The sequence below is a fragment of the Nonomuraea sp. NPDC004580 genome (genome assembly GCF_040609855.1).
In the GTDB taxonomy this organism is placed as follows: Bacteria; Actinomycetota; Actinomycetes; order Streptosporangiales; family Streptosporangiaceae; genus Nonomuraea; species Nonomuraea salmonea.
In genome coordinates this window covers 1-108,936 of sequence record NZ_JBEXLH010000013.1, presented here as the reverse complement: position 1 = coordinate 108,936, position 108,936 = coordinate 1, and the positions used below count along the sequence as shown (strand labels likewise).

The following is a 108,936-nucleotide window of genomic DNA, read 5'->3' as shown; positions in this document are numbered from 1 at the left end:
CTGCGGGTCACCGAGGAAGAACTGCACCACCTCGGCCCCCACCTCGGCGCCCCTGGCGGCGGGGTCGTCCTGGTCGACATGAGCTCCGATTCGCACCATGCAGGTAAGGCTATCCGCCGCCCGAGCAGGGTACGGCCGGGTTTGCCCGGCGGCCTCCAGGGCAGTCGGGAGGCGCCCCCTACCCGAGGAGAAACCGCCATGAGCCGCTGGCGCTTACGGGCGCTGATCGTTGTTGTCTACGTCGTCGTCGGCATCTACGTCGCCTGGGTCTACGACTACATCACGCCGGGACTGCTCAGGGATCTCGCGGAGGCGCTGCTCGCGGTGTTCCTGTGGTTCCTGGTCCTGCTCGGCATCGACCTGCACATCGGGTGATCCACATATACAACGGCCCCGGACCATGCGCCGGGGCCGTCACTCATGCGCGGGGGGATTGCGCGGGGGATCATGGGTGCGGGAGGAAACCGCCGTGCGCGATGCCGAGCGCGGCCCCCACGAACGACCCGACCAGACCGACCACGTTGAGCGAGCGCTGCGGCGTGGTCACCGAGATGTACTGCGAATAGAGACCCACGCCGAAGCCGAGCGTGCCGGCCCACGACGCGATCATGTGCGCCGAGGTCCAGAAGGTCGCGACGAACGCCACCACACCGCAGGCGAGCGTGATGACCGCCAGGGCGTTCTCGACCCGGTGCGAGCGTCCGTCGGTGTTGAGCGTGAACCTGAACCGCTCCCTCTCGGAGGGTTGAAGCACATGTGGCACAGCCACCACCCCCTTGGTTTCCTAAAGGCCTTCCCACCTACCTGTGGCTGGTAACCTGGGGCACGCTGCGCTGTGATGGGTGATCCATCGCCCCGGGGTGCCGAAAGGGGCCCGCCCGGGTTCAAGCGTCAGCGTCCTCCTGTCACGGCAGAGTGTCGTGACCGCAAGAGTCCAGAGGAGGTTGGAGTCCGCATGCGTCGTTACGAAGTAATGGTCATCCTGGACCCTTCGCTCGATGAGCGCACCGTCGCTCCGTCCCTCGACCAGTTCCTCACCGTCGTCCGCAACGACGGCGGCACGGTCGAGAAGGTCGACGTCTGGGGCCGTCGCCGGCTCGCCTACGACATCGACAAGAAGTCCGAGGGCATCTACGCCGTCATCGACCTGTCCGCGGAGCCCGCGACGGTCAAGGAGCTCGACCGCCAGATGAACCTCAACGAGGGCATTCTGCGCACCAAGGTCCTGCGTCCGGACGTGCACTAACCTCCGGCTTTTGTCGGGGAAGCCCCGTACTCTGAGCCGTAACCCAAGCGAAGGCGTGCAGGAAGGCGAGCGCTAGCCATGGCAGCAGGCGACACCGTAATCACCATCGTCGGCAACCTGGTCGACGACCCGGAGCTGCGCTTCACCCCGACGGGGCAAGCGGTGGCTCGATTCCGCATCGCGTCCACTCCGCGGTACATGGATCGACAGACCAACGAGTGGAAAGACGGCGAAAGCCTCTTCCTGACCTGCAACGTCTGGCGGCAGGCGGCGGAGAACGCCGCCGAGAGCCTCCAGCGCGGCATGCGGGTCATCGTGCAGGGGCGGCTCAAGCAACGGTCTTACGAGACCAAGGAAGGCGAGAAGCGCACGGTCTACGAGGTCGAGGTCGACGAGGTCGGCCCGTCCCTGCGTAACGCGACCGCCAAGGTCAACCGCACCTCCCGTCAGGGTGGCGGCGGCGGCTTCGGCGGCGGTCCCGCCGACGACCCGTGGGCCTCCGCGACGCCCGCCCCGCCTCAGGGCGGCGGCTTCCAGGGCGGCGGCGGTGGCGGCGGCGGCTTCGGCGGCGGCCAGCAGGGCGGCGGCGGCTTCGGCGGCGGCGGCAACGACTTCAGCGACGAACCGCCTTTCTAAATCCTGTCCACAAGCCCGAGTCCATTCCCGCTCTGACGGCGGGGCTCTGAAAGGAGCACCACGATGGCAAAGCCGGCACTGCGCAAGCCGAAGAAGAAGGTTTGCCTGTTCTGCCACGACAAGATCTCCTACGTCGACTACAAGGACACGGCCCTGCTGCGGAAGTTCATCTCCGACCGCGGCAAGATCCGTGCGCGCCGGGTGACGGGCAACTGCACCCAGCACCAGCGCGACGTGGCGACGGCGATCAAGAATGCCCGTGAGGTGGCCCTGCTGCCTTACACGAGCACGGCGCGCTAAGGGAGGTTCGTCGACATGAAGCTCATCCTCACCAACGAGGTCTCCGGCCTCGGCACCCCCGGCGACGTCGTCGAGGTCAAGGACGGCTACGGCCGTAACTACCTCATCCCGCGCGGCTACGCCATGCGCTGGACGCGCGGCGCCGAGAAGCAGATCGAGACCATCCGCAAGGCGCGCGACGCCCGCGAGATCCGTGACCTCGGCACCGCCAAGGAGGTCGCGGGTCAGCTGGGCGCCCTGCGCGTGCGGCTGACCACCCGCGCGGGCGAGTCGGGCCGGCTGTTCGGCTCGATCACCACGGGCGACATCGCCGAGGCCGTCAAGGCCGCCGGCGGGCCGGTCCTCGACCGGCGGCGCATCGAGATCGTCAACCCGATCAAGAGCGTCGGCTCCCACCGGGTGACCGTCAAGCTCCACCCGGAGGTCTCCGCCTCGGTCGACGTCGAGGTCGTCGCAGGCTGACCTCAGCAGCAGCAGGCCCCCTCATCGAGGGGGCCTGCTGTATGTCCAGGTTGGGGCACCCTGGCGGCATATTTCCGACATCATCCGCGTAGAATCGCCTCGTTCTTTCGCACGTCCCCCTGGAGGCAGAGGCCATGGCCCGTCCCTCGATGCTGCTCGCCATCGGAGCCCTGGCGGCGGCGAGCGTCGCCTGCGCACCGGTCGACGATTCGGCGAGCACCGCGGCCGCTCCCACCACCTCCACCGCGTGCACGAAGGACCAGCTCAAGCTGATCACGCCGGGCAAGCTCACCATCGGCACCGACAAGCCCGCCTACGAGCCGTGGTTCAAGGACGACGACCCGAGCAACGGGCAGGGCTTCGAGAGCGCGGTCGCGTTCGCGGTGGCGGGGGAGCTGGGCTTCGACCGCAGCGAGGTGCAGTGGACGACGGTGAAGTTCGACGTCGCCTTCGCGCCGGGTGACAAGAAGTTCGACTTCGACATCAACCAGGTATCGATCACCCCGGCGCGGGCCAAGGCGGTCGACTTCAGCAACGGCTACTACACGGTCAAGCAGGCCGTGGTGGCGGCCGAGGGCGGCAAGTTCGCGGGCGCGAAGAGCCTGGCCGAGCTGAAGGACGCGAAGATCGGCGTGCAGGCCGGGACGACCTCGTTCAACGCGGTCAGGGACGTCATCGAGCCGTCGTCCGACCCCCACGTCTACAACGACCAGATCGACGTCGTGAACGCGCTGAAGAACAAGCAGATCGACGCGGCGGTGGTGGACCTGCCGACGGCGTTCTACGTCACGGCCGCGCAGGTCGAGAACTCCACGATCGTCGGCCAGTTCAGCTCGACCGGCGGCACGCCTGAGGAGTTCGGGCTGGTCATGGGCAAGGGCAGCCCGATCAAGCCGTGCGTGGACAAGGCCGTCGACGCGCTGAAGTCCAAGGGCGAGCTGGCCAAGATCGAGGAGCAGTGGCTGGGATCGGCGGCGGGTGCGCCCGAGCTGAAATGAGCGAGTGGGTCAAGTCAGAGCGGCAGATCGAGCGCGAACGCGTCCGCAGGTCGCGGGGCCGCCGCTCGGCCTCGATCGCGACGGCCTCGACGGTCGTCTTCCTCGTCCTCGTCGTCTGGGGCGTCACCAGCTCGCCGGGCTGGCCGGCGGTGCGCGCGACGTTCTTCGACGGTGAGCAGTTCGTCGCCGCGCTGCCCGACGTGCTGAGCGGGTTCCTTCTCAACATCAAGATCTTCCTGATCGCCGAGGTGCTCGTCCTGGTGGTCGGGCTGCTGGTGGCGCTGGCCAGGGGCATCACCGCGCCGGCGTTCTTCCCGATCAGGGCGCTCGCGACGCTCTACACCGACCTGTTCAGAGGCGTCCCGACGATCCTGGTCATCTACCTCATCGGGTTCGGGCTGCCCGCGCTGCGGCTGCAGGGCATCCCGTCCGACCTCGCGACGCTGGGCATCATCGCGCTGACGCTCTCGTACGGCGCGTACGTCGCCGAGGTGTTCAGGGCGGGCATCGAGTCCGTGCACCCCAGCCAGATCGCGGCGGCGCGGTCGCTGGGCCTCAGCCACGTCAAGACCATGAGGTACGTGGTCGTGCCGCAGGCCGTGCGCCGGGTCCTACCGCCGCTGCTGAACGACTTCGCCTCGCTGCAGAAGGACACGGCGCTGGTGGCCACGATCGGCCCGCTCGAGGCGCTCAGGCAGGCGTACATCCACACCGCCGACACCTTCAACTACACCCCCTACCTGGCGGCGGCGCTGCTGTTCATCCTGCTCACCATCCCGATGGCCAGGCTCACCGACCACCTGGCCGCACGCACCCGCAGGAGGCGCGGCGCATGAGCGTCCTGACCATCGAGGGCGTGTGGAAGAACTTCCGCGGCCACAGCGTGCTGCGCGGCATCGACCTGGACGTGGCCCCGCACGAGGTGGTGAGCCTCATCGGCGCGTCCGGGTCCGGCAAGTCCACGCTGCTGCGCTGCGTCAACCTGCTGGAGACGGTGGACGACGGCGCCATCTACCTCGACGGCGACGAGATCACCGACCCCAGGGTGAACGTCGACCAGGTGCGCAAGCGGCTCGGCATCGTCTTCCAGGCGTTCAACCTGTTCCCGCACATGACCGTGCTGGACAACATCACGCTCGCGCCCCGCCAGGTGCACGGCGTGGCCAGGGCGCAGGCGGAGGAGCGGGCGCATGACCTGCTCACCAAGTTCGGGCTGGCCGACAAGGTGCGGGCGTACCCCGACCAGCTCTCCGGCGGCCAGCAGCAGCGCGTGGCCATCATCAGGGCGCTGGCCACGCAGCCCAGGCTGATGCTGCTCGACGAGGTGACCTCGGCGCTCGACCCGCAGCTCGTGGTGGAGGTGCTGGGGATCATCAGGGAGCTCAAGGAGTCGGGCATGACGATGATCCTGACCACGCACGAGATGAGCTTCTGCCGGGACATCTCCGACACCGTGTGCTTCCTGGACGGCGGCGTGCTCGTCGAGAAGGGCCCGCCGGAGAAGATCTTCAGCGAGCCCGCGCATCCCCGCACGCGCGAGTTCCTGCGCAGCGTGCTGGACTCCGGCCGGCCCTAGCGAGTCGAGGCGGTCACGCCACGCGGACGCCGAGCCGGGCGAGGACGGCGGCGCTCGGGCTGCCCGGTTGTGCGGTGTACATCACCAGGTGCAGGTCGGTGCCGGGCACGAGCAGGGTCTGGCAGTCGAGGTCGAGCTCGCCCAGACGGGGGTGGCGCAGCCGCTTGCGCAGCGTGGAGATGGGCTGGACGTCATGGTTGCGCCAGCTCGCGGCGAAGTCGGGGTCGTGCGCGGCGAACTCGTTGACCAGCTCGGCGAGCACGCGCTCGCCGGGGCGGCGGGCGCCGGCCGCGCGCAACCAGGCGGCGGACTGCCGGGCGAACTCGCCCTCAGCACCGGCCGGCGCCGAGCAGAGGGTGCCGCTCAGCCGGATCGCCAGCCGCACGGCGTTGCGCTCATCGGGCGGCAGCAGCCCGAAGTCGGTGATCAGCTCGGCGGCCGCGTCGTTCCATGCCACGATGTCCTGCCGCTCGTCCGCCAGGTAGGCCGGGATCGTCCCGAGCCCGTCGAGCAGCCTGCGGGCCCCTTCGGGCACCGGCCGCTGGACGGCGTCCTGGTCAGGCGGCACCTGCCCGGCCAGCCGCGCCAGGTGCTCGCGCTCGGCGGCGGTGAGCCGCAGCGCCGTGCCCAGCGCGGCCAGCACCTGCGGGGAAGGGCGCGGCGCGCGGGCCTGCTCCAGCCGTTCGTAGTAGCTGGTGGACACCCCGGCCAGGGCGGCGACCTCCTCGCGGCGCAGGCCGGGGGTGCGCCGGGCCCGGCGGCCAGGCGGGTGGACGGCCGAGCGCGGCACCTGCTCGGGGCGCAGCGCCTCCCGCCGGCGGCGGATGAAGTCGGCCAGTTCCCTTCTGCTCACCCTCCCAGGGTGGCACAGCGACGCCCGGCTCAGCCCCGCACCAGTGGTCCGGGGCTCAGCCGGCCGTTCCCCGCCGACGGCCGGCCGCCGAGGCTGGAGCGGTCACATCCCGCCGATTCCCTGGAGGCTGACCGTGCCAAGCACTTCCGCTCGATCTCACCCGCTACCCGAACCCGGTGGCCGACGGGGACGTCCGATGAGCGGCGTGCTGGTCACCGGCGGCACGGGGAAGACCGGGAGCGCGCTCGCGGCGCTGCTGCGCGGTGACGGCGTGCCGGTTCGCGTGGCCGTCCGCAACCCGCCCGCCGACGACCCGGGAGCGGTCCGCTTCGACTGGAGCGACCCCGCGACCCATCCGGCCGCGCTGCGCGGGATGGACCGGGTCTACCTGGTGCCGCCGGTGAACTCCGTGGACCCGCTGCCGCTGGTCGGCCCGTTCCTGGACGAGGCGGAACGGATCGGCGTGCGCCGGGTGGTGCTCCTCGGCTCCGCCGTCGAGCTGCCGGACGCCCCGGGCGCGCTGGAGCTGGCCGCACGCGTACGGGCCAGGCCAGGGTGGGTGGTGCTGCGCGCGTCCGGGTTCATGCAGAACTTCCTGCCCCCGCACCCGCTGGGCGAGCACATCCGGCGGCACGGCGAGATCCGCACCGCCGCCGGCGACGGCCGGCTGGGCTGGATCGACGCGCATGACATCGCAGCCACCGCCCGCGCCCTCCTGTCCGATCCCGACGCCGGCCAGGGCGACCACCTGCCGGCCGATTCCGGAGCCGAGCAGGGCGACCGGGCCGGCCACCTGCCGGCCGGTTCCGGAGCCGAGCGGGGCGACCGGGCCGGCCACCTGCCTGCTGAGCAGGGCGACTTCTTGCTGACCGGGCCGAAGGCGCTGAGCTATCAGGACGCGGCGGCGATCATCGCCGCTCGTACCGGCCGGCCGATCCGGGTGCGGCACGTCACGCCCGGTGAGATGGCGGCCGGTTACCGGGCCGGCGGCCTGCCGGAGGAGTTCGCCGCTGCCCTCGCCGCCGTGGACGCCGGTCTCGGCGCCGGCCGCGACGACGCGGTCAGCACGGCGGTGCTGGACCTGACCGGCCGGCCGCCCCGCTCCTTCGACGCGTTCGTCCGCGACCACGTGCGGGAGTGGCTGCCCTAGCGGCGGTGCCGGCCGCCGTGGGCGGGCCGCGCCGGTTCGGTACGCGGGCGGGCGAGGAGGCTGTGGCGGCGGCCGTACACGAGGTAGACGAGCAGGCCGAAGGCCATCCACAGGACGAACCACGCCCAGGTGAGCAGCCGCAGATTGATCATCAACCAGAACGTGGCGACCAGCGACAGCGCGGGCAGCAGCGGCGAGAGCGGCACTTGGAACCCCCGCTCCAGATCGGGCATGCGCCGCCGCATCACGATCACCCCGGCCGCCACGAACGCGAAGGCGAACAACGTCCCGATCACCACCAGCTCCCGCAGCGGCACCACAGGGACGAACTCCGCCAGCACGATCGCCACGGCCCCGATCACCAGCGTCACCCGTGTCGGCGTGTGGTAGCGGCGGCTGACCGTGGCGAGCCCGCGCGGGATCAGCCCGTCGCGCGCCATCGAGAACAGCACCCGTGTCTGCCCCACGATCAGCACCAGGATCACGGTGGTGAGCCCGAGCACCGCGCCGACGTCGATGACGTGGGCCATCCACCCGAGGTCGGCGGCCTGAAAAGCGCCGGCCAGCGGCGCCTGCTCGGAGATCCGCGTGTACGGGACCATGCCGACCATGACCAGGCCCACCGCGATGTAGATGACGGTGGCGATCACCAGGCTGCGGATCATGCCTTTGGGGATGGCCTTGCGGGCGTTCACGGTCTCCTCGGCCGAGGTCGCGACGATGTCGAACCCGATGTACGCGAACGCGATCGCCGAGGCCGCCGCGAAGATCCCGAACCAGCCGAACGCCTGCCCCTCCCCGATGAGGGTCTCCAGCACGGTCGCGGGCGGGCTGTCCAGCGTCTGCGGCGGGGCGAAAAAGTCGCCGAAGTTGGCCGCGTCGATGTGCGGCAGGCCGACGACGATGACCGCGCCGACGGCCAGGAGCTTGGCCGACACCATGATCCACAGGGCCCGCAGCCCGACTCTGGCGCCGAGCGAGACGATGCCGGTGAGCAGCACGAGGATGACGAGCACGAGGAAGTCCTGGGCCAGCCGCTCGTTCGGCACGCGTACCCCGAAGTTGGCGAGCGCGCCGACCGCGATCGCGCCCCACGCCCTGGCCACCAGCGCGGCGGCGAACTGCAGCTCAAGGATCAGCGCCCAGCCGATGATCCATGCCCAGACCTCGCCGAAGATGACGTACGTGAAGGTGTAGGCGCTGCCCGAGGTCGGCATCGTGGACGCCAGCTCCGCGTAGCACAGGCAGGCCAGCAGGCACGCGATGCCGGCGATCATGAAGGACAGGATCACACCGGGGCCCGCCGTCGTGGCGGCCTGCTCGCCGGCGATGCTGAAGATGCCGGCGCCGATCATCACGCCGAGTCCGAGCACCACCAGATCGGCCGGCCGGTAGACCTCGGCCAGGCTGTGCCGGGCGCCCGTACGCAGCCCGGTGGCCTCCGAAGGCGGCAGTCTTCGCAGAATCGTGGACAAAGCACACCCCGCTCAGGGAACGCGCCCACTCTGTCCCACCTCTTGGACGACGGCAAGCACGATACGGTTACGCGCCGGTCACCAGCCAAGCGGTGCCGGCGGCGCGGCGCACGAGGGTGACCAGGCGCGCCACCATCCACACGCCGAGCGCACACCACAGGGCGACCACGCCGAGCCCGGACGCGAGCAGGGCGGCCGGCAGGTACGCGAGCGTCGTCCACACCCCGGCCCACGCCAGGTAGCGCTGGTCGCCGGCGCCGATGAGCACCCCGTCGAGCACGAACACGATCCCGCAGATCGGCTGGAAGAGCGCCACCGGCCACAGCAGGTCGAGCAGCATCCCGGCCACCGCGGGCTCGGCGTCGAACAGGCCGGGCACCAGCGGCCTGGCCGCCAGCACCAGCAGGCCGAGCAGCGCGCCCGACCACAGGCCCCACGTGACCATGCGGCGGGTGGCGTCCCTGGTGGCGGGCACGTCGCCGGCGCCGAGCGAGCGTCCTGTGATGGCCTGGCCGGCGATCGCGATGGCGTCGAGCGCGAAGGCGAGCAGCGTCCAGACTTGCGTGGCCAGCGCGTACGCGGCCAGCTCCGCCTCGCCCATCCTGGTGGCGATCGCGGTGGCGGCCAGCAGGACGATGCGAAGGCACAGGGTGCGGACGAACAGGGCGATGCCCGCCGTACCGGCCTGTCTGACGCCGTACAGGGAGGGGGTGAGCGGGGTGCCGTGCCGGCGCGCGCCGCGCGCGACGACGACCAGGTAGACGGCGGCGCCCAGGGTCTGCGCGATCACCGTGCCCCACGCCGACCCCGCGATGCCCCAGCCCAGCCCCAGCACGAACCAGGCGTTCAGCGCGGCGTTCGCGGCGAACGACCCGACCGCCACCGCCAGCGGCGTCACCGTGTCCTGCAGCCCGCGCAGCACGCCGGTGCCGGCCAGCACGACCAGCATCCCGGGCGTGCCGAGCAGGCTGATCCGCAGGTACGTCACCGCCTGCCCGGCCTGCGTGCCGCCCGCGCCGAACCAGCCCACGACCTCCGGCGCCAGCGGCCAGCCCACCGCGATCAGCGCCACGCCGAGGCCGATGGCCAGCCAGATGCCGTCCACGCCGCTGCGCATGGCCCGCCCGTGCTCGCCCGCGCCGGTCCGCCGCGCGACCTGCGCGGTGGTGCCGTACGCGAGGAAGACGCACAGGTTCACCAATGTCGTCAGGACCGTGCCCGCCACGCCCAGAGCGCCGACCGCCGTGGTGCCGAGCCCGTGCCCGACGATGGCGTAGTCGGCGAGCAGGAACAGCGGCTCGGCCACGAGCGCCCCGAACGCGGGCACAGCAAGCCGCAGAATCTCCCGGTCTCTGGGTGTAATGGGCATTTGTCCATTATGGACATTACACGGCGTGTCACGCCAACTTTCTTTCCTCCACAGTCGGTGGATACCGTTCGCCCTGCTCAGCCGAGCTTCGGGGGATATCGGAAGGAGTTATCCCCAGCCCCGTCCACAGGCCGTTCACACCCTCGGGGCCCTCGTGCACAGGTTGACCACAGGGTTGTCCACAGGCCACGTTGCCGAGTGGCCAGGACTCCGCGAAACTGTCACACCGGTCGACTACAAGTGGGGGTGGTGCGGCCACCTGCTAGGTGCACGAGGGGGCGCGGTGAGCATTGACCAAGAGGCCGTCGGCAGTCCGGGGTTCGAGCGCACCCCTCCGCACAACATCGAGGCGGAGCAGTCGGTCCTCGGCGGCATGCTGCTGTCGAAGGACGCCATCGCCGACGTCGTCGAGATCCTGCGCTCCGACGACTTCTACCGCCCCGCCCACCAGATGGTCTACGACGTCATCACCGACCTCTACGGCAGGGGCGAGCCGGCCGACGCCGTCACCGTCTTCGACGAGCTGCAAAAGCGCGGCGAGATGGCCCGCGTGGGCGGCGCCGCCTACCTCCACACGCTGACCGCCGTCGTCCCCACCGCCGCCAACGCCGGCTACTACGCCAAGATCGTCCGCGAGCAGGCCATCCTGCGCCGCCTCATCGAGGCCGGCACCCGCATCGTCTCCTTCGGCTACGGCGGCCAGAACGAAGAGGTCGACGACCTGGTCGACCGCGCCCAGGCGGAGATCTACCAGGTCACCGAGCGCCGCACGTCCGAAGACTACGCGCCGCTCGCCGACATCATGCCCGGCGCGCTCGACGAGCTCGAGGCCATCGGCAGCCGCGGCGGCCAGATGGTCGGCGTCCCCACCGGCTTCGCCGACCTCGACCAGCTCACCAACGGCCTGCACCCCGGCCAGATGATCGTCGTGGCCGCGCGTCCCGCCATCGGCAAGGCGCTCGCGCTCGACACCCCGCTGCCCACACCCGCCGGCTGGACGACGATGGGCGAGGTCCGGGAGGGCGACCTGCTCATCGGCGCCGACGGCCGGCCCACGCGCGTGGTCGCGGCCACCGAGGTGCTGCGAGGGCGGCCCTGCTACGAGGTGGAGTTCGCCGACGGCACGGTGATCGTGGCCGACGCCCATCACCAGTGGCTCACCAGCCACGACGGGGGAGAGGCGCGGGTCCGTACGACGGAACAACTCGCCCGAGGCCACACGATCGCCAACCCCCGCCCTCTGACCCTCCCCGAGCAGGACCTCCCCGAGCCCCCCTACACGCTGGGCGCCCGCCTGGCCGCCGCGCTCCCGGACGGCGGCGCGCGCATCCCCACGGCCTACCTGCGCGCGTCCGAAGACCAGCGCAGGGCCCTCCTGGCGGGCCTGCTCGACACGGCGGCCACCATCGACGCCGCAGGAACGGTGCACCTCGACCTCACGGACGCCGGTCTGGCCGAGGAGGTCCGCGAGCTGATCCACAGCCTCGGCCACACGGTGGCCATCTGCGAGACGGCGGTCACGTTCACCCCGCCCGACAAGGTCTTCCAGCGCCGCACCGACGCCAACGCCCGCATCGACACCGCCGCCGCCACCCTCCACCGCACGATCACGGAGGTCCGCCCGGTGCCCTCGGTGCCGGTGCGCTGCGTGGAGGTGGACAACGCCGACCACCTCTACCTCGCCGGCCGCACCCTGATCCCCACCCACAACTCCACGCTCGGCCTCGACTTCGCCAGGTCGGCGGCGATCAAGCACGGCATGACCACGGTCATCTTCTCCCTGGAGATGTCCCGCAACGAGATCACCATGCGTCTGCTGTCCGCCGAGGCCCGCGTGGCCCTCCACCACATGCGCTCCGGCATGATGGGCGACGACGACTGGACCCGCCTGGCCCGCCGCATGAGCGAGGTGGCCGAGGCCCCGTTGTTCATCGACGACTCGCCCAACATGTCGATGATGGAGATCCGCGCCAAGTGCCGCCGCCTCAAGCAGCGCAACGACCTGCGCTTCGTGGTCATCGACTACCTCCAGCTGATGAGCTCCCCGAAGAAGGTCGAAAGCCGCCAGAACGAGGTCTCGGAGATCTCCCGAGCCATCAAGCTCCTGGCGAAGGAGCTGGAGGTCCCGGTCATCGCGATCTCCCAGCTCAACCGAGGTCCGGAACAACGCACCGACAAGCGCCCACAAGTGAGCGATCTACGTGAATCGGGAAGTATCGAGCAAGATGCTGACATGGTCATCCTTTTGCACCGGGAGGATGCGTACGAGCCGGAGTCGCCTCGGGCGGGTGAGGCGGACCTGATCGTGGCCAAGCACCGTAACGGCCCCACGGCCACGGTGACGGTCGCCTTCCAGGGTCACTACAGCCGGTTCGTGGACATGGCCCAGCACTGAGCCGGCCGCTCGGCAGCGCGCACGCCTCCCACCGATGAGTTCTGTGCGCATCCGTGGTCGATACGGGCGAATCGACCGGTGCGCGCGGCCCGTACCGACACCGCGGGCGCGTACATCGTGGACGCGGATGGAAACGTTCTGGAGACCCACCGCGCGGACGACCACGGCGGCGACGGGTTCATCGCGGACATAGAGATCCTGTCCGGGGACCTGTCCCGCGTGCTCTACGACGACACCAGGGACGGCGTCGCGTACGGACTTCGGAGCTGTGACCCAACAGACAAGTCGCCACGGAATGGCGGGTGATCGCCTCAGTGCTCTACGAGAGGACTGAAGCGAAGGGAAACGCCATGACCATCCTCGTCGCCTACGACGGCTCGGCCGACGCGCGCGGCGCGATCGAGTTCGCCGCCGAACACCTCACGGCCGAGCCCGCGCTCATCGTCACGGTCTGGGAGCCGCTGCTCGTCCAGCTCAAGAAGTATCCGCTGGCCGCGGGGGCCATCGACCCCGGCACCGAGGACGAGGCGCACGCCCAGGCGGAGCAGCACGCCAAGGAGGGCGCTGAGCTGGCCGTCGCGTCGGGGCTTTCCGAGGTCACCTACCGGGCCGTGGCCGACAACGAGTCGATCTGGAAGACGATCGTGGACGTGGCCGACGAGATCGACGCCTCGCTGATCGTGACCGGCTCGCGGGGGCTGGCCGGCGTACGGTCGGTGCTGCTCGGCAGCGTCTCCAACCACGTGCTGCACCACTCCCACCGCCCGACCCTCATCGTCCCGCCCGCTCCCGGAAACTGAGGGTCAGGACGCGCAGCGCTGCTGGGGCGGGCACAGGCGGGTGTCCATGCGGCGCGCGCCGGGCCCCTCATCGCCCAGCCGGTCGTACGGGTTCGCGACGGGGCACCGGTCGAGCGACAGGCAGCCGCACCCGATGCAGTCGGTGAGGTCGTCACGCAGGCGCTGCAGCTGCTCGATCCGGTCGTCCAGCTCGCCGCGCCAGGCCGCCGACAGCCGGGCCCAGTCCTCGCGGGTGGGGGTGCGTTCGTCGGGGAGTTCGCTGAGGGCGTCCTTGATGACCTTGAGCGGGATGCCGATGCGCTGCGCCAGTCTGATGAAGGCGACCCTGCGCAGGCTGTCGCGGGGGTAGCGGCGCTGGTTACCCGCCGTACGCCGGCTGGTGAGCAGGCCCTTGGCCTCGTAGAAGTGCAGGGCGGAGACGGCGACGCCGCTGCGCTCGGCGAGCTGCCCGACGGTGAGCTCCTTGGTGTTCCAGGCGACCTTCGTCATACCTCGACATTACTTCAGGATCGTAGGGTGGTCGCCATGACGGACACGATCCCCACTGAGTTCGAGGTCCTCGACGAGCGCATGGCCGCGATCGGCGGCGACACCACGATCGAGATCCTGTACACCGGCACCCGCTGGGGCGAGGGGCCGGTCTACTTCCCGGCCGGCCGGTTCCTGGTCTGGAGCGACATCCCGAACGAGCGCATGCTCCGCTGGGACGAGATGACCGGCGCGGTGGGCCCGTTCCGCCTGCCGTCCGGCTACGTCAACGGCAACACCCTCGACCGCGAGGGCCGGCTGATCTCCTGCGAGCAGGGCCCGCGCCGGGTCACCCGCACCGAGCACGACGGCTCCATCACCGTCATCGCCGACCGCTGGCAAGGCAGGCGCTTCAACAGCCCCAACGACGTCGTCGTGCGCTCCGACGGCTCCGTCTGGTTCACCGACCCCCCGTACGGGATCCTCAGCGACTACGAGGGCGTGGCCGCCGAGCAGGAGATCGACGGCTGCCACGTCTATCGCGCCGACCCGGTGACGGGCGAGGTGCGGCGGGTGGCCGACGACTTCGACCGCCCCAACGGCCTGGCGTTCTCGCTGGACGAGCGGCACCTCTACGTGGCCGACACGCGGGCCAGGCACATCCGCGTCTTCGAGGTCCGCGACGACGGCACGCCGGCGAACGGCAAGGTGTTCGCGACGGGCGGCGAGGCGGACGCGTACGACGGCCTGCGCCTCGACGACAAGGGCCGGGTGTGGGCCGCGGCCGGCAAGGCCCTGCTCTGCTACGACCCCGACGGCACGCTGCTCGGCCGCCTGCGCCTGCCCGAGCCGACCGCGAACCTGGTGTTCGGCGGCCCCAAGCGCAACCGGCTGTTCATCGCGTCCGCGACCTCGCTGTACTCCCTGCTGACCAACGTCACAGGAGCGCGCCCGGTGTGGGCCACCGGGCGCTGACTCCTCCCGCCGCGCCCCCGCGACGGCGGGTGCGCGGCTCACTCCCATCGGAAGAGCCGTACGGCGAGACCGCCGAAGACGACCAGCCCTGCCGTCACCACCACCAGGTGGAGGACCTGCGGCGGGTGCCCGGCCCACGTGTCCCTGAGCGCCGCGGCGAACGGCCCGGCCACCGAGTAGTCGCTGATCGTGCGCAGCACGTCCGGCATGACGTCGCGCGGCACCCACATCCCGGCGAGGAACATCAGCGGGAACATCACCGCGGACCCGATGCCGGGCGCGACCTTGGCGTTGGGCGCCAGGGAGGCGATGACCAGCCCCATGGCGAGCAGCGCCGCGGTGCCGAGCAGGAACACCAGCACGAACCAGGCGAGCTGCCGCGGCGGCGCCGAGCCGAACACCGCCGTCCCCGCCACGATCAGCAGCGCCGTGGAGACCGCGCCGATGCCCAGGTTGATCAGCAGCTGCACCCCCAGCATCTGTCCCGGGCCGACCGGGGTGGTGGACATCCGCCTGAGCACCCCCTGCTCCCGGTACGTGGTCAGCGTCGCGGGCAGCACGCTGCAGGCCAGCGTCAGCAGCGCGAGCAGCACCATCATGCTCGGCCACTGCGCGTCCACGTACCGCTCACCGCCCGCGCCCGCCTCGGTGAAGAACGGGATGCTGAGCCCCAGCACGACCAGCAGCGCGAGTGGCAGCCCGATGGTGAAGAACAGCAGCGGCCACTCCCTTAGGTGCAGCCTGGTCTCCGTGACGAGCAGCTTCATGACAGCTTCCTTCCGGTCAGCGCGAGGAACGCGTCGTCCAGCGTGGCCTGCTCGATGCGCAGGTCTCCCGGGACGATCTGGTGGTGGGCCAGGGCGAGGGTGACGGCGGGCGCGAGGTTGCCCGAGCCGCTGACGATGACCTGTTCGCCGCTCCTCGTGACCTCGCGCACCTCGGGCAGCGCCAGCAGGACGGCGTCGTCCACCGGCGCGGACGGGCGGAAGCGCAGCCGCTGGTCGCCGCCCACCTGGGCGATGAGCCCTTCGGGGCTGTCGGTGGCGACGACGCGGCCGGCGTCGATGAGCGCGAGACGGTCGCAGAGCCGCTCGGCCTCCTCCATGAAGTGGGTGACCAGCACGATGGTCACGCCGGATGCGCGCACCTGCTCGACCAGCTCCCAGGTGTCCCTGCGGGCCTGCGGGTCGAGCCCGGTGGTCAGCTCGTCGAGCACGGCCACGCGCGGCCTGCCCACCAGGGCCAGCGCCACGGAGAGCCGCTGCCGCTGCCCGCCCGACAGGTTCCTGAACGTGGTCTCGCGCTTGCCGCCGAGTCCCACCCGGTCGATCAGCTCGTGCCAGTCGGCGGGGTCGGGGTAGAAGGAGGCGTACAGGTCGAGCGCCTCACGTACTTTGATCTTCTCCGGCAGCGCGGCGCTCTGGAGCTGCATGCCGACCACGCGGCGCAGCTCGTCGCGGTCGGTCGCCGGGTCGAGGCCGGCCACGCGTACGGTACCGCCGTCGCGCTGCCGCAGACCGGCGACGCACTCGACGGTCGTCGTCTTGCCGGCCCCGTTGGGCCCGAGGATGCCGAAGATCTCGCCCTCCGCCACCTCGAACGACACGTCGTCCACCGCGAGGTGATCGGGGTACTGCTTGCGCAGGTTCCTGACCTCGATGATTTTCATGACGTTGACGCTAGGGACCCGGCTAAGAAGGCGGAATGCCGCTGGATGCCCGGCAAGGGTGTACTTAGGTGCAGTGACCAGCCCCCTCCCGGTGGCGCAGACTGATGTCATGCTCAAGAGGTACGGTCACGTCGTCACGCTGCTGGCACTCGGTGTCCTGCAGGTGCCCATGATCGTCGCCAGCGGTCTCCTGCTGATGCTGTCGTTCGCGCTCGGCATGGTGTTCCTGTATCCGACGCAGGTGATGATGGTCCGGCGGATGGCCGAGCTGCACCGCAGGCTGGTCACCGAGCGGCTCGGCGTCACCATCGAGTCGCCCTACCTGCCCGCGCCCCCGCCTCCCGTGCCGCAGCCCGACGGCTTCTACCGCGCCGACCGTACGCTCTACAAGACGCCCCGCGTGCCCGAGTGGAACAACCGGTTCAAGTGGCTGCTCGGCGACCCGGGCACCTGGCGCGACCAGAGCTGGATGCTGCTCGACCCGCTGGTCAAGCTGCTGCTCCTCCCGGCGCTCCTGCTGGTGCCGAGGCGCGGCCTGCCGATCTACGCCCGCTGGTGCCGGCTGCTGCTGGACGCCACCGCCGCCAGCCGCCTGGCCGGCCAGGTCAGCCATCTCACGCGCACCCGCAACCTGGCCGCCGACTCCCAGGCGGCCGAGATGCGCAGGATCGAGCGCGACCTGCACGACGGCACGCAGGCCAGGCTCGTCGCCATCGGCATGACGCTGGGCGCGGTCGAGGAGCTCGTGGACAAGGACCCGGCCGCGGCCAAGGCGCTGCTGGCCAGGGCCAGGGACGCCTCGTCGGAGACGCTCACCGAGCTGCGCAGGGTCATCCGCGGCATCCACCCGCCGGTGCTGGCCGAGCGCGGCCTGATCGACGCCGTACGCGCCCTCGCCATGGACCACCCGCTGCACGTCACCGTGGACGCCGACCTGCCGAAACGGGCGGAGGCGCCGGTGGAGGCGGCGGTCTACTTCGCGATCAGCGAGCTGCTGACCAACGCCGCCAGGCACGGCGACGCCCAGAAGGTCAGCGTGGACATCAGCGCCCACGGAGCCGACCTGCGCATCACGGTCATGGACGACGGCATGGGCGGCGCCGACCCGTCCAAGGGCAGCGGCCTGTCCGGCATCGAGCGGCGGATCGCGGCCTTCGACGGCGTGCTCGCCCTGCACAGCCCGCCGGGCGGCCCCACCACGGTCACCATGGAACTGCCCCGCGTGCTGCCGGTGCCCGAGGCCGCGGCCCGCAAGATGCCGCGCTGGAAGATGGTCGTCGTGACGGCCCTCTGGGCCACGGCCTGGTGCCCCACCTTCCCCCAGGGGATCGTGGCGGCCGTCTTCAAGATCTTCAACGTCGAGGAGAAGACGTGGTTCCTCGCCCTGCACCTGCCGCTGCCCTGGCAGTGGCCGACGATCATCGGCATGATCGCGGTAGGTGTCTTCATGCACGTCATGGCCATCCGCATCCCGGCGACCCACGACCACGGGCGTCTCATGCAAGACTTCTCCCCGCTCACGCTCGTCAGGCCCTGGAAACCATGAACCGCGTCCTCATCGCAGAAGACCTCTACCTGCTCCGTGACGGCCTCGTCCACCTGCTGCAGGCCCACGGCTTCACCGTCGTCGCCGCCGTCGAGAGCGGGCCCGAGCTGCTCAAGGGCCTGCTGGAGCTGCGCCCCGACGTCTCCATCGTCGACGTACGGCTGCCGCCCACCCTCACCGACGAGGGCCTGCAGGCCTCGCTCACGGCCAGGCGCCAGGTGCCCGGCCTGCCCATCCTCGTGCTGTCCCAGCACGTCGAGCAGCTCTACGCCCGCGAGCTGCTGGCCGACGGCTCGGGCGGCATCGGCTACCTGCTGAAGGACCGCGTCTTCAACGCCGAGCAGTTCATCGACGCCGTACGCAGGGTCGCCGCAGGCGGCACCGCCATGGACCCGGAGGTGATCGCGAAGCTGCTGGCCAGCAACGCCAGGCGGGAGCCGCTCGGCGGCCTCACGCCACGCGAGCGCGAGGTCCTGGAGGCCATGGCGGAGGGACGCTCGAACGCGGCGATCTCCCAGCGCCTCTATCTGAGCGAGAGCGCCGTGGCCAAGCACACGGCCTCCATCTTCGCCAAGCTCGGCCTGGCGCCGTCGGACGACGACAACCGGCGCGTGCTCGCCGTGCTCGCCTACCTCAACAGCCGCTGACCGCCTGTCCCCGAACTGCGCTGAGTTGTCGGTGGCACCGGCTATTTTCATAGGGCAGGCGGCGACGAGAAGGTGGTATGAGGTGAAAATCCGGGTTAACCGCGATGTTCTGGCAGATGCGGTGGCATGGGCTGCCCGAGTCCTGCCCAGCCGACCCGTGGTGCCCGTGCTGTCCGGGCTGCTGCTGGAGGCGACCGACGAGCTCACCCTGTCGGCGTTCGACTACGACGTCTCCGCGCGCGCCGCGATCGAGGCCGAGGTGTCCGAAGAGGGCCGCGTGCTCATCCCCGGCAAGCTGCTCGCCGAGATCAGCCGCAGCCTGCCCGCCGACGACGTCGAGCTGGTCACCGAGGGCGCCGAGGCGGTGCTCACCTGCGGCAGCGCCGAGTTCGGCCTCATCACCATGCCGGTCGAAGACTTCCCCGCCCTGCCCGCCATGCCGCCGGCCATCGGCGCCATCGGCGGCGGCGTGTTCGCCTCCGCCGTCGGCCAGGTCGCGCCGGCCGCCAGCCGCGACGACACGCTGCCCATGCTCACCGGCATCAGGGTCGACATCGAGGGCGAGTCGGTGGCCATGGCCGCCACCGACCGCTACCGCATCGCCGCCCGCGACTTCACCTGGCGTCCGGCCGCCCCCGACGTCGCCGTCTCCGCCATGGTGCCCGCACGAGTGCTGGTCGAGGTGGCCAAGTCGCTGCGCGGCGGCGAGGTCTCCGTGGCCATGGGCGACGGGGTCGCCGGGTTCGAGAGCGTCGGTCGCAGCACCACCGTGCGGCTGCTCGACGAGCAGTTCATCGACTACCGCGCCCGGCTCACGTCCGAGTGGTCGATCAGGGCCGACGTCGCGGTGGCGCCGTTCGTCAACGCGATCAAGCGGGTGGCCCTCGTGGCCGAGCGCAACACCGCGGTGCGGCTGTCGTTCAGCCAGGGGCAGGTGCTGATCCAGGCGGGCGGCGGCGACATCGGCCGCGGCACCGAGGTCGTGCCGTGCGAGCTGCGCGGCGACGACATCCAGATCGCCTTCCAGTCGCAGTTCCTGCTCGACGGGCTCACCGGCATCGAGACCGAGCTGGCCCGCATCAACCTCGAGTCGCCCACCAGGCCCGCGCTCATCCAAGACGTGCCGGGCGACGCCCAGCCGGCCTTCCGCTACCTCGTCATGTCCCTGCGTCAGACGTGAGCGCCGCCTGACGGGCGGCGACCAGCCTGAAGACCCGCTTGAACTCCGCGTACGCCTGCTCGCCCACGGCCCGCGCGTGGGCCGCCTCCAGGTCGGCGAGGATGGCGTCGGAGCGCGCGATGAAGTCGCGCCCCCTCTCGGTGGGCACGATGAGCTTGGCGCGCCGGTCGGCCGGGTCACGCCGGCGCTCCACGTAGCCGAGCTCGACCAGCTCGTCCACCAGCGTGCCGATCACCTGCTTGTGCCGGCCCGAGCGCGCGGCGAGGTCCGTCGCGCGGCTGCCGTCGTCGTCGAGGTAGGCCAGCACGGCGCCGTGGCGCGGCCGCAGCCGCGGGTGCCCCTGCTCGGCAAGCGCGGCGAACAGCTCCCGCTGCAGCCCGAACAACGTGCGCCCGCTCAGCATCCCCAGATCGGGGTCCTCCTGGGTGCGCCGGCTCCTGTCCATGCTCCCCGTGCTCCCCGCGCTCCCCGCGAGCGGGTCAGGACTCGGTGAGCGCGATGAGGATGTGCTCCATGCAGGCGTGACCGGCCCGCTCCGCCGCCGCGGCGTCGCCGGCCGCGATGGCCCTGGCGATGGCCTCGTGCGGGATGTAGTTCTTGTTCAGCGACGTGCCCGCGGCCGTGATGCTGGCCCGCAGGGCCGCCGAGAAGTCCTCGTAGAGGTCGATGAGCACGAGGTTGTGGGTGGCGTGCGCGACCGCCATGTGGAAGGCCAGGTCGGCCTCCACGAAGAAGTCGGGGTCGTCGAGCTCCCAGGCCCGCTCCCGCTCGGCCAGCGCCGCCTCGATGCGCCGGATGTCCTCGTCCGTACGCCGGGTGGCGGCCAGCCGGGCGGACTCGACCTCCAGCGCACGGCGCACTTCGAGGATCTCCAGCTGCTCCGCCTGGCGCAGCCGCCGCAGCATCGCGCCGGACAGCTCGCTCGTCGCGCGGACGTAAGTGCCGTCCCCCTGACGGCACTCGAGCAGCCCGGCGTGCGTGAGCGCGCGTACGGCCTCCCGAACGGTGTTGCGACCCACTCCGAGCTGCTCGGCGAGCGCGGTTTCGGTCGGGATCTTGCCGTTCATCGGCCACGACCCTGAGGTGATCTGCTCCTTGAGCTGATCGATCACCTGGTCGACGAGCGAAGCCCGCTGCGCCGTACGCAGACTCACAGTCCGCCTCCTCCGGGAAAGCCAATCATCCTATGAGTCAATGACTGGTAGACCCTAATTATTCCAGACTCAATAGGCCAAATCTGGAGCTCCCGGAGGGTCAGCGAGAAACTGTGGCGTCAATCCTCACCCCCGCCATGGCGGAGCGAACTCCGGCAGCTTCGAGGGCTTTACGATATGCCGCCGTCTGAAGTGCTCTGGACTCGCCCCTGCCATAAAGGTCGCCCAGCTCACGCCAGCACCGCGCGGCCTGCCGATCGGAGCCGAACACCGGCCGGTCGAGGGCCTCGAGCAGCTCATACGCCTCGCGCAGCTGCCCGGAGGCGTCGCCCGCCTGCTCGTAGGCGACGGTCGCCAGCACCAGGTGCGCCTCGGCCGCGGTGGTGCCGCTGCCGTCGTGGTCGAGCCCGGACGCCTTGACGGCCAGCTCCCCCGCGCCCACTAGGTCACCGGTGCGCAGCTTCACCCGCGCGTGGACGATCAGGCTCTCGCCGTATTCGCGCGCCGTGGCGGGGAAGACGGAGAACGCGCTGACGGCCTCGCCGGCCAGCCGCTCGGCCTCTTCGATCGGTCCCACGCCCATCCTGGCCCAGTGCATGGCGGCCCTGGCCAGCACCAGCGCGAGCCGGGTCGGCCGCCCGGCCATGATGGCGTCGTCGGCCAGCGCGACGGCCAGCGCGGAGTCCTCGCCCGCCGCGGCGGCGGCACTCGCGTGCCACAGAGCCCGGATCTCAGCGGAACGGTCCACAACCTCAGGCACACTTGCCGTGTCGAGCACCCGCTTGACGTAGGCCAGCGCGGGGGAGTCGGTCTCGCTCTCGCCACGCGCCTCGATCAGCGCCGCGGCCAGCTCGACGGCCAGCTCGCCCTGGGTGATCCGCAGCCGCTCGGCCTGCGCCAGCGCCGTGGCCGCGAGGTCGCGGGCCCGCAGCCGGTCGCCGGCCTGCTGGTAGCAGCGGCTCAACGCGATCGTGAGCGGCAGGTCGGCCAGCCGCTCAGGATGAGCCGCCGCCTCTCTGCGCAGCCGTTCGAACGCCTCCACCGCCTGGCCGAGCCGCCCCTGGGCCTCGAGGGCACGCGCCCTGCCGAACCGCGCCTGCGCGGTCAGCATCGCGTTCTCCTCGTCCGCCGCCTTCACGATCTCCGTGAACCGGTCCGCGGCGGTGGCGGGGTCGCCGTGCTGGAGCTCGAGCTCGGCATGGCGCAGGCCGAGCTCGGTGTCGATGCGCTGGCGAGGCTCGATCCCGTGAAGGAGGAACTCCGTCGTGCATCCGAGCCGCTCGGCCAGGAGCCGGGCAACCACAGGAGTCGGCGTACGCTTACCCGACTCAATGAGCGAGACATAACTGTCCGACAGGTCGGGTCCGGCCAGCTGGGCCTGAGACATCCGCCTGTTCAGCCGCAATCCACGGACGCGGTCACCGATGGTTCCCTGACTCGGCATCTCATCTCTCAAGGCGGGGAAGGGTCAACAACACGCAATGATTGCATGAAGTAGCCGAATCTGGTATCCCCGCGTGAAGAATTTGCCACGTCGAGATTAATCGTCCCCGTCGTCCTTGCCGGGGAAAAGCATCTGGCAGACCTCTAGGTAGAGCGTCTCCGGATACGGAATGTATTCGACCGTTGACAGAGCCTGATCCTGACCGGCCGATTCGAGGATGAACTCACCGTAACCGAGCATGCGCCCAAGCAGAGATCTTTGGAAGCTCATGTCGGTGACCTTGCCCAATGGCATCATCGCGACCTTGCGCGTGATGAGGCCGGTGGTCAGCAGCATTCGCTTGGACGTCACCACAAAGTAATCGACCGACCACTCCGCGACTTTCCATACGAAGCGGATCAGCAACAGCAGCCACAACCACCAGACGACGACCAGGGCCGTGCCGCCCGCCTCGCCGCCGCCGAAGAATCTGCTGAGGAGCCCGGCGACGATGAGGCCGCCGAGCACCTCGGCGACCGGGCGCAGCAGAATGGCGGGATGCCGCCGCACCATGATGACCTGTTGTTCCTGGGGGAGGAGGTAGCGGTTGACCGACGATGGAGCGGAGTCCCCGTGGGTCACAAGTCTCATGAGAGGCTGTTCACGAATTGAGCCAGCGAGTCGGCCGCGTTGAACACCGTGTCGAACGCTCCCTTCACCGCGTCCGCGGCGTCAGCTGGTCGCGCGAACAGGTAGTACGCAACAAATGCGATACCACCGTATGTGAGGACCTTTTTGACCTGCACCGTCGCCTCCGTACCACTTACCCACTCCACCCGCCCTATACATTACCCACCCGGATGCCGGGGTAAAGGTAACTTGGCAGGGAAGTTCTGATCTTGCTTAGCCGCGATCGCTGGCCACCAGAGCCAGGACGTGTAGATGTTTGCGCGCGATGCGCTCCACGAGGCTCGGATGGGCGTAGCCGGTGACCTCCAGCGCGCCGTAGTGCGCCGCCTCCACGCAGCGCGTTACCGTGGTCGCGGAGTGGATGCCGGCGAACTCGTCGCACAGCACCGTCTCCACGTCGGCGTACGGAGTCGGGTCCGCCTCGGTGTGCTCGCTCATCGTGCCCCCACGCGCATGCGGAAGATGCCTTCCAGTCTCTTCGTACCCACCCAACCACAGTATGTAACGAAGTGATGACGTGTCGTGACGGGTCGTGGACTTTTCCGGGAGAACTTTCCCGCCTGGATGGGCGCCGCTCCGGAGGGAGCGGTGCGCGGGGAGGCTTACGGGGGCGGGGTGTGGACGTGTGGGGTGAGGTGGGGAAAGTGCGTCAGACGACGCCGTAAAGCCGGTCGCCGGCGTCACCGAGCCCGGGAACGATGTAACCGTTCTCGTTGAGCCGCTCGTCCAGGGCCGCCGTGACCACCCGGATCGGCTTGCCGGAGTTGGCGAACACCTTGTCCATGTACGCCAGCCCCTCGGGGGCCGCCAGCAGGCACAGGGCCGTGACGTCGACCGCGCCCCGGTCGAACAGGAACTGCACCGCCGCCGCCAGCGTGCCACCGGTGGCCAGCATGGGGTCGACGACGTAGCACTGGCGCCCCGACAGGTCGTCGGGCAGGCGCGTCGCGTACGTCTCGGCCTGCAGCGTCGACTCGTTGCGGATCATGCCGAGGAACCCGACCTCGGCCGTCGGCAGCAGCCGCATCATGCCGTCGAGCATGCCCAGCCCGGCCCGCAGGATGGGCACCACCAGCGGGTACGGCTTCGCCATCCGCACCCCCTCGGCCTGCGCCACCGGCGTCTGCACGGTGACCTCGCTGACCCGGACGTCGCGCGTGGCCTCGTAGGCGAGCAACGTCACCAGCTCGTCCGCGAGCCTGCGGAAGGTGGGCGAGTCGGTGCGGACATCACGCAACGTGGTGAGTTTGTGAGCCACGAGCGGATGATCGACGACGAGGGTCTCCATGGCACCCAACGCTATCTCCTGCCCAACCCTGCTATCGACCCCCCACCAGCCCCCCAACCCCCGCACCAGCAGCACCGAAAGAAGCGACCTCCGCTCCTCCGTGGAGGACGGAAGGTACCGCGTTCCGGGGAGCGGCCTTCCCTCCTCCGTGGAGGACGGAAGCCTCACGTTCGGGAGAGCGACCCTCCTCTCCAAGAAACGGAGAGCCCCGCGTCTGGGGGAGCGGCCTCCTCTCCAAGAAACGGAGAGCCCCGCGTCTGGGGGAGCGGCCTCCTCTCCAAGGGGCGGAGAGCCCCGTGTCCGGGGGAGTGGCCTCCTCTCCCTTGCCAAGGGACCGAGGGTTTCGCGCCCGGGAGAGTGGCGGGCGTGAGGGTGGGGGTGCTGGGCCGGCGCCTTCCCCTCCCGCTTCCGACGGCCGGAAACCGTCGCGCCCGGTGAGAGTCGAACGTGACGGGAGGGGTGCGGGGGCATCAGATCTTTGGTTTTGATCACAATTTGGTCGGAGAGGCACACGCCCGGTGGCCGGTTCTGGAACGATTGGGTCCTGGTGATATCTGTCGTGTCAGAGGTCGGGTGGGGATGGCGATGACAGACGAAGACGCTCTCGACTTCGCCATCGTGGTTTATCGCGAGGACGACTGCTGGCAGGCCGAGCTCCTGCCGGTCACGCTCACGTCCGACCTGCACGGGCTCATCCATGCCCTGAAGCAGCAGCCGAGCGAGAGCGGCACGATCGGGCTGGTCGCGGTCGGCGACGAGTTCTTCGTGGCGCTCAGGGTCATCGGCGACCGGGTCGACGTGTTCCTGTCCGACATCGCCGCCTCGTGGGACTTCCCGCTGGCCCGCCAGGTCCTCCACTACCTCGACGTCCCCGTGCCGGACGAGGAGGAGCTCGACGAGATCCTCCAGGACGAGGAGACCGTGCTCCCCGCAGGAGATCTGTCGATCTTCGCCGATCTCGGGTTGGACGAGATGGAGCTGGGCATCCTCTCCGGCGACATTGACCTGCTTCCCGAAGATGTGCTGTCCAGCATCGCCGCGCGGCTGGGGTTCTCCGAGCCGTTCGAGCGTGCCATCGAATCGGTCTTCGGCTGACCCCCCTGGAGCGCGGACATGGCGTCCAACACCTTCTCAGCGGCCTTCGTCAGGACCTCCGACGGCTGGAACGGTGCCGAGGTCGATCTCGGGGACGTCGAGATCGTCGACGACTTCGGTGACGCCGTCACGGAGACGCTGGGACTCTCCGGCGACGAGCTCGCCCTGCTGTGCGTCGAGGTCGAGGACGAGTGGTTCGCGATCGCCCGCTATCACGGCATCGAGGAGCCGCGGGTGTTCCTCTCCGACGTGCACGCCGTCGTGGCCGACAACCTCGGCGAGCTGTTCGCCGAGTTCGCCGGGGTGGCGCCCGACAAGGAGGGCAACGGTCTCGGCGTACGCCCGGCGGGCGACTTCGAGCTGCTCAGCGACCTGGGAGTGAGCTCCGAGGAGCTGCTTGAGCTGAGCATGGAGGAGGGCATGCTGCCGGCCGACATCCTGTCGGTGATCGCCGAGCGGCTGTCGTTCGCCGACGAGCTCGACCGGTTGCGGTGACGTACGAGGACGCCATGCGTCTGGCCCTGGCGGAGGCCGGCTCGGCCGCCGCGAGGGGTGAGATCCCCGTCGGCGCCGTCGTGCTCGACGAGCACGGCGAGGTGCTGGCCAAGGCGGGCAACGACCGTGAGTCCACCGCAGATCCGACGGCCCACGCCGAGGTGCTCGCGCTGCGCGCGGCCGCCGCGCGGCGCGGTGAGTGGCGGCTCGGCGGCTGCACGCTCGTGGTGACGCTGGAGCCGTGCACGATGTGCGCGGGCGCCGCGGTGCTGGCCAGGGTGGAGCGGATCGTGTACGGCGCCACGGACGAGAAGGGCGGCGCCGTGGGCTCGCTCTGGGACGTCGTACGCGACCGCAGGCTCAACCATCGGCCCGAGGTCGTCATGGGCGTGCTCGCCGAAGAGTGCGGTGCGGCCCTGAAGCGGTTCTTCGCTACGCGCAGGATCCGGTAAGCTCTTCCGCGGTGGTGTCGCCTAGTGGCCGAGGGCGCACGCCTCGAAAGCGTGTGATGGGGCAACTCATCCGTGGGTTCAAATCCCACCACCACCGCCACGCCGAAGGGCCTCCGAGATCTCGGGGGCCCTTTCGCATGTCCGGGTCAGGCGGCGGGCGACAACCGTAATCGTATTCACCGGTCGTTCACGGCCGGAAAAATGATGTTGGCGGAAAAATCAAAGGGGCGCCGCGAGATTCGCGACGCCCCCTTTCTCAGTTGGGCAGTTCGAGGACCCTGGCGTGCAGGATCGATCGTTGGTGCAGCGCGGCCCGCAACGCTCGGTGCAGGCCATCCTCCAGATAGAGCTCGCCCTGCCACTGCACCACGTGCGGGAAGAGGTCCCCGTAGAACGTGGAGTCGGCCGCGAGCAGCGAGTGCAGGTCCAGCATGGCCTTCGTGGTGATCAACGAGTCGAGCCGGACCTGCCGTGGAGGGATTTGGGCCCAATCGCGGTTCGTCAGACCGTGGTTGGGATAAGGGCGTCCGTCGCCGACTAGCTTGAAGATCACCCCCCCGATTTTAGGAGAAAATCCGATTCCTCGCGTTGTCCGGTCGCGTCAGGCCGGGTTCTGGAGATCGCAGTCGGTGGGTGCGCCGTTTTCGTATCCGCGCTTGAACGCGGCCACGCGCTGCCGTGAGCTGCCGTGGGTGAACGATTCAGGATCGATTCTTCCGGTGGTGCGCCGCTGGATTCTGTCGTCGCCGACCGCCGCCGCGGCGTCGAGCGCCTCGGAGATCTCGGCAGAGGTGAAGGGCTGCTCGTAGAAGCCGGTGCTGACCGCGTTGCGGGCCCAGACGCCGGCGTAGCAGTCGGCCTGCAGCTCGACGGCGACCGAGCTGCCGCCGTCGAGGGCGCCGAGGAGCTTCTGTACGTGGTGTCCGTACTCGTGGGCGATCACGTACGCCTGCGCGAAAGGTCCGCCCTTGGCGCCGAACTGGGAGTGGAGCTGGTCGAAGAAGCTGAGGTCGAGGTAGACGCGCTGGTCGCCGGGGCAGTAGAAGGGGCCGGCGGAGGAGCTCGCGGAGCCGCAGGCGGTCCTTAACCGTCCCGAGTACAGGACGGTCTTCGCCGCCCGATATCCGGAAATTTCCTGCTTCCAGTAGTCCTGGATGCTGTTGACCACGCCCACCACCCGGCACTTCTCCGACTGGTCCGCGTCCTTGCCCTTCTGACACCGCGCCGACAGATCGGCGGGCGGCCTGCCCTGGCCCGGCTCGGCGCTCACGTTGTTGAGGACGAACACCAGCACCAGCACGATCAGGCCGACGATCCCGCCACCGCCGACCACCACACCTCCGGGGAAGCCGGAGAAGCCGCCGCCCCCTCCCGCGTCCTCCACCTGCGAGGCGTCGAGGTCCGCCTGGTCCCTGAAGTCCATGCTGACATCCCTTTCTGGGGTATTGCCCGCAGGACAGACTGCCCCGAACCAGGACCGCTCTATCGAGCCGTGCTCAGATCCGCCCGGAGAACGTGTCGCACCGCTGGGGGTCGCCGCTGTCGTACCCGGTGCTGAACCACTTCTCGCGCTGCTCCGACGTGCCGTGCGTGAACGCGTCCGGTGTCACGCGGCCGTGGGAGCGCCGCTGGATGCTGTCGTCGCCGACGGCCGCCGCCGCGCTGAGCGCCTGCTGGATGTCGTTCTGCGAGAACGGCTGCTCGTAGAAGCCGGTCTTGACCGCGTTGCGGGCCCAGACTCCGGCGTAGCAGTCGGCCTGGAGCTCCAGACGTACGGAGGGGCTGTCGGCGCCGGGCCTGCTGTCGCGGCCCAGCTGGTCCATGGTGCCGAGCAGGTTCTGTACGTGGTGCCCGTACTCGTGGGCGATCACGTACGCCTGCGCGAACGGCCCGCCCTCGGCCCCGAAGTCGCGCTGGAGCGTGTCGAAGAAGGTCAGGTCGAGGTAGACCCGGCGGTCGGCCGGGCAGTAGAACGGCCCCACCGCCGAGTCCGCCGCGCCGCAGCCCGTCTCGATGGCCCTGGTGAACAGCACGGTCTTGGCCGGCCGGTACGTCTCCCCGCCGTCGCGCAGCGCCCGCCGCCAGTACGTCTGGATGCTGTTGACCGTCCCGACCACCCGGCAGTCCTCCGACTGGTCGGCGTCGGCGCCGGTCTTGCAGCGCTCGGCCAGGTTGCCGGTGGCGGGGGCACTCGGCGCCTGGCCGCCGCCCTGCCCGCCCGGATCGCCCTGCTCGCCAGGATCTCCGGTGAAAGACGTCGGGATGATGCCGAACAGGAACATCGCCCCCAACGCCAGGATCAGCAGCAGACACCCGCCGCCCCGGCCGCCGATCGGCAACATGCAGCCGCCGGGCATCCTGCCGAACCCGCCGCCGGGCCGCGGGCCCGACGCACGGGCGTCCTCGACCTGCGACGGGTCGAGCGGTTTGTCGTCGTCGAACTGCATCGAAGCCTCCGATCGCAGTCCTGCCCCGTAGTGGAGTCATTACGCAAGGTAACATTCACGGGCACGATTTTTCCCGATATGTCAGTTACTCTGCCGCTATGACTGCTGGCTTGATCGGGATCGCGCTGGTCTCCCTCGGTTTGGTGCTCACGCCCGGGCCCAACATGATCTACCTGGTGTCGCGCTCGATCACCCAGGGCCCCAAATCGGGGTTCATCTCGCTGATCGGGGTGTTCCTCGGGTTCACGACGTACCTCATCGCGACCTGCCTGGGACTGACGGCGGTCTTCGCGTACGTACCGGCCGCCTACACCGCGCTCAAGCTCGCCGGCGCCGCGTACCTGCTCTGGCTGGCCTGGAACGCCGTCCGCCCAGGCGGCGCCTCCGCCTTCGAGCCGCGCGAGCTGCCCGTCGAACGCCCCCGCAAGCTGTTCACGATGGGCCTGCTGACCTGCCTGCTCAACCCCAAGATCGCCATTCTGTACCTGTCGCTGCTCCCGCAGTTCGTCGACCCGTCGATGGGACACGTCCTGCTGCAGAGCATCGCGCTCGGCTCGGTCCAGGTCGCCATCGGCACCCTGGTCAACGGCCTGATCGTGATCACGGCCGGCAGCCTCGCCGCGTTCCTCGCCCGCCGCCCCGGCTGGGTCCGCGTCCAGCGCTACCTCACCGGCACCATCCTCGGCGCCTTCGCCGTCACCATGGCCACCGACCGCTCCAAGGCCATCGTGGCCTCCTGAAAGCTCACGAGGAGAGTGCCGCGCGCAGCAGGTCGGCGTAGGCGCGGCGGCGGTCGGCGGGTTCGCGTGTCCGGCCGGACGTCAGCAGTTGAGGGCGACGGTGGTGAGAGGGCGGCCGGTACCGGGGTCCAGGGGGATGAGGAAGTGGCGCTCGTCGTTGACCCGGATTTCCAATGACCTCGCCCCCGTCCACCTGACCGACTCGTAGGCATCGGCGGGGTCGTCGCCGTTGAAGCAGGCGACGTGCCACTCCCTGCTGAAGAGCCCGTGGTCCCTGCGCAGGCTGAGCCATGTGATGCTGTCCGGCCCGAGCCCGGCCATCGACCGCTCGAGTCGGACCCGGTACGAATCCGGTCCGTCGACGAAGCCGATGTCCTCTTTCGAGCCGAGTGCGGCGAAAAACAGGCCTATGAGCAGCACACCACTTCCGGCCAGCCCGGCGAGGATGATGACCAGCGCCCGTAGCCACTTCCACCGGAGCCCGAGTGCGGCCAGCGCGATCAGCGTGCAGGCCAGCACGCTGAACGCGAACGGATGATCGAGGTGCTCCCGCAGGAGCACCAGGCTCGAGTCCTGGACGTACACGAAGGCCGCGAGGCCGCCCAATAAGAGCGCGGCGATCAGCAGCACGAGCGAGCGAGCAGGCATCGGGGATCCCATCGACGAGGCGCTGTCAAGATCATGACATCACCGCGGCCGGACCTCACCGAGAGCTGCACGTGTGTTCCACCAATCCCGGGAGCCAGCCGGCCGGCGGTTCTGCGATGGAGCGGTCGAGCTAGACGGTCTCCACACCCCTCGGCCGGAGGACGCGGACGGGTATCGGCCACTTCGCGCGGGGGGCGGTCTTGCAGTTCGTCACGCGGTACTTCAGCTGGAGTCCGATGCTCTCGCCGGGAAGAACGACGTACGGCCCTCGCCGTTCGGGATTGAGCAGCTTCAGCCCTGGCCCGTTGCGTCCGATCCCGACGACGGTCACGGCCTCCTTGCCCGCGTTGACTTGCAGGCCCGCTACATGCGGCCGGGGCTGGAGACGACGAAGGGGCCGACTGGGTAGGGTCGGCCCCTTCGCGTTACTGCCTCAACCAGGCGCGGAGGATGGGGGATTTGAACCCCCGATAGGTTGCCCTATACACGCTTTCCAAGCGTGCGCCCTCGGCCACTAGGCGAATCCTCCGCCGACGAGCTTACCGGAATTCCGGAGGTGCCAAGACCATGAATTTCCGGCCGGGCGGGTTCGCGCGGGGTGGAGCGAGCACTGCGGCATCCGGCTAGACTGTTCAGGGACCCCTCGCGCGGCGTCATCCTGTGAACCTCCCCAGGGCCGGAAGGCAGCAAGGATAAGCGGGCTCTGGCGGGTGTGCGGGGGGTCTCTTCGTTGAGAGCCCCCTCGAAGGCGGGATGGTCGCATGAGCCTTGCGCTTTACCGCAAGTACCGACCCGGGACCTTCGCCGAGGTCAAGGGTCAGGAACACGTCACTGACCCGCTGCGGCAGGCGTTGCGTACGGGCCGCATCAACCACGCTTTCCTCTTCAGCGGCCCCCGAGGGTGTGGCAAGACCTCCAGCGCGCGCATCCTGGCGCGTTCGCTCAACTGCGAGCAGGGCCCGACGCCCGACCCCTGCGGCGCGTGCGAGTCGTGCGTCGCGCTCGCCCCCACCGGCCCTGGCCACCTCGACGTCATCGAGATCGACGCCGCCTCGCACGGTGGCGTCGACGACGCGCGCGACCTGCGTGAGCGGGCCTTCTTCGCCCCCGTGTCCGCGCGCTACAAGATCTACATCATCGACGAGGCGCACATGGTGACCCGCGAGGGTTTCAACGCGCTGCTCAAGCTCGTCGAGGAGCCTCCGCCGCACCTGAAGTTCATCTTCGCGACGACGGAGCCGGAAAAGGTCATCGGCACCATCAAGTCGCGCACACACCACTATCCGTTCAGGCTCATGCCGCCCGCGACGCTGCGGGGGCTGCTGGAGGAGATCCTCACCTCCGAGAACGTGCCCTTCGAGCCCACCGCGCTGCCCCTCGTCGTACGCGCGGGCGCCGGCTCGGCCCGTGACTCCCTGTCGATCCTCGATCAGCTGCTCGCCGGGGCCGACGACGACGGCATCACCTACGCCAAGGCCGTCTCCCTGCTCGGCTACACCGACGGCGACCTGCTCGACGAGGTCGTCGACGCGTTCGCGGCCCGTGACGGCGGGCGGGTCTTCCACACGGTCAACCGGGTCATCGAGGGCGGCCACGACCCCCGCCGCTTCGCCTCCGACCTGCTCGAACGCTTCCGCGACCTGGTGATCCTGGCGAACGTCCCCGAGGCGGCCACCAGCGGGCTGCTCGACCGGCCGGCCGACGAGCTCGAACGCCTGGTCCAGCAGGCGTCCTCCATGGGCCCCGCCGAGCTGACCCGCGCGGCCGAGGTCTTCAACGCGGGCCTCACCGAGATGCGCGGCGCCACCTCGCCGCGGCTGCTGCTGGAGCTGATGTGCGCGCGCGTGCTGCTGCCCGGAGCCGAGCAGGGCGAAGGGGCGTTGCTCGCGCGGATCGAGCGGCTCGAACGCGGTGGCGCCGTGGCCCAGATGGCGGCCCGCGCCGCGGCAGCCCCGGCCGTCCCCGCTCCTGCCTCCGCGGCCGTGGCTCACGCTCCCGCGGCGACCGCGACGGCTCCTGCCCCCTCCGCCACGCCTGGCTCCTCCGCTGCCGGTGCGCCTGGCTCCTCCGCCGCGCACGGTCCCGCCGCTGCCGGTGCGCAGGGTCCGGGGGCGGGTGCGCGGGCTCAGGTGGCCGGACCCGGCGGGTCGGACGGAGACGCGAAGGGGGCCGGGCAGGCTTCCGGTGACGACTGGCCCGAGGCGGTTCGTCCCGGGGCCGGTGCGGCGTCCGCAGAGACCGCTCCATCGAGCGCCGCCGCCAGTGCGGCTCCTTCCGGCGGTACGCCTCCGGCCGCGGCCCCGAGCGGCGGCGGAGCCGGTGGCCTCCAGTCGCAGTGGCCCGCCGTGCTGGCCGCGCTCAAGCAGCGCAGCATCGTCGTCTGGGCCAACGTGAGCACCAACGCCCAGGTGGTCGGCGTGGAGGGCAACCTCGTCACGCTCGGCTTCACCCAGGTCGGCGCGATGAAGAACTTCACCGGCGGCGGCAAGGACGCGGTGGTGGCCGCCGCGCTGGGCGACGTGCTCGGCGGCACGTGGCGGGTCGAGGCGGTGGTCGGGGGCTCCCCGATACCGCAGGCGTCCCGTGGCCCCGCCCGTCCCCCTGCGCAAGGGGCTCCTCATGGCGCGCCCGGTGGTCAGGCGAACGGTCCTCGTGGCGCGCCCGGCGGTCAGGCGAACGGTGCTCAGGGTGGTCACGGGCCCTCCGGCGGGCACGGTCCGAACGTCCAGAGCGCGCAGGGGTCCGCCGGTTCGCCGGGGGCCTCGGACGCCGCTCAGGGCGGCGGGCAGGGCGCGCCGGGGCCTCAGGGACGTACGGCCTCACACGGGTCCTCCGACGACGGCGGCGGGCAAGACGGCGACCAGCCTCCGGCCGGCCCACCAGCGGCGGCGCGCGCGACCACCGACGAATCCTGGCCCGACGCCCCCGACGACGACCCTGGCCCCGGCTCCCCACCCGGGCCTGACCTGACGCAGACCGTCCCCGCCGGGCAGCGCGTCTCCAGCGGTCCCGGCAGCGGCCTCGCCGCCGCCCGATCGGCCGCCAAGGCCGCGGCCGCGGCCGGCCCCCGCGCCCCGGGCGCCAGGGGCGGCGCGCCCCCCTCGACGTCCCCGTCGAAGTCCGCGTCGACGTCCGCGTGGCCGAGCGCGATTCCCGGCCGCGACACCAAGGCCACCGACTCCGACGACGTCGACCCGCTCAACGACGCCGACGCCGACACGGTCGCCCTCTCAGGCATGGCCCTGCTCGAACGCGAACTAGGCGCCAAGGTCATCGGCGAGATCAACCACCCCTGACCCTTCCTTCGCCAGGCGCTTCGACAGGCGTCATGAGATGAGGATGACTCTCCGGGCCGTAGCGGGCGGCCGAGCCGGCAGGCGACTCCCGCGCAGGACGGGCGCGGTGCGTGGTGCCCCAGATGGGGGCGGCCCAGGCAGCAGGCGGCTGCCGCGAAGAAGGCGGTTCCGGGGCCGGAGGCGGGTCGGCTGAGCGGCGGTCGGCGGGTGCGGGGTGGGCGGGGTCAGGAGAGCAGGCGGGAGCGGGCGGCGGCGCTGCGGGGGTCGGTCGGGGGGAGGGCGGCGAGGCGTTCCAAGACCTCGTAGTCGTCGCGGCCGTTGCAGGTCTGTGCGTACGTCCACAAGTCCTCGGGCGTCCCGTGCCGCAGGAGGCAGGCGCGGACCTGGGCTTCGAGTTCGTCGCGTTCGCGGCGGATCTCCGGTGACTCCGAGCGGGGCAGCAGCGGGCCGGGGTAGGAGCGGGCGAGGCCGGCGGGGTCGCCCGCGGGCAGCAGGCGGCGCAGCGCGAGGAAGTCGGCCTCGACAGGGCAGGTCAGCCGGTACGGCTTCGCCGCGATGGCGTCGCCGAGCTGGGCGCGGAGCCGGTGGATCTCGGCCCGGATGGTGACGGGGTTGCCGTCGTCGCCGTAGAGGTGGAAGGAGAGCTGCTCGGCGGTCAGGCCGTGGGGGTGCAGGGCGAGGAGCGTCAGGATCTCGGCGTGCCGCAGCGACAGGGGGCGGTCGCGGTCGCCGTAGGCGGCGGAGGGCGGGCGTTCGCCGAGGAAGGACAGCGTGAGCAGGGGCGGGGCGGTGGGCGGGGCGGACCGCAGGAGATAGCCGTCGGAGAAGGGCTCCAGCAGGGCGACGCTGCCGTCCCTGAGGATCATGCGCCGCCCGGCGAAGTGGGCGCGCTCATCGAGGTGGACGCGCTCGCCGAGGTCACCTGCCGGGTCGCCGGAGATGACGCGGCCGGTGGCCGACAGCAGGACTCCGGGCCTGCCGCGCAGCGACTCGTAGCGCCGGCGCAGGCGTTCGTCGCGCTCGTGCATGCGCAGCGCGAGCTGCGTCTCGGCGAGCTTGGCCGTGGTGGCGACGAGGGCGACCGTGGCGGGGTGGAGGCTGCGGGAGGTGCCGCTGACGTCGACGCAGCCGATGACCCGGCCGGAGTCGGGGTCGGTGATGGGGGCGGCGCTGCAGGACCAGACGTGCAGCACCCGCATGAGGTGCTCTTCGGAGAAGACGTGGACGGGCCGCCCGGTGGCGAGCGCGGTGCCGATGCCGTTGGTGCCGACGCGCTGCTCGCTCCACTGGTGACCGTCGGCCAGGCCGATGCCGTCGGCGCGCGACAGCGTGGTGTGGTTACCCTCGCGCCACAACACGCGCCCGTCACCGTCGGTGACGATCATGACGTGGCCGCTGGCGTCGGCGAGCCCGGCCAGGGTCTGGGCGAGCAGCGGGAGCAGCGGGCGCAGCGGGTGGTCGTCGCGCAGGTCCCTGATGTGGGAGGGGTCGATGACGAGCGGCGCGCTCGTGCCTTCGAGATCGATGCCGGCGTCGAGCGAGCGGAGCCAGGATGCCTTGATCAGTCGGCGGGGCGCGTGCGGCCGGCTCTGGCCGGCGGCGACGGCTTCGTAGGCCCCGCGCAGCAGGCGGGAGTACGCGTCGAGATGGGGGTAACTCATCGGTCACTCCAAGTAGTCAAGTAGAGCATCCGTCTTATGAGCCATAAGCGCAAGTCGTTCGGGGGATTGCGGAGGGTGATTGAATGAACGCAACGTGTGTGCAACGTTGCCCCCGCTAGCTTTCTTGAACGCGTCGGCGTGGTGCGGCCGCTCCGCCGACGTGGTGGCCGGGTCTCGGACGCTGGAGGGGGGCCGAGATCCGGCCAGAACACGCCGACACACGGCAGAACATGGTCATGAGGGCCTGGTCAGGACGGCGGCTCCGCACCGGAAAAGCCCGCCATGAGGGGCATCGACGAGCGCAATTCGCATCTCGTACGGGGAAAAGGCCACGAAACAAGGGGACACCCCAGTACATGACGCCGCCCAAACACCGTAGGCTCGTGGCAGTCAAGAACGCGGAGCCACGAGGAGCGCACGACGGTGAACCCAGGGGATGTCAACCTGCAGCAGCTGCTGGAGCAGGCCCAGCTCATGCAGCAGCAGCTCGTGAGCGCCCAGCAGGAGCTCAACGACGCGCAGATCGAGGGCTCAGCCGGCGGCGGCCTGGTCACGGCCGTCGTCAACGGCTCGGGCGAGCTGCTGGAGCTCAAGATCGACCCGAGTGTGATCGACGCGGGCGACGCGCAGGACACCGCCGACACGATCGCCGACCTGGTGATCGCGGCCGTCCGCGACGCCGTACGCGCGGCCGCCGACCTGCAGCAGGAAAAGCTCGGCCCGCTCGCGCAGGGGCTGGGTGGCGGCGGCCTCGGACAGTTGCCAGGGTTCTAGGCATGTACGAAGGGGTCGTCCAGAACCTGATCGACGAGCTGGGGCTGCTGCCCGGCGTCGGTCCCAAGAGCGCGCAGCGGATCGCGTTCCACCTGCTGGCGGCCGATCCAGCCGACGTCAAGCGGCTGGCGCACGCGCTGCTGGAGGTCAAGGACAAGGTGCGCTTCTGCCGCGTGTGCGGCAACGTGGCCTCCGAGGAGGAGTGCCGCATCTGCCGCGACGCCCGCCGCGACACCCACGTCATCTGCGTCGTCGAGGAGCCGAAGGACGTCGTGGCGATCGAGAGGACGCGCGAGTTCCGCGGCACCTACCACGTGCTGGGCGGCGCCATCAGCCCCATCGACGGGGTCGGCCCCGACGACCTGCGCATCCGTGAGCTCATGACGCGCCTGGCCGACGGCCGGGTCACCGAGCTCATCCTCGCCACCGACCCCAACCTCGAGGGCGAGGCGACGGCTACCTACCTCGCCCGTCTGGTCAAGCCGATGGGCGTCAAAGTGACACGACTGGCCAGCGGTCTGCCTGTGGGCGGTGATCTCGAGTACGCCGACGAGGTCACCTTGGGCCGCGCGTTCGAAGGACGGAGGCTGCTGGATGTCTGACCAGTGGAGTGCTCTGGCGGAAGAGATCGCCGGGCACGCGCAGAACTACGTGGACGGTCTGACCAGGATGGCGGGCGGCGAGGGCGGCGACGCCATCTGGTCGATCCTGCTGGTGGAGGTCGCCCAGGTGAGCCTCGCGGGCGCCAAGCTGGGCGCGAACCGCGACGTGATCCTGTCGGGCAACTACGAGCCGCCGATGAGCGAGGACCCCGACATCGACGGGGTGCGCACGGCGCTGGCCGAGCGGCTGGAGGCGGTCGACGACTACGTCGAGGTGTTCGACCCGTACAAGGACACGGCCGTCACGCCGTACCGGCTCTCCGACGACCTGACCGCGGTCGCCGCCGACCTCATCCACGGGCTGCGCCACTATCACGCGGGCCGGCCGCACGAGGCGCTGTGGTGGTGGCAATACTCCTACTTCAACACGTGGGGCAACCACGCGGGCGCCGCGATGCGCGCCCTGCAGGCCCTCGCGGCGCACTCCCGCCTCGACGTGGCGGAGGAAACGACCTCGGTCTGAGTATCCACATACTGGTACGACCCATCAGCCGCACGAGACGCCCCGGATAGACTGGCAGCTCACAGTCCAAACCGGGAGACTCTCGTGGCGCTCGTTGTGCAAAAGTACGGTGGTTCGTCCGTCGCCGACGCGTCCTGCATCAAGCGGGTCGCGCAGCGGATCGTCGCGACGAAAAAAGCCGGCAACGACGTGGTCGTGATCGTCTCCGCAATGGGCGACACGACGGACGAGCTGCTCGACCTGGCCGAGCAGGTGTCGCCGCTGCCTCCGGCACGCGAGCTCGACATGCTGCTGACCTCGGGCGAGCGCATCTCGATGGCGCTGCTGGCGATGGCGATCGCCAACCTCGGCCACGAGGCCCGCTCGTTCACCGGCTCGCAGGCGGGCGTGATCACCGACTCCACGCACGGCAAGGCGCGCATCATCGACGTGACGCCGAGCCGCATCAAGGAGGCGATCGACCAGGGTCACATCGCGATCGTGGCCGGGTTCCAGGGCGTCTCGCAGGACACCAAAGACATCACCACGCTCGGCAGGGGCGGCTCCGACACCACGGCGGTCGCCCTGGCGGCGGCGCTCGAGGCCGACGTCTGCGAGATCTACACCGACGTCGACGGCATCTTCACCGCCGATCCGCGCATCGTGCCCGCGGCGCGCCAGATTCCGCGGATCTCGTACGACGAGATGATGGAGATGGCGGCCTGCGGCGCGAAGATCCTGCACCTGCGGTGCGTCGAATACGCGCGCCGCTTCGCCCTGCCGATCCACGTACGCAGCTCGTTCAGCACCAAGGAAGGCACGTGGGTCGTAGCCGACCCTTACACCGAAGGAACCGAGATGGAGCAGCCGATCATCTCCGGCGTGGCGCACGACCGGAGCGAGGCCAAGATCACTGTTGTCGGGGTGCCCGACAAGGTCGGCGAGGCTGCGACGATCTTCAAAACGCTGGCCGACGCCGAGATCAACATTGACATGATCGTGCAGAACGTCTCGGCCGCGGCCACGGGTCGCACCGACATCTCCTTCACGCTCCCCACGGCCGACAGCCAGACGGCGCTGGGCTCGCTGAAGAAGATCCAGCCCCAGATCGGTTTCGAGTCGCTGCTGTTCGACGACCAGATCGGGAAGGTGTCGCTGATCGGCGCGGGCATGCGCTCGCACCCCGGCGTCACCGCGACGTTCTTCGCGGCCCTCGCCGACGCGGGGGTCAACATCGAGATGATCTCCACCTCGGAGATCCGCATCTCTGTTGTGGTCGGGCAGGACGGTGTCGACGCGGCCGTGGCGGCCGCCCACCGCGCCTTCGACCTCGACGCCGACCAGGTCGAAGCCGTGGTGTACGGAGGTTCAGGACGATGAGCAAGAGGCCCAATCTGGCCCTGATCGGCGCGACCGGCGCCGTGGGCACCGTCATGCGCGAGATCGTGTCGACGCGCGAGGACATCTGGGGCGAGATCCGTCTCGTCGCCTCGGCTCGTTCCGCGGGCAAGGTGCTGTCCGTACGCGGCGAGGACGTCGTGGTGCAGGCGCTGGCGCCCGAGGTGTTCGACGGCATCGACATCGCCATCTTCGACGTCCCCGACGAGGTGTCGGCCGTGTGGGTGCCGATCGCGGCCGAGCGCGGCGCGATCGCCATCGACAAGTCGGGCACGTTCCGCATGGAGCCCGACGTTCCGCTGGTGGTGCCCGAGGTCAACCCGCTCGACGCGCGTGAGCGGCCGCGGGGCATCATCTCGACCCCCAACTGCACGACGCTGTCGATGATGGCGGCCATGGGGGCGCTGCACGCCGAGTTCACGCTCAAGGAGCTGGTCGTCGCCTCCTACCAGGCGGTGTCCGGGGCAGGCGTGGCGGGTTCCGCGCGGCTCTACGACGAGATCGAGGCGCTGGCCGGTGACCGCACGCTCGGGCAGAGCGCGGGCGACGTCCGCAAGGCGCTGGTCGACAAGCTGCCGGCCGACTCGCCGTTCCCCGCGCCCATCGCGTTCAACGTGGTGCCGTGGGCGGGCTCCGACAAGGGTGACGGCTGGGCCTCTGAAGAGCTCAAGCTCCGCAACGAGTCCCGCAAGATCCTCGGCATCCCCGACCTGAAGGTCTCCGCGACCTGCGTGCGCGTGCCGGTCGTCACCACCCACTCGCTGGCCGTGCACGCGCGCTTCGAGCGCGAGATCACGGTCGCCGATGCGCACCGCGTGCTTGAGGCGGCGCCGACGGTGGTGCTGATGGACGACCCGGCCAACGGTGTCTGGCCGACGCCCGTCGACGTGGTGGGCACCGACCCGACCTACGTCGGTCGCGTCCGTCAGGCGATCGACTTCCCCAACACGCTCGACCTGTTCGTCTGCGGTGACAACCTGCGCAAGGGCGCGGCGCTCAACGCGGCGGAGATCGCCGAGCTGGTGGCGGCCGAGTTCCGGTAAGCCGATCTTCGAGGTGGCGCCGTACGTCTTCGTGCGGCGTCACTTTCCTTTCCGGCGGCTGCGTGAGCCGCGGCCCTGTCACCGGAAGAGGATGTCCCAGTGGTCGCCCTCGTCGGCGAAGACCTTGCCTGAGCCCTTGTAGAGCCGGGCTCCGTCGCTGCGTACTCCGGCCTTGTCGTAGTGCTTGTGGATGTGCCGGTCGATGCAGGCGTTGTGGGCGATGTCCAGCTTGTAGCCGTTGCCGTGGCTGTAGTGGCCGGGCGCGTGGCCGTGTTCGGTGCCGCCGGTCACCAGGATCGGGCAGCCGCTCCTGTGCTTCAGCCGGATGATCTCGGTGATCGTGCCGGTCCGTACGCGCTCCAGCGACGTGCAGTGATGCAGGTGCTTGCTGGTGCAGCGGCCGGTGGACTTCGTCTTCAGCCCGGCGTGCCTGAGCCAGTGGGCGGCGGTCGTGTGGGACATCGTCACCGCGGCCGTCCTGGGCAGGACCCGGGTCAGATCGACCTGAGCGTGCCGCTGCGCGGCGTGTGCCCGCATACGGGGCATCATGGCGGTCCTGGTGTGGACGCGCTGCTTGTGCGCCTTCCTGGCCCCTGGCAGCGCCTTGGGGCGTGCCTTGGGCTTGACCGGCTGCGCCCTGGTCTCCGCGACGCGGGTCTCGACCACCTCGACGGCGGCCGGCCTGGCCGGCTCCACGAGGTCGGACGCCTCTTCCCACGCGGGTTCCTGGGCGTCGTCGCTCTCGTCCCACGACGGCCACTCGCTCACCGCGCCGAGCCGCGCACGGGCCTCGTTCAGCCGCTGGTGAGCCCAGGCGATGCGCGGCCCGATCTCGTACGCGTCGGAGAAGACCGCGCTCAGCACGGCCGGGCTGTGCTCCCAGCCGCCGGGCCCGTGCAGGCCGCTCGGAGCCGGCACCTTTTCGGGGTAGGTGGCGGCGGCGGCAGCGGTGGCCAGCGCGATTATGGTGATCTGAATGCCGAGGAGCGCGACTATCAGGAGCCGCACTGTTCCACGTATCCACATGTCGATGCCTTTTCGCGGAAATAGCCCTTCCGCCTGAAACGACAATCCCACCATTCACTGGAGATAACTCGCACCGCGAGCGCAACTTTGCCTTGTGGCGGTGATCACCGTGCGGCTCCATGACCTAACCGTGTTCGACGACGTAAAGTGACGAACGTGTCCGAAGCCCGAAACAGAGGAGCGGAGAGCACTCGAGAGGTCATCGTCGAGACGGCCTTGCGACTGTTCAGGGAGCGCGGCTTCGACGCGACCACCATGCGGGCCATCGCGGCCGAGGCCGGTGTGTCCGTGGGCAACGCTTACTACTACTTCGACAGCAAGGAGGCGTTGATCCAGGCCTATTACGACCGGGCTCAGGCCGAGCACGAAGCCGCGTGCAGGGAGTTCCTCGCCAAGGAGGAGTCGTTCGCGGCCAGGTTGAGCGGGGTGCTGCGGGAGTGGGTGCGGGTCTCCGAGCCCTACCACGAGTTCGCCGTGAAGTTCTTCAAGCACGCGGCCGAGCCGACCAATCCGCTCAGCCCGTTCAGCAAGCAGTCCTCGCCCGCGCGTGAGGCGTCGATCGCCATCTACCGGGAGGTCGTCGAAGGCTCGCGCGACCGGATGAACGCCGAGCTGCGCGAGGAGCTGCCCGAGCTGCTGTGGCTGCTGTCGATGGGCATGGTGCTGTTCTGGGTGCACGACACCTCGGAGGGGTGCGCGCGGACGTACCGGCTGATCGAGGTGACGGTGCCGCTGGTGGACCGGCTGGTCGGGCTGTCGCACCTGCCGGGGTTGCGGGGCATCACGAAGGACTTCATCGCGGCGGTGCACGAGCTGCGGGCCTAGGGCGACATACCGAGCGGTTGGTATGGTCCTCCTGATGTGGCATCTGGGAGGCCGTGTATGACGCAGAACTGGGGCATGACGATCCCCTTCTACGATCGCTCGCTGTCCAAGGCGCAGGACCTCATAGCCGAGCTGCCCGCGCTCGGCTACACCGACGTGTGGTCCGCCGAGGTCAACGGCACCGACGGGTTCGTGCCGCTGGCGCTGGCCGCGCAGTGGGCGCCGCAGGCGCGGCTGGGCAGCGCGATCGTGCCCGTCTCGACGCGCGGCCCCGGGCTGCTCGCGATGTCGGCCGCGACGCTGGCCGACCTCGCGCCAGGCCGGTTCGTGCTGGGCATCGGGGCGTCGTCACCGGCGATCGTCGAGCGGTGGAACGCGGGCACGTTCGCCAAGCCGTACGCGCGCACCCGCGACACCCTGCGCTTCCTGAAGCGGGCGCTGGCGGGGGAGAAGGTCTCGGAGGCGTACGAGACGTTCGAGGTCAAGGGCTTCAAGCTGGAACGCGCGCCCAAGACGCCACCGAAGATCGTGCTGGCCGCGCTGCGGCCGCGGATGCTGCGGCTGGCCGCCGAGGAGGCCGACGGCGCGATCACGAACTGGCTCGCGCCCGCTGACGTCCAGAAGGTCCGCGCCGAGATCGGCCCTGACACCGAGCTGATCGCCCGCCTGTTCGTCTGCGTGGACGAGGACACCGAGCGGGTCCGCGAGACCGCCAGGTGGATGCTCGCGAGCTACCTCACCGTCCCGGTCTACGCGGCCTTCCACGACTGGCTGGGCCGCGGCGAGGTGCTGCGCCCGATGCACGAGGCGTGGGCCGCGGGCGACCGGCAGGCCGCGCTCAAGGCCATCCCCGACGAGGTGGTGGACGACCTGATCGTGCACGGCGACGCGGCCACCTGCCGGGCCCGCATCAAGGAGTACGTCGCCAACGGCCTCGACACCCCGGTGCTCGCGCCGCTGCCCGGCGCGACGCCCATCGACCAGGCGGTCCGAGAGCTGGCACCGGAGGCGTAGGCGATGCGGTACGACCTGCCGCTGGTGCCGTCCGTGACGGCGGCGCGACCGGCCAGCCGGCCGTCCCGCTGCCCCTGCACAGGACGGCGGCCGGGCTGCCGGTGGGCGTGCAACTCGTGGCCGCCGCGGGCCGCGAGGACCTCCTCGTACGGGTGGCCGCCCAGATCGAGCGGGCCGGCCCGTTCGAGCACCCCTGCCTGCCCTGATCTGAGGACAGGAACCCCTGGCCTTTCCGACGCGTTATGTCGTGAGAGACCGGGGGTAGGGGGTTGCACATGATGGCGAAGGCAGCACGGGCGGCGGCGGCGTGGAAGACCTACCGCGAGGTGACCAGGCCCGGGTCGCCGCCGCTGATGACCAGGGTCAGGGCGATCCCGCGGATGCTGGGCGCGGTCATGCGCGGCCAGTACGCGGGCATGGGCAAGGGCAAGCTGGCCCTGATGGGGCTGGGCGTGGTCTACCTGATCTCGCCGATCGACGTCATCCCCGACTTCCTCATGCTGATCGGGGTGGCCGACGACTTCGGCGTGTTCCTGTGGCTGATGGCCTCGCTGCTCGGCGAGAGCGGCCGGTACGTCCAGCAGGAACGCGAGGTCATCCAGGGCCGGCTCGACGAGGTCTAGATCTCCTCCATCCGCAACCAGGCCCGCGACGGCAGCGGGTGGCCGAACAGGCGGGCGGCGTTGCCGTAGGCGACCCTGGCGATGTCGGCCGGTGGGAGCGTTCCGAGGTTGCGGGCCACCGACTTCTGCGTGTCGGGCCAGGTCGAGTCGGAGTGGGGATAACCGCTCTCCTGCAGCACGTGGTCGAGGCCGACCGCGAGCCGCACGCCCGACAGCGCGTGGTCGTCGAGGGTGCCGAAGAAGAAGTTGCGGCGCAGCACCTCGCTGGGCTTGAGCCCGCCCTCCCACGACGCCTCGCCGGCCACCGGGTGGTCGAGGGCGTAGTCGGCGCGCTCGGCCAGCATCGGCAGCCAGCCCACGCCGCCCTCGACGATGAGGATGCGCAGCGCGGGGAAGCGCAGCGGCAGCCCTGACCAGAGCCAGTCGGCGCAGGCGAACATGGCGCTCGTCGGCATGAGCGTGGTGATGGCCTCGATGGGCGTGTCCGGCGACGGCACGGGTGACCAGGAGGAGTCGCCGGCGTGCAGGCAGACGACGGTGCCGGTCTCCTCGCACGCGGCGAAGAACGGGTCCCAGTGGCCCGAGTGGATCGACGGCAGCCTCAGCCTGGTCGGGAACTCGGGGAAGACGACCGCCTTGAAGCCCCTGGCCGCGTTGGCCCTGATCTCCTTGGCCGCCACGTCGGGGTCGGGCAGCCAGGGCAGTTGCAGGCCGATGATGCGCTCGGGGTAGGTGCCGGCCCAGACGTCGATGTGCCAGTCGTTCCACGCCCGCACGAGGGCGAGGCCGAGCTCCTGGTCGCGGGTCCTCGCGAACGGCATGCCGGCCTGCCCGGCCAGCATGCCGGGGAAGCAGAGCGCGGCCCAGATGCCGGCGACGTCCATGTCCTGGATGCGGGCCTCGATGTCGTGGCAGCCCGGACGCATGTTCTCGAACCTGACGGGATCGAGCGTCCGCTGCTCGCGTGGCAGGCCCGCGCCGACGTCGATGCCGGCGCACGGATAGGTCGCGCCGCCGTAGCGCCAGACCTGGTGACCGGCCTCCGTCTCCACGACCTTGGGCGCGACCTCGGCGTATTTCTCCGGCAGGCGCCCTTCGAACAGGTCGGGCGGCTCGATCAGGTGATCGTCGGCGGAAATGATCACATAGTCGCGCCGCCTGGGGTCAGGATCGGGGAGCAGCGGCGTAGTCACGCACGTAACCGTACGACGGCGGCATAACGTCGAACAAGCTGCGACGTATCCGTTGGGTCTCTGCGCGAGGATGTTGACCCGGGACCGCCGGGAGGGGGATGGCTGGCGATCCCGGGATGAACGGGCCCGGCTCGCTCAGCAAGCAGGCCCTGCGCTCCACTACCCAGCGCCGTTCGTCTCAGTCAGCAAATGTGCGCGGAGTTCCGCGACCGCGTCGGGGGAAAGGTGGAGCACCTGAGTGACATACCTCTCGATGCTGCCGTGACGAGCCGTGAGGTCGGTGAGGAAGAGCCGCATGGTCTCGGCGGGGGCCAGCCCGAACCCCGGCCAGAGCGGCGTGTCAGGGTGGCGTCTGCGCCAGTCGGCGATGAAGCGCTCGGTGGCGAGGCCGGTGAGCGCGTAGTCCGCCACGATGTCGTCCTCGTCCACGCCCACCAGCGACAGCACGAGCGCGGTGAGCACGCCCGTACGGTCCTTTCCCGCCGCGCAGTGCACGACCACGGGCGCGTTGTCCGCCGCCGCGACGGTCTCCAGGGCGGTCCTGAGGTTGGCGACGCCGTCGTCGGTGATCTCCAGGTAGCGGTCGGCGAGGTAGCGGGCGATGCTCACCTCCTCGTTGTACGGAGCGAGCTCCCAGCGCCGGCCCTCGATGGGCAGGTTCTGGTAGTGCGGGCAGTCGCTTTCCGGCACGCGCCCGGCCTTCTCGACCTCGAAGGGGTGGCGCAGATCGATGACGCTGCGCACGCCCAGCGCCCGGTAGACGGCGAGGTCGTCGCCGGCCAGCCAGCCCAGGGAGTCGGCGCGGTAGAGCCGCTGCCAGCGGACGGTACGCCCGCCTTGGGCGGCATATCCACCTACGTCGCGGAAGTTGCATAGGTTGGTGAACTCAATGTGGCGGATCACCCTCCACACCCTAATTGGCGGCGCTCTTCTCCTCCGAGGTCGCCTCCTCCTCGGAGGCCGATGCCGATGACGCCCGGCGCTCGGCCGCCTCGCGCCGGATGAGCAGCAGCCAGCCGCCGATCGCGATGCCGATGAACAACCACCACTGCACGCCGTAGGCCAGGTTGAGCCCGCCTCCAGAGCCGACGTCGGGCGCGGGCACGGGCGCCGGCGCGGTGGCGGCCGCGGGCTGCTGCTCGGTCAGCTCGACGTAGCCGTCCACCAGCGTGTACGGCAGCCCCTTGCCGATGGCGCCGGCGTTGATGAGCAGCACCTGGCCGGGCGGCAGCCCGGCACGGTCGCGCACGCCGCTGTTCTCCTCCGTCTCGCTGGGCCGCAGCCGGCCGGTCACCGTCACCTGCCCGGTGGGCGGGGCGGGCACGTCGGGCGGGGTGTCGGCGGTGGCGCCCGCGGGCACCCAGCCCCGGTTCACGAGCACACCGGTGCCCGGGCCGGTGACGAGCGGGGTCAGCACGTAGTAGCCGTTGCGGCCCTCCTGGGGGCGGCGGCGTACGACGAGGGCGTGGGCGGTGTCGTACGTGCCCGCCACCGTCACCTTTCTGAACCGGTCGTCCTCCTTGACCGGTCGTCCCGGCGCGGCGAGCCGGTCGAGCGGCACGGGCGGCGCCTCGATGTTGGCGGTCACCCGCTCGCTGTTGGCCGAGCGCTCTTCGAACCGGCCGAACTGCCACCGCCCGAGCAGCACGAAAGCGGGGATGACCAGCAGCACCACGACGTGGAGCACGAGCCATCGAGGCGTCAGCAGGAACCGGTACACGCCTTCAAGACTAGGCACCGGCACCGGTGGTGCCGAACTCAGGCACGGGTGAGGTGGGCGCCCTCGCCGGGGACGGGGGTGACCTCGCGCGGCCCGGCGACCTCGTGGCCGTCGGCGCAGCGGAAGCGCAGCTCGATGGGGGCGCCGCAGTCGCGGTGGGTGAGCAGCACCGGAGGGCCTTCGTCGCCTGCGAGGTATTTGTCGCCCCAGTGCATGAGGGCGACCAGCAGGGGATAGAGGTCGCGGCCCTTGTCGGTGAGGCGGTATTCGTCACGCTGCCGCTGGCCAGGCTCGCGGTAGGGCACCTTGCGCAGCAGGCCCTCGTCGACCAGCCGGGACAGGCGGGCGCTGAGCACCTGGCGGGGGGCGCCGGTGCCGGCCTGCATGTCGGCGAACCTGCGTACGCCGCTGAACGCCTCGCGCAGCACCAGGAAGGTCCATTTCTCCCCGACGATCTCCAGGGTGCGCTCGATCGAGCAATTGTCCACTGGGAAATCCATGCGATAAGGCATGTTCATTTTTGCATTATACCTGAGTTCGATTGACAGACTCAGGTTTCCCGGGCAGGCTGAGTCCATGCAACGAACTCAGGTGCGGACGGTGACCCCTGACGACGAGGAGCGGATGCGGCGTTTCCTCGCCGGGCTGTCGCTGCACACGCAGACGCTGCGCTTCTTCACCGGGGTCTCCGCGACGTCCGCCGCGCTCGTGCGTACGCTGCTGGCCGTGGACGAGCAGCGTGAGGCGCTCGTCGCGACCGACGGCGACGGCGAGATCGTCGCCCACGCCATGAGCTTCCAGGGCGGCGGGTGCGCCGACGTGGAGATCGCGGTCGTGGTCGCCGACGCCTGGCAGGGTCAGGGGCTCGGGCCGCGGCTGGTCGACGCGCTGCTGTTCGGCGCCGCGCTGCGCGGCGCGCGTACCGTGGGCATGGACGTCATGGGCGAGAACCGCCGCGTGCTGAGGCTCGTCCGCCGCCTCTGGCCGGACGCGAGAATGCGGGTCGAATCCGGTACGGTCGAAGTGACCGCTATGATCGATCAGCTGGCCTATTTGCGGAACAAGGTTCTGGTGCCACACCATTGACAGTGTGAAGAGTGTCAAGAACGGACGCGACGGCCGCACCAGGATCATCGAGGGCGCCCTCCGCCGTTTCAGCCAGGACGGCGTCTCGGCCACCACCCTGGCCAGCCTCCGTGAGGAAAGCGGCGTCAGCGTCGGCAGTTTCTACCACCACTTCGCCAGCAAAGAGCACGTCTTCGGCGTGCTGTACGGCGAGATCCTCGAGGCCTACCAGGCGGCGTTCCTCGCCGAGCTGGTCCGTCATGACGACGCCAGGGCCGGCATCGAGGCCATCGTGGCCTTCCACATGCGCTGGGCCGGCGAGCACCCCGAGCGGGCCAGGCTGCTGATCAGCGAGCGCCCGCCGCGCAAGCACGAGCCGGGCGGCGCCGAGGTGGCCGAGGCGCGGCGCGGGTTCTTCAAGCAGGTCTCCGACTGGTGGCGGCCGCACATGAAGAACGGCCTGCTGCAGCCCGTGCACCCCACCATGTGCTACGTGCTGTGGCTGGGGCCCGCCCAGGAGATGTGCCGGCTGTGGTTCGCGGGCGCGCACACGCCGACCGAGGACGAGATCAAGGCGCTGGGCGAGGCCGCCTGGCAGAGCCTGCGCCAGCCCGCCTGACCGTACGTTCGCGCTGGTCAGAGCTGGCCGAGACACTGGTGGAGGACATCGCGCGGCTGTTGCGCGGCGAGGACCAGGTGCCCGCCTAGACGCGCTGCCGCAGCCTGGTTGGAACGTGCCAGATCGACCGGTCGAGCGAGATGTCCAGCCGCAGTTCGCCGCGCTGCCTGCGCAGCCCCGGCACGCGTACGCGGTCGAGCACGTCGAACCTGCCGCGGCTCGGATAGCCGAAGCCCAGCTCGCCCGGCAGCACCCGCAGGTCGTCGCGGTTGCCGCAGCACGGGCAGGTCCACGAGACGAGGTCCATGCCGCGGTTGTAGTCGGAGCAGGCTTCGAAGTACTCGTCGGGCCGAAACTTGGAGTCACAAGCCAAGCAGGGGATGAGCATGGTCCTGCTCCTGGGGGGTGGTGACGTGACGTGCATCTCCAGAGATATCGCGCATCCCTTGTCCGCCGCTTGCAGAACGGTTGGGAGTTTAAGTAACAGTATGAACACTGTCGGTGCCGGATCAAGCGGGCATGTCCGCGGTGAAAGGATGGTCAGGTGGAACGACTGCGCCATCACCTCCTCGACACCGGCTACACGATCGACGGCGTCCGCGAGCGCCTGGGTGCCACGGCCGCCTCGGCCCTCGCGCGCGAGGAGCTGACACCGGCCCTGCGCGCCACCGCCGGCGGAGACCCGCTGGGCACGCTGATCAGGCTGTGGTGGCTGGGCGTGCCCGTGCCGGCCAAGGCCGTCGCGCCCGAGGTGCTGGAGTCGGGGCTGGTCGCGGCCGACGGCGACCAGATCACCGCGACCGTGCACCTGCAGCCGTGGGAGACCGGCGGCTACGTCGTCTCCGACAGGAAAGTACGTCCAGGCGACCCCGCGCTGCGGCCCGACCACGTGGTGGGGGCAGGAGGCGCTTCGGCCAACCTGGCCCAGCTCGTCACCCGCCGCCCGGTCGGCAGCGCGCTCGACCTCGGCACCGGCTGCGGCGTGCAGGTGCTGCACCTCGCCGGGCGGGCAGAGCGCGTCACCGCCACCGACGTCAACCCGCGCGCGCTGGAGCTGGCCCGGCTGAGCTGGGAGTTGTCGGGGGTTTCCGGGGTCGATGGGCGGGTGGGGTCGATGTACGAGCCGGTCGAGGGTGAGCGGTTCGACCTGGTGGTGAGCAACCCGCCGTTCGTGATCGCGCCCGAGCGGGAGGGGCGGCTGACCTACCGGGAGTCGGGGGCGTCCGGTGACGACTTCTGCCGCGAGCTCGTCCGGCGCACTCCCGCCTGCCTCAACCCCGGCGGGCAGGCCCACTTCCTGGCCAACTGGCTGCACGTCGAGGGCGAGGACTGGCACGACCGGGTGGGCGGCTGGCTGCGCGAGACCGGGTGCGACGCCTGGGTGGTGCAGCGCGACGTCCAAGACCCGGCCGAATACGTCGAGCTGTGGCTGCGCGACGCCGCCGAGCAGGGCAGCGCCGCCTACGCCGAGCACTACGACCGGTGGCTGGCCTGGTTCGAGGAGCGCAGGGTCGAGGGCGTCGGGTTCGGCTGGATCACGATGCGCAACTCCGGCACGCTCGACCCCGTCGTCCGCGTCGAGCACCTGGCCCACCAGGTCGCGCTCCCGGTCGGCGACTACGTCGACGGCGTGGTCGACGCCATCGCGGCGGCGCACCGGGCGCAGGGCCTGGAGTCGGCACTGCTGCGGACCGCCGACGGCCTGCTCGACGAGCGCATCGGCCTGCCGGGCGCCGAGGACCCGATGCGCATCGTGCTGCGCCAGACGCAGGGCCTGCGCCGCAGCAGGGAGGTCGGCACGGTGGAGGCCGCGCTGGCCGGCGTCTGCGACGGCCAGCTGGCGCTCGGCCCGCTGCTCAACGTCATCGCCGAGCTGGTCGGAAACGGTGAGGTCACCGACGCCGACGCGCTGCGCCCGCTCATCGCCGAGGGCTACTTCCTGCTTTGATTCGCTGTTGATCGGACGTTGACACCGGGGGTGGAGTCTCTGGGACAGGACACGGACCTGGGGGGTTCGAGGGCCGTGTCAGGTCCGGCCGGTCGTCTTGTGTGAGGCGGCAGGCCGTCATACGGAGCATCCGGATAACCGGGCCCCCTAGCGACGTGTGGCGGCCGAAGATGGCCGGCCGGGCTGAACTCCATCGATCACGAGCTCTTCGTGACACCCTAAGGACAGCCTTGATCAACCATGTGTGGATGACACGTCTGGACGACGAGCTGTACTCAGGACTCGACGACGCAATCGGCACCGCTCCTGCTGCCGGGCTCGTCGGCGGGGATGCTGTCGAGCAGGACCTTCAGATCGCCGGCCTCGGGAGCGCCGAGCCTGGTGAAGATCTCGAAAGCCCGGCGTAGGCAGTCGCGGCTGCGCGTCGTGCTGCCGAGCCCGCGCAGCGCCTTGCCGAGCACGGTGAGCGACAGGGCCTCGCCGTACGGGTGGCCGATGTCGCGGGAGACCACCAGGGCCTCCTCGGCGTGGCGGACGGCGTCCGGGTACCGCTCGGCGGCGATGAACGTCTCGGCCAGCCGGGAGCACACCCGCTGCTCCCACACCCGCTGCTTGCTGGCACGGAAGAAGGCCAGGCACTCGGCGTGGTGGTGGACGGCCTCGGTGAGCCGGCCGACCCGCGACAGGACGATGCCGAGGTGGTAGCGGGCGCGGGCGGTGCCGGCCCCCGAGCCCATCTCGGTGAAGATGGCGAGCCCCTTCTCGGCGGCGGCGATCGCGTCGTCGGGGCGGCCGAGGCCGAGGTGGTCGCGGGCGGAGTAGCTGAGCACGAGCGCCTCGCCGGCCGGTACGTCGTTGTCGCGGTAGAAGCGCATCGCCTCGTCGAACAGGCCGAGCGCCTCGGTGTGGCGGCGCTGCCTGCCGACCACGACGGCCAGGGCGTTGAGCACCTCGCCGGTGACGACCTTCTCCCTGCGGGCGACCGACAGCTCGTGGACGATCCTGAAGTGCTCCTCGGCCTCCTTGAGCCGGTTGGCGGCGAACAGCACCCGGCCGAGCACGTACCGGGAGCGCAGCTCGCTGCCCTGGTCGCCGTTCTTCCGCGCGGCGGCCAGCACGGCGCGGGTGCTCTGGTCGAACTCGCGCGTGTGGGTGCCCGACTCCAGCAGCGGCTCCATGGCCACCAGCAGGTCGGCGGCGGGCAGCAGGTGCTCGGGCGTGCGGGCGCAGGACGCGGCCTGGCTGATCGTGGCGAACAACGAGTCGCCCTCGGCGATGAGCCAGGCGACGGCCTCGTCCACGGTGCTGAACGTGCGCCCGGCGCCGACCACGACCAGGTTCGCCGAGATCATGCTGCCCTCGTACGCCAGCGCGTGCGCCGACTGCGCGGAGGCCAGGTAGAAGCCGAGCAGGCGGCGCAGCGCCATGGTGCGGGCCTGCGGGCGTTCTGTCCGGTCGAGCGCCCGGCGGGCGAAGAGCTTGAGCAGGTCGTGGAAGCGGTAGCGGCCGGGCGCGGGCGCTTCGAGCAGGCTCGCGTCCACGAGCGACTCCAGCACCTCCTCCGTCTCGAACGCGTCGGCGGCGAGCACGGCCGCCGCGGCGCCCGCCGAGATGTCGGGGCCGTTCGACAGCGACAGCAGGCGGAAGGCGCGGGCCTGAAGGGGAGTGAGCTGCCCGTACCCGAGCGCGAACGTGGCCTCCACCGCCAGGTTGCCCACCCGCAGCTCGTCGAGGCGGCGCTGCTCGTCGGCCAGCCTGGGCACCAGGGAGGCGATCGTCCAGGAGGGGCGGGCGGCCAGGCGGGCGGCCACGATGCGGACCGCGAGCGGCAGGAAACCGCAGGCCGCGACCACGTCCATGGCGGCGCCGTGCTCCGCGGAGACGCGCTCGGCACCCGCCACCGCGGCGAACAGCTGCAGCGCCTCGTCCGGCTCCATGACGTCGAGGTCGATGAGCCGGGCGGCGGGCAGGTCGGCGAGCTTGCCCCGGCTGGTGACGATCGCGGCGCAGCCCGGCGAGCCCGGCAGCAGCGGGCTGACCTGGCCGGCGTCGCGGGCGTTGTCGAGCAGCACCAGGATGCGGCGCTCGGCCAGGATCGAGCGGAAGAGCGCGGAGCGTTCCGCGAGGCCGTCGGGGATGACGTCGGGCGGGATGCCGAGCGCGCGCAGGAACCCGCCGAGCGCGGACTCGGGCGCGGTCGGCTCCTCGCTGTAGCCGCGCAGGTCGGCGTAGAGCTGGCCGTCGGGGAAGACTTCGGCGAGCAGGTGGGCCACGTGGACGGCCAGCGTCGTCTTGCCGACCCCGCCGATGCCGGAGATGGCCGCCACCGGCACGCCCTCGGCCGACGGCTGGGCCGAGAGCATCGTGCGCAGGCGTACCGCGACCTCCTTGCGGCCGGTGAAGTCGCTGACGGCGGCGGGCAGCTGGGCGGGTCTCGGCAGCTCAAGCGCGGCGGGCTGCTCGTCGCCGGCGGCCGGCGGCTCCTCCTCCTCGTTCTCCTCGCCCCGGTGCGGGGCGGCGAGCGCGGGGTCGGCGGCGAGTATGCGCTGGTGCAGCGCCGTCAGCTCGGGCCCTGGCTCGATGCCCAGCTCGTCGATGAGCGCCTCGCGGGTCTCGGTGAAGACGTTGAGCGCGTCGCCCTGCCGGCCGCAGCGGTAGTAGGCGAGCATGAGCTGGGCGCGCAGGCGCTCGCGCAGCGGGTGCTCGGCGGTCAGCGCGATCAGCTCGGAGACGACCTTGGCGTGCTCGCCCAGCTCCAGGTCGACGTCCATGAGGGTCTCGATGACGCTGATGCGCCGCTCGATCAGGCGGTCGCGCTGGTGCTCGGCGTACGGGCCGACGGTGCCGGCCAGCGGCTCGCCCTCGAACAGGGCCAGCGCGGCGTGCAGCTCGCGGGCCGCCTCGGCGAGCCTGCCCGCCTTGCGCGCGGCCTCGGCCTGGGCGACGCCGCGCTCGAAGCGGGTCAGGTCGAGCGCGTCGTCCGGCAGGCGCAGCGCGTAGCCGCGGCCGATCGAGGTGAGCAGCTCGGGGCGGGAGCGGGCGGGCCTGCCCGGTTCGAGCACCGTACGCAGGCGCGAGACGTACGTGCGCAGGGCCCCGAGCGCGCGCGGCGGCGCCTCCTCGCCCCAGACGGCGTCGATCATCTCGTTGGGGGTGACCGCGTGGCCCTCGCGCAGCAGCAGCATGCCGAGGATGGAACGCTGCAGCGGGGTGCCCAGGTCGAGCTCCTGGCCGTCATGCCAGGCGCGGACAGGACCGAGCACGGCGAACCGTAGCCCGCCTTCGCCGCTCTGACCAGCCATGCCGTTCGTCTCCCAGCCAGCGAGATAATTTGTTCCCAAATGATAAGTCCAACGACCTTTGCCACCTAGATCCCGACAGATCCATTCATTTTCCCGTTGATCCGTCGTCAATCCGGTGTTGAATCCGCCCCTGGATGATGAGAACCGGCAAGCAGGACACGCATCGCGGGGGCGTGTGTCTCTAGGGAGTGCGGGCAGGGCCGGAAAAATACCGGCCCCACCCGGATTTCCGGATGGGGCCTTGGATGGACGGGTTTCAGGCTGCCTCGACCAGGCCGAGCCTCATGCGCAGCCGGTCGCGGACGGCCGGCCATTCAGAGTTCAGGATCGAGTAGAACGCGGTATCTCGGACCGTGTCGTCGGCGCCTCGGCTGTCCGCTCGCCGCACCCCGTCGAAGTGTGCGCCGAGTGCCTCGATGGCGGCCCGGGATCTGCTGTTGCGTACGTCGGCCTTCAGCGTGATGCGGTGGACGTTCCAGTCCTCGAAGGCGTGCGAGAGCAGGAGGTATTTGCTCTCCCGGTTGACCCCGGTGCCCTGGGCGCTCGCGCCCAGCCAGGTGTAACCGATGTCGGCCACGGACGGGATGTCGCCCACCGCACCTCGTGTACCCGGCGGCCAGGGCATGGGGCCCTGCCAGTACTCCAGGTGCATGAGACGGGTGGCACCGACCACGCGGTCGGTGTTCAGCCACCGGATGGCGAAGGGCAACGAGCGGCCCTCCGCCTGCTCAGCCATGGCGGCCTCCACGTAGGAGACCACCTCGTCCCGGCCTTGCGGGACGCGAGTGAAGGCATAAATGGTGCGGTCTTCACTCGCCGCGGCGATCAGGTCATCGACCGCCGCGAGGCTGAGAGGTTCCAGGCGCACGAAGCGCCCGGACAAGGTGACAAGAGCGGGCATGAGCACATGATGGAGGCTGCCGGGCACCCTTGTGACCAGGCGTAATGGGACAACTTTCCACCGGCGTGACGGTGGCGGCATTTCCGCAGGTCAGAGGCCCCTTTTGGGGGATGGTAAACCCGCTCTTGGGGAAAGATTCGCCTAACCGTGACATGGGGCGGGGACGAGGGCCGGATGCGGCCTGCTCACTGCCCCGTGACGGACCAGGGCCAGCTCTTTGAGACCCGTCGTCAGGAAGTCGAGGTTGTCGGCGATCCACGGCAGCCGCAGCGGGTCGGGACTGTCGAGAGCGGCCTGCCGCTGCTCGGCGGAGTCGCCGTAGAGCAGGCTCACCGCGACGCGGACCCGGGCGGCCGAGGGGTCGTCGCCGAAGGCGTGACCGGGCAGGACGCCGAGGCCGTGCTCCTCAAGCAGGATCTTGGTGATCTCGGCGGAGCCGCCGAGCCTGAGGTGGCCGAGGTCGGGATAGAGGTAGAAGCCGCCCTGCGGGACGGGCACGTCGGCGCCGATCTCCGCGAAGCGCTCGTGCACGGCCCTGGCCACCCTGCCGTGCAGGCGGCGGCTGCGGGTGATGCGCTCGGTCAGCTCGGGCGGGTCGCCGAAGGCGTACGTCGCGGCCTCCTGCACGGGCGCCGCCGGCGCCGACCAGATCTCGCTGGCCACCGCGAGCAGGCTCCTGCGCAGGTCGCCGTTGTCCGGCAGCCTGGCCACGCCGATCCGCCAGCCGCCGAGCGCGAGGCTCTTGCTCAGCCCCGTCGTGATGATCGTGCGCTCGGGCGCGAGCTCGGCCGGCGAGGTGTACGTCAGACCCGGCTCGTGCACGAGATCGCGGTAGATCTCGTCCGAGATGATCGTCAGGTCCAGCTCGCGGGCGACCTGGGCCAGGCGGGCCACCGTCTCGGGTGTGGCCAGCCGGCCCGTCGGGTTGTCGGGCAGGGTCACCACGACCGTGCTCACGGTCCTGCCGAGCGACCTGGCCCTGCGCACCTCGGCCGCCACCGCGTCCGGGTCGGGCACGCCGCCCTCTCCTGGCGGTGCGGGCACCAGGATGGGACGCGAACCCACCAGATCGGCCTGCGCGGCGTAGCTGACCCAGCTGGGCACCGGCAGGACGACGTCGCCGCCGATCGCCAGGAGCAGGCCGTAGAGCAGGGACTTGCTGCCCGGGCCGCAGACGACCAGGTCGGGATCGGTGATGAGCCCCCGTCTCGTCCAGTAGCCCGCCGCCGCGGCGCGCAGCTCGGCCGCCCCGGCGACCGGCCCGTAGCCGTTGCAATCGGATGCGGCGGCCAGCCTGTCGCGCAGCGCCGGGTGGACGGGCAGCCCGGCCTCGCCGAAGGCGAGGTGGAGCACGCGTTCCCCGGCGCGCCGTCTTCGCTCGATGTCCTCGTTGGCCGCCAATGTGGCGGAAAGGGTTACGGTCATGTTTGTCACGTTCCCAGGGTGATTGGATGAAGGCATCAGCACAAGCGAGGCTTTTTGTGGGTAGGCATAAGGAAGTCTGATGCTCGAATTGCGGCGTTTGGTCCTGATCTGCGAGTTCGCAAGGAAGGGAAGTATCGCGGCGGCGGCCGAGTCGCTGGGCTACAGTCCTTCGGCCGTCTCCCAACAGCTCGTCGCGCTCGAACGCGAGACGGGCACGGCGCTCATCGACAGGACGGCGCGCAGCGCCGAGCTGACCGACGCGGGACGCCGGCTCGTCATGCACGCCGAGCGCATCCTGTCGATGGTCGAGGAGGCCGAGTCCGACCTGTCCGCCCACGCCGGCAAGCCGGCCGGCCGGGTCGTCGTCACCGCCTTCCCCACCGCCGCGGTCGCCTTCGCGCCCGCCCTCGCCCGCTCCCTGCGCCGCCACACCGAGCTGACACTGCGGCTCGGGCAGAGCAGGTCGGGGCGCGGCCTGCGCGAGGTGCAGTCGGGCGAGGTGGACATCGCGCTCGTGGACGACTGGTACGGCCGCGTCCGCGACAGCGACAGCGTGCGCGTCTTCCCCCTGCTGCACGACCCCCTCGTGCTCGTCGTACCGCGCAAGCACCGCCTCGCCGACCCCGACGTGCCGGTCGACCTGCGCGAGCTGCGCGACGAGCCCTGGATGGCCACCCCCGACGGCGAGCCCTCACGGCTGGCCGTGGACCGGCTGCTCGTCGACGTCGGCGGCACCCGGCCGAGCCCCTGGGAGTTCGAGGGGCTCGGGACCATCCTGTCGCTCGTCGCCAAGGGCATCGGCATCGCCGCCGTGCCCGCGCTCGCGCTGGCCGCCGGCGTCCGGGGGCTGGCCGTGCGGCAGTTCCCCGGCAACCCGGTGGGGCGCGACGTGCACGCCGTCGCGCGCGGCTCCAGCGTGCACCGGCCTTCGGTGTCGGTGACGCTGCGGGCCATCCACGTGGCCGCCCGCTACATCGCCGCCGACCTCGATCCGGTACGCGCGGCCGAGCGCTCCCAGATGGGCCGGCCGTCGCTCGACGGGCTCGACCTCCCCGTACGATCCGCCGGCGACGTGGTCGGCCGATCCTTCGGAGAGTGACGCGCGATCGCGATAACGTCTGCGCTCATGGCGCCTACGTACGACATCGAGCGGCTCCTGCTCGCCCAGCCCAGCACACGCACGGTCGCCGGCGTCGACGAGGTGGGCCGCGGCGCCTGGGCCGGGCCCGTCCTGGTCTGCGCGGTCGTCACCGACCTGTCGGAACCGCCCGCCGGGCTCACGGACTCCAAGCAGGTCTCCGAGGTCAAGCGCGGGCCGCTGGCCGCCGAGCTGGCCGGGTGGGCCGCCGGCGTCGGCTATGGCGAGGCGAGTCATCGCGAGATCGACACGCTCGGCATGACCGAGGCGCTGCGGCGGGCCGCCCGCCGGGCCCTGGAGGCCCTGCCGGTACGCCCGGACGCGGTGATCCTCGACGGCAAGCACGACTACATCGGAGCGCCGTGGCCGGTGCGCCTTGAGGTCAAGGGGGACGCGGCCAGCATCTCGGTCGCCGCCGCCTCCGTCCTCGCCAAGGTCCGGCGCGACGCCTACATGGCGACGATCGGCTGCGACGAGTACGGCTTCGCGGAGAACGCGGGCTACCCCTCGCCCGCGCATCAGGAGGCGCTGGCACGGCTCGGGCCCACCGCGCACCACCGGCTCTCCTGGTCATACCTTGACGAGCTGCCCCAGTGGCGGCACTTGAAGCATCACCGCGACCCACTCGTCGGAGAAGGCCAGGCCAGTCTGTTCTCCTGACGGGTATCGGCGCGCTCCGCATGTCTGCCCGCCTTCGCGGCGGTCATCGGTCACTATTTCGTGCATGCGGATCGGGATCTTTGTCGTCGCGGGGCTCTTTCCCGGGCAGGAGGCCGGGCGGGTGCTGGCCGATGCCGTCGAGTGGATCGTCGCGGCCGAGCAGGCGGGGTTCGACGACGCGTGGATCGCCGAGCACCACTTCATGCCGTACGGCGTGTGCCCGTCGCCCACCACGCTGGCGGCCGTCGCGGCCGGGCGGACCGGCCGCATCGGGCTGGGCACGGCCGTGAGCGTGCTGTCCACGCAGCATCCCGTCGCGCTGGCCGAGCAGGCGGCCGTGCTGCACCACCTGTCGGGCGGGCGGTTCACGCTCGGCGTCGGCAGGGGCGGGCCGTGGGTGGACCTCGAGGTGTTCGGGACCGGGCTCGACCGGTACGAGCGGGGCTTCCCCGAGTCGCTCGACCTGCTGCTCGCCGCCCTGTCGGGTGACCGTGTGGCGGCGGACGGGGAGCTCTTCCGGTTCAGGGAGGTCGCGATGATGCCGCCCGCCCGGATGCGGCCGGTCGTCGCCTGCACCTCGGAGCCGACCGTGCGGCTGGCGGCCGAGCGCGGGCTGCCCATGCTGCTCGGGCTGCACATCGGGGACGACGACAAGGCCGCCATGGTCGAGCGGTATCGCGCCTTCAACGGGCCGCCGGTCGAGCACGTGGCCGCCGGGGTGGCGTACATCGCGGACTCGACGATCGGGGCGGCCCGCGACCTCATGCGGGCGATGCCGGCCTGGCTGGGGCCCGGGCTCGACGGGTACGAGCCGGTGGACGACCGGCCACGGCCGCACCGCGACGTGGACGACTATGTCGAGCTGCTCACCAAGATCCACCCGGTGGGGTCGGCCAAGCACTGCGCCGAGACGCTGCGGCGGACCGCAGAACGCACCGGGATCGAGCACTTCGTCCTGCTGGTCGAGGGGATGGGGTCGCACGAGCGGACCCTGGAGAACATCCGCCGCTTCGGCGCCGAGGTGCTTCCCCTGCTGCGCGACTGACATGGTCGGCGAGCCGGGCGCGCGCCCGGCTCGCCGACCGGGGGGTCAGCAGTCGACGAGCTCCGGTTTCTGGTTGAGGATCTGCGCCCGCGGGGTGACGAACTCGGCGAGCGCCTGCGTGGCCGACGGGTCGAAGACGGCGACGCGGTGGCAGTTCTGGAAGGCCAGGCGCACGCCGTAGTGGCGCTCGAGCGCGCCGCGCATCGAGTCGCTCGCCATGCAGCGCAGGAGCTGGCCGCGCGCCTCCTCCGACGGCGGCGGCACCTCGTTGTCGGCGAACGCGGCCCCGCTGTGCTCGCGCTGCTTGACCAGCTCGCTGATCAGCGACCAGGCGTAGGGGAGCGAGTCGCGGACGCAGGCGAGGAACGCCTCGTCGTCCACCTCACCGGCTCTGGCCTGGTCGAGCAGATCGTTCGGGACGGTCAGCGACATGCTGTCTCCTCTCGGATGGGTCAAATCGGACGTTAGATCGCTGGAGCGGGCACGCTCCAGAGCCTTGACGGGCACAGTCATGTGGTGGCCGGGCCGTAGACGAAACCGGGGTCGATCTGCTCCGCCAGGTCGAGGCCGGTGCGCTCGTTGCCCCACGCCTTGGCGTTGCGCAGGTGGAACTCGACGGTCTGGCGGCCGAACCTGGCCCAGTCTTTGTCCTGCTCGTCGAGGGTCTTGCGGAGCACGGCCAGCGCGTCGGCGTTGGCCGGTTCGAGGTCGTCGAGGGTGAAGTGGCGGCCCTGCTCCATCGCGCGTACGGCGGCGGAGTGCTCCATCCAGGTGAGGAGATCGTCACCCACGTGCTCACGCAGGAACGCGACGTCGGACTCCCCGTGCACCTTGTTGCCCACCACGGACAGGGCGACGTCGTACTGGGCCGCGTAGTCGCGGTATTGGCGGTAGACGCCGACGCCCTGGCGGGTCGGCTCGGCCACCAGGAAGGTCAGGTCGAAGCGGGTGAACAGGCCGGAGGCGAACGAGTCGGCGCCGGCCGTCATGTCGACGACGACGTATTCGCCAGGGCCGTCGATCAGGTGGTTGAGCAGCAGCTCGACGGCGCCGACCTTGGAGTGGTAGCAGGCCACGCCGAGGTCGTCCTCGCTGAACGGGCCGGTGGCGAGCAGGCGCAGGCCCTCGGGGGTGGTCAGGCCGTAGGGGTCGGTGGCGAGGTCGTCGAAGCTCAGCAGGGTGGAGCCGCGGCCGGGAGGGGTGGTCTTGACCATGACGTCGGCGGACGGGATGCGGGGGTTGGTGCCGCGCAGCCGGTCTTTGATCTCGGTGAGGTGGGCGCCCAGCGGCTCGGGCCGGCGGTCCAGGCCGAGCACCAGGGCGAGGTGCTGGTTGATGTCGGCGTCGATGGCGACCACGGGGGCGCCCTGGGCCGCCACGTGCCTGGCGAACAGGGCCGACATGGTCGTCTTGCCGCTGCCGCCCTTTCCGACGAAGGCCACTCTCACGGGATGCTCCAAAGAATGATGATGAAAACCGTTTCCATTGGGGACGGACATCATCATGCCACAGCGCAGGCGGGATGAGGGCGTGTTCGACCTGGCGCCGCGCGGGCTGCGGGTGCTTTGGGGTGGTTCGCGGCTTATCTGCGACTGCTCAGTGGCAGACCGCGTCCAGCGTCAGGGGGTCGTCCGGGGTGGGTGCGGGCGTGGTGGAGGCGGCGTGGGCAGGTGCGGTCCTGGTCGAGGTGGGCGGGTCGAGGGCCTCCTTGACCTTGCGGCGGATGAGGTACCGGTCGGGGTAGGCGGTGTTGATCAGCGGCGGCACGAAGCTCAGGCTGCGCAGCCGCGCGCTCTTGACCTTGCCGGCCAGGTCCACGACGGCGGGCAGCAGGTCCTGGGGCAGGTCGGTGGAGATGGCGCGCTTGGTGGCGGCGGCGAGGCGCTCGAAGCTGTTCAGCACGGTCACCGGGTCGGCCTGCTTGGCGACGGCGTTGAGCAGGCACTTCTGCCGGCCCATGCGCACGTAGTCGTCGCTGTCGGTGCGGGAGCGGCCGTACCAGAGCGCCTCCTGGCCGGAGAGCCTGCGGGTGCCGGCGGGCAGCAGGCCCTCTCGATACTTGCCGTACACGATGGGGTTCTTGATCGTGACCTGGACGCCGCCCATGGCGTCGATGATCTCGGCGAAGCCCTTCATGTCCACCATGGCGTAATAGCTCACCGGGATGCCGAGGATGTCGCTGATGGTGGCCTTGAGGAGGGTTGATCCACGCTTGCCGTTCTCCACGCCGGGCACCATCTCCGGGTGATCCTCCGCGAACTGGTAGATCTCGTTCAGCAGGCCCGGCGTGTCGGGGCCTTCGCCGGTGAAGCCGTACGGGAAGCGGTCTCTGGCCGGTCCCGCGGGCAGCTGCACCCGCTGCAGGTTGCGCGGCAGGCCGAACAGCACGGTGGCGCCCGTCTCGACGTCCACGCTGGCCACGGTCATGCTGTCGGTACGCACCCCGGGCCGCCCCGGCGCGGCGTCGCCGCCGAGCAGCAGGAAGTTGACCCGTTCGGCCCCGTTCCACGGGTCCTGGGCGAGCACGGGCGCGGCGGTGCTGCTGGGCGTGAACAGGGTGTTGACGACGTCGCGGGAGAGGTAGGCGAGGCGGGTCGCGTACGCGGTGGGCGCCAGGATGAGCGCGCACAGGGCGACCGTCAGCGTGGTGGTCAGGAAGCGGCCGACGGTGTCGGAGCGCTCGGGGCGTACAAGGAGGAACGACCAGACGATCACGCCGGTCCAGGCCAGCGCGATCGCCGCCACCCCGACGGTGAGCCAGGCCAGCCAGTACGGCTGCACGGCCAGCGACAGCAGCTTGGTGCTGTACGCGGTGAACACGGTCAGCACCCCGGCCAGCATCAGCACGTACGCGGCCATCAGCGCCAGCCCCGTTCTGCGGCGCTCCACGGCGAGGTGGGCGACCCCCCAGAGCAGGGTCGATGCCACTGTCAGCGCGAGGCTCGCGCCGAGCCCGAAGCGTCGATTTACTCCCGTCATGCCTGGTCAAACCCCCATAGACGGCCCATTCAAGCAACCCTAGTTATGCTGCGCTCCCGGCCTCCGGAACGAAGGGGAAGGGTTGAGTCAAATAGCGGACAAGCGAAACTTGAGTTATAACGTGAAAGTGCGGAAGCGACACGGCCACTACGGGTTCGACGCGCCCTGGCCCCTCGTGGGCCTGATCACCGGAGCGATCGCGCTGCTGGCCCTGGCGGCGCTCTCGTTCGTCCTCGACATCCTCGCCGCGGGCGTCGCCTTCGCCTTCGGCGGCCTCTACACCCTGGCCAGCGCGTTCAGCTACCTCTACACGACCAGGCGCGGCAAGTTCGCCGTCTGGGACGAGGAGCTGCGGCGGCTGCGCGGCGACGAAAGGGTGCTCGACCTCGGCTGCGGCAGGGGCGCGGTGCTGCTGGCCGCCGCCGCGCGGCTGGCCGACGGCGGCCGGGCGACCGGCATCGACCTGTGGCGCTCCAAGGACCAGACCGGCAACACCGAGGCCGCGGCCAAGGCCAACGCCGAGGCGGAAGGCGTCGCGGAGCGGGTGGACCTGGTCACCGGCGATCTGCGCGACCTGCCGTTCGGCGCGGACGCGTTCGACGTCGTGCTCTCCAGCCTGGCCCTGCATGACATCCCGTCGGCCGACGGGCGCGCGCAGGCCGTGCGCGAGGCGTACCGGGTGCTGCGGCCGGGCGGGCTCATGCTGCTCGCCGACTTCCAGCACGCCCCCGACCACGAGCAGACGCTGCGCGACCTCGGCGTGATCGACGTGCGGCGGCGCGACGCCGGCCGGCGGTTCTGGTACGGCGGGCCCTGGTTCGCCACCACGATCATCGAGGCCAGGAAGCCGACCGGATAGAAATTCCGCTCACCGGGTAGCCACGGGACCTTATGAGCGATGTTGAAACCGGCACCATCACCACGAAAGTGCCCGCCCGGCTTGATCGGCTCCCATGGTCCCGCTGGCACTGGATGATCGTCATCGGCCTCGGCACCGTCTGGATCCTCGACGGCCTCGAGGTCACCATCGTGGGTAACCTCTCGGCGCAGCTGGCCAAGCCGGGCAGCGGACTCGACATCACGCAGGCGCAGGTGGCGGGCGTGGCGGCCGCGCTCTACGTCGCGGGAGCCTGCTCGGGCGCGTTGTTCTTCGGCTGGCTGACCGACAAGTTCGGCCGCAAGAAGCTGTTCATCATCACGCTGGTCGTCTATCTCGTGGCGACGCTGCTGACCGCGTTCTCCTTCAGCGCGTGGTGGTTCTTCCTGTTCAGGTTCATGACGGGGTTCGGCATCGGCGGCGAGTACGCGGCCATCAACTCCGCCATCGACGAGCTGATCCCGAGCAGGCACCGCGGGCGCATCGACATCATCATCAACGGCAGCTACTGGCTCGGCGCCGCCGGCGGCGCACTGCTGACCGTGCCGCTGCTCAACGACCTGCCGGTCAACATCGGGTGGCGAGTCGCGTTCGGGCTCGGCGTGGTGCTGGGCCTGGCCATCCTCCTCGTACGCCGCAACGTCCCCGAGAGCCCGCGCTGGCTGTTCATCCACGGCAGGGACCGCGAGGCCGAACAGCTCGTGGACGACGTCGAGCGGCAGATCGGCCGGGACGACCTGCCGGAGCCCGAGAAGTCGATGACCATCCACCAGCGCAAGTCGATCGGGTTCGTCCGGATCGCGCACACCATGGTCGCGCTCTATCCCAAGCGCACGGTGCTGGGGTTGTCGCTCTTCATCGGGCAGGCGTTCCTCTACAACGCCATCACCTTCGGGTACGCGCAGATCCTGTCCACCTTCTTCAACATCGACACGCACACCGGCTACTACTTCGCGGTCATCGCGGTCGGCAACTTCCTCGGGCCGCTGCTGCTCGGGCACCTCTTCGACACCGTGGGCAGGGTGCCGATGATCTCGGCCACGTACATCGGGTCAGGGGTGCTGCTGCTGGGCACGGCATGGCTGTTCAACCAGGGGGTGCTCACGGCGGTGACGCTGACGGCGTGCTGGTCGGTGGTGCTGTTCGTGGCGTCGGCGGGGGCGAGTTCGGCGTATCTGACGGTGAGCGAGATCTTCCCCATGGAGACCAGGGCGATGGCGATCGCGTTCTTCTTCGCCATCGGTACGGCGGCCGGTGGCATCGCCGGTCCGCTGGTGTTCGCCACGCTGGTGGAGAGCGGGGTGCCGGGGGACACGGCGCTGGCGTTCACCATCGGCGGGCTGGTGATGATCGCGGGCGGGCTCGTGGAGTTGTTCCTGGGCGTCAAGGCCGAACGCAAGGGGCTGGAGGACATCGCGGCGCCGCTCTCCGCCGCCGAGGCGACCAAGGCCACCTGACGGTCGTTTCGTCATTCCCGATGAAATAGGGGATGCTGGCGTGGTGCGCGTGCTCTACCTCGTCGTCTGCGCCGCCGGTGCCGCCGCTGACGTGGGCCGGTTCGTCACCCTGGCGCAGGACGACGGGTGGGTGGTGCAGGTCGTGGCGACGCCGTCGGCGCTCGACTTCATCGACGTCCCCGCACTCGAACGGCAGACCGGCCGGCCCGTGCGCAGCCGCTACCGCAAGCCCCATGAGCCGAAGCCGCCCAGGGCCGACGCGTTCGTGGTGGCGCCGGCGACGTACAACACGATCAACAAGTTCGCCCAGGGCATCGCCGACACGTACGCGCTGGGCGTGCTGGCCGAGGCGCCCGGGCTGGGCATCCCCGTGGTCGTGCTGCCGTTCGTGAACGAGGCGCTGTCGGCGCGCACCGCGTACCGGCGCAGCCTGCGCGACCTGCGGGCCGACGGCGTGCGCGTCGTCCTCGGCCCGGACGGCGACCACGGCGGTGACCACGGCGGTGACCACGGCGGCGACCCGTGGCGGCGGGCGCTGGCCGAGCTGCGTGCGGCGACCGCGGGTTCTCTGGAGGGATGAGGGTGGGGCTGACCGAGCGGGTGGCTGCGGTGCTGGAGGCCGGGCGGGCGCCGGGACTGCACGGGCTCGTCGTGCTGCGGGACGGGCAGGTCGTGCTCGAACGCTACGGCGCGGGCCCCGACCATCGGCTGGACGAGCCCCTCGGGCACGTCGTCTTCGACCGCGACACCCTGCACGACCTGCGCTCGGTGTCCAAGAGCGTGGTCGGGCTGGTGTACGGCATCGCGCTGCGCGAAGGGCTGGTGCCCGAGGTGGGGGCGTCGCTGCTCGCCTCGTTCCCCGAGTGCCCGCCCGCCGGGCGCGAGCACCTGACGATCGAGCACGCCCTGACCATGACGCTCGGCCTCGACTGGAACGAGGACGCCCCCTACACCAGCGCGGCCAACAGCGAGATCGCCATGGAACTGGCCCGCGACCGGCACCGGTACGTGCTGGAGCGGCCCGTCGTCGAGGCGGCGGGCAAGCGGTGGCACTACTGCGGTGGGGCGAGCGCGCTCATCGGCGAGATCATCACCAGGGGTGCGGGGCGGCCGCTCGACGAGTACGCCGCCGACCGGCTCTTCGGCCCGCTCGGCATCACCCGCTACGAGTGGTCCAGGGGCGACGACGGCGTCACCAGGGCCGCGTCCGGGCTGCGGCTGCGTCCGGTGGACCTGGCCGCGATCGGGCAGCTCGTGCTCGACGGCGGCCGCGACATCGTGCCCCGCTCCTGGATCGAGGAGACCCTGCGCCCCCGGGTCGCCCTCGACGCCGGCACCCGCTACGGCTACCAGTGGTACCTCCACGACGGCCAGGCCCAGGCCATCGGCAACGGTGGCCAGCGCCTCCTCATCGCCCCGGACGACCGGTTGGTGGTGGCGGTGACGGCCGGCGAGTACGACCGAGAGCAGTCGAGCGCCGAAGCGGCCCTGGACGCCGTACTCGGCCGCTGACGCCTCCTCAGAGGGGGAGGGTTGTGGTGGCGGTGCGGAAGGAGGCCACCGCTGCCCTGATCGCGGGGTGGGCGCTGTTGCCGCGTCTGAACGCTGCCAGAGTGCGGCGGCTCAGGTCCAGGCGGGTGAGGGTCACGCCGTCCGGCGGGGTGGTGGCGGCCAGGTGGGGGACGAGGGCGACGCCCTGGCCTGCGGCGGCGAAGGCCAGGACGGTGTCGAAGTCGTCGATGTGGTGGCGGACGCGCGGCTCGAAGCCGGCCGCCTGGCAGGCCCTGATCGCCATCGTGTGGCAGAGCGTGCCGGGCTTGCCGGTGATCCAGGCGTCGGTGCGGGCGGCGGCGATCGAGGGCCGGTCAGTCAGGTACATCGGCTCGCTGAACAGCGGTTCCGTCTCGATGGACGCGTCGGTGACGGGCGGGACGAAGTCGTACTCGTGGACGAGCGCCACGTCCAGCTCACCGGCCCGCAGCGCGGCGGAGACGTCCGCCGGGTCGATCTCCGAGACCATCGGCTCCAGCCGGGGATGCGCGCCGGCCAGCTCGGCGAGGGCGGGCGGGAGCAGCACGCGGGCGGCGGTCGGGAACGCGCCGATCCGCAGCGCCCCTGCAGGGCCGCCCTTCACGGCGGCGAGCGCGGCCGAGGCGCGTTCGAGCTGCTCCAGGACGGCGTCGGCGTGCTCGACGAGCAGCCGCCCCGCCGGGGTCAGCGCCACCGTACGGCCGGTGCGCTCCAGCAGCGGCACGCCGGCCTCCCGCTCCAGCGCGCCGAGGTGCTGTGAGACGGCGGACGGGGTGAACGTGACCGCCTCGGCGACGGCGGCGATGGTGCCGCGCCGGGCGAGTTCGCGGAGCAGGCGGAGCTTGCGCGGATCGAGCATAAGTTCAGCTTAAGCTCGAAGTCAGAAATCCGTGCTGGACCTAACGGGTCGGCGCGCGGCAGGCTCGAAGCATGCTGACAGGAATCCACGTACCGCTGATCACTCCCTTCGACGCCGCCGGCGCGGTGGCCGTGGACGCCGTCGAGAAGCTCGGCAGGCACATGCTCGACGAGGGCGCGTCCGGGCTGGTCGCGCTGGGCACCACCGGCGAGGTGGCGGCGCTCACCCCAGAAGAGCGGGCGCGGGTCATCGAGGCGTGCGCGCGGGTCTGCGCCGAGCGGCAGGCGCCGCTGACCGTGGGGGTCACCGGCAACGACACGCGGACGACGGCGGCGGCCCTGCGGGAGCTGCCCGCCGGGGTGAGCGCGGCGCTGGTCACCGTGCCGTATTTCCTGCGCCCTGGCGAGCGCGGCGTCGTCGCGCACTTCGAGGCGCTGGCCGAGGAGTCGCCGGTGCCGCTGGTGATCTACCACATCCCCTACCGCACCGGGCAGGCCGTGAGCGCCGCCACGCTGCGGCGGCTCGCCGCGCATCCGAGGATCGCCGGGGTCAAGTACGCGACGGGCGGCGTCGATCAGGACGCCATCGACCTGGTGGGCGACGTGCCCGATGGCTTCGCGGTGCTGGGCGGCGACGACGCGGTCATCTCGCCGCTGCTGGCGCTGGGCACGGCGGGCGGCATCCTGGCCTCCGCGCACCTGGAGACCAGGAGCTTCGCCGACCTGGCCGACGCCTGGCACGCCGGGGACGTCGTGCGCGCCCGCGACCTCGGGCGGCGGCTGGCCCGGCTGTCGGCGGCGCTGTTCGCCGAGCCCAACCCGACCGTCATCAAGGGCGTGCTGCACGCGCAGGGGCTGATCCCGACGCCGGACGTACGCCTGCCGCTGCTGCCCGCCGCCGAGGAGACGGTCTCCCGCGCACTGGCCGCGCTGAAGGCTTGACCGATAAGCGGGTATCGGGCTAGGTTCTTCCCCTAATGGGAACTCTGTGATCTTCGCCCCTGGGGCGCACGCGCGTCGAGCCTGAGCTCCGCCCGTGCCGCCCCGCATCGGTCATCTTCCATGCCGATCAAAGGGGAACGCGCTTCATGCGTACCGCTGCCCAAGCCCAACTGACTTTTCACGACATCACCAAGCGTTACGACACCCGGGTCGTCCTCGACCGGGTCTCCTTCACCGTCAGCCCCGGCGAGCGGATCGGGGTCATCGGGGACAACGGAGCAGGCAAGTCCACGCTGCTCAAGCTCATGGCGGGCGCCGAACGGCCGGACAACGGCGACCTGACCGTCGTCGCGCCGGGCGGCGTCGGATACCTGCCGCAGTCTCTGGAGCTGCCGCCGGACGCGACCGTGGCCGACGCGATCGACCGTACGCTCGCCGACCTGCGCGACCTGGAGGCCAGGATCAGCGAGGCCGGGCACGCGCTGGCCGCCGGCGGTTCCGCCATGGACGCCTACGCCCGGCTGGTCGCAAAGTTCGAGGCGCGCGGCGGGTACGAGGCCGACGCGCGGGTGGACGCCGCGCTGCACGGGCTCGGGCTGCCGGGGCTCGACCGGTCCCGGCCGGTGGCCACGCTGTCCGGGGGCGAGCGCTCCCGGCTGGCGCTGGCCGCCACGCTGGCCGCCGATCCCGAGCTGCTCCTGCTGGACGAGCCCACCAACGACCTGGACGACCGGGCCGTGGCCTGGCTCGAACAGCGCCTTCGCGCCCACCGGGGCACGGTCGTGGCGATCACCCACGACCGGATGTTCCTGGAGCGGGTGACCTCCACCGTCCTGGAGGTCGGCGAGGGACGGGTGCGCCGCTACGGCGACGGGTACGACGGCTACCTCGCCGCCAAGGCCGCCGAGCGGGCGGCGCGGCTGCGGGCGTACGAGGAGTGGCGCCAGGAGCTGGCCCGCCACTCCGCGCTGGTCGCCGCCAACGTCGGACGGCTGGCCGCGGTGCCGCGCAAGCTGACCCTGGCGAGCATGGGCACCGGCGCGTGGCGCGCACGCTCCCGCACGCACGGCGCCGCGGGCCGCGTCCGGCAGGCGCAGCAGCGGGTGCAGCGCCTCACCGCCAACCCGCTGACCCCACCCCCCGACCCCCTGCGCTTCACCACCGTCCCCTCGACCACCGTCGCGCCCGCGGCTGCGGGGACGGTCCGACCCGCTGCGGTGGTGGCGCTCGATGGGGTGGAGGTGGTGGGGCGGCTGCGGCTGGACGCCCTCACCGTGCGGGCCGGCGAGCGGCTGCTCGTCACCGGGCCGAACGGGGCGGGCAAGAGCACGCTCATGCGTGTCCTGGCCGGGGAGCTGCGGCCGGACGCCGGGACGGTCGTGCGCACGGGCCGGGCCGGCCTCCTGCGCCAGGACGAGGCGGCCGGGCCGCCGGAGCGCACCCTGCTGGCCGGCTACGCGCACGGGCGGCCCGGGTCGCTGGACGAGCACGCGGACGCGCTGCTGGCCCTGGGGCTGTTCCGGCCCGCGGACCTGCGGCTGCGCCTGGGCGAGCTGTCGTACGGGCAGCGCCGCAGGGTCGAGCTGGCCCGCCTGGTCAGCGACCCTGTTGACCTGCTGCTGCTCGACGAGCCGACCAACCACCTGTCGCCCGACCTCGTCGAGCAGCTCGAAGAGGCGCTGGCCTCCTACGCGGGCGCGCTGGTGATCGTCACCCACGACCGCCGCCTGCGCGCCACCTTCACCGGCCGCCACCTGGAGCTCCGCAACGGCGCCCCAGCCTGACCCACGGCCGGCCGGCCCGCCGGCCCGCCACCCGCCCGGCCGCGGACCAGCAGCCGGGCGGGGTCAGTGGCCTGACTCTCTGATGGCGGTGCCCACCTGGCCCACTCGGTCGGCCAGCAGGCCGAGGGCGCCTACGGCGCGGGTCATCGGGTCGTCCTCGGCGCCGCCCAGTGCCTTGTCCCTCAGGTAGGCGGCCTTCACCGCGGCCCATCGTTCCGCCTGGGCGGGGGTCAGCCGGTCGCGGAGTTCGGCCAGTTTGAGGAGGTTGGCTTCGGCGTCGGTGGTCAGCGTATGGGCCTCGCCCAGGTAGTGGTCGTCGATCAGGGCTTCCAGCTCGGCGTCGTTCAACGCGGGGACGATGCGCTCGGCCAGCTTGTTCATGTTCCGGTACGACCCCTGCAGCCGGTACGGCGGCTCCGTGCGCGCCGCGTCCGACTGCCCGGCCGAGGCGATGTAGGCCCGGTTGCTGGCCAGCACCACCTCCTGGACGCGCACCAGCTTGGCGAGCACGCCCAGGATCCGCTCCAGCTCGGGCTCGGTGTACGGATGCGCGAGCTGGTCAGGCCGGACGGCGGTGTCGCCCTTGGCCAGGCGTACGAGCAGCTCGACGTCGGAGCGGTCGCGGCCGGAGAGGGGCGCGAGCACCGGGTTGGAGGTGAGGGCGTTGTCGATGTAGCTCAGCGCGAACAGCTCCTCGCGTCCGGCCAGCACGTCGCCCAGGTTCCACACGTCGGCCCGGTTGGCGAGCATGTCGGGGATGCGGAAGCGCTGCCCCGACTCGGTGTACGGGTTGCCCGCCATGCACACCGCGAACCGCTTGCCGCGCAGGTCATAGGTGCGGGTCCGCCCGTTCCAGACGCCCTCGATGCGGCGCTGGGCGTCGCACAGCGAGATGAACTTCTGCAGCAGCTCGGGCGAGGTGTGCTGGATGTCGTCCAGGTAGAGCAGGGTGTTGTTGCCGCTCTCCAGCGCGAACGAGATCTTCTCGACTTCCTGCCTGGCCGTGGCGTCGGGCGCGTCGGCGGGGTCGAGCGAGGTCACCGCGTGGCCCAGGGCGGGGCCGTTGACCTTGACGAAGACCAGGCCGAGGCGGCTCGCCACGTACTCCATGAGGGTGGTCTTGCCGTAGCCGGGCGGCGAGATGAGCAGCAGCAGGCCGTTCTGGTCGGTGCGCTTGCCCGCGCCCGTCGCCCCGAGCTGCTTGGCCAGGTTGTCGCCGATGAGCGGCAGATAGACCTCGTCCAGCAGCCGGTTGCGGACGAAGGCGCTCATGACCTTCGGCTTGTACTCGTCGAGACGCAGGCGGCGGCGCTCGGCCTCGACCAGCTCGCTCCGGCGCCGCTGGTAGGCGCGGAAGGCCGGCACCCGCTCGGCCGCGAACCGCCGGATGCGCGGCAGGATCTCGTCCAGCCGCAGCTCCAGCGCGCGGTCCCGGATGCGGGGGTGGGTGCCGAGCAGCCCGCGTACGGTCTCGGCGGTGGCGGCGCTGGAGTCGTGGCGGGGCAGGTCGCACAGCAGCACGGCGACGGCCTCGGGCAGCTCGGGGCCCTGGCGGTAGGCGGTGAGCCAGGCGCGGGCGAGCTGGAGGCGTTCGGGGAGCGGGAGTGCTTTGAGGTCGTCCTCGAACTCGCGGTTCTTGGCCGGGCCGAGCTCGTGCCGGAACCCGTCGAGCAGGTCGCGCGCCGCCTTCCCGGTCACGAAACCGGCCGGCGTCCCGCCCAGCTCCTCCACGAGGTACTCGCCGGCGAGCCGCGCGATCCCCTCCTGATCGGAGGCTCCGGCTTGCCCGGAGGGGGTGGGGGTGCCGGCCTGTCCGGGGTGAGCGGCGTTGTCCCCGATGAAGCGGGCGATGGCCCTGCCCAGTTCCTCGGCCAGCTCGGTCACGGCGGGTGCGGCGCCGAAGAGTTCCCGCGCGCGCACCAGCGACACGGCCCGGGTGGCCAATGTTTTACGTGAAACGTCGTCGGTCCCGAAGGCCCAGAAGAGCTGCGCCGCCGCCCGTACCTCCGCCGGATGGCGCAGCAGTCCGGCCCCCTTGCGCAGCCGGACGAGCGTGTCGAGGATGAGCGTGGCGTCGTGGTCGTGGACGCCGCGCTCGTACCCCTCGTCGTAGCGCGACTCGGCGGCCTGCCTGACCAGGTCGGCCGGCGGCGCTCCGGCCGTGACGCCGTCGAGCAGGGAGACGGCGAGGTACTCCGCGCGGTACACCTCCGGTGTCTCCGAGACCAGCGACTGCTCCCAGAACGGCCGGGTGTCGGCGAACGACTCGGGCACGGGAGCCCGGTAGTCGGTGCCCGTGATGGCGAAGAACATCGAGCCGTCGTGGGGCACCAGCGTCAGGTCGATCGGCTGGGTGTTGACCGCGAAGCGGTGGTGGCCGAGGCGCAGCGTCTCGCCGCCGTCGTCGTACAGGTCGAGGCGGTCGCGCAGGGCCCGTCCCGCCTCCTGCTGCGCCGACTTCACCCGGCCTTCGAGCTCCTCCGCCCGTACGGCGTCGCCCAGCTCCCGCAGCTCACCGGCCGCCGAGCGGACCCGCGACACCATCGGGTCGGTGGCGAAGTAGGTGTTGACCTCGTCGAGCGACCCCAGCGTGCCGAGCCGCCTGGTGACGCCGGCCAGCACCCGTTCGGCGGAGGCGAAGACGCGGTCGGCGCGCCTGGCCAGCTCGTCGAGCTGGGTCTGCTTGCGGGCGGAGAACGCCTCGTAGACGTCGTCGCGCTTGGCGGCGAGCTGCGCCGCGAAGTCGTCGAACTCGCCGAAGCGCGACTCAAGGGTCTCGACCTGCAGCATCAGCCGGCCGAGCTGCTCGTCGCACCGCGCGGGCGTGTCGGCCATCGCGAGCGCGCCGGTGACGGCCTGCCCGAGCAGCGCGAACTCGGCGGCGAACGCGGCCCTGCCCTCCGCGCCGAGCAGCTCGCGGCGGCGGCCGTCGAGCACGGCCCGCGCCCGGTTCACGCCCCCGAACACCTCGGCGATGCGGCGAGCAAAGGGAAAAGTTCCCGAGTCGATATGGTGTTGACCTCAAGCCAAGTTGAGGTAGCAGGCTTGATCGCATGAGCGATCTGATGAGAGCGGCCGCCTTCACGGAAACGGGCGGACCGGAAGTGCTGAAGGTGATGGAGTTGCCCGCTCCCCAGGCGGGGCCCGGCCAGGTGCGGGTCCGGGTGCGGGCCGCGGGCGTGCAGCCGTTCGACACGGCCATCCGGGCGGGCTGGATGCCCGGCTACCTCGATGACATCCCCTTCCCGCGCGTTCCAGGCAACGAGTTCGCCGGCGTGATCGACCAGGTCGGGCCGGACGTGACCGGGTTCTCGGCGGGCGCCGAGGTGCTCGGGTTCAACGTGCTCAACTGCTGCGCCGAGTACGTCGTGGTGCCGGCCGCCAACGTGACGCCCAAGCCGGCCGGAGTGCCGTGGGAGGTGGCGGGGAGCCTCACCGCCGGGGTGCAGACGGCCGAGATGGCGCTCGACAACCTCGGGCTGGCCGCCGGCGAGACGCTGCTCGTGCATGCGGCGGCGGGCGGTGTGGGCACGGCGGTGGTGCAGATCGCCAGGCGGCGCGGAGCCACCGTGATCGGCACCGCCCGCGAGGCCAACCACGACTACCTGCGTGAGCTGGGGGCGATCCCCGTCACCTACGGAGAGGGGCTGGCCGACCGGGTCCGCGCGCTCGCGCCCGGCGGGGTGGACGCCGCCCTCGACGGGGCCGGCGGGCACGCGCTTGAGGTCTCGCTCGACCTGGTCGCCGACCGGCGGCGCATCGTCACCATGGTCGAGCACGACAAGGCCGGCGCGCTCGGCGTGCGGCTGGTGCAGGGGGAGCGCTCGGCCGAGCGGCTCGGGCGGTACGCGCGGCTGTACGCGGAAGGGTCCTTCTCCTGGCGGGTGCGGCGGGCGTACCGGCTGGAGGAGGCGGCGGCGGCGCATCGCGACGTCGAGGGCCGCCACGGCGCGGGCAAGGTCGTCATCACGCTCTGACGCCGCCATGGGGTGGCGGCCGGCAGGCGTTCGAGGGTGGATGGAGTGTCTCTGGTCGCTCGGCCGGTCACCAGCGCGTGTGCACGGCCTCGGCGATCGTGAGCTGGACGTCGTCCAGTTCGCGATCGCCTTCGCGGACCAGCCAGAGGCAGTTCTGCAGCACCCGGCCGAGCGTCCAGCCGGCCGCCCTCCGCCGGTCGGCCCCGAGTCCTTCGGTCATGAGGTCGAAGCGGCGCAGCGTCTCCCTGCGTACGTCACCGGTCGCCACCGCCTCGTCCCACCGGTTCCACAGGGCGGGCAGCAGCTCGAAGCCTGGATCGCCGGCCAGCGGCTTCGGGTCGATGACCAGCCACGGCTCCCGGTCGGCGGCCAGCACGTTGGCGTAGTGCAGGTCCCAGTGCAGCAGCCGGTCACGATGCCCGCCCGCCAGCTCGGGGGTCAGCTCGGCGACCGCGCCGGCGCACCGCCGCAACCAGGCTCGGTCCCGCTCGCGGGGCAACGCGGCGACGGCCGCGTCCACCTCGTCCAGCATGCGCCACGCGATGTCCTCCAGCCGCCGCGACCCGGACGCCGGGGCGGGGTAGGAGGAGAGGCGGCCCAGGAGGGCGGTGAGGGTCTCCAGGGCCGTGGTCACGTCTTGGACGTCCTGCAGGGAGCGGCGGGCGTGCAGGCGTTCGAGGAGCAGAGTGCCGGTCCCGGGGTCGGCGGCGAGGAGGCGTACGGCGCCGTCGCCCGCCCACGTACGCAGCGCCAGCGCCTCGTCGGCGGTCTCCTCCGTGACGGGCTGGAGCTTGAGCGCCGCCCGCGTCCCGTCGGCCCGCACCACGGGCAGCACGAGCGCCACGATGCCGTGGCTGGGCTCGCCGTCAGGCCGCAGCTCCCACTCGTCGAGGAAGCGCCCTGCCAGCCCGGGCAGCGCGGCCACCCAGGCGGGCCCCGCGTCGTCCGCGTGACGCAGGTGCGAGGCGGTCAGCGCGGCGGGCACCGTGATGCGCATGGCCCCGGGTCAGTAGTGCCAGGGGTAGGGCGACCAGTCGGGCTCGCGCTTCTCCAGGAACGCGTCGCGGCCCTCGGCCGCCTCGTCCGTCATGTACGCCAGCCGCGTCGCCTCGCCCGCGAACAGCTGCTGCCCCACCAGCCCGTCGTCCACGGCGTTGAAGGCGTACTTGAGCATGCGCTGCGCGGTCGGCGACTTGCCGTTGACCTTGCGGGCCCACTCCAGCGCGGTCGCCTCCAGCTCCGCGTGCGGCACCACGGCGTTGACCATGCCCATGCGGTGGGCGTCGGCCGCGCTGTAGGTCTCGCCGAGGAAGAAGATCTCGCGGGCGAACTTCTGCCCGACCTGCCGGGCGAGGTACGCCGAGCCGTAGCCGCCGTCGAAGCTGGCGACGTCGGAGTCGGTCTGCTTGAAGCGGGCGTGCTCGGCGCTGGCGAGCGTGAGGTCGGCGACGACGTGCAGGCTGTGCCCGCCGCCCGCGGCCCACCCCGGCACGACGCAGATGACGACCTTCGGCATGAACCGGATGAGCCGCTGCACCTCAAGGATGTGCAGGCGGCCGGTGGAGGGGGTGCCGTCGGCGTACTGGTAGCCGTCCTTGCCCCTGATGCGCTGGTCGCCGCCGGAGCAGAAGGCCCAGCCGCCGTCCTTGGGCGAGGGGCCGTTGCCGGTCAGCAGCACGCAGCCGACGTCGGTGGTCTGCCGGGCGTGGTCGAGGGCGCGGTAGAGCTCGTCCACGGTCTGGGGCCTGAAGGCGTTGCGCACCTCGGGCCGGTTGAACGCGACGCGCACGGTGCCGTGGTCGACGGCCCGGTGGTAGGTGATGTCGGTGAAGTCGAAGCCCTCGACGGGCTGCCACGCCTTGGGATCGAACAACTCGGAGACCATGGCCGAGAGCCTAACCGATCTGGTTCTCCGCCCATTCGGCCCACTCGCGCTTCATCCGGCTCAACGTGGTGCTCACCACGGCCTGGGCGGTGACCTTCACCGTCGCCGCCATCGCCCTGACCGTGGTGCTGCACGTCTCCCTTCACGCGACGGCGACGGTGGTCGCCGTCAAGGTGCTCTCGTTCGTGGTGCCCGCCGCCTTCACCGCGTGGTACCCGAACCACGTGCGGCGGGTGCCTGCCAGGTGACCTGCCAGGTGACCTGCTAGGTGACCTCGGCGCGCAGCTCCGCGAGCAGCTCCCCCTGGTCGGCCAGCATGTCGGTGAGGATGCGTCGGGCGGCGCCCAGCAGGTCGGCGAGCTCGGGCGTGGCCAGCGTGTAGACCACGGTGCTGCCCTCGCGGATCGCACTCACGATGCCGGCCCTGCGCAGGACGGCGAGCTGCTGGGAGAGGCTCGAGGCCTCGATGTCGATCTGGGCCAGCAGGTCCCTGACGGGCAGTGGCCCTTCCTGGAGTAGCTCCAACACTCGGATGCGAGCGGGGTGGCCGAGCGTTCGGAAGAAGTCGGCCTTGGCCTGATAGACCTCCACGTGCATAGGTTCAGAGTAATCCAGTTCAGTTGCATAATTCTTCAAGTCGCTATGTTGTTGGATAGCATGACAGCGGGGACTAGGGAGTAGCCATGGGCCGAGGAAGAGCCAAGGCGAAGCAGACGAAGGTCGCTCGCCAGCTGAAGTACGCCAACCACAACATCGACTACGACCGGCTGCGCGAGGAGCTGGGCGCCAACACGCGACGCGAGGAGATCTACCCGCCTACGCCGTCGGAGCAGGAGTCCGAACGCGGGCGTTGACCAGGGGCCCGCTGCGCGGATCGCCGGAGCCTTGAGCTCCGGCGACCCCCATGACGCCGCGTCCGCCGGTCAGGTGGCGCAGGTGTCGTGTGTGGCGTCGAAACCCTTGAGCGCCTCGGTGTCGCCCGCCCGCAGCGGCTTGAGCCCCTGCCAGTCGTCGCCGATGACCAGCACCAACCGGCTCGTACGCGCCGCCGCCAGCTCCTTCGGCCGGCTCTTGAGCACGTCCTTGGACAGGGTGGGCACCCGGGTCTCGCCGTTGGGCCCGTAGAAGACGGTGGTCTGCTTCTGCGGCTTGCGGGCGGTGTCGCCGATCTTGGCGATGTGGTAGCCGCGCTGTTCGAGGGCGGCGGCCACCTCGGTCGCCAGCCCCGTACGCCAGGTGCCGTTGCGCAGCTCGATCTGGATCTTCGAGCGGGCCACCTTCTCCTGGCCGCCCTTGACGCCTTCGACGCTCTCGTCCTTGGCGACGATCTGGAACAACGTGCGCGCCTGCGGCTGCACCCACTCCACGCGGCCCGGCTGGGTGAGCGAGTAGTGCCACGGGGTGGTGATGAAGCGGATCTTGCCGACGTCGATGCCCTGGAGGCTGGTGGCGAGGTCCTTCATGACGCCGAGGGTCAGGCCGCGGTCGGTGGTGACGGCCTGGGTGGCAGCGTCGAGGATGGCGAGCAGCCTGGCGGGGTCGGTGAGCGTCTCGCCGCTCAGCACCTTCTTCACCATCGAGGCGATGAACATCTGCTGCCGCTGGATGCGCCCGATGTCGGAGCCGTCGCCGAGGCTGTAGCGGGCGCGTACGTAGCCGAGCGCCTGCTCGCCGTTGAGGCTCTGCCGTCCGGCGGGCAGGTGCAGCAGCGCCTTCTTGTCGTCGACCGGCTCGGGCAGGCACACCTCGACGCCGCCGACGGCGTTGACGATGCCCTTGAAGCCGGTGAAGTCGACCTTCACGAAGTGGTCGATGTGGATGCCGGTGAGCGACTCGATCGTCTTCCAGGTGCAGCCGATGCCGCCGGAGTTGAACGACTCGTTGATCATGCCGAGGTGGGCCTGCTGGCCGGGGAAGGCGCCGGTGGCCCGGCAGGCGGGCAGCTGGACGAGCGAGTCGCGCGGGAAGCTGATCACCATCGCGTTGTCCCGCCGCGACGACACGTGGACCAGCATGATCGTGTCGGTGCGCTCGCCGGCGACCCGGCCGTACTTGGCGTTCTTGCCATTGCGCTGGTCGGAGCCGACGACCAGGAGGTTCATCGCGGTGCCTGCCACCTTGGGCGGGCGGGTGGCGCCGAGGTCGTCGGCGGTGAGGTCGGTGTGCTTGACGTTGCCGGTCAGCCGGGCGAAGACGCCCACCGCCACCCCGACGACGAGGAGCACGACGACCACGCTGATCGTGATGACCCAGCGCAACCAGTGGCGGCGCCGCCGCGGAGTGCGGTGACCGGACGGTGGCACCTCGACAAGCCCGCTGCTCACGTGACTTCCCCCTAGACCGGGGCCGAGGGTAGCCGCCCGTGGCCAAGAGCCTCGCCGTACAGATCTCGGCCGGTGAACAGTGCCAGAGTGTACTCAGTCAGGCACGCTCATGCGCAGGGATACGCTGCCTCGCAGGTCGAGCCAGGCGGTGCCGGGGCCGCGCACCAGCCTGAGCACCACCTCGTCGCAGCCGGGGCAGCGGGCGACCAGGCCGGGCTCCGGCCCGTACACGCGCAGTGACGCCACCGGCCCGGTGAGGCCGCAGCTCGCGCAGCGGCCGGTCGCGGAGACCACGTCCACCGCGAAGATCTCGCCCAGCGGGCCGGCCAGCGCGTTGCCGTCGAGGTGTTCCGCCGTCATGTCAGCCTCCGGTGGGACCGAATCGTTCGGTTCTGATGCGCTCGGGGGCGTGGCCGAGCGCGAGCAGCAGGTCGGCCGCCGCCTCCACGAACCCCGTCGGCCCGCACACGTAGCAGTCGGGCTCGAACGTGGCCGGCCAGCCGCCCTCGGCCAGGTCGTCCAGCATGATGCGGCGGGCGGGGCGGGACGCGCCGCCGGGGGCCGAGCGGGTGTAGAGGTAGGAGACGTCGAGGCCGGGGTCGGGGCTGCGCAGCTCGTCGGCGTAGTAGCGGCGGTCGGGCGCGCGCAGGGAGTACACCAGCCTGAACGGCACGCGGCTGCCCGCCTGCCGGCGCGCCCTGATCATCGCCATCAGCGGCACGATGCCCGACCCGCCGCCGACCAGCAGCACCGGCGGCTTGCTCTCCGTACGCCAGACGAACCAGCCGCCCACCGGGCCGCGGATCTCGACCTGGTCGCCGACCTCCATCACCTCGGTCAGGTACGGGGACACCTCGCCGTCGGGCACGCTCTCGACCGTCAGCTCGATCATGTCGCCGTCGGCCGGCGCGGCCAGCGAGTAGCTGCGCTGCGTGGTGTAGCCGTCCTCGGCCGTCAGCCGGACGTCCACGTGCTGGCCCGCCAGATGCCCTGGCCAGTCGGGCACCCGGAGGCGCAGCGTGCGCGCGCTCGGGGTCTCGGCCGTGGCGGCGACCAGCTCGGCCGGCCGCCAGACGAGGCGGCGGCGCACCTCAGTCGCCCTCGTAGCGCTGCTCGCGCCACGGGTTGCCGTAGTTGTGGTAGCCGGCGGTCTCCCAGAAGCCCGGCCAGTCCTCGTTGAGCAGGCGGATGCCGCGTACCCACTTGGCGGACTTCCAGAAGTACAGGTGCGGCACGATCAGCCGGGCGGGGCCGCCGTGGCGGGGCTCCAGCTCCTCGCCGTCGAAGCGGTGCACGATCCACGCCTTGCCGTCGAGCAGGTCCTCGACCGGCAGGTTCGTGGTGTAGCCGCCGTAGGAGTAGACCACGGCGTACTCGGCGGCCGACTCGACGTCCTCGAAGAGCACGTCCAGCGAGACGCCCTCCCACGTGGTGTCGAGCTTCGACCACTTCGTCACGCAGTGGATGTCGACGGTCGGCGTCCCGGTGGGCAGCCGCATGAACTCCGGCCACGACCAGCGGTGGGTCTGCCCGTCCTCGGTGTCGATGGCGAACTCCCACCGGTCGAGCGGGATCCGCGGCGTCGGGCCGGCCGACAGCACGGGGAAGTCCTCGACCAGATATTGGCCGGGCGGCAGCCGCTCGCTCTCGTCCCTGCGTCTACCTGTGAAACCGCGCGAAATGATGGCCACGTCCGCCTCCCGAGGCCATTTCACCACGATCCACCCCGATGATCGCCGGCGACGCGCGGGCTCGGGGCGCGGGCTCGGGCGCGGGCTCGGGCGCGGGGTCAGGGTGCGGGGTCGGGCAGGCGGTCGGAGCGCGGCCACACGTAGGGGAGGTCGTCCGGCTCGTCGCCGAAGACCGGCCGGTAGAAGTCCGGGTCCTTGCGCAGCAGCGCCGAGCGGTGGCTGAGGTGCAGCGCCTCGTCGCCGAGCCAGGGCGGCAACTCGCCGGCCGCCGCCAGCTCGCTCTGGTCGCGTACGCCCGGCCTGCCCAGATGCGCGGCCAGCTCGGTCGTCATCGTGCCCGCGCACGTGTCGGAGCGGTCCAAGGAGCACCAGCGCACGCACACTTCGAGGCCGTAGCGGACGAGCGCCTCCGCGTAGCCGGTCCACATCTTGACGACGGGGTGGTGGCGCCAGCCGTAGCCGGGGACGGTGAGGGCGCGCAGCACCTGGAGCGCCTCGACGCGCTGCTTGCCCAGCCGCAGCGGGTCAAGAACCGCCGCCGATGCCGCGAAATCCGGATAAGGCAGGAATGTTTGCATCGGTCCCCCCGCTGACATGCCCCTTCTCGCGGATCGTATAGACCGGCCGCCGCCCGGCGCTCACAATCAGCGCATGGGAGACGCCTATGTCGGTGCTCGGACGCCGCGACGGGAAGACGCCAGGCTACTCACCGGAAAGGGACGCTACGTCGGCGCGGTGCGCCTGCCCGGCACGCTCCACGCGTACGTGCTGCGCAGCCCCATCGCCCACGGCCGGTTCCTCGGCTGCGACGCCAAGGCGGTCAGGGCCCTGGAGGGGGTGATCGACGTCATCACCTCCGAGGAGGCCGCCGGCCTGCGCCTGCCCTGCGTCAGCGTGACGCCGGGGCAGGGCCTCGACTCCTACCCGGTGCTCGACGACACGATCAGGTACGCGGGCCAGCCGCTCGCCGTCGTCGTCGCCCGTACGCCGGAGGCCGCCAGGGACGCCGCCGACCTCCTCGACCCCCACCTCGACGAGCAGCCCGCCGTCGTCGGCGTCGAACGCGCCCTGGAGGACGACGCGCCCGCCATCTACCCCGAGCTGGGCGGCAACGTGCTCGCCGACTACACCGTGGGCGACGACGACTGCCGGGCCGCCGTGGACGGGGCCGCGCACGTCGTCGAGATGACGTTCAGGATGGGCCGGGTCTCGCCGTACCCGATGGAGCCGCGCGGCGTGGTGGCCGCGTACGACGGCGACGAGCTGACCGTGCACATCTCCTCCCAGGCGCCCCACCACGTCCGCGAGCACCTGGCCGACGCGTTCGGCATGGTCCACGACCGGGTACGCGTGATCAGCCGCGACACCGGCGGCGGCTTCGGCGGCAAGGAGCACGTCTATCCGGACGAGGCGCTGATCTGCCTGGCCGCGATGCGCACCGGCCGCCCGGTGAGCTGGACGGAGTCGCCGGGCGACCGGGTGATCGCCACGCTGCCCGCCCGGCAGGCCGTGCACCGGGCGCGGCTGGCGCTCGACGACGACGGGCGCTTCGTCGCGATGTACGTGGACGTGCTCGGCGACCTCGGCGCCCATCCGTCGAACGTGGGCTGCTCGACGTTCGCGGTGACGGCCACGCTGCTGCCGGGGCCGTACCGGTTCGACCGGTTCGCCGTCCGCGTGCGCGGCGTCCTCACCACGACCACCCCGACCGGGTCCTACCGCGGCTTCGGCCAGCCCGAGGCCACCCTGACCAGGGAACGGCTGATCGACGAGGCGGCCCGCAGGCTCGGCATCGACCGCGTCGAGCTGCGGCTGCGCAACATGTACCGGCCGGACGAGCTGCCCTGCACGACGCGGGTGTACCAGACGTACGACTCGGGCGACTACCCGCTCGCCCTGAGCACGGTGAAGGACCTGGTCAGGCCGGTCGTGAAGGACGACGGGCGCAGGCGCGGCATCGGCTACTCCTGCCACGTCGAGTCCACCGGCATGGGCCCCTCGATGGACATGAAGGCCATCGGCATGCTGGCCGCCGGCTACGAGAGCGCCGTGCTGCGCATGGACCAGGACGCCTCCGTGGTCGTCACCTCGGGCGTCGTCTCGATCGGCCAGGGCATCGAGACGACGCTGGCCCAGCTCGCCGCCGACCGCATGGGCGTGCCCATCGAATCCGTACGGGTGGTGCTCGGCGACACGGCGGCGACCCCGTACTCGTCGGTCGGGTCGGTGGCCAGCCGGTCCCTGCCGATCGGCGGCGGCGCGCTCACCCGGGCCGCCGACCGGTTGCGCGGCAAGCTGCTGGCCATCGCTGCGCACCGGCTCGAAGCGGCCGCCGACGACCTGGAGATCGCCGACGGCGCCGTGCGGGTGAAGGGCGACCCGCGGGCCGCGCTGACGCTGCGCGAGCTTGCCACCTCGGCCTGGCGCGGCTGGGACCTGCCCGACGGCATGCAGCCCGGCCTGGAGGAGCGGGTCAGCTACGACCCGCCCGCCTACACGTTCGCGTACGGCGCGCACGCGGCGGCCGTGGCCGTCGATCCCGAGACCGGGGCCGTCGAGGTCGAGGGCTACTGGGTGGTCAACGACTCCGGCGTGCTGGTCAACCCCACCGTCGTCGAGGGGCAGCTGCGCGGCGCCGTGGCGCAGGGCATCGGGCAGGCGCTGACCGAGGAGATCGCCTACACCGAGGAGGGGCAGCCGATCACCGAGTACCTGCTGCCCACGACGCGCGAGATACCCGACATCGAGGTCGTGATGATGGAGACGCCGTCGCCGGTGACGCCCGGTGGCATGAAGGGCGCCGGTGAGGCCGGGACGATCGGGCCGCCCGCGGCCGTCGCCAACGCGGTCGCCGACGCCCTCCCGGAGATCGCCGGCGCGATCACCCAGGTCCCGCTCACCCCGTCCTCCGTCTGGTCCCTGCTGCGGCAGGCGCGTTAGGAGCTCTCGGCCGGGGACGGGCTGCCGTCAGGCCGCCGGGGACGGGCCGCCGATGAGGTCTTCCAGGGCCTTGCCCGACTCCGACAGCGCCCGCTCCAGCGCCTGCCGGCCGGCCGGCTTGTGCTCGGCCTCCGGCCGCTTGCGGCGCTTGGCGTCGTTCTTGGGTGCGTTGTGGTCTGCACTGCTCATGCGGGTGTGCGTACCCGGCCTGACGCCGCCGTGCGCGGCGACAGGCGAATCCCTGCCGATTTCTCCCCGAAACTTTGACCCGTTGCGGCCTTTCATACGTACACGTTTCGACGGCCGTGTACGTCAACCCCTAGGCAGGCCCTCTTGTTGAGCGACACGCGCGTCAGCCGCCCCTCAGCATCGGAAAGAGACGCCATGACCAGGCTGCGATCGACTCGCCGGAGCCGTCAGCAGTATGCGTGGCCGTTGCGCGAGGACGCACGGACGGCCGGCCACGCCCGAGCCCTCATGCGGGACCGGCTGGCGGAACTCGCCCTCCCTCCTTCCCTGGTGGACGACGCGGTGCTCATGGTGAGCGAGCTCGTCACCAACGCCCTCATGTACGGCGACGACCCGTACGAGCTGCTGCTCCTGGTGGACCTCAGAGAGGTCATGTGCGTCGTCGTGGACGGCAGCCCCCTGCTGCCCGCGCCCGCGCCGCACGACCTCGCCGCCGAGCACGGGCGGGGCCTGCGCATCGTGGCGCGGCTGTCCGACGGCTTCTACGGCTGCCATCCCCAGCGCTACGTCACCCGGCCCGACCTGGTCGGCAAGGCCACCTGGTTCGCGATCCCGCGCCAGGGGGCGGCGGGCAACGTCGTACCGATCAGGGCGGGGCTCTGACGCTCTGACCGATAATCGAGGCGTGCTGCGGCCATCGAGGCGTTCCTTACTGCGATTAGGCGGCGTGGCCGTGGCCGGGACGGCCGGGGCGCTGGCGCCCGCGCGGGCGGCGTACACGCCGGACACCGCGTTCGTGCTGCTGCGCCGCCGCTGGCGGGAGGTGACGGCGGGGCCGCCGCACGATCCGCGGGCCCGCCCCTACCGGGCGCTGGGCAGGGCCGCCGCCCGCCACCTCGCCACGATGGCCCCTCGCTCCTCCTCGCTCTGGCCCGACGAGCCTTTCCCCTCGTCCACGGTCACGCCTGGGCGGCTGCGGACGATGGCGCACGCGTACGTGATCGACGGCACCGGCCTGACCGGCGACCCGGCCCTCGCCGAGGCGGTCGAGGAGGGCGTCGACCATTACCGCCGCCACGTCTACGCCGCCGGCGCCGACCCGGTCGGCAACTGGTGGCACTGGCAGATCGGCATCCCGCGGGCGCTGCTCGACGCCGTCATCCTGACCGGAGCGGACGATCCGGCGCTGGCCGAGTCGGTGGACCACTTCGTGCCGCCGCGCCGGCTGCGCCACTACACCGGCACCAGCACCGCCGCCAACCGGGTGGACCTGTGCCTGGTGACGCTGCTGCGCGCCATGCTGACCGACGACCACGCCCGCGCCGAGCTGGCCGTCTCGGCGCTGGCGCCGGTGCTCGTGCCGGTGTCGGAGGGCGACGGGTTCTATCGGGACGGCTCGTTCGTGCAGCACACGTCCGTGCCCTACCAGGGCGGTTACGGCGTCACGCTGCTGTCGGGCCTCGCCACCCTGTACGCCGTCCTGCGCGGCACGCCGTGGGAGCTCGCGGACGGGAGGGCGTTCGACCTGGTGGAGCGATCTTTCGCGCCCTTCGTTCGTGACGGGGCGTGCATGGATCTCGTACGCGGCCGGGGCATCAGCAGGAGGTCGTGGGGCGACCACGAGCGCGGCAGGGAGATCGCCGCCGCCGTGCTGCTGCTGGGCGAGAGCGCACCGGCCGCGTACCGGGAGCGGTGGCAGGCCATGGTCAAGGGGTGGGCGGTGCGCGGGACGTACCGGCCGATGCTGGAGCACGCCGCGCCGGCCCTGCACGCCCGGCTCGCGCCGATCATGTCCGACGCCGCCGTGCCCGCCGCGCCCGAGCCGGTCGGTCACCGGCTGCTGCCGATGAGCGCCCGAGCCGTGCACCGCAGGCCGGGCTGGTGCGCCGCGCTCAGCATGGCCTCCGACCGCATCGGCCACTACGAGCACGGCAACGGCGAGAACCCGCGCGGCTGGCACACCGGCGCCGGCCTGCTCTACTGGTGGGCGGGCGGCCACGGCGACCATTACTCCGACGGCTTCTGGGCGACCGTCGACCCCTACCGGCTGCCCGGCACGACGGTCTCCACCCGGCGGCTGCCCGACGGGGCGGGGGAGGCGTGGGGTGGCACGCGGACGCCGTGGCGGTGGGTGGGCGGCGCCACCGACGGCACGTACGCGGCGGTGGGCCAGCACCTGAGCGGGCTGCAGAGCACGATGGAGGCGTTCAAGTCGTGGTTCTTCCTCGACGACGCCGTGATCTGCCTCGGGGCCGGCATCACCGCCCGCGACGGCGTACCGGTCGAGACGATCGTGGACAACCGCAGAACCACCGCCCTCCTCACCGCCGCCGACGGCTGGGCCCACCTTGAGGGCCACGGCGGCTACATCATCCCTGGCCAGGAGCTGCACACGCGCCGCGAGAGCCGATCCGGCGGCGGAGCCCGGCGCGACTACGTGACGCTCTGGCTCGACCACGGCGTCGATCCGCGCGCCGCCTCCTACCAGTACACCCTGCTGCCCGGCGCGGACCTGGAGCGGACCCGCGCCTGGGCCGCGGACCCCGGGCGGATGCGGGTGCTCGCCAACACCTCCCGGCTCCAGGCCGTCCACGTGCCCGCGCTGCGCCTCACCGCCGCCTGCTTCTGGAACGCGGGCACCGCAGGCGGCCTGACCGCGTCCGCACCGTGCGCCGTCCTGGCCCAGGAGCACGCCGACGGCACCGCGACGCTGACCGTCGCCGACCCCCGCCGCGACCTCGCCGAACTGGCCGTCACCTGGGCGGCTCCGGTGGTGGGGCTGCTGCGCGGACCTGCCCGCTCATCAGGAAGGACGCTGACGTTCGAACGGCTCGGCGACCTGGAGGGCGGCTCGGTGACCGTCACCTTGCGCCTCGACACGGGATGAGAACCGGGGGAGCCGGGGTTGAGGGGTCTTATGGGAGTACCGATGAGCGGGCGGGCGTTGGTCCTGGTGGACGCGGTGGCGGCCAGTTGCGCGGTGCCGGGCGTGTGGCCGTGCGTGACCATCGGCGGCGCCCGCTACATGGACGGCGGCATCCGCTCCAGCACCAACGCCGACCTGGCGGCCGGGTTCGAGCGGGTGCTCGTGCTTGCCCCCATGCCCGACATGGGGGAGCCGGCTTGGTCGGAGCTGAAGGGCGCGGTCGAGGTGATCGAGCCCGACGAGGCTTCGCTGGCCGCCTTCGGCACGAACCCGCTCGCCCCCTCCTCCCGCACCCCGAGCGCCAAGGCCGGCCACGCCCAGGGCCGCGCCGTCGCCGCCAAGATCGCCACCCTCTGGGGCTGACGGAGGTGCCGGGTCAGGGAATCGCCGTCCGTGCGGCGGATGGCGGGGCGTCGGATCTCGGGGTCGCCGTGCGGTTCGTGCGTGAGGCGGTGGCCGCTGCGGATGCGGATCTGCCTACGCCGTGGCGGCCCGGCGCCACCCGCGTCGCGTGTGGAGAGGCGATCGAGCTGGTGCGAGAGCTGTGGCAGCGCACGGGTGACGAGCTGCTGACCCTCGGACCGCGTCCGGTGCCTCTGGGCACGTTCCGGATGATCTTTCTCGGCCTGATCCACGCTCCTGACCTGAGGACGGCGCTCGACCGGTTCGTCCAGTTCGCTGCGCTCACCACCGGATTCTCGCGCAGTCGGCTCGTCGTCGGCGGCGGGACCTGCCGGGTCGAGATCGCCGCTGAGCCGGGGGTCGTCGTCAGGCCGCTCGCCGCCGAGCTGATGCTCGCTCTCGTGCATCGGTTCGCGGCGTGGCTGGCGGCGCGGCGGGTGCCGCTGACGGCTCTGGAGCTGCCGTTCCCCGAGCCCGATCACAGCGCCGAGTACGTGTCCGTCTTCGGCGTCGTGGCCGCCTTCGACGCGCCGGTGGCCGCCGTCGAGTTCGGCGCCCGCGAGCTGAGCGCTCCCGTCGTGCGCGAGGAGGGCGACCTGCTGGCGTACCTCTGCAGGTCACCCGCAGACCTCATCCACCACCGCGACTACGGGACGACGACCGCCGACCGCGTACGCACGATCATCGAACGCGCGCAGGCCGCCGGCCGCACCCAGGCGGCCGACGTGGCCGCCCGGCTGTCGATCAGCCCCCAGCACCTGCGGCGGCTGCTGCGCCAGGAGGGCACCTCGTTCCAGCGCATCAAGGAGGAGGTGCTGCGCGACCTCGCCGTCGCGGACCTGAGGCTCGGCGGCGCGTCGGTCGAGGAGATCTCGCGGCGGCTCGGCTTCTCCGAGCCCAGCGCGTTCCGCCGGGCGTTCGCGCGCTGGACGGGCAGCCCGCCGGGCGAGTACCGCGCCGCGCTCAGCGCTTCGGGACTCAGCGCTTCGGGACCCACCGCTTCCTGACGGCGAGCCCGATCACGACGGTCACGCCGGCCAGGCACGCCCAGGCGAACACGTCCCCGATCACCTGGTAGGGCGTCGCGCCGCCGCCGCCCGTAGGCACGTCGGAGAAGACCACGTGCCGCTCGGAGCCGCCGTGATCGTGCATGGCCAGACTCCTGCCGCGCGCGTCGAAGGCGCCCGACACGCCGAACTCCGCCTGCCTGATCATCGCGTAGCCGTTCTCGATCGAGCGCAGGTTCGCCTTCTGGCTGTGCACCGGGCCGATCTCCGCCCAGTCGCGGGCGGGCACGATCATGATGTCCGCCTTCACCCGCATCAGCTCGGGGAAGTCCGCGTCGAAGCAGGTCACGGTGGCGAGCCGCCCGTACGGGGTGTCCACCACCGGCACCACACCAGGCCCCGCCGGGTACGACTCCAGCCCGGGGATGGGATGCGACTTGTCATACCGCCACAGCCGGGCCCCGTCGGGGCCGAACAGGTAGGTGCGGTTCGCCGCGTACGGTTCGGCCGGCAGGAAGTGGTACACGGCGGCCTGGACATAGATCCGCTGCTCCTCGGCCAGCGCCGCGACCCGCCCCAGGAACGCCTCCTCGTCCCCCTCCAGCAGGTTGGCCGCCTGCTCCGACCAGATCACGATCCGCGCGCCCGCCTGGGCCGCCTCCCGCGTCCTGGTCAGCAGGTTGTCGTTGGCCTTCGCGAACGCCGCGCGCACCGTCCGCCGGTCCTGCTCCGCCACGCTGCGCGCGGTGAAGTCGGCACCGATCACGCCGCGCAGCTCGCGGGTCACCGAGGTGTCGGGGCTGATCCCGGCCACCCGCACACTCGGCTCGCCGACCGGGGCGAACGCGAGCCGCGCCCCGCCCGCCAGCAGCAGCGCGAGCAGCACGGCCGCGTACGAGCCCACGACCCGCTTCGCCGCCCCGCGCGCCCACACGTGGTTGACCACCGTCGCGAACCAGCCGATGAGGAACCCGATCCCGTAAGGCCCGGTCACCGCCACCACCTGCAGCAGCGCCAGGTTGCCGTGCTGGGTGGCGGCCGGCACCCCGAACGCCGTCCCGAACGGGCTGAGCACCGTCATCAGGAACGCGCACGCCGCCGACGCCGCGGGAAACGCCAGCAGGCCCGTCAGCAGGCCGGCGCGCGGGGTGACGAGCCGGTCCACGACGTACGGCACCACGGTCAGCGTGCCCAGCGCGATGATGCCCACGACGACCAGCGGCGCCACCGGCACCGCCGTCTCCACCAGCCAGAACACCCCCGACACCACCGACGCCGCCCACACGGCGAGCAGCCCGGTGAGCGCGGGTCCCGTCCTGGCGAACCGCAGCAGGAAGACCGGCGACAGCCAGGCCGCCACGGGGACGTCGAACCGCCCGTGCACGGAGAACAACCACAACAACGCTCCGGCGGCCAGCCACAGCCACCGCCGGTCGAGTCTCTTCACCATGCCGGCGACGCTAAGTGCGCGGCCCGGTGCCGGTCTGTGACAGGAACACGCGTGATCCGTGACCGAGGCGCGCCGTACCATCTCGTTAAGGGGCTGACGAGCGGAGCGACCGATGGAGCCGTTGACCTTCGAGAGCCGTGATCTCGGCCAGGCCGAGGAGTTCCTCAGCAGGGCGTACGCCAGCATGAGCATCGGCTCCGACGTCGACCGCCCGCACACCCGCGTCTCGCGCCACGTGGCGGGGCCGGTGAGCGTCGATCACGTGGAGTTCGACTTCCACATGAGCTACGCCGTCGACCCGCTCGGCAAGGTGTGTCTGTGCGTGGTCGAGTCGGGCCGCATCGACCAGCGGGTCGAGGGCGAGGAGGAGGACGTCTTCCGCCCGGGTGACGCGGTGCTGATCACCCCGCCCGACCGGCCCTACCGCGGGCTCATCAGCCGGGCCGGCTTCACCATCATCATGTTCGACACCGACCTGTTACAGCAGGTGGCGGGCGTCCTGCCGGGCCGGCCGCCGGAGCCGGTCCAGGTGCTCGGCCACCGGCCCGTCTCCGCCGCCGCCGCACGCCATCTGCACAGGACGCTGACGTACGTACGCGACGACGTCCTGTCCGACCCCGGCCTGGCGGCTGAGCCGCTCGTGGCCGCCGGCGCCGGGCAACTGCTCGCCGCCACCGTGCTCACCACGCTGCCCAGCAACGCCGCGCTGCCCGGTGACGAGGTCGCCGCCGACCGCCGCGACGCCCACACCCAGACGCTGCGCCGCGCGGTCGCCTTCATCGACGAGCACGCCGACGCGCCGCTCGGCATCGCCGAGATCGCCGCCGCCGCCCGCGTCAGCCCCCGCGCGCTCCAATACGCCTTCCGCCGTCACCTGAACACCACCCCGCTCGGCTACCTGCGCCAGGTCCGCATGGCCAGGGCCCATGACGAGCTGCGCGCCGGCGACCCCGCCACCCTCACGGTCACGTCGGTCGCCGCACGCTGGGGGTTCTTCCACCCCGGCCGCTTCGCCGCCTCCTACCGGGCCGTCTACGGCCGTACGCCGAGCGAGACCCTGCACGGTCTTCGTTCCGTGGACGGCGGGCCACTCGGCGCTTCGCCTGACGTGCTGACCGGCCCCAGCACCGGGACGACAGTGGACGGTGAGGAAACGACGAGCACCACGGAGCCCTAGCTGCAACGGAAACCCGCACCGCCATGTCGCCCCTGACCTACGATCGCCGTGACCTGCCCGGCGGCCTGCTCATCACCGTGCGGGGCGAGCTCGACTCCACCAACGAACGCGGGCTGGAGTCCTTCGTCCACGAGCACCACCGTCCAGGCCAGGACCTGATTCTCGACCTCGGCGGGCTCACCTTCATCGACAGCCGCGGGCTCTACCTGCTGCTCCGCCTCGACGCCGCCGTGCGCGAGCGGGACGGCGCGCTGCGCCTGGCGGCCGTCCAGGACGCGCCCGCGCGCGTGCTGCGGATCTCCGGCGCCTGGCCGGCCTTCGACATCCACCCGGACGCCCAGACGGCCATGCACGCGCACGGCACCACCTGACACCTGTCATCCGACTTCCGTGATGGTGTCCTCTACTGCGCCACCGGCCGAGCCGGCCGAGGACGCGTCCTCGGCGTCCGTTCGGCCCCAGCAATGCCCTCATAGCAGGTAATTTCTCGGGAAGACCGCCACGTCCCGTCGTGGGGTGCGGGTGCCGGTCGGCCTAGCGTCGGCGGCATGAAGATCGACGTGGTGCTGCCCTGCCTCGACGAGGCGGCCGCCCTCTCGTGGGTGCTCGGGCGCATGCCGGATGACTTCCACCCGATCGTGGTGGACAACGGCTCGACCGACGGGTCCGCGCGGATCGCCGCCGAGCTGGGCGCGACGGTGGTGAGCGAGCCCAGGCGCGGGTTCGGCGCCGCCTGCCACGCGGGGCTGGCGGCCGCCGCCTCCGACGTCGTGTGCTTCATGGACGCCGACGCCTCGCTCGACCCCGCCCAGTTGCCCCGCGTCGCCGGGCCCGTCCTGGCCGGGGAGCGCGATCTGATGCTGGGCCGCCGTGTTCTGGCGCCCGGCGCCTCCTGGCCGGTGCACGCCAGGCTCGGCAACGCGGTGCTGGCCTCGGTGCTGCGCCGGCGTACGGGGGTGCCGCTGCGCGACCTCGGCCCGATGCGCGCGGCCCGCCGCGTACCCCTCCTCGACCTGGGGCTGATCGACCGCCGCTTCGGCTACCCGCTGGAGATGGTGCTGCGCGCCGGCGCGGCGGGCTGGCGCATCGGCGAGACCGACGTCGCCTACCTGCCGCGCAGGGGCCGCTCGAAGGTGACCGGCACGGTACGCGGCACGCTCCGCGCGGTCGGCGACATGCGCCGCGTCATGACCCGCCACCGCACCGCCGCATGACCCCGCCTGACCGGCAGGTCATCGTGATCGCCAAGGAGCCGGTGCCGGGACGGGTGAAGACGCGGCTGGTGCCGCCGCTCACGCCTGAGGAGGCGGCCGAACTGGCCGGCGCCGCGCTGGAGGACACCCTGCGAACGGTGGCCCGCGTCCCTGGCGCCGGGCGGGTGCTCGCACTCGACGGGGAGCCGGGTCCGTGGCTGCCCGCCGGGTTCACCGTGCTTGCCCAGCGTGGGGACGGGCTGGACGAGCGGCTGGCGGCGGCCTTCGAGGACGCGCACCGGCTGCGGCCGGTCCCCATGGTGGTCATCGGCATGGACACCCCGCAGGTCGGCCCCGGCATGCTGGCCGACGCCCTCGCCCTGCTCGACAAGTACGACGCGGTGTTCGGCCCGGCGGCCGACGGCGGCTTCTGGCTGCTCGGGCTGCACGCGCCCGACCCCGGGCTGCTGGTCGGCGTGCCGATGTCGGCGCCCACCACGGGCGAGATCCAGCTGCGCAGACTCTGGGAGGCCGGGATGAGCGTCGCCCTGATGCCGTGCCTGACCGATGTGGACACGATGGCGGACGCGATCGAGGTGGCGGCGCTGGCCCGGGGCTCCCGGTACGCGGCCGCGCTCGCCGGAATGGGAGCACGACGATGACGACGGTGCTGGTGACCGGTTCCGATGGCTTCATCGGCAGCCACGTGGTGGCGGCGCTGGAGGCGCAGGGCCACCGGGTGACCGGGCTCGACCTGCGGTCGGGCGACGACGTACGCGACGCGGAACGGCTCGATCGGCTGCTGCCCGGCACCGGCGTGGTCGTGCACCAGGCGGCCAAGGTGGGGCTCGGCGTGGACGTCGCCGACCTGCCCGACTACGCCTCGGTCAACGTGTTCGGCACCGCGGTCCTGCTCGCCGCCATGGCCAGGCACGGGGTGCGGCGGCTGGTGGTGGCCTCGTCGATGGTGGTCTACGGCGAGGGCGCGTACGACTGCGCACGGCACGGCCGGGTGCGCCCCGGCCCGCGCTCCGCCGACGACCTGGCACGGGGGTCGTTCGAGCCACGCTGCCCCCGGTGCGGCGATCCGCTGGTCCTGGCCGAGATCGACGAGGACGCGCCGGTGGACCCGCGCAACGCGTACGCCACCACGAAGCTGGCCCAGGAACACCTGGCCGCCAACTGGGCCCGCGAGACCGGCGGCACGGCGGTGGCCCTGCGCTACCACAACGTGTACGGGCCTGGGATGCCGCGCGACACGCCGTACTCGGGGGTGGCGGCGATCTTCCGGTCGGCGCTGGAGGCGGGGCGGGCGCCGCGCGTGTTCGAGGACGGCGGGCAGACGCGCGACTTCATCCACGTCCGCGACGTCGCCGACGCCAACGTGGCCGCCCTCGGCGGCGGCACTCCCGGCACCCTGACGGCCTACAACGTCGCCAGCGGCGTCCCGCACACGGTCGGCGACCTCGCCGAGGCCCTGGCGGCCGAGCGCGGCGGCCCCGCACCGGTCGTCACGGGCGAGTACCGGCTCGGCGACGTCCGCCACATCGTCGCCAGCCCCCGCCGCGCCGCCACCGACCTCGGCTTCCAGGCCCGCGTCGGCTTCACGGAAGGCATGAAGGAGTTCGCCACCGCCCCCCTCGCCTGAGGCCCGACAGTGGAGGAGTATGCGACCCGTCCGAACGAGCCCCTCCTGAGGAGAGGGCGGCGGGGAAAGGCGACGCGCGGCGCCGTCCCCGGGGGGTGGGGCGTGGGGGCGGGGGTGCTGCTGCTCGCGCTGGTCGGCGCGCTCGTTCTGACCGTTACGGCGGGGTCGCTCACGGGGGACTTCTCGCGGCATGTCCGCTGGTATGCCGTGTCCTGGGTGCTGTTCGCGGCGGCTGTGTGGGCGGTGCGCAAGGTGCCGGGGCGGTGGGCGGTGTTCCTGCTGGTCGCGGGGGCCGTCTTCGTACCCGCCACGGGGTTGCTCGCGCCGCCGACCACCAGCACCGACTCCTACCGGTACGTCTGGGACGGGCGGGTGCAGGCGGCGGGCGTCTCCCCGTACGCGTACGCGCCCGGCGACCCCGCCCTCGCCCCGCTGCGCGACCCCTGGCTGTTCCCCAGGGGCACGGCCTGCCACCACCCCTACCGGTACCCGGTCCACGACCCCGAGGGCTGCACCCGCATCAACCGTCCGGCCGTCCACACCGTCTACCCGCCGCTGGCGGAGGCGTACTTCCTGGTCGTGCACCTGCTCTCGCCCGGCGCGAGCCGCCACAAGGCGCTCCAGACCGGCGGCGCGCTGCTGGCAGTGGGGACGTCGCTGGCGCTGCTCGCGGCACTGCGCGGGCGCGGGCGGGATCCCGTCATGGCGGCGTGCTGGGCGTGGTGCCCGGCCGTGCCGATCGAAGCGGTCAACAACGCCCACGTGGACGTCCTCGGCGTGCTGCTCACCGTGCTCGCCCTGGGGGTCGTCACGCGCGGCAGGGGCGCGCTGCTCGGGGCGGCGATCGCGGTCAAGTTCGTGCCCGCGCTGACGGTGCCGGGCGCGCTGTCCGGGCTGCTCGCCGGGGGAGTGCCGCTGCGGCGGCGGGTACGCGACGCGGCGGCGATCCTCGTCCCCGCCGCGCTCGTCGTCGCCCTCGCCTACCTGCCGTACACGCTCACGTCCGGCGGCTCGGTCCTCGGCTACCTGTCCGGCTACCTGGACGAGGAGGGCTACGCGGGCAGCGGCGGCACCCGGTACGCGCTGCTGCGCCTGCTCCTGCCCGACGCGGCGGCGCCGGCGGCGGCGCTCGCGGTCCTCGCGGTCACGGCCCTGCTCGTGCTCCGCCGCGCCGACCCCGACCGGCCGTGGCAGGGGGCGCTGGTGGTGACGGGGGTGGCGTTCCTGGCGTTCACGCCGGGCTACCCCTGGTACGCCCTGCTGGTCGTGGCGCTGGTCGCGCTGGACGGCCGGTGGGAGTGGCTGGGCGTCCCGCTCGCCGGTGCCGCCGCCTACCTGGGCATCCAGCAAGACGTCGGTACGGTGGCGTACGCGCTGGCGGCGATCGCCGTGCTGACGGGAGCCGTCGTTCGCAGGAGCCGGTCATGACAGGGCGGCGAACCACCGCCCGGCCACGCTCCACTGCTCAACGTGCGGGAATCCGCAGCGCCTGGCGAGCGGCCCGATGTCGTCGGCCGAGACGGTGGCCCAGGTGAACCAGTCGCCGGACCGCCCGCCGTACCGCAGCCTGATCCGGTCGACGGAGCTCTTGGAGCCGGGCGGGCAGACCTCGGTCAGCACCGTCCCGCCGGGCCTGACGAGCTGCCGCATCCGGCGCAGCAGCGCCACCGGGTCGCCGCCGATGCCGATGTTGCCGTCCGTCAGCAGGGCCTCCGCCCATCGGCCCGCGCCGGGGAGGGGGCCGAAGACGCAGCGCTGCAGGGCGAGACCGCCGGCCCGCAGGGTCAGCTCGACGGCCAGCGGCGTGACGTCGATGCCGAGCGCGAACACCCCGCGCCTGGTGAGCGCCACGGTCAGCCGGCCGGGGCCGGAGCCGACGTCCAAGGTGGGGCCGCCGCAGCGGGCCAGCACGCCCTCGTCGCCCTCGATGGGGCGCAGCCAACGCTCGGCGGCGAGCGGGGTGACGCGGCCGTCGGCGTACTCGACCTCGACGTACCCGCCGCGCAGGCCGTGCTCGTAGAAGGCGCCGATCATGCCGCTGCGCCGTCCCCGTGGCTCGCGCTCGACGCGCGGCCGCTCAACGATCCGGCCGTCCCGCGGCCCGCCGCCGCATCGCGTAGAGCAGGCCGGAGCCGGCGAAGAGCACCAGCGTGACGATCACCCACCGCAGCAGGTAGGGGGCGGTGCTCAGCCCGGCCGCCGTCCGATAGCCGGCCTCGGCCCCGCCCAGGATGAGCGGGAACCACACCAGCAACAGCAGCAGCGACAGCGCGGCGGGCACCCGCACGTGGTTGAGCCACGGCCGACGCCTCCGCCCGCGCAGCGCGCCGTCGGCGGCGGTGTAGAGCGGCCACATGACCAGGTCGTGCAGGATGATCGCGCCGACGAACCACACGGCGAACCCCATGAGGATCCCCGCCCCCACCACTCGCGTCAGGGCGTAACCCGCCACCGCGAAGCAGGCGGCGAGCCCGGCGAGCTGCCACGGCGAGGCACCGTAGACCCGCCGCCACCAACCGCCGCGGGCCCGCCGCCGGTCGGGGCCGGGGCCGCTCACGAGCGCTCCTGGCGGAAGTCGAGTCTGTGCACCCACTTGGTGGTGTGCACGCCGGGCGCGTTCGGCACCATGATCCGGGCGGGAAAGCCGTGGTCGAGTGAGAGGTCGGCGCCGTTGACGCGCAGGGCGAGCAGTGAGCGCGGGTCGGCCACCTGGCGGGGGCTGAAGGACGCCGAGCCGAAGTAGCCGACCCGCTGCACCGACGTGGCGGTGACTCCGGCCGTTCCCGGCGCGAAGCCCGCCAGCCGGGCCAGGTCGGCCAGCCGGACGCCCGTCCACTCCTGCTGGGTGGACCAGCCCTCCACGCAGGCGATCGGCAGCGCGTACGTGTGCAGCGGCATCGCCAGCAACTCGGCCCTGGTCAGGACCACGGGACGAGACCCCGCGAGGGTCAGCCGCCACGCGTCACCGGTGTCGGCAGCGGTCACCCCCAGGCCGGCGGCGGTCTTGTTGATCTGGAAGTCGTTCGGCCCCGGCCCGTAGTCGCGGCCGTGCGGCGCGAGCAACGCCGTACGCCGCAGCGGACCGTCCAGCGTCTGCCCCACCGACAGCCCGAACATCAGCAGCGACCCGCCACCGACGAACGCCAGCACCCCGCGCCGCGACATCGTCGGCGCGGCCGGGGAGGCCGCCACCAGCCCGTCGGGATCGGGCGGCTCAGGCCGCGTGTCGGCCGGCCCGGTACGCAGTTCGCGCCGGAAATCCCTGGACCGCAGGGCACGCGTGGCGGTGGGCAGCTTCACGGCGACGTGCACGACGAGCGCCGCCAGGAAGATCCACGCCCCGTAGAAGTGGGCCGGATAGAAGGAGAACGGAAAGACGTAGAAGAGCTGGATGTTCAGTATCCCGGTGACGAACTGAAAGACCGCGCCCCCGACCAGCAGCACCAGGCTGACGCGCTCGACGGCCTGCGACACCGACCGCGCGGGCGGCCAGTCGAACAGCTTGGGGATCACCGACCACAGCTTGGCCAGCAACACCGGAACGAGCGTCAGCCCGAGGATGACGTGCGCCCCCTGGGTGACCCGGTAGAGCCAGGCGGGATCAGTGGGCCACTCGAACAGGTAGAAACCCAGCAGCCCCTTACCCGGGGTGGTGTCGTTGCCCGGCAGCCGCGGCTCGTACGCCGCGTACGACAACAGCCCGGTGACCACGACGACGGCCAGCCCGACCAGCAGCACCATCCCGAACACCGCCGTGAGCCACGGCCCGCGCAGCGGGCTGCGCCAGAACCCCGGACGGAACGGCCCGGGCGGCCCCGTCCGCCACCACCGCGCGAGCCGTCCCGGCGCTTCCCTCTCAGGCGGCATGTCAGGCACTGGCTCCCCCGGACGGCGTCATGCGTTTGCCAGGTGTCCTTACCGAAAGCGCTGTCCTCGATGCCTGACCTCGGTAAACATTGCGCCAGACTGCCCGGGCCGGTGGCCTGGCCGTCCCCGCTCAGCAGCTTCCGAGTCCAGGGTAGAACGTTCGGTCTTGACTCTACGGCCCTTCCGGGTGCATGATGTGCGAGACAGAACGTTCGGTCTACAACGCGAGGGCCCATCATGAGCGACACCCTTTACACCGGCATCGCCACCTCCACCGGCGACGGCAGGGCGGGAGGACAGGCCAGGACCAGCGACGGCCTGCTCGACGTCACCCTGGCCATCCCGAAGGAGATGGGCGGCCCCGGCGGCGCCACCAACCCGGAGCAGCTGTTCGCGGCCGGCTGGGCCTCGTGCTTCCACTCGGCGCTCAAGGCCGTCGCCGCGCAGCGGAAGACCCCGGTGACCGACTCCGCCGTGATCGCCGAGGTGCAGGTGCACCCGACGCCGGAGGGCGGGTTCACGCTCAGCGCCGCCCTGCACGCCGAGCTGTCCGGCATCGAGCAGGAGGCGGCCGACCAGCTCGTCGAGGCCGCCCACGCGATCTGCCCTTACTCCAACGCCACGCGCGGCAACATCCCGGTCACCGTGGACGCGACCGTCGCATGAAGCCGGCGGCCGGGCCGTGACGGACCCACCGGCCCGGCCGCCTCTCGAACTCGACCCCCTGAAAGGACCATCGTGACCACCGTCGACACGCCCGCCACCACCAGCAGCGTCGCCCAGGCCCTGCGCAAGCTCTACTTCGTGCGCTTCGCCTTCCAGCTCGTCTGGGCCGGCCTGGTGTTCGCCACCGCCTCCCGGCTCGGCCCGCTCGGCATCGCCCTCGTCGTCATCTACCCGCTGTTCGACGTGGGCGCGGCCATCGTGGACGCCCGCTCGTCCAAGGCCGCGGGCACCCCCTACGGCCTGTACGTCAACATCGCCATCAGCACCCTGGCCGCCATCGGCCTGGGCGTCGCCGGCACCGCCGGCGTCCCCGGAATCCTGCGCGTGTGGGGTGTCTGGGCCATCGTCTCCGGGATCGTCCAGCTCGTCGTGGGCGTCGTCCGCCGCAAGATGGGCGGCCAGTGGCCGATGATCCTCAGTGGCGGCATCTCCGTCCTGGCCGGCGCCTCGTTCTTCATGGGCGCCGCCGCGCCGAACCCTATGCTGACCAACATCGCCGGTTACGCCGTCCTCGGCGGTATCTTCTTCCTGATCTCCGCCCTGCGCCTCGGCCGCGCCGCGAAGGGAAAGTGACATGGACACCACCACGTACGACGTCATCGTCATCGGCGCGGGCCCGGTCGGGGAGAACGTCGCCGACCGCGTCGTCCAGGGCGGGCTGACCGCCGCCATCGTCGAGCGCGAGCTGGTCGGCGGCGAGTGCTCCTACTGGGCGTGCATGCCGACCAAGGCGCTGCTGCGCAGCGGCGCGGCGCTCAGGGCGGCCCGGCGGGTGCCTGGGGCGCGCGAGGCGGTGACCGGCGACCTCGACGTGGCCGCCGTCCTGCGCCGCCGCGACTCCTTCGCCTCCAACTGGCAGGACGACGGCCAGGTGGCCTGGCTCGACCAGGCCGGCATCGCGCTCCATCGCGGGCAGGGCAGGATCGCCGGGGAGAAGACCGTCGAGGTGCGCGGCGACGGCATTGTCACGACGCTGACCGCGCGGCACGCCGTCGTCGTCGCGACCGGCAGCGGCGCGCTGGTCCCCGACGTTCCCGGCCTGCGCGAGTCGTCCCCGTGGACGAGCCGCGAGGCCGTCGCCGCGAGCGCCGTGCCGGGCAGGCTCGCGATCATCGGCGCCGGGGTCGTGGCGTCGGAGCTGGCCACCGCGTTCGCCGCGTTCGGCTCGTCGGTGACGGTGCTGGCCCGCGACGGTGTGCTGCCCCACGCCGAGCCGTTCGCCGGTGAGCGCGTGGCCGAGGCGTTGCGCGAGGCGGGCGTCTCCGTACGGATCGGCGCGGAGACCGCGTCCGTCAAGCGCGACGGCGACGGCAAGGTGCACCTCACGCTCACCGACGGCGAGCAGGTCGAGGCCGACGAGGTGCTCGTCGCGACCGGCCGCGTCCCCCACACGCAGGACATCGGGCTGGACGCCGTCGGCCTGACGCCGGGCTCGTGGCTCACCGTGGACGACACGCTGCGCGTCCTCGGCGCCGACGGCACGCCGGTCGGGGACGGCTGGCTCTATGCGGCAGGCGACGTCAACCGCCGCGTCCTGCTCACCCACCAGGGCAAGTACCAGGCCCGCGCGGTCGGCGACGTCATCGTGGCCCGGGCGAAGGGCGAGCGGGTCGAGGACGGCCGCTGGGGCCGGCACGCCGCCACCGCCGACGAGTGCGCCGTGCCTCAGGTGATCTTCACCGAGCCGGAGATCGCCTCCGTGGGCCTCACCGCGGCCGCCGCGGAGGCGGCCGGCATCAGGACCCGCGTCATCGACTACGACCTCGGCGCCGTCGCCGGCTCCGCGCTGCACGCCGAGGGGTTCAAGGGCCAGGCCCGCATGGTCGTCGACGAGGACCGCAAGGTGATCGTCGGCTTCACGCTCGTCGGGCCGGACGTCGCCGAGCTGCTGCACGCCGCCACCGTCGCGATCGTCGGCGAGGTGCCGCTGGACCGGCTCTGGCACGCGATCCCGTCGTACCCCACGGTCAGCGAGGTCTGGCTGAGGCTGCTCGAAGCCTACGGCCGCTGACCGGCCGCGGCTCGTCCCGCCGGGAGGGGGCGGAACGAGCCGGCGGTCACGCTCAGGCTTGCGGCGTCACCCCGGCCTCCCACAGCCGGGCGAAGTTGGCCGCGTACGCCGCGACGACGCCGCGCTCGGACAGCTCGACCATCGCTTCGTCGTTGCGCCGCAGCGAGGTGGCGTTGAAGTTGTGGCTGCCGGTCATCACCCAGCCTCGGCCGGAACCGGGGCCGGTCGAGCCGGTGACGACCATGTACTTGGAGTGGATGCGGCCGGCGGGCGTCTTGCCGTCGAGCACCCGCCGCCGCACGCCGGCGGCGTCCAGGGCGGCGGTGACCTCGGCGGCGGCGAGTCCGTGCACCACCCGCACCTCGCAGCCCGCCGCCACCAGCTTCGCCAGCTCGTCCACGATGGCCAGGCGGGTGCCGTCCCACTCGGACTGGCCGATCTCGACGCTCGTGCGGCCCTTGGTCTTGCAGCCGACCTCGGCGAGCCGCTGCGCGATCGGGTCGCGGTCGGCGACCGGGTAGAACTGGGCGGTGACCTTGCCGGACGGCCCGCCGGTGACGACCGTGGTGTCGTAGTCGGGGTTCTGCACCTCGGCGGCCAGGTCGTCGAAGTACGTCCCGTAGCCCTGGAAGAGCCCCCGGTTGCCGGGCAGCACGACCAGGTTGTTCCAGTAGCTGGTGGAGTTGACGTCGGTGATGTTGTTGGACGCCTGGACGACGACGTCGCGCCGGCCGCCGGTCTCCGAGAACAGCGAGAACTTGTTGTGCATGCCCTTGGTGCCCTGGCAGGAGGAGGTGTTGCCCTCCGGGCTCAGGTGGCCGCAGACGTGCACCCACGACGTGGCCGACTTGTCGGTGCCGAGCGTGGTGATCAGCTCCTGCGCGGCCGGGTTGTCGATCTGGTAGCCGTCGATGACCATGCGCACCTCCACGCCGCGGCGGTGGGCGTCGAGCAGCACGGCCACGTAGTCGGCGCCGGCGTCGCCCGAGATGACGAACTCGGCGATCTCGATGGACGATCCGGCGGGCGCCTGCTTGATGAGCGAGCAGAGGCGCTCCACGACGGCGGTCGCGGTGCCCGCGACCGGGTCGTTGAAGGCGGCGCCGGTCTCGACCGGCACGGTCGCGGCGTTGCGGCAGGCGCTGCGGGCCGGCTCGGGGAGCGCGGCCTGCGCCGCCGAGCTGAGGAGCGGCTGCACTGACAGGGTCACCGCGGCGGCCAGGCCGGCGATCAGGAGGGAACGCTTACGAGGCATGGGGGGTCTCCAAGGTGGGGAGGGCGGTCAGCCGACGGATACCTGCGAGAAGTCCGGCCGTCCGCTGGCCGGCATCTCCAGGCCCTTGACGTCGTCGCGGACGGCGTAGTTGTTCTTCAGGTCCACCGGGTAGAGGCCGACCGCGTCATCCCAGATGATCTTGGCGGCCTGGGCGTACAGGGTCCTGCGCTCCTCCTGGTCGAGCGACTCGCGCGCCTTGCCGAGCACCTTGTCCAGGTCCTTGTTGCAGTAGCCCATGCGCTTGGCGTCGCAGTTGTAGAGGCGGTTGAGGGTGAAGTCGGCGTCGCCGGTGCCGGTGGTGTTGGTCTGCAGGTTCATGTCCCAGTTGAGGGAGTTGAGGTCCTTCAGCCAGGTCGCGCGCTCCTTCTCCTGCGGCTGCACCTTGATGCCGACCTTCTCCCAGGCCGAGATGAACGCCTGCGCCATGGGCCTGATGTTCGGCCCGCCCTCCAGCGGCCACTGGATCGTGGTGGTGATGCCCTGCGGGTAGCCGGCCTCGGCGAGCAGCTTCTTCGCCAGCTCAGGGTCGTACGAGTACGGCTCCAGCCGCGTCGCACCGAAGACCGCCTGGGTGATCGGCGCCTGGCCGACCGCGCCGAGGTCGCCGAAAAGGTCGCCGACGATGCTCTTCACGTCCACCGCGTGCAGCATGGCCTGGCGGACCTTGACGTTGTCGAACGGCTTGTTGTTCTGGTTGAACCACAGGAAGTAGTAGTTGTAGCTGGGGCCGTTGCCGTACGCGATGCCGGGCACGTCCTGCACCTCGGGCACCTGGTCGGGCGGGATCGCGGCCAGCACGTCCACCTCGTCGTTGTTCAGCGCGGTGATCCTGGCCGAGACCTCCGGCATGTTGAGGATCTCCAGCCGCTCCACCTTGGCCTTGGCGCCCCAGTACTTGTCGTTGCGGGTGAGCACGACCTTGTCGTCGGGGCTGAAGGAGTCGAACACGAACGGCCCGGTGCCGATGGGCTTCTGCCAGTACGCGTCGCTGGTGACCTTGTCGCCCTGGCCGATGAAGACCAGGGACAGCGTGCTGGGCAGGGTGCCGAGCGGCGCCGAGGTCTTGAACGTCACCGTGTGGTCGTCGGTGGCCTCGATCTCCTCGATGCCGGTGAGCAGCGGGGTCAGCGAGCCCTTGAGGTCGATCAGCCGCTGGACCGAGCCCTTGACGTCCTTGGCGGTGAACGGGGTGCCGTCGGTGAAGGTCACCCCTTCGCGCAGGTGGAACACCCAGGTCTTGTCGTCGGGGCTCTCCCACGACGTGGCGAGCTTCGGCTCCGGCTTGCCGTCCTTCATGACGGTCAGCGTCTCGAGGCTCTGCTGGACCGTGGTCTGCACCGCCTCCTCCGCCGGGTACTGCTGGACGTCCAGCGAGACGGGGAACAACTGCGGCGCGTAGCGCAGCACCTGCTCGCCGCCGGCGGAGTCACCGGTGCCGCCGGAGCCGCCGCAGGCCGCGAGGCCGAGCGCCAGGGCGGCTGCGACGAGACAGCCCATGGCCCGGGATCGTGAGATCATTGCCTCTCTCCTTCATTTCGTTCTGGCTACAGCCGCGGCGGGCGACAGGGTGAAGGTCGCCGCGACGGGCTTGTGGTCCGACGGCGCGTTCCCGGCGGAGAAGAAGTCGACGACCTCGCTGGCCCTGGTGACCACGGGGCCACGGGAGAAGATCCAGTCGATGGCCTTCGACGGTGACATCAGCGGTGAGAGCCGCGTCCCGCGCTCGGCGACCCACGGCATCGGCGAGACGGGGTGGGTGACCGGCGAGGTGCGGCCGAGCGCGGTGAACGAGTCGAGGAAGCCGCCGTTGCCGAGCGCCCACAGCGGCGCCCCGATGTCGTTGATGTCCACCGTGAACAGGCAGGCCGCGTCACCGGCGATCTCGTCGAGCGCCGCCACCACCCGCTCGGCCTGGCCGGCGCGCAGGTTGCGGCCGTCGGCCCGCTCCTGGGGGTGTCCTGGCCAGGTCAGGTGCGCGGTGGAGAACACCAGCGGCTCGGCTCCGGCGGTCCTCGGCCGCAGCCGCACCCAGAACAGCTCGGCGTGCTCGGCGAGGATGCCGACGTCGCGGGTGCCGTGCTCGACGAGCTCGAACAGCTCCTCCCGCCACCACAGGTTGCTCTGCGTGCCCCAGCCGGGAAAGTCGTCGTGCACCCGCGCGTGGCCCGGCAGCATCTCGTCCACCACCGCGCGCGAGCGGGGACGCAGCTCCTGGGTCGCGAGCAGGTCGGGCGGCCGGGTGGCGAACAGGTCGCGGATCGCGGGCTCTCGCTGCTCCAGGTGCGCGTCGCCCCACAGGTTGCAGGTCATCGCAACGAAGGTGAACGATCCGGTCAGCATGCTGGGAAGGTCCTTCCGATCAGTCGGTACGCGTGGCGTGCGCCGCCCACGCGGTCGGCGCGTTGTACTCGACCACCGCGTTGCCCCGCTCGCCCGCGTAGCCGATGACCGTCAGCGAGGTGTTCACCGGCGGGGCGAAGCTGAGGTGGCCCGGCTCGGGCAGGCCCAGCGCGGCGGCCGCGGCCACCCTGATGGGCCCGCCGTGGCAGAACACGATGACGGTCGCGCCCGGTCCCGCCTCGGCGGCGGCGTCGACGAGCGCGGCCCACACGCGCCGGCGCAGGTCGGCGAAGGTCTCGCCGCCGCCCCTGCGCGGGTCGCCGCCGCGCGCGGCCTCGGCGAGGACATCAGGGTGCTCGGCGGCGATCTCGGTGAACGTGCGGCCGACCCAGGTGCCGATGTCGGCCTCGCGCAGCCGGGCGTCCTTCCCGGCCTCCATGTCGAGGTGGCGCAGGTACGCCTGCGCGGTGTCCCACGCCCTCGGCAGGTCGCTGGAGACGACCAGGTCGGGCTTCGGGAAGCGGGCGAGCAGCGCCGCCGCGGCCACCTCGGCCTGCTCTCTCCCGGTGCCGGTGAGCCCGGAGTCGGCCTGGCCCTGGTAGCGCTCCTCGACGTTCCAGTGCGACTCGCCGTGGCGGACCAGCACCAGGCGTACGGGGGCGGTCATCGGGCACCTGCCGAGGCCGTGGGCAGCTCGGGGAAGTGGCAGGCGGAGACGTGCGCGCTCAGCCGGTCGGTGAGCTCGGGCTCCTCCGTGGCGCACCGCTCCTGCGCCTTCCAGCACCGCGTACGGAACCGGCAGCCGGACGGCGGCGACACCGGTGACGGGATGTCGCCGGTGAGGATGATCTGCTCCCGAGGTGGCGCGGCCCACGGCCTGGTCACCGGCACGGCGGACAGCAACGCCTGCGTGTACGGGTGCTCGGGGGCGGCGAAGATCTCCTCCGTCGTCCCCCGCTCGACCACCTTGCCGAGGTACATCACCGCCACCTCGTCACTGATGTGCCGCACCACCGACAGGTCGTGGGCGATGAACAGGTAGCTGAGCCCCATCTCCTTCTGCAGGTCGACGAGCACGTTCAGCACCTGCGCCTGCACCGAGACGTCCAGCGCGGAGACCGCCTCGTCGCAGATCACCAGCCGGGGCCGCAGCGCCAGCGCCCGCGCGATGCCGACCCGCTGGCGCTGCCCGCCGGAGAACTGGTGGGGGTAGCGGTCGGCGTGGTCCGGGTTCAGCCCGACCCTGACCAGCAGCTCGCGCGCCTCGGACGCCCACTTGCCGCGGGGCAGCACGCCGGGGTTGACCAGCCAGGCCTCGCTGATGATCTGCTCGACGGTGAGGCGGGGGTTCAGTGACGCGTACGGATCCTGGAAGATCATCTGGATCTGCCTGCGCACCTGGCGCAGCTCGTCCCCCGAGAGGGTCAGCAGGTCCTGGCCGTCGAACAGCACCTGGCCCGACTCCGGCGGCGCGAGGCCGATGACCGTGCGCGCCAGCGTCGTCTTGCCCGAGCCGGACTCGCCGACCAGCCCGAGCGTACGACCCTTGGGCAGGTCGAACGAGACGCCCGACACGGCGTGCACCGCGCCGATCTTGCGGCGCAGCAGGGAGGAGCGTACGGGGAAGCTGGTGTGCAGGTCCTTGACCGACAGCAGCGGCTCAGCCGGTGACGACATCGGTGACGACCTCCTTCGCGTGGTGGCAGGCGGCGCGGTGCGCAGCGGGGCGGCCGGGCACCGGCGCCAGTTCGGGCCGCTCGGCGCTGCAGAGGTCGGTGGCGAAGCCGCACCGGGGCAGGAACGCGCAGCCCGACGGCAGCCGGGTCAGGTCGGGCGGCGACCCCTTGATGGGCGTCAGGCGCTCGCGCGGGCCGTCCAGCTCGGGGATCGAGGCCATCAGGCCCCGCGTGTACGGGTGCCCGGTCGTCTCGTAGACCTCCCGCAGGTCACCGGTCTCGACCACCCGGCCGGCGTACATGAGCTGCACCCGGTCCGCGACGCCGGCCACCACGCCGAGGTCGTGGCTGATGAGGATCATCGCCATGCGGTGCTCCGCCTTGAGCTCCGCGAGCAGCGCCATGACCTGGGCCTGGACGGTGACGTCGAGGGCGGTGGTGGGCTCGTCGGCGATGAGCACGCGCGGCTTCAGCGCGATCGCCATCGCGATCATCACGCGCTGCCGCATGCCGCCGGAGAACTGGTGCGGGTAGTCGTCCACGCGGCGGTCGGGCGCCGGGATGCCCACCCGGTCCATCAGCTCGATCGCCTTGCGCCGCGCCTCGGCCCTGGACAGGCCCTGGCGGCGCCGGAACAGCTCGCCGATCTGTGCGCCGACCCGGAAGACCGGGTTGAGCGAGCTGAGCGGGTCCTGGAAGACCATGGCGAGGTCGGTGCCGTTGAGCTTGCGGGTCTCCGAGCGGGGCAGGGCCAGCAGGTCCCGGCCCGCGTAGACGATCCGGCCGCCGGCGACCTCGCCGGCCGGGCGCGGCACCAGCCCCATCAGGGCCTGGGCGGTGACGCTCTTGCCGCTGCCCGTCTCGCCCAGGATGGCCAGCGTCTCGCCCTCGGCGAGGTCGAAGCTCACCTTGTCGACGGCGGTGATCGTGCCCGCCCTGGTGCGGAACCGTACGGTCAGGTCCTGCACCGACAGCAAGGGGTCGGCCATCACATGCTCCTCAGCCGCGGGTCGAACCGGTCGCGCAGGGCGTCGCCCAGCACGCCGAAGCTGATGACCAGCACGGCCAGGGCGATGCCGGGGATCGTGGAGATCCACCACGCGTTGGACAGGTAGTCCCGGCCGTTGGCGATCGTCATGCCCCAGCTCGGCGTGCTGGCCGGGGTGCCGAGGCCGAGGAAGCTCAGTGACGCCTCGGCCAGGATCACGTGGCCGAGCTCGACGGTCGCGACCACCAGGATCGGCGCGATCATCGACGGCAGGATGCTGCGGGTCAGCAGGTGCCAGGTCCGCGCGCCGAGCGTGCGGGTGGCGTCCACGAAGTCCCTGTTCTTGAGCCCGAGCACCTGGCTTCGGGTCACCCGGGCGAACGTCACCCAGTTCGAGATGGACAGGACGATGACGACGTTCACCACGCTCGGCCCGAGGATCGCCGCGATGAGGATGGCGAGCAGGATCGACGGGAACGTGAGCTGCACGTCGGCGAGGCGCATGAGCACCATGTCGAGCCAGCCGCCGAAATAGCCCGCCGCGATGCCGGCGGCGACGCCGATGACGCCGGCCAGCACCAGCGTGGCGACGCCGACGGTGATCGACACCCGCGCGCCCTGCATCATCTGGGCGAGCACGTCCTGGCCGACCTGGTCGGTGCCGAAGAGGGCGAGCTGCCCGTTCGGCAGCGTGGTGCCGGGCGGTTTCAGCCGGGCGCTCAGGTTCGTCGCGACCGAGTCGTACTTCAGCAGGATCGGGCCCACGATGGCGGCGAGCACGTAGAAGCCGATCACCGACAGCGAGACGATGATGCGCAGCCGTCCGAGCTTCACCCGGGTCTTGCCGAGGCGGGGCGCGGGCGCGTCCGCCGGCGCGATCGAGTCGTCGGCGAGCACCTGGTCCATTGGCCTGTCCATGGTCACCGTCCCAGCCGGATGCGCGGGTCGAGGTAGCCGTACAGGACGTCCACGACCAGGTTGATCAGGACGAACCCGCCGGCGATCAGCAGGATCGAGGCCTGCACGACGTTGTAGTCGCGGGCCGAGATGGAGTCGATGAGCAGCCGCCCGACGCCGGGCCAGGAGAAGACCGTCTCGACGATGACCGCGCCGCCGAGCAGCTTGCCGAACTCCAGGCCGGCCACCGTCACGATCGGGATGATGGCGTTGCGGATGGCGTGCAGGAAGATGACCACCCGCTCCGACAGGCCCTTGGCCCGCGCGGTCTGGATGTAGTTCTCGTGCACGACGTCGAGCAGGCCGCTGCGGGTCAGCCTGATCTGGATCGCGATCAGCGGCAGCGCCAGCGTGACGCCCGGCATGATCAGCTTGTCCAGCCCGCCGTGACCGCCGCTCGCGAAGATGTGCAGTTGCCGGGCGAAGACCAGGATGAACATGATGCCGATCCAGAACGACGGCATCGACTGCGCGAGCAGCGCGAACACCGACACGATGCGGTCGGCCAGCCGGTTCACCCGCAGCGCGCCGACGACGCCGAGCGCGATGCCCAGCACCATGCCGATCACCATCGCCACGACGGCCAGCTGCAGGGTGAGCGGGAACCTGTCCAGCACCAGTCCCATCGCGTCGGCTTGGTAGCGGTAGGAGTCGCCGAAGTCGAAGCGGGCCACGTCGGCCAGGTAGATCCCGTACTGCACGAGCAGGGGCTGGTTGAGCCCCATCTGCTCGCGCAGCTCCGCGATCTCGACCGGTGTGGCGTCGGAGCCGAGGATGAGCAGGGCCGGGTCGCCGGGCACCAGCCGCAGCACCAGGAAGACGATGGTCACGGCGCCCCACAACACGAACACGGCGAAGAGCGTGCGCCGGATGAGGTACGCGGTCATGGCCGGCCCGATCGCTGTCGGTCGGCGTCCCGTTTCAGCATCGACAGGCAACTCCTGATCGAGCCACGACGCCCGTGGGCGTATGGCGGGGGCTTTGGGGTTTTCGAAGTGTGGGCGGGGCCGTCTGGCCGTGAGGGGGAGCGGTGCGGAGGCGGCGGATCGTCGGTCACCGGTGTGGCGGCCGGGTGTCGCGCCGGGAACATTAACGTTAATGCGATTGATCGCCGATGCTAGGGTGGCCGGCCCTGAGCGTCAAGGGTCCCGCCGACATCCCCTGCCTCTCGCGTGGCTCTTCCGAACCCGGTTCCATGGTCTTGGCCTGCATGAACATGGCATCGTAACGGTTCGTAACGACTGTCGGCAGGGGGTGGCGCATCCTCTGGACAGTAGGCGGCAGGGTTGACTGCTGTGAAACATTAACGTTAACGTCCGACTGCGACCGCATGACTCACTCCGGTCGATCGGTCAGGCGTAGGCATTCGCTACTTTCTTTTGCCAAGACCTTTTCAGGAGCATTCGGCAATGACCACGATGGAGCGGCCCGACCTGGCCGCAGAACTTCGCTCCGCCATTTTGTCGGCGGATCCGAGGCTGTCGAAGTTCAACCCGCTTCGGCGCATTCTCGCGTACGACGACTTCAATTCGGGCACCCACGGCTGGACGGAGCTGCTGGGCAACTACAACGGCAACGGCGACCTGTCCACGGTCGATGACCACATGCGGGACTTCCGGCCCCCGCAGCTGTCGAACTGCACGTTCTTCGACATCGGCAGCCACGGCGCGATGACCGGCTCGTACGCGCTCAAGCTCGCCACCCGGCCCTACCAGGGCCACACCGCCACCGCCATCCGCCGGCTCACCATGAGCGGGCGCGGCCTGCTGCAGCTCGAGGCGTACTTCACCTACAAGGCCGAGGCGACCATCGACGGCAGCGCGAGCGACGAGTTCGGCGACGTCACCTGGGACGGCAACCTGCACCCGTCGGAGGCGCAGTTCGGCTGCTTCACCGTCGCGACCGACCTGTGCGGCGACGGCGGCCTGCGCTATCACACGGTGGCCCGCTACCTGAACACGTCGCTGGACAACAAGCTCGCCCGGCAGTGGGTCTATCCGAGCGTCCCCGAGCCGACGCCGCGCGAGCACCTCGAAGGCAAGATCAAGCTGAAGTACGGGGCCGACTTCACCGCGCCGAATCCCGAGGACTGGCACCCGTTCGGCGAACCGCAGGAACTCTGCTACAACGAGGTGCCGACGAAGGTCAACTGGCATTACCTGCGCTGGGTCATCGACACCGAGGCCCGGCGTAACGTCGAGTTGCAGATCAACGATCGGGTCATGGACATGTCGGACGTCCCGGTCCCGCCGTACAAGGAGCGGTACGACTCTCTGGAGAACCTCCTGAATTTCTACTTCTCCGTACGGACCCACTCGAAGGTCCGCAACTTCCTCTTCCTTGACTCGGTCCTCATTTCCACGGAGTGGTGACGTAATGCGGCAGGTGCAGACGGCGGTCCTCGAACGGGACGCGACGTTCGTTTCCGACTTCGCGACGGAGCCCTACGAAGTGGCGTGGGCCGGCGAAGCGCGGTGGTTCGTCCACACCCTGGCGACGTCCGGCGACGACGCCGAGGTGCGGCTGGTCACCCAGATCTCGCCCGACGGCCTGACCTGGTGTGACCTGGACGGCGAAGAACACATCATCACGGAACCCGGTTTGGTCACATGGCCGGTCGATCATTTCGGACAATGGCTACGGTTGCGCGGCACGGTGACGGGGGCCGACCCGTCCGCCAAACTGCGCATCTATCTCACGGTCAAGAGCTGAGAACGGCCGCGGACTTCTCAGCGGCGTTCTAACGAGAGAGGGCATGCGAATGGCTGGGGCTCGGCGTCACACCCTGCGCGACATCGCCGCGACGTTGAACCTTTCCGTCAACACCGTCTCGCGTGCCCTCTCCGGCAAGGACGGCATAGGGGAGGAGACCAGGGCCCGCGTACGCGCCGAGGCCGAACGGGTCGGCTACGTCCCCAACTCCATGGCGAGGTCGCTCGTCCTGGGCTCCGCGATGACGTTCGGCCTGGTCATCACCAACCCGTCCAACCCCTTCTACGCGCAGCTCATCTCCACCATCGAGCTGCGCGCCCGCGCGCAGGGCTACTCGCTGCTGCTGACGGTGACCGAGGAGTCGGAGGAGCACGAGATGCGCGCCGCCGAGTCGCTGCTGCGCTCCTCGGTCAGCGGGTCGATCGTGGTGCCCGTCCAGGCGGGGGCCGACGCGTGGCGGCGGCTCGGCTCGGTCGGCATCCCGACCGTGCTGATCAACCGTGACCTGCCCGACCTGGGCTACCGGTTCGTCGGCACCGACAACGAGCTGGGCGGCTACCGCGCCACCGCGCACGCCATCGCCCGTGGCGCCCGCTCGATCGTGGTCCTGGAAGAGGACCTGCCCATCACCACCATCGACCACCGCATCGCCGGCTTCCGCCGCGCCATGGCGGAGGCGGGGCTGCCGGTGCCGCGCGGCAGCATCATGCGGGTCCCCACCCGCCGCCACGAGCAGGCCGCACTGCCGTGGCAGCCGCAGCAGGCGTACCAGGTGGCCCGCCGCATGCTGCGCCGCTCCCGGCTCCCCGACGCGGTCGTGGTCGGCAACGACTATTTCGCGCTCGGCCTCTACCGCGCGCTGGAGGAGCACGGGCTCAAGGTGCCCGACGACATGATGGTGATCGGCTTCGGCGACCACCCCTTCTCCGCCTTCCTCTCCCCGCCGCTGACCACCGTGCGCCTGCCCGCCGACGAGATCGGCACCATCGCGGTGGACCTGCTCCTGGAGGAGATCGCGGGCGGCCGCAACGCCCGCCCGTTGAAGCAGCTCATCGCCCCCACCCTGGTCGAACGCGGCTCCACACTGCGCCCCTAGATCGCTGATGTGAAAATTGGTGATCGGCTGCAGGCGTGACGAAGGGCGTCCATGGTCGGTGTGTGAAAACTGACTTGGACGCCCTTCTGACCGC

General features: G+C 71.3%; 115 protein-coding genes, 2 tRNA genes, 1 other RNA gene and 1 pseudogene (1 of these 119 only partly in view). 63 read left to right on the top strand and 56 right to left on the bottom strand.

Annotated elements, in window-relative coordinates:
* Positions 1-99, bottom strand: partial view of a deoxyribonuclease IV gene (locus ABZW11_RS16610; protein WP_355417559.1) — the start only. 645 nt of this gene lie to the left of the window's left edge; the window shows 99 of its 744 coding nt (coding positions 1-99); the start codon lies at positions 97-99; its stop codon lies beyond the left edge, outside the window.
* 99 nt (positions 100-198) lie between these two features.
* On the opposite strand from ABZW11_RS16610, the gene ABZW11_RS16605 reads away from it, so the two are divergent.
* Positions 199-375, top strand: a complete 177-nt coding sequence (locus ABZW11_RS16605; protein WP_355417556.1) for a hypothetical protein — start codon at positions 199-201, stop codon at positions 373-375.
* A gap of 70 nt (positions 376-445) precedes the next feature.
* On the opposite strand, the gene ABZW11_RS16600 is transcribed toward ABZW11_RS16605, so the two are convergent.
* Positions 446-763, bottom strand: coding sequence for a hypothetical protein (locus ABZW11_RS16600; RefSeq protein ID WP_355417553.1), 318 nt, complete (start codon positions 761-763; stop codon positions 446-448).
* Between the two features lie 192 nt (positions 764-955).
* Between ABZW11_RS16600 and rpsF the strand changes: the two genes are divergently transcribed.
* The 7 genes from rpsF (at position 956) to ABZW11_RS16565 (ending at position 5,218) form a co-directional block, all read left to right on the top strand.
* Complete coding sequence (rpsF, locus tag ABZW11_RS16595) at positions 956-1,246, top strand: 30S ribosomal protein S6 (protein ID WP_026214314.1); 291 nt, start codon at positions 956-958, stop codon at positions 1,244-1,246.
* A 78-nt stretch (positions 1,247-1,324) separates the two neighbouring features.
* Complete coding sequence (locus ABZW11_RS16590) at positions 1,325-1,882, top strand: single-stranded DNA-binding protein (protein WP_355417549.1); 558 nt, start codon at positions 1,325-1,327, stop codon at positions 1,880-1,882.
* 63 nt (positions 1,883-1,945) lie between these two features.
* A complete protein-coding gene (rpsR, locus tag ABZW11_RS16585) occupies positions 1,946-2,182 on the top strand; it encodes a 30S ribosomal protein S18 (protein WP_020543048.1) in 237 nt (78 codons plus the stop codon).
* 15 nt (positions 2,183-2,197) lie between these two features.
* A complete protein-coding gene (rplI, locus tag ABZW11_RS16580) occupies positions 2,198-2,644 on the top strand; it encodes a 50S ribosomal protein L9 (RefSeq protein WP_355417546.1) in 447 nt (148 codons plus the stop codon).
* A 134-nt stretch (positions 2,645-2,778) separates the two neighbouring features.
* The gene (locus tag ABZW11_RS16575) at positions 2,779-3,642 is read left to right on the top strand and encodes an ABC transporter substrate-binding protein (RefSeq protein WP_355417543.1); all 864 of its coding nucleotides are present in this window, start codon (positions 2,779-2,781) and stop codon (positions 3,640-3,642) included.
* Positions 3,639-4,478, top strand: a complete 840-nt coding sequence (locus ABZW11_RS16570) for an amino acid ABC transporter permease (RefSeq protein ID WP_355417540.1) — start codon at positions 3,639-3,641, stop codon at positions 4,476-4,478. The genes ABZW11_RS16575 and ABZW11_RS16570 overlap by 4 nt, the downstream gene beginning before the upstream one ends.
* The gene (locus tag ABZW11_RS16565; RefSeq protein WP_355417537.1) at positions 4,475-5,218 is read left to right on the top strand and encodes an amino acid ABC transporter ATP-binding protein; all 744 of its coding nucleotides are present in this window, start codon (positions 4,475-4,477) and stop codon (positions 5,216-5,218) included. Before ABZW11_RS16570 ends, ABZW11_RS16565 begins: the two co-directional genes overlap by 4 nt.
* Positions 5,219-5,231: 13 nt before the next feature.
* Here ABZW11_RS16565 and ABZW11_RS16560 read toward each other — a convergent pair whose 3' ends face one another.
* Positions 5,232-6,071 carry a helix-turn-helix transcriptional regulator gene (locus ABZW11_RS16560; RefSeq protein ID WP_355417534.1) on the bottom strand — a complete coding sequence of 280 codons (840 nt, stop codon included), beginning with the start codon at positions 6,069-6,071 and terminating at the stop codon, positions 5,232-5,234.
* Positions 6,072-6,267: 196 nt separating this feature from the next.
* On the opposite strand from ABZW11_RS16560, the gene ABZW11_RS16555 reads away from it, so the two are divergent.
* A complete protein-coding gene (locus ABZW11_RS16555; protein ID WP_355417531.1) occupies positions 6,268-7,221 on the top strand; it encodes an NAD(P)H-binding protein in 954 nt (317 codons plus the stop codon).
* Here the strand turns inward: ABZW11_RS16555 and ABZW11_RS16550 are convergent.
* Both ABZW11_RS16550 and ABZW11_RS16545 read right to left on the bottom strand, forming a co-directional pair.
* On the bottom strand, positions 7,218-8,696 hold the full coding sequence (locus tag ABZW11_RS16550) for an amino acid permease (RefSeq protein WP_355417528.1): 1,479 nt from the start codon (positions 8,694-8,696) through the stop codon (positions 7,218-7,220). The genes ABZW11_RS16555 and ABZW11_RS16550 overlap by 4 nt on opposite strands.
* A 67-nt stretch (positions 8,697-8,763) precedes the next feature.
* A complete protein-coding gene (locus ABZW11_RS16545; protein ID WP_355417525.1) occupies positions 8,764-10,065 on the bottom strand; it encodes an MATE family efflux transporter in 1,302 nt (433 codons plus the stop codon).
* 283 nt (positions 10,066-10,348) lie between these two features.
* Between ABZW11_RS16545 and dnaB the strand changes: the two genes are divergently transcribed.
* From dnaB to ABZW11_RS16530, 3 genes are all read left to right on the top strand, one after another.
* Positions 10,349-12,460: a replicative DNA helicase gene (gene dnaB / locus ABZW11_RS16540; RefSeq protein ID WP_355417522.1), complete on the top strand. Its 2,112-nt coding sequence runs from the start codon at positions 10,349-10,351 to the stop codon at positions 12,458-12,460.
* 78 nt (positions 12,461-12,538) lie between these two features.
* Positions 12,539-12,766 carry a hypothetical protein gene (locus ABZW11_RS16535; RefSeq protein ID WP_355417519.1) on the top strand — a complete coding sequence of 76 codons (228 nt, stop codon included), beginning with the start codon at positions 12,539-12,541 and terminating at the stop codon, positions 12,764-12,766.
* Positions 12,767-12,810: 44 nt separating this feature from the next.
* Positions 12,811-13,260, top strand: a complete 450-nt coding sequence (locus ABZW11_RS16530) for a universal stress protein (protein ID WP_355417516.1) — start codon at positions 12,811-12,813, stop codon at positions 13,258-13,260.
* Between the two features lie 3 nt (positions 13,261-13,263).
* Here ABZW11_RS16530 and soxR read toward each other — a convergent pair whose 3' ends face one another.
* A complete protein-coding gene (gene soxR / locus ABZW11_RS16525; protein WP_355417513.1) occupies positions 13,264-13,749 on the bottom strand; it encodes a redox-sensitive transcriptional activator SoxR in 486 nt (161 codons plus the stop codon).
* A gap of 36 nt (positions 13,750-13,785) precedes the next feature.
* Between soxR and ABZW11_RS16520 the strand changes: the two genes are divergently transcribed.
* Positions 13,786-14,703, top strand: a complete 918-nt coding sequence (locus ABZW11_RS16520) for an SMP-30/gluconolactonase/LRE family protein (RefSeq protein WP_355417510.1) — start codon at positions 13,786-13,788, stop codon at positions 14,701-14,703.
* Positions 14,704-14,741: 38 nt separating this feature from the next.
* Here the strand turns inward: ABZW11_RS16520 and ABZW11_RS16515 are convergent, their stop codons facing one another.
* Together ABZW11_RS16515 and ABZW11_RS16510 are read right to left on the bottom strand one after the other, a co-directional pair.
* Entirely contained in the window at positions 14,742-15,470 is a 729-nt protein-coding gene (locus tag ABZW11_RS16515) for an ABC transporter permease (RefSeq protein ID WP_355417507.1), read from the bottom strand.
* On the bottom strand, positions 15,467-16,372 hold the full coding sequence (locus ABZW11_RS16510) for an ABC transporter ATP-binding protein (protein WP_355417504.1): 906 nt from the start codon (positions 16,370-16,372) through the stop codon (positions 15,467-15,469). Before ABZW11_RS16510 ends, ABZW11_RS16515 begins: the two co-directional genes overlap by 4 nt.
* Positions 16,373-16,481: 109 nt before the next feature.
* On the opposite strand from ABZW11_RS16510, the gene ABZW11_RS16505 reads away from it, so the two are divergent.
* The 3 genes from ABZW11_RS16505 to dnaN all read left to right on the top strand — a co-directional run bounded on the left by ABZW11_RS16505 (position 16,482) and on the right by dnaN (position 19,745).
* Positions 16,482-17,918 (top strand): histidine kinase, encoded by a 1,437-nt coding sequence (locus tag ABZW11_RS16505; protein WP_355417501.1) that lies wholly within the window; start codon positions 16,482-16,484, stop codon positions 17,916-17,918.
* Positions 17,915-18,565 carry a response regulator transcription factor gene (locus tag ABZW11_RS16500; RefSeq protein WP_355417498.1) on the top strand — a complete coding sequence of 217 codons (651 nt, stop codon included), beginning with the start codon at positions 17,915-17,917 and terminating at the stop codon, positions 18,563-18,565. Before ABZW11_RS16505 ends, ABZW11_RS16500 begins: the two co-directional genes overlap by 4 nt.
* An 82-nt stretch (positions 18,566-18,647) precedes the next feature.
* Positions 18,648-19,745 (top strand): DNA polymerase III subunit beta, encoded by a 1,098-nt coding sequence (gene dnaN, locus ABZW11_RS16495; RefSeq protein ID WP_355417495.1) that lies wholly within the window; start codon positions 18,648-18,650, stop codon positions 19,743-19,745.
* Here the strand turns inward: dnaN and ABZW11_RS16490 are convergent.
* The 7 genes from ABZW11_RS16490 to upp form a co-directional block, all read right to left on the bottom strand.
* Positions 19,723-20,190, bottom strand: a complete 468-nt coding sequence (locus ABZW11_RS16490; protein ID WP_355417492.1) for a MarR family winged helix-turn-helix transcriptional regulator — start codon at positions 20,188-20,190, stop codon at positions 19,723-19,725. The genes dnaN and ABZW11_RS16490 overlap by 23 nt on opposite strands.
* Positions 20,191-20,224: 34 nt before the next feature.
* Entirely contained in the window at positions 20,225-20,899 is a 675-nt protein-coding gene (locus ABZW11_RS16485) for a FadR/GntR family transcriptional regulator (protein ID WP_355417489.1), read from the bottom strand.
* A 100-nt stretch (positions 20,900-20,999) separates the two neighbouring features.
* The gene (locus tag ABZW11_RS16480) at positions 21,000-22,343 is read right to left on the bottom strand and encodes a helix-turn-helix domain-containing protein (protein WP_355417486.1); all 1,344 of its coding nucleotides are present in this window, start codon (positions 22,341-22,343) and stop codon (positions 21,000-21,002) included.
* Positions 22,344-22,439: 96 nt separating this feature from the next.
* On the bottom strand, positions 22,440-22,973 hold the full coding sequence (locus tag ABZW11_RS16475; RefSeq protein ID WP_355417483.1) for a PH domain-containing protein: 534 nt from the start codon (positions 22,971-22,973) through the stop codon (positions 22,440-22,442).
* Entirely contained in the window at positions 22,970-23,128 is a 159-nt protein-coding gene (locus ABZW11_RS16470; RefSeq protein ID WP_355417480.1) for a hypothetical protein, read from the bottom strand. The genes ABZW11_RS16475 and ABZW11_RS16470 overlap by 4 nt, the downstream gene beginning before the upstream one ends.
* A gap of 97 nt (positions 23,129-23,225) precedes the next feature.
* Positions 23,226-23,450, bottom strand: a complete 225-nt coding sequence (locus tag ABZW11_RS16465) for a hypothetical protein (RefSeq protein WP_345393042.1) — start codon at positions 23,448-23,450, stop codon at positions 23,226-23,228.
* A gap of 211 nt (positions 23,451-23,661) precedes the next feature.
* Entirely contained in the window at positions 23,662-24,300 is a 639-nt protein-coding gene (gene upp, locus ABZW11_RS16460) for a uracil phosphoribosyltransferase (protein WP_355417477.1), read from the bottom strand.
* Positions 24,301-24,885: 585 nt separating this feature from the next.
* Between upp and ABZW11_RS16455 the strand changes: the two genes are divergently transcribed.
* From ABZW11_RS16455 to ABZW11_RS16440, 4 genes are all read left to right on the top strand, one after another.
* Complete coding sequence (locus ABZW11_RS16455) at positions 24,886-25,395, top strand: tRNA adenosine deaminase-associated protein (RefSeq protein ID WP_355417474.1); 510 nt, start codon at positions 24,886-24,888, stop codon at positions 25,393-25,395.
* Positions 25,396-25,413: 18 nt separating this feature from the next.
* Positions 25,414-25,890 carry a tRNA adenosine deaminase-associated protein gene (locus tag ABZW11_RS16450; RefSeq protein WP_355417471.1) on the top strand — a complete coding sequence of 159 codons (477 nt, stop codon included), beginning with the start codon at positions 25,414-25,416 and terminating at the stop codon, positions 25,888-25,890.
* 14 nt (positions 25,891-25,904) lie between these two features.
* Positions 25,905-26,342, top strand: a complete 438-nt coding sequence (tadA, locus tag ABZW11_RS16445; RefSeq protein ID WP_355417468.1) for a tRNA adenosine(34) deaminase TadA — start codon at positions 25,905-25,907, stop codon at positions 26,340-26,342.
* A gap of 10 nt (positions 26,343-26,352) precedes the next feature.
* Positions 26,353-26,442 (top strand) — tRNA-Ser (locus ABZW11_RS16440).
* A gap of 156 nt (positions 26,443-26,598) precedes the next feature.
* Here the strand turns inward: ABZW11_RS16440 and ABZW11_RS16435 are convergent.
* The 3 genes from ABZW11_RS16435 to ABZW11_RS16425 form a co-directional block, all read right to left on the bottom strand.
* On the bottom strand, positions 26,599-26,895 hold the full coding sequence (locus tag ABZW11_RS16435) for a type II toxin-antitoxin system VapB family antitoxin (protein WP_345393030.1): 297 nt from the start codon (positions 26,893-26,895) through the stop codon (positions 26,599-26,601).
* Positions 26,896-26,943: 48 nt separating this feature from the next.
* Complete coding sequence (locus tag ABZW11_RS16430) at positions 26,944-27,765, bottom strand: neutral zinc metallopeptidase (RefSeq protein WP_355417464.1); 822 nt, start codon at positions 27,763-27,765, stop codon at positions 26,944-26,946.
* A 73-nt stretch (positions 27,766-27,838) separates the two neighbouring features.
* Positions 27,839-28,789: a neutral zinc metallopeptidase gene (locus ABZW11_RS16425; protein WP_355417461.1), complete on the bottom strand. Its 951-nt coding sequence runs from the start codon at positions 28,787-28,789 to the stop codon at positions 27,839-27,841.
* Positions 28,790-28,887: 98 nt separating this feature from the next.
* Here ABZW11_RS16425 and ABZW11_RS16420 point away from each other — a divergent pair, with 98 nt between their 5' ends.
* Positions 28,888-29,529, top strand: coding sequence for a LysE family translocator (locus ABZW11_RS16420; protein WP_355417458.1), 642 nt, complete (start codon positions 28,888-28,890; stop codon positions 29,527-29,529).
* Positions 29,530-29,610: 81 nt separating this feature from the next.
* Here ABZW11_RS16420 and ABZW11_RS16415 read toward each other — a convergent pair whose 3' ends face one another.
* Positions 29,611-30,177, bottom strand: a complete 567-nt coding sequence (locus ABZW11_RS16415) for a hypothetical protein (protein ID WP_355417455.1) — start codon at positions 30,175-30,177, stop codon at positions 29,611-29,613.
* Between the two features lie 444 nt (positions 30,178-30,621).
* Positions 30,622-30,706, bottom strand: a tRNA-Ser gene (locus ABZW11_RS16410).
* Positions 30,707-30,811: 105 nt separating this feature from the next.
* On the opposite strand from ABZW11_RS16410, the gene ffs reads away from it, so the two are divergent.
* Together ffs and ABZW11_RS16400 are read left to right on the top strand one after the other, a co-directional pair.
* An RNA gene (gene ffs, locus ABZW11_RS16405) (signal recognition particle sRNA small type) lies at positions 30,812-30,907 on the top strand.
* 31 nt (positions 30,908-30,938) lie between these two features.
* Positions 30,939-33,473, top strand: a complete 2,535-nt coding sequence (locus ABZW11_RS16400; protein WP_355417452.1) for a DNA polymerase III subunit gamma and tau — start codon at positions 30,939-30,941, stop codon at positions 33,471-33,473.
* A gap of 224 nt (positions 33,474-33,697) precedes the next feature.
* Here ABZW11_RS16400 and ABZW11_RS16395 read toward each other — a convergent pair whose 3' ends face one another.
* Complete coding sequence (locus tag ABZW11_RS16395; RefSeq protein WP_355417449.1) at positions 33,698-35,134, bottom strand: GAF domain-containing protein; 1,437 nt, start codon at positions 35,132-35,134, stop codon at positions 33,698-33,700.
* A 423-nt stretch (positions 35,135-35,557) separates the two neighbouring features.
* On the opposite strand from ABZW11_RS16395, the gene ABZW11_RS16390 reads away from it, so the two are divergent.
* The 5 genes from ABZW11_RS16390 to ABZW11_RS16370 all read left to right on the top strand — a co-directional run bounded on the left by ABZW11_RS16390 (position 35,558) and on the right by ABZW11_RS16370 (position 39,453).
* Positions 35,558-35,908 carry a YbaB/EbfC family nucleoid-associated protein gene (locus tag ABZW11_RS16390; protein WP_185069492.1) on the top strand — a complete coding sequence of 117 codons (351 nt, stop codon included), beginning with the start codon at positions 35,558-35,560 and terminating at the stop codon, positions 35,906-35,908.
* Positions 35,909-35,910: 2 nt separating this feature from the next.
* A complete protein-coding gene (recR, locus tag ABZW11_RS16385) occupies positions 35,911-36,510 on the top strand; it encodes a recombination mediator RecR (protein WP_355417446.1) in 600 nt (199 codons plus the stop codon).
* Entirely contained in the window at positions 36,503-37,033 is a 531-nt protein-coding gene (locus tag ABZW11_RS16380; protein WP_355417443.1) for a DUF5063 domain-containing protein, read from the top strand. Before recR ends, ABZW11_RS16380 begins: the two co-directional genes overlap by 8 nt.
* A gap of 84 nt (positions 37,034-37,117) precedes the next feature.
* The gene (locus ABZW11_RS16375) at positions 37,118-38,392 is read left to right on the top strand and encodes an aspartate kinase (RefSeq protein WP_355417440.1); all 1,275 of its coding nucleotides are present in this window, start codon (positions 37,118-37,120) and stop codon (positions 38,390-38,392) included.
* Positions 38,389-39,453, top strand: a complete 1,065-nt coding sequence (locus tag ABZW11_RS16370) for an aspartate-semialdehyde dehydrogenase (RefSeq protein ID WP_355417437.1) — start codon at positions 38,389-38,391, stop codon at positions 39,451-39,453. The genes ABZW11_RS16375 and ABZW11_RS16370 overlap by 4 nt, the downstream gene beginning before the upstream one ends.
* 78 nt (positions 39,454-39,531) lie before the next feature.
* On the opposite strand, the gene ABZW11_RS16365 is transcribed toward ABZW11_RS16370, so the two are convergent.
* Positions 39,532-40,461, bottom strand: a complete 930-nt coding sequence (locus ABZW11_RS16365; RefSeq protein ID WP_355417434.1) for a hypothetical protein — start codon at positions 40,459-40,461, stop codon at positions 39,532-39,534.
* A gap of 174 nt (positions 40,462-40,635) precedes the next feature.
* On the opposite strand from ABZW11_RS16365, the gene ABZW11_RS16360 reads away from it, so the two are divergent.
* From ABZW11_RS16360 to ABZW11_RS16350, 3 genes are all read left to right on the top strand, one after another.
* Positions 40,636-41,304 carry a TetR family transcriptional regulator gene (locus ABZW11_RS16360; RefSeq protein WP_355417431.1) on the top strand — a complete coding sequence of 223 codons (669 nt, stop codon included), beginning with the start codon at positions 40,636-40,638 and terminating at the stop codon, positions 41,302-41,304.
* 57 nt (positions 41,305-41,361) lie between these two features.
* Complete coding sequence (locus tag ABZW11_RS16355; RefSeq protein ID WP_355417428.1) at positions 41,362-42,318, top strand: LLM class F420-dependent oxidoreductase; 957 nt, start codon at positions 41,362-41,364, stop codon at positions 42,316-42,318.
* Positions 42,319-42,593: 275 nt separating this feature from the next.
* Positions 42,594-42,941, top strand: coding sequence for a YkvA family protein (locus ABZW11_RS16350; RefSeq protein WP_355417425.1), 348 nt, complete (start codon positions 42,594-42,596; stop codon positions 42,939-42,941).
* On the opposite strand, the gene ABZW11_RS16345 is transcribed toward ABZW11_RS16350, so the two are convergent.
* The 4 genes from ABZW11_RS16345 to ABZW11_RS16330 form a co-directional block, all read right to left on the bottom strand.
* Positions 42,938-44,134, bottom strand: a complete 1,197-nt coding sequence (locus ABZW11_RS16345) for an amidohydrolase family protein (RefSeq protein WP_355417422.1) — start codon at positions 44,132-44,134, stop codon at positions 42,938-42,940. The two genes, ABZW11_RS16350 and ABZW11_RS16345, sit on opposite strands and share 4 nt — an antisense overlap.
* A gap of 159 nt (positions 44,135-44,293) precedes the next feature.
* Positions 44,294-45,037 carry a tyrosine-protein phosphatase gene (locus tag ABZW11_RS16340; protein WP_355417419.1) on the bottom strand — a complete coding sequence of 248 codons (744 nt, stop codon included), beginning with the start codon at positions 45,035-45,037 and terminating at the stop codon, positions 44,294-44,296.
* Positions 45,038-45,047: 10 nt separating this feature from the next.
* Positions 45,048-45,854 carry an SURF1 family protein gene (locus ABZW11_RS16335; protein ID WP_355417416.1) on the bottom strand — a complete coding sequence of 269 codons (807 nt, stop codon included), beginning with the start codon at positions 45,852-45,854 and terminating at the stop codon, positions 45,048-45,050.
* Positions 45,855-45,892: 38 nt separating this feature from the next.
* A complete protein-coding gene (locus ABZW11_RS16330; protein WP_355417413.1) occupies positions 45,893-46,354 on the bottom strand; it encodes a helix-turn-helix domain-containing protein in 462 nt (153 codons plus the stop codon).
* Between the two features lie 76 nt (positions 46,355-46,430).
* On the opposite strand from ABZW11_RS16330, the gene ABZW11_RS16325 reads away from it, so the two are divergent.
* A complete protein-coding gene (locus ABZW11_RS16325; protein ID WP_355417410.1) occupies positions 46,431-46,940 on the top strand; it encodes a GNAT family N-acetyltransferase in 510 nt (169 codons plus the stop codon).
* 4 nt (positions 46,941-46,944) lie between these two features.
* Positions 46,945-47,538 (top strand): TetR/AcrR family transcriptional regulator, encoded by a 594-nt coding sequence (locus ABZW11_RS16320; RefSeq protein ID WP_355417407.1) that lies wholly within the window; start codon positions 46,945-46,947, stop codon positions 47,536-47,538.
* An 85-nt stretch (positions 47,539-47,623) separates the two neighbouring features.
* Here ABZW11_RS16320 and ABZW11_RS16315 read toward each other — a convergent pair whose 3' ends face one another.
* Positions 47,624-47,926 carry a hypothetical protein gene (locus ABZW11_RS16315; RefSeq protein ID WP_355417404.1) on the bottom strand — a complete coding sequence of 101 codons (303 nt, stop codon included), beginning with the start codon at positions 47,924-47,926 and terminating at the stop codon, positions 47,624-47,626.
* A 156-nt stretch (positions 47,927-48,082) separates the two neighbouring features.
* Here ABZW11_RS16315 and ABZW11_RS16310 point away from each other — a divergent pair, with 156 nt between their 5' ends.
* Positions 48,083-49,486, top strand: coding sequence for a class I SAM-dependent methyltransferase (locus ABZW11_RS16310; RefSeq protein WP_355417401.1), 1,404 nt, complete (start codon positions 48,083-48,085; stop codon positions 49,484-49,486).
* A 275-nt stretch (positions 49,487-49,761) separates the two neighbouring features.
* On the opposite strand, the gene ABZW11_RS16305 is transcribed toward ABZW11_RS16310, so the two are convergent.
* The 3 genes from ABZW11_RS16305 to ABZW11_RS16295 form a co-directional block, all read right to left on the bottom strand.
* The gene (locus tag ABZW11_RS16305) at positions 49,762-52,788 is read right to left on the bottom strand and encodes a BTAD domain-containing putative transcriptional regulator (RefSeq protein WP_355417398.1); all 3,027 of its coding nucleotides are present in this window, start codon (positions 52,786-52,788) and stop codon (positions 49,762-49,764) included.
* A gap of 256 nt (positions 52,789-53,044) precedes the next feature.
* On the bottom strand, positions 53,045-53,689 hold the full coding sequence (locus ABZW11_RS16300; RefSeq protein WP_355417395.1) for a GNAT family protein: 645 nt from the start codon (positions 53,687-53,689) through the stop codon (positions 53,045-53,047).
* A 141-nt stretch (positions 53,690-53,830) separates the two neighbouring features.
* Positions 53,831-55,114: a pyridoxal phosphate-dependent aminotransferase gene (locus ABZW11_RS16295; RefSeq protein ID WP_355417392.1), complete on the bottom strand. Its 1,284-nt coding sequence runs from the start codon at positions 55,112-55,114 to the stop codon at positions 53,831-53,833.
* Positions 55,115-55,193: 79 nt separating this feature from the next.
* Here ABZW11_RS16295 and ABZW11_RS16290 point away from each other — a divergent pair, with 79 nt between their 5' ends.
* The 3 genes from ABZW11_RS16290 (at position 55,194) to ABZW11_RS16280 (ending at position 57,957) form a co-directional block, all read left to right on the top strand.
* Positions 55,194-56,213 (top strand): LysR family transcriptional regulator, encoded by a 1,020-nt coding sequence (locus ABZW11_RS16290; RefSeq protein WP_355417389.1) that lies wholly within the window; start codon positions 55,194-55,196, stop codon positions 56,211-56,213.
* A 27-nt stretch (positions 56,214-56,240) separates the two neighbouring features.
* Positions 56,241-56,912, top strand: a complete 672-nt coding sequence (locus ABZW11_RS16285) for a ribonuclease HII (RefSeq protein ID WP_355417386.1) — start codon at positions 56,241-56,243, stop codon at positions 56,910-56,912.
* Between the two features lie 64 nt (positions 56,913-56,976).
* On the top strand, positions 56,977-57,957 hold the full coding sequence (locus ABZW11_RS16280) for an LLM class flavin-dependent oxidoreductase (protein ID WP_355417383.1): 981 nt from the start codon (positions 56,977-56,979) through the stop codon (positions 57,955-57,957).
* Between the two features lie 45 nt (positions 57,958-58,002).
* On the opposite strand, the gene ABZW11_RS16275 is transcribed toward ABZW11_RS16280, so the two are convergent.
* The 3 genes from ABZW11_RS16275 to ABZW11_RS16265 all read right to left on the bottom strand — a co-directional run bounded on the left by ABZW11_RS16275 (position 58,003) and on the right by ABZW11_RS16265 (position 60,885).
* Positions 58,003-58,389 (bottom strand): SCO5389 family protein, encoded by a 387-nt coding sequence (locus ABZW11_RS16275; protein WP_345392950.1) that lies wholly within the window; start codon positions 58,387-58,389, stop codon positions 58,003-58,005.
* Between the two features lie 77 nt (positions 58,390-58,466).
* Positions 58,467-59,405 carry an ATP-binding protein gene (locus tag ABZW11_RS16270; protein WP_355417379.1) on the bottom strand — a complete coding sequence of 313 codons (939 nt, stop codon included), beginning with the start codon at positions 59,403-59,405 and terminating at the stop codon, positions 58,467-58,469.
* Positions 59,406-59,553: 148 nt separating this feature from the next.
* The gene (locus ABZW11_RS16265; protein ID WP_355417376.1) at positions 59,554-60,885 is read right to left on the bottom strand and encodes an LCP family protein; all 1,332 of its coding nucleotides are present in this window, start codon (positions 60,883-60,885) and stop codon (positions 59,554-59,556) included.
* Positions 60,886-61,063: 178 nt separating this feature from the next.
* Here ABZW11_RS16265 and ABZW11_RS16260 point away from each other — a divergent pair, with 178 nt between their 5' ends.
* From ABZW11_RS16260 to ABZW11_RS16245, 4 genes are read left to right on the top strand one after another with little or no spacing between them, the layout of a single operon-like run.
* Positions 61,064-61,795, top strand: coding sequence for a class I SAM-dependent methyltransferase (locus tag ABZW11_RS16260; RefSeq protein ID WP_355417373.1), 732 nt, complete (start codon positions 61,064-61,066; stop codon positions 61,793-61,795).
* A gap of 32 nt (positions 61,796-61,827) precedes the next feature.
* A complete protein-coding gene (locus tag ABZW11_RS16255; RefSeq protein WP_355417369.1) occupies positions 61,828-63,270 on the top strand; it encodes an MFS transporter in 1,443 nt (480 codons plus the stop codon).
* Between the two features lie 43 nt (positions 63,271-63,313).
* A complete protein-coding gene (locus ABZW11_RS16250) occupies positions 63,314-63,850 on the top strand; it encodes a flavoprotein (RefSeq protein WP_355417366.1) in 537 nt (178 codons plus the stop codon).
* Positions 63,847-64,782, top strand: a complete 936-nt coding sequence (locus ABZW11_RS16245; protein WP_355417363.1) for a serine hydrolase — start codon at positions 63,847-63,849, stop codon at positions 64,780-64,782. Before ABZW11_RS16250 ends, ABZW11_RS16245 begins: the two co-directional genes overlap by 4 nt.
* 7 nt (positions 64,783-64,789) lie before the next feature.
* Here the strand turns inward: ABZW11_RS16245 and ABZW11_RS16240 are convergent, their stop codons facing one another.
* Positions 64,790-65,659, bottom strand: coding sequence for a LysR substrate-binding domain-containing protein (locus tag ABZW11_RS16240; protein WP_355417360.1), 870 nt, complete (start codon positions 65,657-65,659; stop codon positions 64,790-64,792).
* 71 nt (positions 65,660-65,730) lie between these two features.
* Between ABZW11_RS16240 and dapA the strand changes: the two genes are divergently transcribed.
* Positions 65,731-66,600, top strand: a complete 870-nt coding sequence (gene dapA, locus ABZW11_RS16235) for a 4-hydroxy-tetrahydrodipicolinate synthase (RefSeq protein ID WP_355417357.1) — start codon at positions 65,731-65,733, stop codon at positions 66,598-66,600.
* A gap of 146 nt (positions 66,601-66,746) precedes the next feature.
* The gene (locus tag ABZW11_RS16230) at positions 66,747-68,384 is read left to right on the top strand and encodes a TlrC/CarA/OleB/SrmB family ABC-F type ribosomal protection protein (RefSeq protein WP_355417354.1); all 1,638 of its coding nucleotides are present in this window, start codon (positions 66,747-66,749) and stop codon (positions 68,382-68,384) included.
* 63 nt (positions 68,385-68,447) lie between these two features.
* Here ABZW11_RS16230 and ABZW11_RS16225 read toward each other — a convergent pair.
* Positions 68,448-71,363, bottom strand: a pseudogene (locus tag ABZW11_RS16225) (AAA family ATPase); the annotation flags it as partial.
* 74 nt (positions 71,364-71,437) lie between these two features.
* Here ABZW11_RS16225 and ABZW11_RS16220 point away from each other — a divergent pair.
* Positions 71,438-72,361, top strand: coding sequence for an NADP-dependent oxidoreductase (locus tag ABZW11_RS16220; RefSeq protein ID WP_355417351.1), 924 nt, complete (start codon positions 71,438-71,440; stop codon positions 72,359-72,361).
* 67 nt (positions 72,362-72,428) lie between these two features.
* Here the strand turns inward: ABZW11_RS16220 and ABZW11_RS16215 are convergent, their stop codons facing one another.
* Together ABZW11_RS16215 and ABZW11_RS16210 are read right to left on the bottom strand one after the other, a co-directional pair.
* Positions 72,429-73,358, bottom strand: a complete 930-nt coding sequence (locus ABZW11_RS16215; RefSeq protein ID WP_355417348.1) for an aminoglycoside phosphotransferase family protein — start codon at positions 73,356-73,358, stop codon at positions 72,429-72,431.
* Positions 73,359-73,367: 9 nt separating this feature from the next.
* Positions 73,368-74,246 carry a 1,4-dihydroxy-2-naphthoyl-CoA synthase gene (locus tag ABZW11_RS16210; protein WP_345392905.1) on the bottom strand — a complete coding sequence of 293 codons (879 nt, stop codon included), beginning with the start codon at positions 74,244-74,246 and terminating at the stop codon, positions 73,368-73,370.
* Positions 74,247-74,311: 65 nt separating this feature from the next.
* Here ABZW11_RS16210 and ABZW11_RS16205 point away from each other — a divergent pair, with 65 nt between their 5' ends.
* Complete coding sequence (locus ABZW11_RS16205) at positions 74,312-74,494, top strand: hypothetical protein (protein ID WP_355417344.1); 183 nt, start codon at positions 74,312-74,314, stop codon at positions 74,492-74,494.
* 16 nt (positions 74,495-74,510) lie between these two features.
* On the opposite strand, the gene ABZW11_RS16200 is transcribed toward ABZW11_RS16205, so the two are convergent.
* Complete coding sequence (locus ABZW11_RS16200; RefSeq protein ID WP_043615149.1) at positions 74,511-74,843, bottom strand: metalloregulator ArsR/SmtB family transcription factor; 333 nt, start codon at positions 74,841-74,843, stop codon at positions 74,511-74,513.
* Positions 74,844-74,929: 86 nt separating this feature from the next.
* Here ABZW11_RS16200 and ABZW11_RS16195 point away from each other — a divergent pair, with 86 nt between their 5' ends.
* Positions 74,930-75,100 (top strand): DUF3073 domain-containing protein, encoded by a 171-nt coding sequence (locus ABZW11_RS16195; RefSeq protein ID WP_355417341.1) that lies wholly within the window; start codon positions 74,930-74,932, stop codon positions 75,098-75,100.
* Between the two features lie 69 nt (positions 75,101-75,169).
* Here ABZW11_RS16195 and ABZW11_RS16190 read toward each other — a convergent pair whose 3' ends face one another.
* The 5 genes from ABZW11_RS16190 to ABZW11_RS16170 all read right to left on the bottom strand — a co-directional run bounded on the left by ABZW11_RS16190 (position 75,170) and on the right by ABZW11_RS16170 (position 78,839).
* A complete protein-coding gene (locus tag ABZW11_RS16190; protein WP_355417338.1) occupies positions 75,170-76,570 on the bottom strand; it encodes an LCP family protein in 1,401 nt (466 codons plus the stop codon).
* Positions 76,571-76,663: 93 nt separating this feature from the next.
* Positions 76,664-76,930, bottom strand: a complete 267-nt coding sequence (locus tag ABZW11_RS16185) for a DUF6510 family protein (protein ID WP_345392893.1) — start codon at positions 76,928-76,930, stop codon at positions 76,664-76,666.
* A gap of 1 nt (position 76,931) precedes the next feature.
* A complete protein-coding gene (locus tag ABZW11_RS16180; RefSeq protein ID WP_355417334.1) occupies positions 76,932-77,660 on the bottom strand; it encodes a ferredoxin reductase in 729 nt (242 codons plus the stop codon).
* Between the two features lies 1 nt (position 77,661).
* Positions 77,662-78,261 carry a sulfite oxidase-like oxidoreductase gene (locus ABZW11_RS16175; protein WP_355417331.1) on the bottom strand — a complete coding sequence of 200 codons (600 nt, stop codon included), beginning with the start codon at positions 78,259-78,261 and terminating at the stop codon, positions 77,662-77,664.
* Between the two features lie 98 nt (positions 78,262-78,359).
* Positions 78,360-78,839, bottom strand: coding sequence for an MSMEG_6728 family protein (locus tag ABZW11_RS16170; protein ID WP_355417328.1), 480 nt, complete (start codon positions 78,837-78,839; stop codon positions 78,360-78,362).
* Positions 78,840-78,912: 73 nt separating this feature from the next.
* On the opposite strand from ABZW11_RS16170, the gene ABZW11_RS16165 reads away from it, so the two are divergent.
* Positions 78,913-81,201 (top strand): xanthine dehydrogenase family protein molybdopterin-binding subunit, encoded by a 2,289-nt coding sequence (locus ABZW11_RS16165; RefSeq protein WP_355417325.1) that lies wholly within the window; start codon positions 78,913-78,915, stop codon positions 81,199-81,201.
* 27 nt (positions 81,202-81,228) lie between these two features.
* On the opposite strand, the gene ABZW11_RS16160 is transcribed toward ABZW11_RS16165, so the two are convergent.
* On the bottom strand, positions 81,229-81,390 hold the full coding sequence (locus tag ABZW11_RS16160) for a hypothetical protein (protein ID WP_355417322.1): 162 nt from the start codon (positions 81,388-81,390) through the stop codon (positions 81,229-81,231).
* A 246-nt stretch (positions 81,391-81,636) separates the two neighbouring features.
* Between ABZW11_RS16160 and ABZW11_RS16155 the strand changes: the two genes are divergently transcribed.
* The 4 genes from ABZW11_RS16155 to ABZW11_RS16140 all read left to right on the top strand — a co-directional run bounded on the left by ABZW11_RS16155 (position 81,637) and on the right by ABZW11_RS16140 (position 85,725).
* Positions 81,637-82,053 carry an ATP-binding protein gene (locus ABZW11_RS16155; RefSeq protein ID WP_355417319.1) on the top strand — a complete coding sequence of 139 codons (417 nt, stop codon included), beginning with the start codon at positions 81,637-81,639 and terminating at the stop codon, positions 82,051-82,053.
* Between the two features lie 64 nt (positions 82,054-82,117).
* Positions 82,118-84,277: a polysaccharide lyase 8 family protein gene (locus ABZW11_RS16150; protein ID WP_355417316.1), complete on the top strand. Its 2,160-nt coding sequence runs from the start codon at positions 82,118-82,120 to the stop codon at positions 84,275-84,277.
* Between the two features lie 42 nt (positions 84,278-84,319).
* Entirely contained in the window at positions 84,320-84,679 is a 360-nt protein-coding gene (locus ABZW11_RS16145) for a patatin-like phospholipase family protein (RefSeq protein ID WP_355417313.1), read from the top strand.
* Positions 84,680-84,747: 68 nt separating this feature from the next.
* A complete protein-coding gene (locus ABZW11_RS16140; protein WP_355417310.1) occupies positions 84,748-85,725 on the top strand; it encodes an AraC family transcriptional regulator ligand-binding domain-containing protein in 978 nt (325 codons plus the stop codon).
* On the opposite strand, the gene ABZW11_RS16135 is transcribed toward ABZW11_RS16140, so the two are convergent.
* Positions 85,697-87,175, bottom strand: a complete 1,479-nt coding sequence (locus ABZW11_RS16135; RefSeq protein ID WP_355417307.1) for a nitrilase-related carbon-nitrogen hydrolase — start codon at positions 87,173-87,175, stop codon at positions 85,697-85,699. The genes ABZW11_RS16140 and ABZW11_RS16135 overlap by 29 nt on opposite strands.
* Positions 87,176-87,287: 112 nt before the next feature.
* On the opposite strand from ABZW11_RS16135, the gene ABZW11_RS16130 reads away from it, so the two are divergent.
* From ABZW11_RS16130 to ABZW11_RS16105, 6 genes are all read left to right on the top strand, one after another.
* Positions 87,288-88,352, top strand: a complete 1,065-nt coding sequence (locus ABZW11_RS16130) for an AraC family transcriptional regulator (protein ID WP_355417304.1) — start codon at positions 87,288-87,290, stop codon at positions 88,350-88,352.
* Positions 88,353-88,375: 23 nt separating this feature from the next.
* Positions 88,376-88,723 (top strand): STAS domain-containing protein, encoded by a 348-nt coding sequence (locus ABZW11_RS16125; RefSeq protein ID WP_355417301.1) that lies wholly within the window; start codon positions 88,376-88,378, stop codon positions 88,721-88,723.
* 177 nt (positions 88,724-88,900) lie between these two features.
* Positions 88,901-89,566 carry a glycosyltransferase family 2 protein gene (locus tag ABZW11_RS16120; protein WP_355417298.1) on the top strand — a complete coding sequence of 222 codons (666 nt, stop codon included), beginning with the start codon at positions 88,901-88,903 and terminating at the stop codon, positions 89,564-89,566.
* Positions 89,563-90,207 (top strand): TIGR04282 family arsenosugar biosynthesis glycosyltransferase, encoded by a 645-nt coding sequence (locus ABZW11_RS16115; protein ID WP_355417295.1) that lies wholly within the window; start codon positions 89,563-89,565, stop codon positions 90,205-90,207. The genes ABZW11_RS16120 and ABZW11_RS16115 overlap by 4 nt, the downstream gene beginning before the upstream one ends.
* On the top strand, positions 90,204-91,193 hold the full coding sequence (locus ABZW11_RS16110; protein WP_355417292.1) for an NAD-dependent epimerase/dehydratase family protein: 990 nt from the start codon (positions 90,204-90,206) through the stop codon (positions 91,191-91,193). The genes ABZW11_RS16115 and ABZW11_RS16110 overlap by 4 nt, the downstream gene beginning before the upstream one ends.
* A 102-nt stretch (positions 91,194-91,295) precedes the next feature.
* Positions 91,296-92,621, top strand: coding sequence for a glycosyltransferase 87 family protein (locus ABZW11_RS16105; protein ID WP_355417289.1), 1,326 nt, complete (start codon positions 91,296-91,298; stop codon positions 92,619-92,621).
* Here the strand turns inward: ABZW11_RS16105 and ABZW11_RS16100 are convergent.
* The 3 genes from ABZW11_RS16100 to ABZW11_RS16090 are packed head-to-tail and all read right to left on the bottom strand — an operon-like array spanning position 92,616 to position 95,060.
* Positions 92,616-93,227 carry an SAM-dependent methyltransferase gene (locus ABZW11_RS16100; RefSeq protein WP_355417286.1) on the bottom strand — a complete coding sequence of 204 codons (612 nt, stop codon included), beginning with the start codon at positions 93,225-93,227 and terminating at the stop codon, positions 92,616-92,618. The two genes, ABZW11_RS16105 and ABZW11_RS16100, sit on opposite strands and share 6 nt — an antisense overlap.
* A gap of 43 nt (positions 93,228-93,270) precedes the next feature.
* A complete protein-coding gene (locus ABZW11_RS16095; RefSeq protein ID WP_355417283.1) occupies positions 93,271-93,750 on the bottom strand; it encodes a hypothetical protein in 480 nt (159 codons plus the stop codon).
* Positions 93,747-95,060, bottom strand: coding sequence for a molybdopterin-dependent oxidoreductase (locus ABZW11_RS16090; RefSeq protein ID WP_355417280.1), 1,314 nt, complete (start codon positions 95,058-95,060; stop codon positions 93,747-93,749). The genes ABZW11_RS16095 and ABZW11_RS16090 overlap by 4 nt, the downstream gene beginning before the upstream one ends.
* A 237-nt stretch (positions 95,061-95,297) precedes the next feature.
* Here ABZW11_RS16090 and ABZW11_RS16085 point away from each other — a divergent pair, with 237 nt between their 5' ends.
* The 3 genes from ABZW11_RS16085 (at position 95,298) to ABZW11_RS16075 (ending at position 97,797) form a co-directional block, all read left to right on the top strand.
* A complete protein-coding gene (locus ABZW11_RS16085; RefSeq protein ID WP_355417278.1) occupies positions 95,298-95,726 on the top strand; it encodes an organic hydroperoxide resistance protein in 429 nt (142 codons plus the stop codon).
* A gap of 72 nt (positions 95,727-95,798) precedes the next feature.
* On the top strand, positions 95,799-96,359 hold the full coding sequence (locus ABZW11_RS16080) for a hypothetical protein (RefSeq protein WP_355417275.1): 561 nt from the start codon (positions 95,799-95,801) through the stop codon (positions 96,357-96,359).
* 1 nt (position 96,360) lies between these two features.
* Entirely contained in the window at positions 96,361-97,797 is a 1,437-nt protein-coding gene (locus ABZW11_RS16075; protein WP_355417272.1) for an NAD(P)/FAD-dependent oxidoreductase, read from the top strand.
* 52 nt (positions 97,798-97,849) lie between these two features.
* Here the strand turns inward: ABZW11_RS16075 and ABZW11_RS16070 are convergent, their stop codons facing one another.
* Genes ABZW11_RS16070 through nikB form a run of 8 tightly spaced genes read right to left on the bottom strand, consistent with a single transcriptional unit; the run spans position 97,850 to position 105,921 of the window.
* On the bottom strand, positions 97,850-99,052 hold the full coding sequence (locus ABZW11_RS16070) for a phospholipase D-like domain-containing protein (RefSeq protein WP_355417269.1): 1,203 nt from the start codon (positions 99,050-99,052) through the stop codon (positions 97,850-97,852).
* Between the two features lie 27 nt (positions 99,053-99,079).
* Positions 99,080-100,591: an ABC transporter substrate-binding protein gene (locus tag ABZW11_RS16065; RefSeq protein ID WP_355417266.1), complete on the bottom strand. Its 1,512-nt coding sequence runs from the start codon at positions 100,589-100,591 to the stop codon at positions 99,080-99,082.
* 12 nt (positions 100,592-100,603) lie between these two features.
* The gene (locus ABZW11_RS16060; protein WP_355417262.1) at positions 100,604-101,413 is read right to left on the bottom strand and encodes a hypothetical protein; all 810 of its coding nucleotides are present in this window, start codon (positions 101,411-101,413) and stop codon (positions 100,604-100,606) included.
* Positions 101,414-101,432: 19 nt separating this feature from the next.
* The gene (locus tag ABZW11_RS16055) at positions 101,433-102,080 is read right to left on the bottom strand and encodes a histidine phosphatase family protein (protein ID WP_355417259.1); all 648 of its coding nucleotides are present in this window, start codon (positions 102,078-102,080) and stop codon (positions 101,433-101,435) included.
* A complete protein-coding gene (locus ABZW11_RS16050; RefSeq protein WP_355417256.1) occupies positions 102,077-103,090 on the bottom strand; it encodes a dipeptide ABC transporter ATP-binding protein in 1,014 nt (337 codons plus the stop codon). The genes ABZW11_RS16055 and ABZW11_RS16050 overlap by 4 nt, the downstream gene beginning before the upstream one ends.
* Positions 103,074-104,078 (bottom strand): ABC transporter ATP-binding protein, encoded by a 1,005-nt coding sequence (locus tag ABZW11_RS16045; protein WP_355417253.1) that lies wholly within the window; start codon positions 104,076-104,078, stop codon positions 103,074-103,076. Before ABZW11_RS16045 ends, ABZW11_RS16050 begins: the two co-directional genes overlap by 17 nt.
* The gene (locus ABZW11_RS16040; RefSeq protein WP_355417250.1) at positions 104,078-104,995 is read right to left on the bottom strand and encodes an ABC transporter permease; all 918 of its coding nucleotides are present in this window, start codon (positions 104,993-104,995) and stop codon (positions 104,078-104,080) included. The genes ABZW11_RS16045 and ABZW11_RS16040 overlap by 1 nt, the downstream gene beginning before the upstream one ends.
* A gap of 2 nt (positions 104,996-104,997) precedes the next feature.
* Positions 104,998-105,921, bottom strand: coding sequence for a nickel ABC transporter permease (gene nikB, locus ABZW11_RS16035; RefSeq protein ID WP_355417247.1), 924 nt, complete (start codon positions 105,919-105,921; stop codon positions 104,998-105,000).
* A gap of 522 nt (positions 105,922-106,443) precedes the next feature.
* On the opposite strand from nikB, the gene ABZW11_RS16030 reads away from it, so the two are divergent.
* The 3 genes from ABZW11_RS16030 to ABZW11_RS16020 are packed head-to-tail and all read left to right on the top strand — an operon-like array spanning position 106,444 to position 108,842.
* The gene (locus tag ABZW11_RS16030; protein ID WP_355417244.1) at positions 106,444-107,406 is read left to right on the top strand and encodes a DUF6772 family protein; all 963 of its coding nucleotides are present in this window, start codon (positions 106,444-106,446) and stop codon (positions 107,404-107,406) included.
* A gap of 4 nt (positions 107,407-107,410) precedes the next feature.
* Positions 107,411-107,746, top strand: a complete 336-nt coding sequence (locus ABZW11_RS16025) for a hypothetical protein (protein ID WP_355417241.1) — start codon at positions 107,411-107,413, stop codon at positions 107,744-107,746.
* Between the two features lie 43 nt (positions 107,747-107,789).
* Complete coding sequence (locus ABZW11_RS16020; RefSeq protein WP_355417238.1) at positions 107,790-108,842, top strand: LacI family DNA-binding transcriptional regulator; 1,053 nt, start codon at positions 107,790-107,792, stop codon at positions 108,840-108,842.
* Positions 108,843-108,936: the final 94 nt, after the last annotated feature.

What these genes read in the sequence shown, in the direction of transcription:
- ABZW11_RS16605 (WP_355417556.1), top strand. Translation starts at nt 199, where the DNA reads ATGAGCCGCTGGCGCTTACGGGCGCTGATCGTTGTTGTCTACGTCGTC.
- rpsF (WP_026214314.1), top strand. Translation starts at nt 956, where the DNA reads ATGCGTCGTTACGAAGTAATGGTCATCCTGGACCCTTCGCTCGATGAG.
- ABZW11_RS16590 (WP_355417549.1), top strand. Translation starts at nt 1,325, where the DNA reads ATGGCAGCAGGCGACACCGTAATCACCATCGTCGGCAACCTGGTCGAC.
- rpsR (WP_020543048.1), top strand. Translation starts at nt 1,946, where the DNA reads ATGGCAAAGCCGGCACTGCGCAAGCCGAAGAAGAAGGTTTGCCTGTTC.
- rplI (WP_355417546.1), top strand. Translation starts at nt 2,198, where the DNA reads ATGAAGCTCATCCTCACCAACGAGGTCTCCGGCCTCGGCACCCCCGGC.
- ABZW11_RS16575 (WP_355417543.1), top strand. Translation starts at nt 2,779, where the DNA reads ATGGCCCGTCCCTCGATGCTGCTCGCCATCGGAGCCCTGGCGGCGGCG.
- ABZW11_RS16570 (WP_355417540.1), top strand. Translation starts at nt 3,639, where the DNA reads ATGAGCGAGTGGGTCAAGTCAGAGCGGCAGATCGAGCGCGAACGCGTC.
- ABZW11_RS16565 (WP_355417537.1), top strand. Translation starts at nt 4,475, where the DNA reads ATGAGCGTCCTGACCATCGAGGGCGTGTGGAAGAACTTCCGCGGCCAC.
- ABZW11_RS16555 (WP_355417531.1), top strand. Translation starts at nt 6,268, where the DNA reads ATGAGCGGCGTGCTGGTCACCGGCGGCACGGGGAAGACCGGGAGCGCG.
- ABZW11_RS16545 (WP_355417525.1), bottom strand. Translation starts at nt 10,065, where the DNA reads ATGCCCATTACACCCAGAGACCGGGAGATTCTGCGGCTTGCTGTGCCC.
- ABZW11_RS16530 (WP_355417516.1), top strand. Translation starts at nt 12,811, where the DNA reads ATGACCATCCTCGTCGCCTACGACGGCTCGGCCGACGCGCGCGGCGCG.
- soxR (WP_355417513.1), bottom strand. Translation starts at nt 13,749, where the DNA reads ATGACGAAGGTCGCCTGGAACACCAAGGAGCTCACCGTCGGGCAGCTC.
- ABZW11_RS16520 (WP_355417510.1), top strand. Translation starts at nt 13,786, where the DNA reads ATGACGGACACGATCCCCACTGAGTTCGAGGTCCTCGACGAGCGCATG.
- ABZW11_RS16515 (WP_355417507.1), bottom strand. Translation starts at nt 15,470, where the DNA reads ATGAAGCTGCTCGTCACGGAGACCAGGCTGCACCTAAGGGAGTGGCCG.
- ABZW11_RS16510 (WP_355417504.1), bottom strand. Translation starts at nt 16,372, where the DNA reads ATGAAAATCATCGAGGTCAGGAACCTGCGCAAGCAGTACCCCGATCAC.
- ABZW11_RS16505 (WP_355417501.1), top strand. Translation starts at nt 16,482, where the DNA reads ATGCTCAAGAGGTACGGTCACGTCGTCACGCTGCTGGCACTCGGTGTC.
- ABZW11_RS16500 (WP_355417498.1), top strand. Translation starts at nt 17,915, where the DNA reads ATGAACCGCGTCCTCATCGCAGAAGACCTCTACCTGCTCCGTGACGGC.
- ABZW11_RS16490 (WP_355417492.1), bottom strand. Translation starts at nt 20,190, where the DNA reads ATGGACAGGAGCCGGCGCACCCAGGAGGACCCCGATCTGGGGATGCTG.
- ABZW11_RS16480 (WP_355417486.1), bottom strand. Translation starts at nt 22,343, where the DNA reads ATGCCGAGTCAGGGAACCATCGGTGACCGCGTCCGTGGATTGCGGCTG.
- ABZW11_RS16475 (WP_355417483.1), bottom strand. Translation starts at nt 22,973, where the DNA reads ATGAGACTTGTGACCCACGGGGACTCCGCTCCATCGTCGGTCAACCGC.
- ABZW11_RS16465 (WP_345393042.1), bottom strand. Translation starts at nt 23,450, where the DNA reads ATGAGCGAGCACACCGAGGCGGACCCGACTCCGTACGCCGACGTGGAG.
- upp (WP_355417477.1), bottom strand. Translation starts at nt 24,300, where the DNA reads ATGGAGACCCTCGTCGTCGATCATCCGCTCGTGGCTCACAAACTCACC.
- ABZW11_RS16455 (WP_355417474.1), top strand. Translation starts at nt 24,886, where the DNA reads ATGACAGACGAAGACGCTCTCGACTTCGCCATCGTGGTTTATCGCGAG.
- ABZW11_RS16450 (WP_355417471.1), top strand. Translation starts at nt 25,414, where the DNA reads ATGGCGTCCAACACCTTCTCAGCGGCCTTCGTCAGGACCTCCGACGGC.
- tadA (WP_355417468.1), top strand. Translation starts at nt 25,905, where the DNA reads ATGCGTCTGGCCCTGGCGGAGGCCGGCTCGGCCGCCGCGAGGGGTGAG.
- ABZW11_RS16430 (WP_355417464.1), bottom strand. Translation starts at nt 27,765, where the DNA reads ATGGACTTCAGGGACCAGGCGGACCTCGACGCCTCGCAGGTGGAGGAC.
- ABZW11_RS16425 (WP_355417461.1), bottom strand. Translation starts at nt 28,789, where the DNA reads ATGCAGTTCGACGACGACAAACCGCTCGACCCGTCGCAGGTCGAGGAC.
- ABZW11_RS16420 (WP_355417458.1), top strand. Translation starts at nt 28,888, where the DNA reads ATGACTGCTGGCTTGATCGGGATCGCGCTGGTCTCCCTCGGTTTGGTG.
- ABZW11_RS16415 (WP_355417455.1), bottom strand. Translation starts at nt 30,177, where the DNA reads ATGCCTGCTCGCTCGCTCGTGCTGCTGATCGCCGCGCTCTTATTGGGC.
- ABZW11_RS16400 (WP_355417452.1), top strand. Translation starts at nt 30,939, where the DNA reads ATGAGCCTTGCGCTTTACCGCAAGTACCGACCCGGGACCTTCGCCGAG.
- ABZW11_RS16395 (WP_355417449.1), bottom strand. Translation starts at nt 35,134, where the DNA reads ATGAGTTACCCCCATCTCGACGCGTACTCCCGCCTGCTGCGCGGGGCC.
- recR (WP_355417446.1), top strand. Translation starts at nt 35,911, where the DNA reads ATGTACGAAGGGGTCGTCCAGAACCTGATCGACGAGCTGGGGCTGCTG.
- ABZW11_RS16380 (WP_355417443.1), top strand. Translation starts at nt 36,503, where the DNA reads ATGTCTGACCAGTGGAGTGCTCTGGCGGAAGAGATCGCCGGGCACGCG.
- ABZW11_RS16370 (WP_355417437.1), top strand. Translation starts at nt 38,389, where the DNA reads ATGAGCAAGAGGCCCAATCTGGCCCTGATCGGCGCGACCGGCGCCGTG.
- ABZW11_RS16355 (WP_355417428.1), top strand. Translation starts at nt 41,362, where the DNA reads ATGACGCAGAACTGGGGCATGACGATCCCCTTCTACGATCGCTCGCTG.
- ABZW11_RS16350 (WP_355417425.1), top strand. Translation starts at nt 42,594, where the DNA reads ATGATGGCGAAGGCAGCACGGGCGGCGGCGGCGTGGAAGACCTACCGC.
- ABZW11_RS16330 (WP_355417413.1), bottom strand. Translation starts at nt 46,354, where the DNA reads ATGGATTTCCCAGTGGACAATTGCTCGATCGAGCGCACCCTGGAGATC.
- ABZW11_RS16325 (WP_355417410.1), top strand. Translation starts at nt 46,431, where the DNA reads ATGCAACGAACTCAGGTGCGGACGGTGACCCCTGACGACGAGGAGCGG.
- ABZW11_RS16315 (WP_355417404.1), bottom strand. Translation starts at nt 47,926, where the DNA reads ATGCTCATCCCCTGCTTGGCTTGTGACTCCAAGTTTCGGCCCGACGAG.
- ABZW11_RS16305 (WP_355417398.1), bottom strand. Translation starts at nt 52,788, where the DNA reads ATGGCTGGTCAGAGCGGCGAAGGCGGGCTACGGTTCGCCGTGCTCGGT.
- ABZW11_RS16300 (WP_355417395.1), bottom strand. Translation starts at nt 53,689, where the DNA reads ATGCCCGCTCTTGTCACCTTGTCCGGGCGCTTCGTGCGCCTGGAACCT.
- ABZW11_RS16295 (WP_355417392.1), bottom strand. Translation starts at nt 55,114, where the DNA reads ATGACCGTAACCCTTTCCGCCACATTGGCGGCCAACGAGGACATCGAG.
- ABZW11_RS16290 (WP_355417389.1), top strand. Translation starts at nt 55,194, where the DNA reads ATGCTCGAATTGCGGCGTTTGGTCCTGATCTGCGAGTTCGCAAGGAAG.
- ABZW11_RS16285 (WP_355417386.1), top strand. Translation starts at nt 56,241, where the DNA reads ATGGCGCCTACGTACGACATCGAGCGGCTCCTGCTCGCCCAGCCCAGC.
- ABZW11_RS16280 (WP_355417383.1), top strand. Translation starts at nt 56,977, where the DNA reads ATGCGGATCGGGATCTTTGTCGTCGCGGGGCTCTTTCCCGGGCAGGAG.
- ABZW11_RS16275 (WP_345392950.1), bottom strand. Translation starts at nt 58,389, where the DNA reads ATGTCGCTGACCGTCCCGAACGATCTGCTCGACCAGGCCAGAGCCGGT.
- ABZW11_RS16255 (WP_355417369.1), top strand. Translation starts at nt 61,828, where the DNA reads ATGAGCGATGTTGAAACCGGCACCATCACCACGAAAGTGCCCGCCCGG.
- ABZW11_RS16245 (WP_355417363.1), top strand. Translation starts at nt 63,847, where the DNA reads ATGAGGGTGGGGCTGACCGAGCGGGTGGCTGCGGTGCTGGAGGCCGGG.
- ABZW11_RS16240 (WP_355417360.1), bottom strand. Translation starts at nt 65,659, where the DNA reads ATGCTCGATCCGCGCAAGCTCCGCCTGCTCCGCGAACTCGCCCGGCGC.
- dapA (WP_355417357.1), top strand. Translation starts at nt 65,731, where the DNA reads ATGCTGACAGGAATCCACGTACCGCTGATCACTCCCTTCGACGCCGCC.
- ABZW11_RS16230 (WP_355417354.1), top strand. Translation starts at nt 66,747, where the DNA reads ATGCGTACCGCTGCCCAAGCCCAACTGACTTTTCACGACATCACCAAG.
- ABZW11_RS16220 (WP_355417351.1), top strand. Translation starts at nt 71,438, where the DNA reads ATGAGCGATCTGATGAGAGCGGCCGCCTTCACGGAAACGGGCGGACCG.
- ABZW11_RS16215 (WP_355417348.1), bottom strand. Translation starts at nt 73,358, where the DNA reads ATGCGCATCACGGTGCCCGCCGCGCTGACCGCCTCGCACCTGCGTCAC.
- ABZW11_RS16210 (WP_345392905.1), bottom strand. Translation starts at nt 74,246, where the DNA reads ATGGTCTCCGAGTTGTTCGATCCCAAGGCGTGGCAGCCCGTCGAGGGC.
- ABZW11_RS16200 (WP_043615149.1), bottom strand. Translation starts at nt 74,843, where the DNA reads ATGCACGTGGAGGTCTATCAGGCCAAGGCCGACTTCTTCCGAACGCTC.
- ABZW11_RS16195 (WP_355417341.1), top strand. Translation starts at nt 74,930, where the DNA reads ATGGGCCGAGGAAGAGCCAAGGCGAAGCAGACGAAGGTCGCTCGCCAG.
- ABZW11_RS16185 (WP_345392893.1), bottom strand. Translation starts at nt 76,930, where the DNA reads ATGACGGCGGAACACCTCGACGGCAACGCGCTGGCCGGCCCGCTGGGC.
- ABZW11_RS16170 (WP_355417328.1), bottom strand. Translation starts at nt 78,839, where the DNA reads ATGCAAACATTCCTGCCTTATCCGGATTTCGCGGCATCGGCGGCGGTT.
- ABZW11_RS16165 (WP_355417325.1), top strand. Translation starts at nt 78,913, where the DNA reads ATGGGAGACGCCTATGTCGGTGCTCGGACGCCGCGACGGGAAGACGCC.
- ABZW11_RS16160 (WP_355417322.1), bottom strand. Translation starts at nt 81,390, where the DNA reads ATGAGCAGTGCAGACCACAACGCACCCAAGAACGACGCCAAGCGCCGC.
- ABZW11_RS16145 (WP_355417313.1), top strand. Translation starts at nt 84,320, where the DNA reads ATGAGCGGGCGGGCGTTGGTCCTGGTGGACGCGGTGGCGGCCAGTTGC.
- ABZW11_RS16135 (WP_355417307.1), bottom strand. Translation starts at nt 87,175, where the DNA reads ATGGTGAAGAGACTCGACCGGCGGTGGCTGTGGCTGGCCGCCGGAGCG.
- ABZW11_RS16130 (WP_355417304.1), top strand. Translation starts at nt 87,288, where the DNA reads ATGGAGCCGTTGACCTTCGAGAGCCGTGATCTCGGCCAGGCCGAGGAG.
- ABZW11_RS16125 (WP_355417301.1), top strand. Translation starts at nt 88,376, where the DNA reads ATGTCGCCCCTGACCTACGATCGCCGTGACCTGCCCGGCGGCCTGCTC.
- ABZW11_RS16120 (WP_355417298.1), top strand. Translation starts at nt 88,901, where the DNA reads ATGAAGATCGACGTGGTGCTGCCCTGCCTCGACGAGGCGGCCGCCCTC.
- ABZW11_RS16115 (WP_355417295.1), top strand. Translation starts at nt 89,563, where the DNA reads ATGACCCCGCCTGACCGGCAGGTCATCGTGATCGCCAAGGAGCCGGTG.
- ABZW11_RS16110 (WP_355417292.1), top strand. Translation starts at nt 90,204, where the DNA reads ATGACGACGGTGCTGGTGACCGGTTCCGATGGCTTCATCGGCAGCCAC.
- ABZW11_RS16100 (WP_355417286.1), bottom strand. Translation starts at nt 93,227, where the DNA reads ATGATCGGCGCCTTCTACGAGCACGGCCTGCGCGGCGGGTACGTCGAG.
- ABZW11_RS16090 (WP_355417280.1), bottom strand. Translation starts at nt 95,060, where the DNA reads ATGCCGCCTGAGAGGGAAGCGCCGGGACGGCTCGCGCGGTGGTGGCGG.
- ABZW11_RS16085 (WP_355417278.1), top strand. Translation starts at nt 95,298, where the DNA reads ATGAGCGACACCCTTTACACCGGCATCGCCACCTCCACCGGCGACGGC.
- ABZW11_RS16075 (WP_355417272.1), top strand. Translation starts at nt 96,361, where the DNA reads ATGGACACCACCACGTACGACGTCATCGTCATCGGCGCGGGCCCGGTC.
- ABZW11_RS16070 (WP_355417269.1), bottom strand. Translation starts at nt 99,052, where the DNA reads ATGCCTCGTAAGCGTTCCCTCCTGATCGCCGGCCTGGCCGCCGCGGTG.
- ABZW11_RS16065 (WP_355417266.1), bottom strand. Translation starts at nt 100,591, where the DNA reads ATGATCTCACGATCCCGGGCCATGGGCTGTCTCGTCGCAGCCGCCCTG.
- ABZW11_RS16060 (WP_355417262.1), bottom strand. Translation starts at nt 101,413, where the DNA reads ATGCTGACCGGATCGTTCACCTTCGTTGCGATGACCTGCAACCTGTGG.
- ABZW11_RS16055 (WP_355417259.1), bottom strand. Translation starts at nt 102,080, where the DNA reads ATGACCGCCCCCGTACGCCTGGTGCTGGTCCGCCACGGCGAGTCGCAC.
- ABZW11_RS16050 (WP_355417256.1), bottom strand. Translation starts at nt 103,090, where the DNA reads ATGTCGTCACCGGCTGAGCCGCTGCTGTCGGTCAAGGACCTGCACACC.
- ABZW11_RS16045 (WP_355417253.1), bottom strand. Translation starts at nt 104,078, where the DNA reads ATGGCCGACCCCTTGCTGTCGGTGCAGGACCTGACCGTACGGTTCCGC.
- ABZW11_RS16040 (WP_355417250.1), bottom strand. Translation starts at nt 104,995, where the DNA reads ATGGACAGGCCAATGGACCAGGTGCTCGCCGACGACTCGATCGCGCCG.
- nikB (WP_355417247.1), bottom strand. Translation starts at nt 105,921, where the DNA reads ATGACCGCGTACCTCATCCGGCGCACGCTCTTCGCCGTGTTCGTGTTG.
- ABZW11_RS16030 (WP_355417244.1), top strand. Translation starts at nt 106,444, where the DNA reads ATGACCACGATGGAGCGGCCCGACCTGGCCGCAGAACTTCGCTCCGCC.
- ABZW11_RS16025 (WP_355417241.1), top strand. Translation starts at nt 107,411, where the DNA reads ATGCGGCAGGTGCAGACGGCGGTCCTCGAACGGGACGCGACGTTCGTT.
- ABZW11_RS16020 (WP_355417238.1), top strand. Translation starts at nt 107,790, where the DNA reads ATGCGAATGGCTGGGGCTCGGCGTCACACCCTGCGCGACATCGCCGCG.